This is a genomic window from Acidovorax sp. GW458-11-26-14-TSB4 (assembly GCF_059423865.1).
The window spans coordinates 287,260-397,190 of the sequence record NZ_JBWKYR010000001.1 but is presented as its reverse complement, the minus strand read 5'-3'; the positions used below and the strand labels follow the sequence as shown (position 1 = coordinate 397,190).

The following is a 109,931-nucleotide window of genomic DNA, read 5'->3' as shown; positions in this document are numbered from 1 at the left end:
ACCACGATGCGCTCGGGCGCGGGCACGCCGCCGCCGGCAAACAGGTCCTCGACCATGGCCCGGTCCCAGCCCACCCATTCCGCGTGCTGCAGCGCCGCCAGGCTGCGCGCCCGGGCACGCGGGTGGCCTACGCGCGCGCAGATGGCCAGCGGTGTCGTGAGCAGCTCCTCGCAATCGAGCTCGGGGCCGGTGCGCTCCACGCGGTGCTGCACCAGCGCCAGATCGAGCAGCCCTTCGCGCAGCGCGGGCAGCACCAGGGGTGCCAGGCCCTCGCTGAACTCCAGGGCGGTCGCCGGCAGTTCGGCGCGGAACAGTGCCAGCGCCTGGGGCAGCAGCGCCATGGCGGGAACGGAGGACACGGCCACGCGCACGCAACCGAGCTGGCCATCGCGCATCTGGCGCAACTCGTCGCGTGCGCGCTCGGCCTCCTGCTCCAGCAGGCGCGCACGCTTTTCAAAGGCCAGGCCGTACTCGGTCGGGGTGACGCCCTGGGCGCCGCGCACGAAGAGTGGCACCGCCAGGTGCTCTTCCAGTTCGCGGATGGCGCGCGAGACGGCGGGCTGGGTGATGTGCAGCGCATTCGCCGCCTGGCGGATGCTGCGCAGCTGCACCACGGCGAGGAAGGCTTTGAGCTGGTGCGGTTTCATGGCGGGTACTGGTCGGGGATTGGTGATGCATTTCCGTTTTCACGGCAACGAAATTGTGACTGTTCGCGGCATGGGCTCGGCGATAGAGTGGCTGCCGTCCTTGTCCATACCGAAGGGTTCTTCCATGAAACACCGGCTCCTGCCGTTGGCCGCCTTGCTCTCCAGCCTGGCTTTGTCCGCCCATGCCCAGACATCGGCATCCCCCCTGGCCCAGCGCGTTCTGGCCCTGTCCGATGCAGCTGAGCCCCAGGTGATCGCTTGGCGCCGCCACATCCACCAGCACCCTGAGCTGTCGTACGAAGAGGTGCAGACAGCCGCCTACATCGCGGCCGCGCTGGCCAGGATGCCCGGCATCGAAGTGCAGACCGGCATTGCCAAGACCGGCATCAAGGCCGTGCTGCGCGGCGGCAAGCCCGGCCCCGTGGTGGCCCTGCGCGCCGACATGGACGCCCTGCCCGTGCAGGAGCGCAACGACCTGCCCTTCAAGTCCACTGCGCGCGCGCAGTGGCGCGGCAACGAGACACCTGTGTCCCACGCCTGTGGGCACGACACCCATGTCGCCATGCTGCTGGGCGCCGCGCAGGCACTCTCCAGCGTGCGCAGCGAACTCGCGGGCACGGTGGTCTTTCTGTTCCAGCCGGCCGAGGAGCTCGGCCCCGGCCCCGTGCCCAGCGGTGCCAAGGCCATGATGGAGGCCAAGGTGCTCGAGAACCCCAAGGTCGACGTCGTGATGGGCCAGCACATCAGCGCCCGCGCACCCGGCAACACCCTGGCCTACCGCGCGGGCAGCTTCATGGCCAGCGGCGACGTCTTCAACATCAAGCTCCAGGGCAAGGGCGGCCACGGCTCCTCGCCCTGGACGGCCAAGGACCCCACGCTCACCGCGGCCGAGATCGTGCTTGCGCTGCAGGGCATCATCAGCCAGCAGATCGACCCGCTCGACGGCCCCACCGTGGTCACCGTGGGCCTGCTGCAAAGCGGCAACCGCGTCAACATCCTGCCCGATACGGCCGAGATCGGCGGCACCGTGCGCTCGCTCTCGGCGCGCAACCAGAAGGTGGCGCACGAGAGCATCCGCCTCAAGGCGCAGAAGATCGCCGAGAGCGCGGGCCTTACGGCCGAGGTCACCATCGACACCGGCTACGAGGTCGTGGTCAGCGACCCGAAGATCACCGCCGCCCTGGCCCCGGCCTTCGCCGCCGCAGCGGGCGGCGCCGACAAGGCCAGGGAAGTGCCGCCCTCCATGGGCTCGGAAGACTTCGGCTCCTTCGGGGGCAGCGGCGTGCCCGTGGTGTTCTGGAACCTGTATGCCTCGCCCTTCGGCGACAAGTCGGGCGCGCCCAACCATTCGTCCGAATTCGTGATCGACGAAAAGGCGCTGCGCATCGGCGTGCGCGCATTGACCAGTGCCACCCTGGCGTACATGGCGCAGAACCCCGCGGCCAAGCGCTGACCGCCACTGCCGCCCCGTTCGCCAAACAGCCCATGCCGTGCCCGGCATGGGCTGTTTTCATTCGGAAGACGGGAATTTTCTAAGTAGAAACCCTGATGTTCCAGAATCCGTGTCGATTCCGCGCTTGCCCATCCGTCGTGGAGGTATGAGCGCAGAGAAATCCTTGTCTCCGCGCCGCCACTTCTACCAAAGGAGATCTGCCATGCGATTCATGATTCTGGTCAAAGCCAGCCCCGAGAGCGAAGCCGGCGTGCTGCCCGGTGAGGACATGCTTGCCCTGATGGGTGCATACCATGAGGAGCTGTCCCGCGCCGGCGTGCTGCTCGATGGCGTGGGCCTCAAGGCCAGCAGCCAGGGCTGGCGCGTGCGCTATGGCAGCGGCGGCCAGCGCACGGTGGTCGACGGCCCGTTTGCCGAGACCAAGGAGCTGCTCGCGGGCTACACGCTGATCCAGGTGCGCTCGCGCGAGGAAGCCATGGAATGGGCACGCCGCTTTCCCAACCCGCGCGGCGAGGGGCTCCCGGCCGAGATCGAGGTGCGCCCGGTCTTCGAGCTCGACGACTTTGCCCAGGGCGAAGGCGTGCAGCGCTTTCGCGACCTGGACGCCAGCCGCGCCTGAGCCCCGGAGGACCCCATGCTCAAGACCATTGCCCTCACCGCACTGGCCGCCGTGGCCCTGCTGCTGGCCTACGCGGCCACCCGCCCCGACAGCTTCCGCGTGGAGCGCAGCCGGGTGATAGAGGCCCCGCCCGAGCGCGTGTTCGGCCTCATCCAGGACCTGCGCCGCTTCAACACCTGGAACCCCTACGAGCGCAAGGACCCGGGCGCCAAGGGCGAGTACAGCACCACCACCGCCGGTCCCGGCGCGCGCTATGCGTGGCGGGGCGACAAGGTGGGCACGGGCAGCATGGAGATCACCGAGGCGACGGCCCCCGCCCATGTGGGCATGAAGCTCGACTTCGTGGCCCCGTTCGAGGCGCACAACCGGGCGGACTTCACGCTGCAGCCCCAAGCCGGCAACGCCACCCGCGTCACCTGGGCCATGCACGGCCCGGTGCCCTACCTCGCCAAGATCATGCACCTGTTCTTCAATGTGGACAGCATGGTCGGCAAGGACTTCGAGGAGGGCCTTGCCTTCCTCGCGGCCGAGGCCGCCAAGTGATCCCGCTGGGGCGCCTCGTTCCCTGCATTCCCCGTCCGTTATCCCTTATCGTTCCACTACCTCAGGAGACCGCCATGCAACACCAGATGATCTTCGTCAACCTGCCCATCAAGGACATGGGCCGCTCGCAAGCCTTCTTCCGCGCGCTGGGCTACGACTTCAATCCCCAGTTCACCAACGAGCAGGGTGCCTGCCTGGTGCTGGGCGAGAACCTGTTCGTGATGCTGCTCGTCGAAGAGTTCTACAAGACCTTCACCGACAAGGCGATAGCCGACGCGAGGAAGACCTCCGAGGTGCTGGTCTGCCTGTCGGCCCAGAGCCGCGAGGAGATCGACGCCCTGGTCTCCAAGGCCATCGCCGCCGGCGCCACCGCACCGCGCCCACCGCAGGACCATGGCTTCATGTACGGCCACGGCTTTGACGACCTGGACGGCCACACCTGGGAGTTCGCCTACATGGTGGACGCCAGCAAGGCGCTGGGCTGAGCACCATGGGCCTGCCCGACCCCGATGCGCTGCACCGCACCATCGAATCGGTATGGCGCATCGAGGCGGCCCGCATCATCGCCCGCGTGGCGCGCATGACGCGCGACGTGGGCCGGGCCGAGGAGCTGGCGCAGGATGCGCTGGTCTCGGCCCTGGAGCACTGGCCCGCCACCGGCCTGCCTGACAACCCCGCCGCATGGCTCATGACCACCGCCCGCAACCGCGCCCTCGACCACCTGCGCCAGCAGGCCATGCAGGCGCGCGAGCACGAGGCCCTGGGCCATGACATGGAGGCGCTGGAGGCGCAGTACGCGCCCGACTTCGTCGACGCCCTGGACGCCGCGCGCCAGGACGACATCGGCGACGACCTGCTGCGCCTGATCTTCACCGCCTGCCACCCCGTGCTCTCCACCGAGGCGCGCGTCGCCCTCACGCTGCGGCTGCTGGGCGGCCTGTCCACGGTGGAGATTGCGCGCGCCTTTCTCGTGCCCGAGGCCACCGTCGCCCAGCGCATCGTGCGCGCCAAGCGCAGCCTCACGGCCGCGCATGTGCCCTTCGAGGTGCCGGGTGCGGCCGAGCGCGCGCCGCGCCTGGCCTCGGTGCTCGAAGTCATCTACCTGATCTTCAACGAAGGTTATGCCGCCACCGCCGGCGACGACTGGGTGCGCCCGGCGCTGTGCGGCGAGGCCCAGCGCCTGGTGCGTGTGCTCGCCGGCCTGGCGCCCGACGAGCCCGAGGTGCAGGGCCTGGTGGCGCTGCTGGAGATCCAGGCCTCGCGCCTGCCCGCGCGCACCGATGCCGAAGGCCGCCCCGTGCTGCTCATGGACCAGGACCGCTCGCGCTGGGACCACCTGCTGGTGCGCCGGGGCCTGGCTGCGCTCGACAAGGCCGAGCAACTGGCCCGCGCCGGCCACCCCTGGGGGCCGTACGCGCTGCAGGGCGCCATCGCCGCCTGCCATGCGCGCGCCCGCCGCGCCGAAGACACGGACTGGCACCACATCGTCGCGCTGTACGACGCCCTGCTGCAGGTCTCGCCCTCGCCCGTGGTCGCGCTCAACCGTGCGGTGGCCGTGGGCATGGCCGACGGACCCGCCGCGGCCCTGGCCCTGGTGGATGCACTGGGCGCCGACCCCGCCCTGCGCGACTACCACTGGCTGCCCAGCGTGCGTGGCGACCTGCTGGCCAAGCTGGGCCGCCACGGTGAGGCGCGCACCCAGTTCGCGCACGCCGCCACGCTCACGCGCAATGCGCAGGAACAGGCGCTGCTGCTGCAGCGCGCCGCGCAATGCGGCACGTGACAGAGGCGGGTGTTTCACGTAACGTGCACGCTTCCAAGGAGCGACCTCCATGCACCCTGCGCCCACGCCCCCGTTCCCGCTCGAAGGCGGCTGCGACTGCCACCACGTGCGCTACCGCATGGAGACCGCGCCGCTGTTCGTGCACTGCTGCCACTGCCGCTGGTGCCAGCGCGAGAGCGGGGCCTCGTTCGCGCTCAACGCCATGATCGAGGCCGACCGCGTGCACCTGCTGGGTGGCACGCCCGTGCTGGTGGATACGCCGTCGGAAAGCGGCCTGGGCCAGAAGATCGCGCGCTGCCCCCACTGCCATGTGGCGCTGTGGAGCCACTATGCGGGCGCGGGCCCGGTGGTGTCCTTCGTGCGCGTGGGCACGCTCGATGAGCCTGACCACCTGCCGCCCGACATCCACATCTTCACGCAGTCCCGGCAGCCCTGGGTGGTGCTGCCCGAGGGCGCGAAGGTGGTGCCCGAGTACTACGAGCGTGAGGCGCACTGGCCGCCCGAGAGCCTGGCGCGGCGCCAGGTGCTGCTGCCCCGGATAGCGGCTTACCGCGCCGCGAAGGGTTTCGATCCGCTATAGCCCAGCAGGCGGTCCGCGTTGGCCAGGTCGGCGATGGGCGAGAGCAGCGCCCGGTCGAAGTCCTTCAGGGTCTGGCCCGAACGCACGCGCTGCGGCCAGTCCGCATGGGTGAGCGCCCCCCGGCCGAGCGAAACCAGATCGGCCTCGCCACGCCCGACCATTCCAGCGGCCGCGGCGGGCGTGTGCAGCGAGCCGTTGGCGATCACCGGCACCGCTCCGTGCCGCTTCGCGAGCGCTGCAAGACTGGGGCCTTCTCCAAAAGCCGGTTGCCAGGCTTCGAACTCGGTCGTGTGCAGATAGTCGAGAGGGGCTGCCGACAAGACCGCGAACACGGTAGCCGCCTGTGCCTCGCCCCCGGGCCATTGGTGCGTGAAGTCGTTCACCTTGCCTTGAGAGACGCGGTATCCGACCACGAATCCGGGTCCCACCGCGCGGCGCACTGCATGGATCGTCTCGACGCCAAGGCGCAAGCGCTGCTCCAGCGAGCCACCGTAGCCATCGCCGCGGTGGTTGGTGTATCCGGTGAGGAACTGATCGAGCAGGTAGCCGTTTGCACCGTGGATTTCCACGCCATCGAAGCCGGCTTGCCTGGCGCGCAGCGCTGCGGCGGCAAACCCGGCGACGATTTCCTCAATCTCTGCAAGCGACAGTTCCTCAGGCGTCCTGTAAGCGCCCTCGCCCCGGTAGAAGCCCATCTGCAGGCCCTTGGGCTGCACCGCGGAAGGCCCCTTGGCGACAGTCCGGTGGGGATTGCCCTGCGAGATCGCACCGGCGTGCATCAGCTGGGCCACGATCCGGCCGCCCGCAGCATGCACCTGGTCCGCGACGGGCCGCCATGCCTCCTGCTGCGCGCCGTCGGTGAGGCCGGGCTGGAACAGATAGCCCTGGGCGTATGCCCGGTCGGTGTAGATGCCTTCGGTGATGACGAGCCCGAAGCCACCGCGGGCGAATGCGCCGTAGTACTCGGCCATGCGGGCCGTGGCACGGCCATCGGCCGTGGCGCTGACCCGCGTCATCGGCGCCACCGCCAGGCGGTTGGCCAATGGCAGCGGGCCCAGAGCGACCGGGGACAGGAGGGTCGCCGTATCCATCTCAGCCTCCCTCCGCGGGGGGCACGACGGCAATGGCCTCGATCTCGATCATCGCCTCGGGCGTGTAGAGGGCGCGGATCTCGGCGATGGTGTCGGCAGGGTACGGGGCCGCAAAGAACTCCCGGCGCAGGGCCACGACGTCGTCGAAGTGGCCCATGTCGGTCACGAAGATCGTGACCTTGACGATGTCCTTGAGGCCGGCGCCGCCGGCCTCCAGGGCCCGGCGCAGGTTCGCGAAGGCCTGCCGGCCCTGCGCCAGGAATCCGCCCGGGACGATCTTTCCATCCTGGCCGGCGCCGGCCTGCCCGGAGATGAAGAGCCAGCCGTTGGCCTTGATGCCCTGCGACAGCAGGAAGGGTTCATAGGGGTCCGGGTGGGTGATGACGCGCTCGATCATGGTTGATTTCCTTTCATCTGAAGCCGGGGCCACTGCAGCCCCGATGTGAGGAAGATAAGGAATGGCGGTGCTTTCGACAAAGGCTCATTTCTCAGCGGTAAGATGAGATGAAATCATCCATGGCAGGCGAAAAGCCTGCGCGCCATCCATGTCCATGCGCCGACGATCCCTGCCGCTATCGGCCCTGCGCGCCTTCGAAGCGGCGGCCCGCCTGGGCAGCTTCAAGGCCGCGGCCGAGGAACTCGCGGTCACGCCGACAGCGGTCAGCCACCAGATACGGGGCCTGGAGCAGCAGCTGGGCGCGCCCCTTTTCAGCCGGCAGGTCCGCCGGGTGGTGCTGACCGAGCCGGGCATGCAGCTGTACCCGGTGCTGCGCGATGGCTTCGACGCGTTCCAGGCCTCGCTGGAGCGGCTGGCGCAGGCGCGGCAGCGGCCGCAGGTGGTGATCTCGGCCACCAACGCGTTCACCGCCCGATGGCTGTTGCCGCGCATGGCCGACTTCCGTGCCCAGCTACCGGGCATCGACCTGCAGCTGCAGGCCTCGGACGATCCCGTGGATCTGCGTTCGAGCGCGGTCGACATCGCCATCCGCTATGGTCGGGGGCCCTATCCCGGCCTGGCGGTGGAGGCCCTCTTCACCGACGATTTCGCACCGGTGTCGAATCCGCGGCTCGGGGTGCGCTCGACCGAGGACCTGGCGCGGTGGCCCCTGATCTACTTTGCCTGGCGCCGGCCCCGGCCGGAGAATCCGACCTGGGAGCGCTGGTTCGCCGAGGCCGGGCTGCGGGAGCAGGCGCCGGCGGGCACCTTGCGCTTTTCGGACGAAGGCCATGCCATCCAGGCGGCGATCGCCGGGCAGGGCATTGCGCTGGTGAGCCAGGCACTGGTGGCCGAGGAACTGGCGTGCGGCAACCTGCACCAGCCTTTCGGGCCGGGCATCGCCGGCCACACCTACCACCTCGCCATCAGCGACGAGCGTGCGCCATCGCCGAGCACGCAAGCCGCCATGGCATGGCTGAGAAGCCAGGCGGCAAGTCTTCGGGGCTAGGGCTCGGAGCTAGCGTTCGGACGGCCCGCGCTTCCTGCGCGGCAGGTGCTTCCAGGAGGGATGGGTGGCCGGCTTGGGCGCAGCCCCCAGCGCCGCGCGCGCGAGTGCATCGGCCTCGGCATTGCGGTGGCGCGGTATCCACTGCACCTGCGCGGTGGTGAATTCGGCCAGCAGGCTGCGTGCGGCCGCATACAAGGGCGCCAGCCGCGCATGGGCGGCGGCCGGTGTGGCCGCCATCTGCTCCACCAGCAGGCTGCTGTCACTGTAGACCTGCACGGTGGCGGCGCCCCGCGTGCGCGCCTCACCGAGGGCCAGCACCAGGGCACCCAGCTCGGCCTCGTTGTTGCAGCCGGTGGTGTGCGTGGCCTGCGACAACCGGTGGCGGGTGCCGTCGGGCGCCACCAGCACGGCACCCAGGCCCATGCGGCCGGGGTTGGGGATGGCGCTGCCATCGCAGTGGATGGTCCAGGGCGCTGGCAGGTCCATGGCGGAACGGTGGCCGCTCTTACTCGGGCTGGCGGTAGTACGCCTCCACCTTGCCCTTGAGCTTGATGATGAGCGGCTGGCCCTTGCGGTCCAGCGTCTTGCCGGCAGGCACCTTGACCCAGCCTTCGCTGATGCAGTACTCCTGCACGTCGTTGCGGTCCTTGCCGTTGAAGCGGATGCCGATGTCGTGATCGAACACGGCCGGCACATGGTGCGGGCTGCGCGGGTCGGCGGACAGGTGGTCGGGCAGGGGTGGGGTATCGGTCATGGAAATCGTGTGAAGAATGGGGTCAATGCAGGCGCGTATTTTCGTTGATCCGCCGCATGCCCGCGCCGGCAAAGGGAGGGTTGCGGGCTGGGGATCAATCAGCCGGCGGCCGGAACCGCGGGCGCGGCATGCTGCGCGAGCAGCTTGCCCACGCCCGGCCTGGCGCAGCGCTGCAGCGCCATCAGGAGTGCGTGGCCGGGTTCGACCACGCCCCAGCGCTGGCGCAGGTCGTGCTGCATGCGCGCCAGCAGTTCGGCGGCCATCTCGGCGTCGGCCAGCGCCCGGTGGGCCCGGCCGGTGCGCGGCAGGCCGTGGTAGTCCACCAGCGAGCCGAGCTTGTGGCTCGGTGCCTCGGGGTACAGCCGGCGCGACAGCAGCACCGTGCACGCGAACGGGTGCGGCGCGGGCACGCCGGCCAGGGCCAGCTCGGCCTGCCAGAACTTGCTGTCGAAGGCGGCGTTGTGCGCCACCATGGGCGCATCGCCCACGAAGCGGGCCGCGTCCTGCATCACGCCGGCCGCTTCGGGCGCGGCGTTCACCATGGCGTTGGTGATGCCCGTGAGCTGGGTGATGAAGGCGGGGATCCAGGCGCCGGTCTTTATCAGGCTCTGGTAGCGGTCCACCAGGCGGCCGTCCTCCAGCAGCACGATGGCCACCTCGGTCGCACGCGCGCCCTGGCCGGGCGAGACGCCCGTGGTTTCAAAGTCGATGACGGCGATGCGGGACATGGGGCCTGGAGGATAAACCGAAGCCCTTGCCCCGTCCCGGGCCCAGGGTTTGCGGCCCTGCCAGGCGGGCTTCAGGCCGCCGTATAGGTGTAGTCCACCGGCACGGTGCGCTCGTAGACCGTCTGGCTGGCGGCGTTCTTCATCACCAGCCGGACGCTGCCGAGCTTGCCGGGGTCGATGACGGTGAAATGCCTGGCCACGACCCCGGTGCCCATTTGCCTGCCCGTGGTGCCCTCATAGGTCATGTTGGCCTGCGTCTCGGGGATGACCCAGATATCGAGGCCTTCTTCGGTGTTGATCGTGTAGGCGACGTCCACGTCGATGCGGGTGCCGGCCTTGACCACGGCCGGGGAGGGAATGGACACCTTGATGCCGGTGATCTCCGAGCCCTTGCCATCGTTCAGCCACTCCTCGTCGACCTCGGCCTGTTCGTAGGTGAAGTCCACCGCCAGCGCCTGGTTGAAGACCTCCACGAACTCCTGGTTCTTGGCCACGATGAACAGCTCGCGCATGCTGCCGGCCTGCGTCAGGTGCACGGAACGGCCGATCCGGCCCGTGCCGGGCTCCATGCGGTCGTGCGAACCCTCGTAGACCGAATCGTAGGTGGTGTCGAGGATCTTTACCCAGACATACAGCGGCTCGCGGGGCGCCGAGTAGCGGTAGTCCAGCATCACGGTGATGGGGGTGTTGGCCTGCAGCACACTGCCCGAGGGCGGGTCCATGCGCACTCCGGTGATCTTCAGGTCGGTTCGGCTGTTGTCCTGGCGCCTGGCGCGCCGCACAAAGTAGACGACCAGCCCGATGGCCACCAGTCCCGCGATGGTGATGTAGACGTTTTCCACGGTGAATTGCCCCTCAGGGTCCGCACCTCGCTGTTGGTATGGATGGGGCGGTGCGTGGTGCCCCGGGGCAAATTATGGTGGTGGTCGACCAGGGGTCAACAGCGGGGGTGTGCGAGGAAGAAGCGCAGCATCTCCTCGGTGGCCGACACGCCCCGGGGATCGGTATGGCTGCCGCGCGCATCGCCACCGGCCCAGGCGTGGCCGCCACCGTGCAGCACCCAGTGCTCTGCCAGCGTGGTACCGCCGCTCTGGTACAGGGTGCGCGTATAGCCCTGGCCTTGGGCCGACCGGCCGGTGGTCACCGCAGGGCGTACCTCGCTCTCGGCTGCGGCCAGTGCGGTCTCCACCAGTTGCTCGCCATTGCGGGCATGCACGGTGGCATCGGCGTCGCCATGGAAGACGATCAGGGGCAGCGCCGTGCCCAGCTGGATGACGGGGGGCGTGGTCGTCGCGAACGGGCTGGTGCTGGCGGCCTTGGCGCCGGTCTTCATCGCCGAGAGCGCCGCCATCACGTTCTGCGCCGCACCGGCCGCCAGGCCCGAATGCACGCCCACGGCAGCAAACAGGTCGGGGTACTCGCGCGCCAGCAGCGCCGCCATGGCGCCCCCGGCCGACAGGCCCGCCACATACACGCGCCGTTCGTCGACCGGGTGGCGCGCCATCACCTCGCGCACCATGGCCACCAGCGTGGCCGGCTCGCCATTGCCGCGCCGCTGGTCCTCCGGGCGGAACCAGTTCCAGCAGGCCTTGGGGTTGGCGCTGGCCGACTGTGCGGGGTAGAGCACCAGCGCGCGGGCCGCCCCGGCGGCTTCGTTCATGCCGGTGCCGGTGGCGAAGTCCTTGGGGTCTTGCGTGCACCCGTGCAGCATGAGCACCAGGGGCATGGGCGTGGCGGCGTCGGCGCCCGGGGGCACGTAAAGGTAGTAATGGTCCTGCGGCGCGCCCGCGCGGGAAAACGCCACGCGCGTGAAGTGGCCGGGGGGCTGCGCCGGGCTGGGCGCCGGCCTGCTGCGCAGGGGCGCCTCGGCCGCAGGGGCCGTGTCCGCGCCCTCCTCCACCAGGTCGATCACCTCGGCGTCTTCGATGCCGGCCTGCGCATAGCGGTTGCGCCAGCTGGGGCCGGCCGGGGCCGCAGGTGTGGCGGGAGGCGGCGAACCCGGCTTGGCACCCTGCCCGCCGCCAGCGCCGCCCAGGGCCTGCTGGATGGCGCGGGTGGCATCGGCCAGCTGGCCCTTGCGCACCAGGTCGGTGGCATTGCCGAGAATGTGTTGGAGGTTGTGGTTCCAGTCCATGGGGGTCCTTGGGTTCTGCGGATAGGGCATGCGCCGTTCATGGCACAGCCGCCCAGGGGTGGCCGGTGCCGTCGGTTTTTGTCTCGGGATGCCGCCGCTCGAAAGGGCCGGTCTGGATTAGAAGAACGCGAAAGAAATCGCCGCTGTGGTGCTATGGGGCACCCGCCACGGAGGGCGTCGTTTGTCTCAGCCGATGCGGCCGGCCAGTGCCGCCTTGACGGCCGGGCTGGCGTGGAAGGCCCCCAGCACGGTGACCGAGGCGATGGTCGCCTGCGCCAGCTCGGGCGGTACGTCGTCCTCGATGCTGGCCAGGCCCAGCACGCGGATCTCCAGCGTCTGGCCGGCGGCCTGGATGGTCTCCAGGTCGGTGCGGCCAAAGCGCTGCAGGCCCAGCACCAGCATCTTGCGTGCCACCACCTGGCGCACGGCCTCGTTCTGGGTGCTCAGCTGGTTGCGGATCGCGGTGCGGATGAAGTCGGTGCGGTTGGCGTAAAAGCCCTCGGATACAAGCAGATCGATGTGCCCCAGGTCCACATAACCGAGGTTGATGGTGATCTTTTCGGAATCGGGGACCTTGTTGCGCAAGGCCAGTGAGGTGCTGGGAGTGGAGTTCATGGGGTACCTTCTGGCCATCTTGTGCCATCCATATGGATGGTAAATGGATGGTGTTCTGGTCTTTTCAAGGGTGGGCCATCCAAAAGAAAGAGCCCAAGGGGCCCTTTCTGGTGCGTTGCTGCAGAGCGGCGGGATCAGCCCGCGCCGCGGCTGCCCCCGCCACTGCTGCTGCCCGCACCGCCCTGGCGCGATTGCCCCTGGTTGCCGCTGCCCAGGTGGGTGTCACGGTCCCCACGGCTTTCCGGGGTCCTGCGGCCCTGGTTGGTCTGCGTGGCGGCCTTGTCGCCGGTGCTGTTGTGGGCATGGGCCACCTTGCCCGTGTCCTGGTCGGCGCTGGCGCCGTGGTCCAGGTCGTCGTTCCTGTTGTCCTTGCTGCTCATGGCGATCTCCTTGGTTCGGGTTGAACGGTGGTGCTGCAGCGGTTCAGGACAGCGTCAGTTCCTTGTGCTCGCCCAGGTCGCGCGGCTGCTCGCCGGTGATGGCGGCCTTGGCCATCTTGAACAGCTGCACCATCTTGCTTTCCTTGACGTCCCAGTACTCGGCATGGCCGATGCGCACCGCCAGCAGGGCCAGGTTGGGGTCGGTGTGGCCTGCGGGGAACCAGGCCTTGGCCATGGGCGACCACAGGGCCTCCTTCTGTGCCAGGTCCTCGACGAAGCTGGCCTGGCCCGACAGGGACACATAGCTGTCGTCGCCGGGATCGGCGTAGGACACGTTCACTTGGCCATCGGTCAGCAGGCGGCCATACAGCTCGCCATTGCGCGGGATGAAGAAGTACAGCAGCGACTGCTCGTCAATGCTGCGGTTCTGCGTGGTCAGCGGGTGCGCATGCAGCATGCCATTGGCGTGGCGGTGCGTGAGCATGCCGAATTTGATGTCCTTGATCAGCTTCCAGAGCGTCTCGCGGGCGGGGGTTTCGTGTTGCATGGGGGTGCCTCCGGCGGGTGGTGAATCGGTAAAAATTCACTGTAGGCCGCCGGGAGGTGCGCAGGCGTCGGTCTCGGGCCCGGCTTGCGTAGGGCGTTTGTCCGACAGCGCTCAGCGCGGCCTGCGCTGCTCCAGCGCAAATGGGGGCAGACCCTTGAGCAGGCGTTGCCCGTACGAGGTGTTCATGAGCCGCTTGTCGTAGCAGTAGACATGGGCCTGGTCTTCCTCGGTGCGGATGGCGCGGCCCACCCATTGGGCCAGGCGGATCGCGGTGGCCGGCACCACCAGTTCGCTGAAAGGGTCGCGCCCCACGGCGCGCAGCCATTCGGCGCGGGCCTCGCCCACGGGGTCGTCGGGCGGGGCGAAGGGCAGCTTGGTGATGAACACCGACTCGCACAGCCGCCCCGGCAGGTCCAACCCCTCGCCGAAGGACTGCATGCCGAAGATCACCGAGGGCTGCCCGTCGGCCACGCGCTCGCGGTGGCGCTTGAGCAGCTGCGTGCGCGGCAGCGCGTTCTGCACCAGCACCACGCTGCGCATGGCAGTAGGCAGGGCATCGACTGCCTGGCGCATCTGTTCGCGCGAGGTGAACAGCACCAGCGCGCCGTATTCCACGTTGGCGATGTCGTAGAGCAGCGCCTCCACCATCTCGGCCGTGAACTGGGCCGCGTTCTTCGGGTCGGCGTGGGTCTCGGCCGCGATCAGCGTGCCCTGGGCGGCATAGTCGAAGGGGCTCGGCACCTCCAGCGTGGTGGCGGCCGCGTCGCCGTGCAAACCCGACTCGCGCAGGAAGAATTCGAAGTGCCCGCAACTGGTAAGCGTGGCCGAGGTCAGCACCGCGCCGCGTACGGCGCTCCACAGGTGGTTGCGCAGCGTGGTGCCGGGCAATATCGGGCTGGCATGCGCCTTGACGACGATGAAGTCGCCCTCCACCTCCAGCGTGAACCACTTGGCCGCCGGCACCGCGCCCTCGGGCGCATCCTGCAGCAGCAGCTGGGCGGTGGCGTGCAGCTCCTCCAGGCGCGGCGCCAGCATGCCGATCTGCGCGTACAGGGTGGACAGGCGGCGCGCCTCGTCGGGCTTGTCGCGCATCTCGGCGCGCAGCGCCTTGGAGATGGCGCGCAGCGCTTCGAGGAAACCATCGGCACTCGCGGCCAGCAGCCCCAGCGGTGCGAGCAGCGGCTGCGGCAGTTCGCCGCGCGGCACGCGCACGCGCGCCGGGCCCCAGGCGTCCCGCTGGCTCTTGAGGGCCGGGCCGTACACGTCCATCACGATGCGTGCCAGGTCCTGCAGGGTCTGGCGCAGCTGGCCCGAGTGCTTGGGGATGTCGGCGATCTCTTCGACCTCCAGCAGCGCGCCGATGCGCAGGCCCCGGCTGGCCAGGCGCTCGATCCAGGTCACGCGGCTCAGGTCCATGCTGCAGGCGAACTGGTCCAGCGCCGTCGCGGGCAGGTGGTGCGCCTCGTCCAGCACCAGCAGGCAGTTGTCCAGTTCGGGCAGCACGCGTGCGCCCAGGGAGGACAGCAGCAGGTCGTGGTTGGCCACGATCACCTGGGCGCCGACCAGCTCCTTGCGCTTGTCGTAGTAGGTGCACTGGCTGAAGGCCGGGCAGTGCTTGCCGGTGCAGGAGGCGCCCTCGGCCGCCACGGCGCTCCACACCTCGGGCTCGGGCGGCGTGTCCAGGCTGTCGCGGTCGCCGTCCCAGGCGCCCTTGGCAAGGGTCTGCGACATGGCGGAGTAGAACTGGATGCGCGCCTCGGTCTCCTGGCGCGGGCGCTTGGCGCGCGCGGCGGCCTCTTCCTCGGCGAACAGGTCGTCTTCGGGCTCATCCTCGGCTTCGCCGGTGCCGGCCAGGCGGTCGAGCTTGAGCTTGCAGACATAGCGGCCGCGCCCCTTCGCCAGCGCAAACTTGAAGGGCTGGGGCAGCAGCTTGGCCAGAGCGGGCAGGTCCTTGTTGACCAGTTGTTCCTGCAGCGCCACCGTGGCGGTGGATATCAGCACCCGCGTGCCGCGCGACAGCGCCATCGAGATCGCGGGCGCGCAGTAGGCCAGCGACTTGCCCACACCGGTGCCGGCCTGGATCACGGCGATCGACCGGGTGGGCGCGGCTTCGCCCGCCTCCTCGTCCACCTTGCCCAGCGTGGCATGGCCGAAGGTTTCTGCCACCTGCGCGGCCATGCGCCGCTGCCCCCCGCGGCTGCGGAAACCCGGGGTGGCCTGCACCACCGCATCGAAGGACTGCAGGGCCGCCTGGGCCCACTCTGTGGAAGACATAAGGACGAGAGTGTGGCATATGGTTGGGCATACAGTGTCTTGCGACCTGGGCATCCTGTCGTGCAGATGGGGAATGGGCCTACACCGTGGTGCACCTGGCTCTCCTAGGATGGGACAACGACCCACTAGCGCCCCTGTGGCGCCAAGGAAGCACACATGCCCACGACCGCCGATCCCCGCACGACCGAAGCCTCGGTGGACACCACCAAGCGCCAGTCCGCCGCCACCCCCACCCGCGGCGACGCCGATGCGGCCAACGCCGCCCAGGAAGAAAACCCCAAGCTGCCGCACGAGCGCGACCAGTCGGTGGACATGACCCATGGCAAGCCCGACGCCCAGGTACAGCAGGCCTACCGCGACGTGCAGCGCGGCCTGCAGGACACAGACCGCGGTCCCCCGGCCGACAAGGCCTACCAGAAGCAGAAGTAGCCTGGCCCGCGCCGCGCAGGCCGCCCTGCCGGTGTATGCGCCAGAACAACACCCTGGAAACGCGCGTCGAGTGCGGGCGTTGCTGTGCGCCATTCAATGGTTGCCAGAGCAACCCATTCCCCTATACTGAAAAGCACTGAAACGGCACCCCCGTGCGAAAGCCGGGCCCGCAAAGTCACCGGTCTACCGGTACCGAGAGCATGTCTCGGCACCCACGACAGCGGGACTGCCACGTTGAAATCCAGGGTTGCCCAGGGAAACCGCCGTCTCAGTGGTCATCACACCCAACCGAGAGGCCGCCCCAGCGATGCAACACCGCCCAGGTCCCGCACTCGCCGTTTCTGCTCCTGATCTTCCTGCTTCGAGCGCGGGCCGGGCCATCCATGGCCGCCTTCACGGGCGCCATCCTGCTGCACAGGGGGCTTGACGGATATGGGCGACGGGCTGGTCATCGGTACCCAGGACATTGCGCAGAAGGACCAACTGGTGCTGCGCGCCCTGGTGCGCCTGCTCGACGGCGGCGTGAACATCCGTGCGCGCTTCAGCGAACAGCTGGCCGAGTGCAATGTGGTCTTCGTCCCCGGCCACTGGCCCTACCGCTTCCATGCCCCCTGCATCACGGTGCGCGTGCTCGACCCCGCCGACACCGGTGCGGCGCTGGAGCAGACCGCCGACCTCACCGTGGCCACGCCGCTGCGCATGAGCAACGTGATCGCCGTCCTGCAGTCGGCCACCCAGCGGGTGCACGGTGCCACGCAGTTCGACCCGGTCAAGGGCCAGCGTGCCCTGTTCGATCTGCTCGCCGAGCGCACCCGCACTGCGGAACGCCGCCGCGCCGTGGTACCCGTGAGCGGCGGCCAGCAGATCGTCTTCGACTTCGTGCAGCAGCTGGTGCACACCTCCATGCCCCTGGAGGTGCTGCTCTCGGGCGCCTACACGCTGGGCGAGCCGCACCGCGTGAGCCCGGTCGAGGAAGAGCTCATCCGCTCCGTGCCCGCGCACAGCCTGCGCCACGTGCTGTGGAGCCTGGCCATGCGCCTGGCCGAGAGCCGTGCGGGAGCACCCGCACGCCCTGGCTGGTACCGGCTGCTGCGCTGGCCCGATGCCATCGGCCTGTCGTCCGCCGGGCACCCGCGCCTGGCGGCGCTGCTCACCAGCCGGGCCCTGAGCTGCGAGCAGCTGTGTGCCAAGAGCGGCGTGCCCGAAGCCACGGTGCGCTGGTTCCTCGAAGCCAGCCTGGCCCTGGGCCTGGCGGTGGAGGAGAGCGCGCCTGCGGTGGCTGCCGCCGCCGCTGTGGCAGCCCCGGTGCCGGCGGCCAAAACCCCTGTTCCTGCCGCCGCCCCCGCGGGCTGGCTTGGCAACCTGCGAGAACGGCTCAAGCTATGGTGACGCCCTCTTCCTCCGCGCCTGCGGTGTTTGCAGGCGGTTCCCGCGATCTCAAGATCGTGTTCACCGGCCCCATGGGCGCCGGCAAGACCACCGCCATCCAGGCCATCAGCGATGGCCAGGCCCTGTCCACCGACGTGCCCATCACCGGCTGGTCCGAGCTGCCCATGCCCGGCAAGACCATGACCACCGTGGGCCTGGACTACGGCGAGTGCCAGATGGATGGCGGCCAGTGGAAGCTCAAGCTCTTCGGCACGCCCGGCCAGGAGCGCTTTCGCTTCATGTGGGACATCCTGGGCGCGGGCGCCTTCGGCCTCATCGTGCTGGCCGACAACTCCCAGCACGACCCCATTGGCGAGGTGGCGCGTTACCTCCAGGCCTTCGCCCCGCATGTGCCGGCGCGGCGCACCGTGGTGGGCGTGGGCCGGCTGGACACCCATCCCTCGCCCGGCATCGCCGACTACTGCGAGCAGCTGGGCGCCCTGGGATACAACCCCCCGGTGCTGGAGGTGGACGTGCGGCGCGATGCCGACGTGCGCCTTTTGCTGTCGGTCCTGGTGAGCATGGCGGAGATCGAACATGAGTAGCAGCAATATCGGCGGCACCCCTGGCCTGGTGCCTGTCGCCACGTCCTTGCGACTGGTCACCATTGCCCAGCTGGCCGGGCTGCTGGGCGAGCTGCAGCGCGGCACGCCGGGCATCCTGAGCGCCACGCTGGCCAGTGCCGACGGCTTCACCGTGGCCTCCACGCTGTCCGACAGCCAGGACGCCGACAAGCTCTCGGCCATGTCCGGCTCGCTCAGCGCGCTGGCCGGCGCCATGACGCGCGAGGCCGGCCACAGCGCGCCCGAGCGGCTGATCCTCGAATCGGGCAGCGGCCACATCGTCTCGATGAACCTGCCTGTGCCCTCGGGCGACTTGGTGCTCACCGTGGTCACCAACGAATCCTCGCTGCTGGGCAAGCTGCTGTGGAGCTGCCGCAACACCGCCGACCAGGTGGTGGCCGCCTGCACCACGGCGCCGCAGCCGGGCTGAGCCCCTTCCATTGCCGTTCCCGTTCCCTGTTCTGTTCCACCACCACCACCGGAGACCCCGCCATGGCATTGACCCCCAAAGAACTCCTGAACCAGCTGATGCAGACCGAGGGCGCGATGTGCGCCGCGCTGGTGGACTACAACAGCGGCATGCTGCTCGAATCCGTGGGCAGCGGCATGGACCTGGAGCTGGCCGCCGCCGGCAACACCGAGGTGGTGCGCGCCAAGATGAAGACCATGAAATCGCTGGGCATGCAGGGCGCCATCGAGGACATCCTGATCACGCTGACGCACCAGTACCACATCATCCGCCCCGTGGAAAAGCACGACGGCCTGTTCATCTACTACGTGCTGGACCGCAGCCGCGCCAACCTGGCCATGGCGCGCCGCAAGGTGCTCGAAGCCGAGTCGCAGACCGCTATCTGAGCACCGTCAGGCGCCGCGCGTGAACCAGCGCGGCAGCTCGGGCAAGGCCTGCTCCAGCGAGCCCAGCACGGCCAGGCAGGCCTGCGCCACCTCGGGTGCGGGCTGCAGCAGGTCGGGCACCACCACCAGGCCCATGCCCGCGGCCAGCGCCGCGCAGGCGCCATTGTGGCTGTCCTCGAAGGCCAGGCAGCGGGCCGGGTCCACCCCAAGCCGCCCGGCTGCCAGCGCATACAGCGCCGGGTCGGGCTTGCCGCGCAGTACCTCGTTGCCCCCGGCCACCGCCGCGAAATGCGGCAGCACGCCCACGCGCGCCAGGCGGTGCGTGATCTCGTCGGTGCGCGATGACGAGGCCACGGCGCAGGGAATGCCAGCGGCCTGCAACTGCGCGAGCAGCGCGGCAGCGCCGGGCTTGAGCGGGAACAGCAGCCTGTCGCCCTCGACCTCTTCCAGTGCGGTGCGCACAGCCCCCATGGCCTGCTCGAACGGAGCGAGCCCGCCCAGGAGCGCCTGCAGGATGGCATGCGAGTCCTGTGCCGCCTTGCCCACCACCTGCAGGTAGTCGCTTTCGCGCAGCTCCACGCCGAGCGCCAGCGCCGCCTCGGTCCAGGCGCGCAAGGTGGCGCGTTCGGAATCGATGAGCAGGCCGTCCATGTCGAAGATGGCGGCGGCGAAGGGTGGCGGGGGCATGCCGCTCAGCCGCGCTCGCGCAGCGCCCGCTCGATGCGGTCGCACCGCACCGTGGTCTTGGGCACCTTAAACGGGAACCACATGCGCACGTCCTCTTCGAGCCCGATGCCGTGCATGTAGTTGTAGATGGCCTTTTTGAGGCCGGCGCCCAGCGCGTCGTGGTCCACGCCCGTGGGGTCGACGAAGGCCACGTCGTTCTTGGCGAAGTCGCCCGGCGGCAGCGGCGCCAGGGTGACGCCGTATTCCTCGGGGTTCTTGCCCACGGGCGAGTGCACGGTGCAGGCAAAGCGGTGGAAAAAGCCGCTCTGGATGCAGCCGTTGGCGAACAGCTGGCGCACGTACTCGAGCGCGTCCACCGTGTCCTGCACCGTCTGCGTGGGAAAGCCGTACATCAGGTAGGCGTGCACGAGGATGCCCGCGTCGGTGAAGGCCCGCGTCACGCGCGCCACCTGATCCACCGAGACGCCCTTCTTCATCAGGTTCAGCAGCCGGTCGGAGGCCACTTCCAGACCGCCCGAGATGGCGATGCAGCCGCTGTCGGCCATCAGGCTGGCGAGCTCGGGCGTGAAGGTCTTCTCGAAGCGGATGTTGCCCCACCACGAGATGCCTGTGTTGCGCGCGATCAGCTCGGTCGCCAGGGCCTTGAGCGACTTGGGCGGCGCGGCCTCGTCGACGAAGTGAAAGCCGGTCTGCCCCGTCTCGCGCACGATGGCTTCGATGCGGTCGGCCAGCACGGCGGCCGAGGCGCCTTCGTAGCGGCTGATGTAGTCCAGGCTCACATCGCAGAAGCTGCATTTCTTCCAGTAGCAGCCGTGCGCCACGGTGAGCTTGTTCCAGCGCCCGTCGCTCCACAGCCGGTGCATGGGATTGAGCATGTCCAGGAGCGACAAATATTTGTCCAGCGGCAGCCCGTCCCAGGTGGGTGTGCCCACTTCGGCGAAGGCGATGTCCGCCTCCTGCATGTTGATGTAGCGCACGGCGCCCGTATCGGCCTCGCGCACGAAGGTGCGAACCAGGCGCTGGCGCCCGCGTTGGCCCTGCACATGCTCCAGCAGCGCCAGCAGCGGGCGCTCGCCCGCGTCGAGCGCCACGTAGTCGAAATGGTCGAACACGCGCGGCTCGGCCAGCTCGCGCAGCTCGGTGTTCACAAAGCCGCCGCCCAGCACCGTGACGATGTGCGGGTGCTCGGCCTTGATCGCCTGCGCGATGCGGAAGGCCGCATACACAGCCCCCGGAAAGGGCACGGACAGCAGCACCACCGTAGGCGCATGGCGCTCCACTGCGGCCAGGGCCAGCGTGCGCAGGGTCTCGTCCACCAGGTTCAGGGGCTCGGCCAGCGCGGCGGCCAGCGGATCGAAGGTGGGCTGGCTGCCGGCCAGCGACTCGGCATAGCGCACGAACTCGAAGCGCGGGTCCACCGCGTCGCGCAGCACGTCGGCCAGGTCGTTGAGGTACAGCGTGGCCAGGTGCTTGGCCCGGTCGTGCAGGCCCAGGGCGCCGAAGGCCCAGCCCAGCGGGTCGCCGCCCTCGTCGTCCACGTACACGTCGAGCGTGGCGAAGCGCGGCCCCTCGGGCAAAAAGTTGCGCCCCACGATGCGGTGCGCCAGCGTGGTGTCGCGCCCCTGAAGGAAGGCGATGGTGGGCGCGATGGTGGAGAAATACCGTTCGCGCTGCGCCGCGAAGGCCTGCACCGCGGGGCTGTGCTTCTTCGCGGGCAGCGCATCCAACTTGGCGGCCACCGCGCGCAGGCCCTCGGGCGAGAGCAGCTGCAGCACCAGGGCCAGCGCCAGGTCCTCCTGCACCGCCGTGATGCCGCGCGAGCGCAGAAAACCCGTGAGGTAGGCGGTCGATGGGTAGGGCGTGTTCAGCTGCGTCATCGGCGGGATGACGGACAGGACGCGAAGCGGTGGGACGGCGGACATGGTGGGGGCGGACGGGCACACTCAGGCGATGCGGTGCCGCCTCAAGGGGAATCGTGGAAGTGCCCGATTATCCCGCCTGGCCCTTACCCAGCGGGGGCGTGCGACTTACAGTGGCTGCGGTGGCGGCTCCACTGCCGCTTCCGGCGTGCCGGCCAGGTAGTTGTTCTTCACGCGCACGTAGTGCTCTGCCGAATAGCGCAGGTAGGCGATCTCCTGGTCCGTCAGCGCGCGCTGGCGCACCGCGGGCCGGCCGATATAGAGGTAGCCGCTCTCCAGCACCTTGCCGGGCGAGACCAGGCTGCCCGCACCCAGCATCACGCGGTCGCCGATCACGGCGTCGTCCATCACGATGGAACCCATGCCGATCAGGCACTCATCGCCGATGCGGCAGCCGTGCAGGATCACCGAATGGCCCACGGTCACATGGCTGCCGATGATGAGCGGCGAGCCTTCGGGCTTGCTGGCATTGCGGTGCGAGACATGGCCCATGCTCAGGTCCTGCACATTGGTGGCTTCGCCCACCACGATGCGGTTCACATCGCCGCGCAGCACGGCGTTGCACCACACGGAGGCGTCTTTTCCAAGCGTCACGTCGCCGATCACCTGGGCGGAGCTGTGCAGGAAGACGCCGGTGCCGAGCACGGGTGCGGTATCGAGGTAAGGAGCGGTGGGCATGGGGTTCGTGGGGCTCAGGATGCAAAACGCCGAGCGTAGTGCAAATCCGGCAAGCTCAGCCCGGTGCCCCGACGGCGTAGAAGCCCAGGAACATGTCCACCGCATCCTCCAGCACCTGCTGGCGCAGCGCGGGTGCCAGCGGCGGCTGGCCCATGGCCAGCTGGGGCCAGAAGGCGAAGGACTTGACCAGGCCGTGCAACTGGTGGGCGGCGTAGTTTGCATCCACCCCGGCGCGCAGGCGCCCGTCCTGCTGGGCGGCGCGCAGCCACTGCGGCAGGCCCTCTTCCTTTTCGGACAGGCGGTCCACCAGGGCGCGGGCGCGCTCGGGCGTGTGCATCAGCTCGGCCATGGCCACACGCGACAGGTCGATGAAGCTGGCGTCGTCGAGCATCTGCATCTTCTGCTCCAGCACGGCCAGCAGCTGCGCGCGCAGCGGGCTGGCCGCGTCATAGGGGATCTCGGCCTGCGCATGGCTGCGTTCCCACATCTGGGCCAGGATGGCCTCGAACAGTTCGTCCTTGCTCGGGAAGTGGTTGTACACCGTGCGCTTGGAGACATCGGCCGCGGCGGCCACGCGGTCCATGCTGGTGCCGGCAAAGCCGTTCTCGCGGAACTCGGCAATCGCGGCCTGCACGATGGCCTCGCGCTTGCGGTCGGTCAGGCGGGTGGGAACGGTGGGGGCTATGGCACTCATAGGCGAAATTTTACACCGGGTAGTTTACTTTTTCAGAAACAACACTACACTGTGCAGTGCACTTTTCAGAAAAGGCAGTCTCCATGTTCCGCCGCGTGCCCCGCATATTCCTCCTCCTCACCGCAATCACCGCCATGGCCTACAGCATCATTTCCTGTGCCACCCTGCCCTCGGGCTCGTACGAGGCTTCGCCCCAGTACCAGGACGGCAAGTTCCGCAACGCCGTGCCGCGCCAAGCCCCGGGCTTCCTCAAGACCGTGGCCATCTTCTGGCGCTTTGCCACCGAAAAGCCCGCCAACACGGTGCCTACCAAGCCCATCGAGGTCAAGCCGCTGACCCAGGCCGACGTGCTGGCCGCGCCCGACCAGAGCCTGTGGCGCCTGGGCCATTCGACCATGCTGCTCAAGCTCGACGGCAAGTTCTGGCTCACCGACCCGGTGTTCTCCGAGCGCGCCTCGCCCTTCCAGTTCGCGGGCCCCAAGCGCTTCCATGCGCCGCCGCTCACCATCGACGAGCTGCCACCCATCACCGGCGTGGTGCTCTCGCACGACCACTACGACCACCTCGACTTCGACGCCATCCAGAAGCTCGCGCCCAAGGTCGAGCATTTCCTCACCCCCCTGGGCGTGGGCGACCGCCTCATCGCCTGGGGCGTGCCGGCTGCCAAGGTGCAGCAGTTCGACTGGTGGCAGGGCACCAGCGTGGGCGGCGTGAAGTTCGTCGCCACCCCGGCCCAGCATTTCTCGGGCCGCACCCTGTCGGACGGCAACGCCACGCTGTGGGCCTCGTGGGTCATCATGGCTGGCGACACGCGCATCTTCTTCAGCGGCGACACCGGCTACTTCGACGGCTTCAAGGCCATCGGCGAGCGCTACGGCCCCTTCGACCTGACCATGGTCGAGACCGGTGCCTACGATGCCCAGTGGCCCGACGTGCACATGCAGCCCGAGGAAAGCCTGCAGGCCCACCGCGACGTGCGTGGCCACCACATGATGCCCATCCACAACGGCACCTTCGACCTGGCCATGCACCCCTGGCACGAGCCTTTCGACCGCATCACCCAGCTGGCTGCGGCCGCCAACGTGCCCCTGGTGGCACCGGTGATGGGTGAGCGCCTGGACATCCGAAACCCCGCCCTGTCGCAAAGCTGGTGGAAAAGCGCGGAGTGAACCGAACCGGGTGATCAGCCGCGCGGCAGGCGCCGGGCCAGCTGGCCCACAATCCGCGCCGCCGCCGTGATCTCGGCAATGTCGAAGCCAGCATAGCCGAACAGCCAGCCGCGCCGCTCCGACACCATCACATAGCGCGACAGCGGCGCCAGCATCACCCCCGCCGCCTGGGCCTGGCGGCACAGCGCCTCGTCGTCGCTGCCTGGCGCGCGCTCGCACAGCAGGTGCATGCCGCGGTCGCTGGCGGCCAGCTGCAGGGCGCCGTCGCTGGCATCGGCCAGCGCATCGCGCAGGGCCTGCTGGCGCGCCTGGTACAGCTCGCGCATCTGGCGCAGGTGGCGCAGCAGGTGGCCCTCGGCAATGAACTGCGCCAGCACCGCCTGCGCATCGCCGGGCGCATGCCGGTCGGTGATGGCGCGGGCCATGGCAAACGGCTGCACCAGCGCCGGCGGCGCCACGATGAAGCCCAAGCGCAGGCCAGGGTGCAGCGTTTTCGAGAACGTGCCCACGTACAGCACCCGCTCCGACCCCGGCAGGCTGCACAGCGCCGGCACGCGCTGCGCGCCGTACTGGAACTCGCCGTCGTAGTCGTCCTCCACCACCCAGGCATCGTGCGTGCGCGCCCACTGCAGCAGCGCCTGGCGCCGCGCCAGGCCCATGCGCACGCCGGTGGGGTACTGGTGCGTGGGCGTCACCACTGCCATGTGCGCGCCGGGCCAGCGCTGCGTGGCCTCGGCGATGCAGGCGCCCTCGCCGTCCATCGCCATGGGGCGGGCCAGCACGCCGTGGCCCAGCAGGGCCGCGCGGATGCCGGGGTAGCCCGGGTCTTCCACCAGCACCTCGTCGCCTACGTCCAGCAGCAGCCGCGCGATCAGGTCGATGGCCTGCTGCGAGCCCGAACACACCACCACCTGCGCCGCATCGCAGCGGATGCCGCGCGAGGCCCACAGCCACTGCGCCACCGCCTCGCGCAGTTGCGGGTCGCCGGCCGGGTCCAGGTACTGGGCGCGCGCCGCACGCTGGCCGGGGCCGGCCTGGCGTGCCAGGCGGTCCCACACGGCGTAGGGAAACGTGTCCACCTCGGGCGCGCCCATGCGGAAGGCCCGCGCCACCGCCACCGGCGGGTTCCAGCGCGCCGCCGTGTCGGCGATAAGCTGGCCCCGACGCGACAGGCCCCTGGGCGGCGCCACCAACTGCTGCTGGGTGCGGGTGGTGGCGCCCCCGACCGCCTGCGACACATAGGTGCCATCGCCCACGCGTGCCTCCACATAGCCTTCGGCCTGCAGGCGCTGCACGGCCCACAGAACGGTGTTGCGCGACACGCCCAGTGCCGCGGCATGTTCGCGCGAGGGCGGCAGCCGCGTGCCCGCGCGCAGGCTGCCCTGCTCGATGGCGCCGCGCAGGCGCTCGTACACCTGCTGGCGCAGCGTGGCGGTGGTGGAATTGGCTCTGGCGGCAGGCACGAATTGGCTCCTTCGATCTGGCTGCAGCAGCATAAACTGAGGAACCATTGTAGGTAAGCCCACGAAAGTTCTTCACCATGGCAGAGCACCTCGCCACCATCACCTGGCAACGCGGCAGCGACGATTTCCTCGACAAGCGCTACCACCGCGCCCACACCTGGCAGTTCGACGGCGGCGCCACCGTGGCCGCATCGTCCTCGCCCCACGTCGTGCCCGTGCCCTACTCCGACGCGGCCGCGGTCGACCCCGAGGAGGCTTACGTCGCCGCGCTGTCGAGCTGCCACATGCTGTGGTTCATGGACTTCGCGAGCCGCGCAGGCTACCGGCTCGACAGCTACAGCGACGCGGCGGTGGGCACCATGGCCAAGAACGCGGCGGGCCAGCTGGTCGTGACGCATGTGCAGTTGAAGCCCGTGACGCGCTTCGACCCTGTGCACGCGCCCAGTGCCGAGCAGCTCGACGAGCTGCACCACAAGGCCCATGCATCGTGCTTTTTGGCCAATTCGGTCAAGACGCAGATCGACTGCGCGCCCGTGCTGCAACTGACCGAAGGGGGCTGAGCCATGGCCAATGCCAACCGCCAGTTCCGCGTGGCCGATGCCGCCGTGCTGCAGTCCCTGGTGCGTGCCCAGCCCCTGGCCACGCTGGTCATCACGCACGAAGGCGCGCTGCACGCCAACCACGTGCCGCTGTACCTCGACCCCACGCGCGGCGAGCACGGCACGCTGGTCGGCCATGTGGCACGTGCCAACAGCGTGTGGCCGCTGCTGCCGCAGACGGCGGTGGCCATCTTCCACGGGCCGCAGGCGTACATCTCGCCCACCTGGTACCCCTCCAAGGCCATCGACGGCAAGCAGGTGCCGACCTGGAACTACGCCACGGTGCACGCCCACGGCACGCTCACCGCGCTCAAGGACGACCCGGCCACGCTGCGCGCCATACTGCACACGCTGAGCGAGGCGCATGAAGCGCACCGCCCCGAGCCCTGGCGCCTGGACGATGCCCCCTCGGCCTACATTGAGCAGATGATGCGCGCCATTGTCGGCATCGAGCTCGCAGTGGAGCGCTGGGAGGGCGTGTGGAAGGTCAGCCAGAACCGCACCGAGATAGACCGCGCCGGCGTGGTGGCCGGCCTCACGGCCGAGGGCACGCCCGCCGCGCTGGACATGGCGGCACTGGTGCGGCAAGGAGCACCAGGCGCGCCTGCCTGAAGACTCAGGCCTCCAGCATTTCCACGCGCAGCGACGTCACCGGCCCTGCGACGGCCTTGTGGGCGGCCAGCGCATGCACAGCCAGGTCCACCGTGGCCTGGGCGACGGCATCGGTCAGCACCAGTACCTGGGCGCCGCTGCCGGGGGGCAGGCTCCTTTCGCTTGCCAGCGCCACCTGCGCCACCGGCACATGCTGCGCGGCCAGCCAGGCGCCCACGGCCTCGATGTCCTGCGCTGCATGCACGGGCACACGCAGGTAGTGGCGCGTGTGCACGGCGGCGCGTGGCAGCACGGCCAGTGCCTCGTCCACCGCATGGGCGTGAAAGCCCAGGTGCGGCACGCGCTGCGCCGCGTTCGTACCATCGAGCCGGGCCACGTCCACTAGGTCGGCGATCACGGCCGAGGCGGTCTGCTCAGAGCCCGCGCCCGCGCCGTAGTACATGGTCACTCCGGCCGCATCGCCCTTGACCAGGATGCCGTTCATCGACCCATTCACATGCGCCAGCAGGTGCGTGGCCGGCACCAGCGCGGGCTGCACGCGCAGTTCAATTCCATCGGCCCGTTTTCGCGCCACACCGAGCAGCTTGATGCGGCAGCCCAGTTGCTCGGCACAGGCCACGTCCAGCCCCTGCAGCGCGGTGATGCCTTCCACCTGCGCGTCGGCAAAGCGCACCGGCATGCCAAACGCATTGGCCGCCAGCAGCGTGATCTTGTGCGCCGCATCCACCCCCTCGATGTCGAAGGCCGGGTCCGCCTCGGCATAGCCCAGGGCCTGGGCCTGCGCCAGGGCCTCGGCAAAGCCCAGGCCCTCGTCGCGCATCTTGGTCAGGATGAAATTGGTGGTGCCGTTGATGATGCCCGCCACCCACTCGATGCGGTTGGCCGTGAGGCCCTCGCGCAGCGCCTTGATGATGGGGATGCTCACGGCCACCGCGCCCTCGTAGGCCAGCGCCACGCCGTGCTGGCGCGCCGCGGCGAACAGCTCGTTGCCATGCACGGCCAGCAATGCCTTGTTGGCGGTCACTACATGCTTGCCCGCCGCCATGGCCGCCAGCAGCCACTCGCGCGCCGGGCCGGTGCCGCCCGCGGCCTCGACCACCACGTCCACCTCGGGGTGGGTGGCCACCTGCATGGGGTCGTTGGTCAGCGCCACACCCGTGCCCACCACGCCGGCGGCGCGTGCCAGGTTTCGCGCCGCGACCACCACCACCTCGATGCCGCGCCCCGCGCGCCCTGCTATGGTGGCCTGGTTGCGCGCCAGCACGCGGAAGGTGCCCGCACCCACGGTGCCAATGCCGATCATGCCCACGCGCAGGGGGCGGGTGGCAGCAGGCATGGCCATGGTCGTGGCGATGCTGCTGTGCTGTGCGGGCTGAAGGGACTGGACGGGATCGCGGTACATAGGACTTCCTTGACGACGGACTGACGAACAAAACAAAAACCCAGCTGCCAGAGCTGGGTTTCATTCGTTCATTCCGAGGGGGAAGGGAGAGAGCGATCACCAGGTGGCTGCCGGAACGGCCACCTGCGCGTGCTCAGGTGGCCGCGGTGGTAATGGTGGTAATCATTCGTGCACCCATTGCCCGCGAGAACGCAGGCAGCATCATGCAGGCGCCCATGGGGGCGGCGGCAGCACGTGCGGTGTGGATCAGGGTGTACGACATGCCTGTCAGTGTAGCGGATTCGCTGCGGGTGGCGTCAAGCCTCCCGCTCCGCCTCGGGCCACAGCCTTGGAAAGTAAAAGCGCAGCGCATGCTGCGGCACGCCAAAGCGCAGCCTGCCGTGCGGCGAATCGCTCTCCAGCAGGCCGCGCTGCAGCAGCGCGCTGATCTGCGTGGTGGCCATGCGGTCGCCAAGCCCCAGCATGGCCTTGAAGTCCCGGCGGTCCAGCATGCCCTGTGTCACGAACAGGTAGTGCAGTGCGCGCAGCGATTCGGTGCGCACCCCCAGCCGCACCACATGCGCCTCGAAACCCAGGCAGGCCGCGATGCGGTCCTGCATGTCCTGCGGTGCCAGCAGGCTGGTCATCAGCTGCACCTGCTCCAGGCACTGGGCCAGCACATAACCCATCCACTTCTCCAGGCCGCGCGGCTCGTTCGCCGCTGCCAGGTGCGCGCGGTAGGCCTCCTGGCTGCGCGCGAACCCGCGCAACGGCGACCACAGGCCATTGGTCAGGCCCAGGTGCCCCAGCACCAGATGGGTGTGCAGCCCGGCCACGCGGCCATTGCCCTCGCGGAACGGCTGGATCCCCAGCAGGCGCTGGTGCGAGGCGGCCATCGCCAGCACCTGCATATCGACCTGGCGAACGCCGCCGTAGAAATTTCCCCACTGCTCCAGCAACGCTCGTACTTTTGCCGGCCCGGTTTGCAGCGCACCGGGCCGCAGCGTGGCGCCGCCTTTCAAGGCGAGGTCCGCCTCGGGCAGGCGCGCATACACGTCCTGGTGGATGTCGCACACCATCTGGGGCGACCACACCGTTTTGGTGTCCCACGCGGGCCACCGCATTTCCAGCTGGGCCTCGGTGGCCATGTGCGCCAGCGCCATCCGCTGGCGCCCGGCCTTTTCCGCATCGGCAGCCCGGTCGCCGCGCAGGGCCTGCTCGATCTCCAGCGGCTGCATTTTTTGCAGACCCTCGAACTTTTGCGCGTAGTACGCGTTCATGGCCCGCAGCAATCCGCGCAGCCCCCCCAGGGCGCCGGGCTGGCACAGGCCCGACAGCCGGTCTGCGCTGCGGACCAACCCATGCGCCTGCTCCAGCAAAGGTTCCAATCGGCGTGCTGCGGGCAGCAGCGGTTGCATCTGCGATGGATGCCTGTATGGCGGAAAAAGTTGCGACTTAAAAAACATTCCCAAGTCTATGACTTGAAAAGGCTTTCTTCAGATAGTGCGACCCATTTTGCGCGTTTCATTGCGCGTCTTTTTTCGCAATGCCGTGCGTGGTCTGTGGTAGGTCGATGCGCACCATGCGTATCGCGTCGAAAGGGCAGCGCACCGCACACAGCGCGCAGCCCGTGCAGCCCGCCTCGTCGTGCAGGGTAGAGCGCTTGGGCCCCCAGCTCTGCGGCCCCTGCACCTGCAGCGACAGCACGTGCGGCGGGCACACGCCTATGCACCAGCCGCAGCCGGTGCAGCGGTCGATGTCGATGGCGGGAAGGGCCTTGCGTGGAGCGCTGCTCATGGGCAGCAGTGTGCGCCCGCCGAGCAAGGCCCACAAGCCGCGCTACAGTGCCCCTATGACTGAAGAAACCACCACCCGCCACCTCCTCATCACCGGCCATGTGCAGGGCGTGAGCTACCGCTGGTCCATGGTGCAGGCCGCCGAGCGCCTGGGCGTGCGGGGCTGGGTGCGCAACCGCGCCGATGGCCGGGTGGAGGCCTGCGCCTGGGGCAGCCCGCAGGCCGTGCAGGCCCTGATCGACTGGGCGCACCAGGGGCCGGCGCAGGCGCGGGTGGACCGCGTGGTGGTGGGCAATGTGCCCGATGGCGGCGAAGCGCCGCAGGGCTTCACGCAGCGCGAAACCGTATAGGCTTATTCGCGCAGCCCGAGTTGCTTGAGCAGCTCCATCGCTCCTGCCGGCGCCCGTTCCTTCGCGCCGTTGATGAAGTACACGAACACATCGCGCGGGCGCTCGCCGCCGGTCCAGGTGCGCACGCCCTGGGCCCACTGCGCAATCGCCTCGGGCGTGTAGCCCGTGGGCACCTCGGCCTGGCTGCGCATCAGGCGCAGGTAGGCGAAATCTGCCGCGCCATCGGCAATGGCCGGGAATTTCTCGGAATCGGTGTGCACGGGAACGCAGCCGTACTTGCGCGCCAGTTCGATGAAGGCCGGTGTCGCAAAGCTTTCGTGCCGTACATCCAGCGCATGGCGCAGCGTGCGCCCATCCACCGCCTTGGGCAGCAGCGCCAGAAAGGCCTCGAAATCCCCCGGCTCGAACGCCTTGGTCGGCATAAACTGCCAGACGATGGGCCCGAGCTTGTTTTTGAGTTCGGAGATGCCGCTCTCCACAAAGCGTGTGATGGAGTCACCCGCTTCCGCCAGCACCCGGCGATTCGTCGCAAAGCGGTTGGCCTTGAGCGAGAACATGAAGCCATCGGGCGTGTCGCCATGCCATTTGGCAAAGGTCGGCGGCTTGAAGGTGCTGTAGTAGGTGCCGTTGACCTCGATGGCCGTGAGCTGGCGGCTGGCGTAGTGCAGCTCCCTGGCGTGCGACAGGCCGGCGGGGTAGAAGTTGTCGCGCCAGGGCTCGAAGGTCCAGCCGCCGATACCGATGCGGATGTGCTGCTGCTGCTTGCTGTTGCTGCTGTCTGTCATGGCGTTCCCTGTCCCGAGTCGATCCACGGAAAGGGCACTGTACCAGCGCTATTCTCCAGCGCTACCCCGGCAGCTCCACCCGCGCGTCCAGCCCCTCGCCGCCGTCCTCGCGCGGCCCCAGCACCAGGCGCCCGCCCAGGGCCTGGGCCAGCTCGTTCGCAATCGCCAGGCCCAGGCCCGTGCCGCCGGTGCCGCGGTTGCGCGAGTCCTCCAGCCGCACATAGGGCTGCAGCACGGCGGCCAGCTCGGCCTGCGGAATGCCCGGGCCATGGTCCAGTACGCGCACGCTCCAGGGGCCTTGTGCCCCCTGCCGGTCCAGCACCAGCTCGGCGCTGCCCGCGAACTTGAGCGCGTTGTCCACCAGGTTGCATAGCAGCCGGCGCAGCGCCTGCGGGCGCGTGTCGCAAATGCCGTCCACCGCGTGCAGCACCTGCACCGGCATGCCCGCGTCGGCATAGTCCATGGCAATGCTCTCCACTAGCGCGCGCAGGTCCGTGCGCTGTGCGGGCTCGCGCACGGCCTGGGGCGAGCGCGCGTAGGCAATACCCTCCTCCACCAGCGACTGCATCTCGGCCAGGTCGGCATGCAGGCGCTCGCGCAGGGGCGCGTCGTCGAGCAGGTCGGCGCGCAGCCGCAGGCGCGTGATGGGCGTCTGCAGGTCGTGCGACACCGCCGCCAGGATCTGCATGCGCTCCTGCAGGTGCGCCTGTATGCGCTGCTGCATGCGGTTGAAGGCCGCGGCGGCGCGCACCACTTCGCGCGGGCCGTCCTCGGCCATGGGGTTGGCCGGCTGCGCGGGGCCCAGGGCATCGGCCGCGTCGGCCAGCACGTTCAGCGGGCGCGTGGCGGCGCGCACGGCCCAGGCGCAAAGGCCCACCAGCACCACCAGCTGCAGCGCCAGCGCGGCCAGCACCCAGGGCGATACCTGCAGCCGCGGTTCGTCCATGTCCACCGCCAGCGGCGTGCCATCGGCCAGGCGCAGCTGCAGCCGCAGCTCGGTGCCGGGCACGCCGGGGTCCACCACCTGCACCGTGCGGCCGGGCGGTAGCGCCTCTGCCATGGCGCCTGCCACCAGCAGCGCCAGGGCCGACTGGCTGGCAGGCACCGGCAGCGGCTCGGCCAGCACGAAGCGGTAGTTGCGCCGCGCCAGGCGCGTGAGCCATTGCGGGCGCTCATCGGCGGGCAGGCGCTCCAGCACCGCCGCCGAGCTGGCCACGTCGCTCGCCAGGTAGCCCACCATGGCGCTGCGCATGCTCATGCTGCGCTCGGTCACCGCCAGCATGAAGGTCAGCGCATGCGCCAGCGCCAGGCCCAGGGCCAGCACCAGCAGGATGCGCCCGAACAGCGAGCCCGGCCACCAGCGCGTCATGCGGCAGGCCCCGCGTTCGTCTGTAGAGGCTGCACCGCGGCGCAGAACACATAGCCCTCGTTGCGCACCGTCTTGATATAGCGCGAGCCGCGCACCCCGTCGCCCAGGCGCTGGCGCACGCGGCTCACCAGCAGGTCGATGGAGCGGTCGAACACATCGGCATCGCGCCCCTGCGTCAGCTGCAGCAGCTGGTCGCGCGTGAGCACGCGCTGCGGGTGGTCCAGCAGCACGCGCAGCAGCCGGTACTCCGCGCCCGACAGCGCCACCACCGCGCCGCTGGCATCGAGCAAGTGGCGCGCCGTGGTGTCCAGCCGCCAGTCGCCAAAGGCCAGCTCGCGCGCCGGCTCAGCCGCCGCCAGGTTGGGCGGCAGCATGCGCGTGCGCCGCAGCACGGCGTGGATGCGCGCCAGCAGCTCGCGTGCGGCAAAGGGCTTGGTCACATAGTCGTCGGCCCCCAGCTCCAGGCCCAGGATGCGGTCGGCCTCGTCGCTGCGCGCGGTCAGCATGATGATGGGCAGCGGCGGCGCGCCCGGGCTGCGCAGCTCGCGGCACAAGGTGATGCCATCGGTGCCGGGCAGCATCAGGTCCAGCACCAGGAGGTCGATGCGGGAGCTGGCCAACACCGCGCGCATCTGCCGCCCGTCGGCCGCCACGCTCACCTGCAGGCCCTGCTTGCGCAGGTACTCGGCCGCCAGCTCGCGGATGCCCGCGTCGTCGTCGACGATCAGTACATGGTCTTCGGGTTGCGGGTGCTGTTGCTGCATGGGGCCGATTCTCCGGGCAATGCGGGGGCATCCGCAGGGGGTTTGTATCCCAACTTGTCGGCGCGCGGCACCGACATCCCTGCACACCAAAAGGCCCCCGCAGGACAAATGCCCGATACCTGCGCTGGCTCCAATGCAGTCTTCCTGAACTTCACGAGGACGCCTTCCATGACACCGCAGTCTGCCACCGCCCGCGCCCTGCTGGCCGCGCTTGCCCTGCTGTCCGCCGCGCTGCCCGCCGGCGCCCAGCAGGCCGGTGCAGAGCCCCGGGCCCCGCTGGGCCGCTGGATCACCGAAAGCGGCAACCTCGAAGTGGAGATTGCCCCCTGCACCCCCGGCAGCCCCACCCTGTGCGGCAAGGTCGTGCGGGTCATGGCCAACCGCTCCATGGCCGGCCCCGGCCAGGCCGGCGAGTTCGCCGACAAGCGCCCCGCCCTGGGCATGACCCTTCTCTCGGGCTTCAGGCCAAGCAGCGCCAACGAGCACCAGGGCCAGATCTACAACCGCGAGAACGCCAAGACCTACAGCGCCACCCTCACCTCCGTCGGCACCGACCAGCTGCGCGTGCACGCCTACGTGGGCATCGCGCTGTTCGGCAAGACGCAGGTCTGGCGCCGGCCCTCGCCCGCAGGGCCTGCGCCCGCCATGGCCCAGCAATGACCCTGCAGTGACCCGACCCCCTCCCGCCCAAGCCGCGCCCCTTCATTTTCCCCGTCGCCCCTCCTCCCCTGTCCAACCCTTCCTTCCCCTGGAGAACTCCACCATGCACCCTCCCCGCCGCGCCCTGTCGCTGGCCGTTGCCACCGTCCTTCTCGCCCTGGCCCAGGCCAGCCACGCGCAGCCTGCGTTGCCGCCGCCCGACGCCACCGACCCCGTGGCGCTCAAGTTGATGCAGGGCTTTCCGCCTGCGCCCGACAAGCAGGTGCAGCTGGGCACCATCCTCAAGTACCCCAACGCCCGCTGGGCCCTGCACCATCTGCGCGAGCTGGGGCCTACCGCCAACATTGCGCGTGGCCCGGGCCCCGCGAGCGAACTGCAGGCCGCGCCGCGCGAGCTCGAGGGCCTGCCCTTCCTCGACGACAAGGGCGCCAAGACCACGCTGGCCAACTGGCAAAAGGCCACCTATACCGACGGCCTGCTGGTCATGCACCAGGGCCGCGTGGTGTACGAGCGCCACTACGTCGGCAACCAGCCGCACGTGCCCCATGTGCTGTGGTCCATGAGCAAGTCGCTCACCGGCCTGCTGGCCACCGAGCTGATCCGCGAGGGCCTGATCGACCCCGCCGCCCCCGTCACCCGCTACCTGCCCGAGCTGGCGGGCAGCGCCTGGGCCGACGCCACCGTGCAGCAGACGCTGGACATGACCACCGGCGCCAAATACGCCGAGGACTTTGCCAATCCCCAATCGGGCATCTTCCAGTACCTCATCGCCGCCGGCCTGGTGCCCGCGCCCGCCAACTATCCCGGTGCCAAGGCCATGCTCGACTACCTGCCCACGGTGAAGAAGGAAGGCGAGCACGGCAAGGGCTTCAACTACAAATCGGTGGACACCGAGGTCATCGGCTGGATCCTGCAGCGCGTGACCGGCAAGACCTTTGCCACCCTGCTGTCCGAACGCCTGTGGGCCCCGCTGGGTGCCGAGCAGGACGGCTATGTGTGGGCCGACCCCACCGGCGCGCAGTCCACCAGCGTGGGCATCAACGCCACGCTGCGCGACCTGGGCCGCCTGGGCGAAATGCTGCGCCAGAATGGCCGGTTCAACGGCAAGCAGGTCGTCTCCGCAGCCACCGTGGCCGAGCTGCGCAAGGGCGCCGACCCCGAGAAGTTCAAGGCCGCCGGCCAGACCATGCGCAACGGCTACTCGTACCACAACCACTGGTGGCTGCCGCACGACGTGGACGGCACGTTCGAGGCCAAGGGCCTGATGGGCCAGCACATCCACATCAACCCGGCCGCGCAGCTGGTGGTGGTCAAGCTCTCGTCGCATCCCATCCCCAACACGGCGTTCACCCACAACTACGACCGCCTGGCCTTCGCCGCACTGGCTGGTGCGTTGCGCTGAGCGCTGACCCCTGCGCAGCCCCGCAGGGCCGGGGCTGCGCTTGTCCATGAGAAGACACTGCACAAGGAGACCTTCACCCATGCACCCCCAACCCTGGCTGGCCAGCTACGGCACCATCCCCGCCCACATCAACGCCGACGCGCACCGCTCCATCGTGCACCTGCTCGATGTGGCCATGCTGCGCTATGCCCACCACCCGGCATTCACCTGCCTGGGGCAGACACTGACCTATGCCGACGTGGACCACCTGTCCCGAGCGTTCGCCGCGTACCTGCAGAACGTGCTGCAGGTGCGCAAGGGTGACCGCATCGCCGTGATGTGCCCCAACCTCCTGGCCTTCCCCATCGTGCTGCTGGGCATCGCCCGGGCCGGCGGGGTGCAGGTCAACGTGAACCCCCTGTACACCCCACGCGAGCTGGAGCACCAGCTGCACGATGCCGGCGCCAAGGTCCTTGTCATCTATGCGGGCGCCACCGCCACGCTGGCCGCCATCCAGGGCCGGGTGGACCTGCACAGAGTCATCACCGTGGAGCCTGGCGATGGGAGCCCGGCAGCGCTGCCCGGCCCGCCCGTGGATGCTGGCCTGGCGCTGCCCACCACGGCGCTGGCCAAGGCCCTGGCACAGGGCGCGGGCCTGTCCTTCAAGCCACTGCGGCTGGCGGGGGACGATCTGCTCTTTCTGCAGTACACCGGGGGCACCACGGGTTTGTCCAAGGGCGCCATGCTCACGCACCGCAACCTGGTGGCCAATGTGGAGCAGTTCAAGGCCTTCATGCCCGATGCCCTGCGCCCCGGGCAGGAGGCCATCGTCACGGCCATACCGCTGTACCACATCTTCGCGCTGATGGTGAATCTGATCACCTACTTCTCGGTGGGCGCGCACAACTGGCTGGTGCCCAACCCGCGCGACCTCGACGCCCTGATCGATGTCATGAAGGCCGCGCGCCCCAGCGTGTTCATGGGCGTCAACACCCTGTACGCAGGCCTGGCCGCGCACCCGCGCACCCAGGAGATCGATTTTTCCAACCTGCGTCTGGCAGGCGGCGGGGGCTCTGCCATCATCGCCTCGGTCTCAGACCGGTGGCAGGCCCTCACCGGCCAGTTCATCCGCGAAGGCTACGGGCTCAGCGAAACCAGCCCAGTCGTCACCTTCAACCCGGCCTACGTCAGCGCGTTCACCGGCACCACCGGCCTGCCCTTGCCGTCGACCGATGTGCAACTGCTCGACGACAACGACCACCCGGTGCCCGTGGGCGCGGCGGGTGAAGTCTGCGTGAAGGGCCCGCAGGTCATGTCCGGCTACTGGCAAAAGCCCGAGGCCAACGCCGCCGCCTTCACGGCAGACGGGTACTTTCGCACGGGGGATGTGGGGCAGATGGACGAGCGCGGCTTTCTCAAGATCGTGGACCGCAAGAAGGACATGGTCCTCGTCTCGGGCTTCAACGTCTTTCCCAACGAAGTCGAGGCCGTGGCCACCGCCTGCCCCGGCGTGCTCGAATGCGCCTGCATCGGCGTGCCGGACGACAAGACCGGCGAGGCCCTGCGCCTGTATGTGGTGCGCATGGCCGAAGTGCGCGTGAGCGCAAATGACATTGCCGAGCACTGCCGCCGGGAGCTCACTCCCTACAAGGTGCCCCGGCAGATCGTGTTGGTCGATGCGCTGCCCAAGTCCAGCGTGGGCAAGATTTTGCGGCGGGAGCTGCGCGAGCTGGCGTAAAGCCGCCGCGCCGGTCGGTCACTGCACCAGCGTGGCCGTGAGCGTGATCTCCGGCACCGCGGCCAGCGCCTTCGACAGCGGGCAGTTGGCCTTGGCATCGGCCGCCAGCTTCTGGAAGGCTGCGTCGTCCAGGCCCGGCGCCTTGGCCTTGAGCGTGAGGGCGATGCGGTCGATGACAAAGCCATCGCCCTCCTTGGTCAGCCGCACCGCGGCCGTGGTGTCAATCACCTCGGTGGCGATGCCCGCCTTTTCGGCCGCAAAGGCAAACGCCATGGTGAAGCACGAGGCATGCGCCGCGCCCACGATCTCCTCGGGGTTGGTGCCCTTGCGGTCATCGCCAAAGCGGCTGCCAAAGCCATAGGGGTGCTTGTTCAGTGCACCGGTCTCGGTGCTGACCTGGCCCTGGCCGGTCTTGCCGGCACCTTCCCAATGGACACTGGCTTTCTTTTCGGACATGGTTGGGCTCCTGTAATTACAAAAGGACTATCGGACCACGCCCCCGCCCGCGCCGGGGTCGGATGCCACGGGCAATGCGGGTGCGCAACGTCCTACATGGCGGTCAACCAACGCGGCTTCCCCAAAAAGCCAAAGGCCCTTGCGGGCCCCTGGAGTGGTTGAACGAACAAACCGCTGCTGTGAACAGAATCAGGGCGCGCTCAGCACCTGCTGGCGCTTGGTCTCGTACTCGCCTGCGGTGATCAGGTTCGCATCGCGCATTTGCTTGAGCCACTGCAGGCGCGATTCCTTCTTGCTGGCGGGCGTGGGCGCGGCGGCTTGTGCCGTTGCTGCAGGTGCGGGCTGGGCCGGGCTCACCAGGGCTACGGTGGCGGCTGCGGGGGCAGCGGCTGGTGCTGGCGGCGCGGCGCGGGCCCCCTGCTTGGTGTCGGGCACGAACGGCATCGTCACCGTGGCACCTGCCTGGGCCGGCGCTGGCCGCGGGGCGGATGCGGGTGCCGGTACGGACATTGCCACCGGCACTGGCGCAGGTGCAACGGCCGTGGGCACGCCGCCCGCAGGGGCAAAGGCCGTGCCCGGCTTCACCGCGATCATCTTGGAGCCCTGCACCCCTTGGCGTCCCCTGGCCTCATCCGTCAGGCTGAGTTGGCTGCGTGCAGACATCAGGCCCATCTTCATCTCTTGCCACACGAAGTAATTCTTGGCCGCCTCCACATCGATGCTGAAGGAGGTTGTGGTCTCGGCGACCGACTCGATGGTGTACCGGCCCGGTGCCACGTTCAGGTAGAAGAAGCTCTTGGGCCCGGTGTGGCCGATGTTCTGGTTGTTGAGGTTCACCGGCATGGTGATCGCCGAGCCAATCACTTCATCGCGAAAGATGTAGAGCGAAGCCGTTTCGGCCTGGGGCACGAACTGCTTGGCCTTGGCCTCTTGGTCCACGGAGGCCCTGGGCACCTGCGCACAGCCCACCAGGGCCAGCGCAGCAATGAACAAGGCAAGCGCACGGAAATATCTCTTCAGAAAACGCATGATGGATGTTGGACTCTTTGTTGGGTGGTTACTGCGCTCCCCACGCAGGCGGGCATACCCGCCCGCGCACTCTAGCACCCGGTAGCAACTGCTTACAGCGCGGTGCAGCAACTTAAGTGCGTGTGCCTATGGGCTGTGCGGCGGGTGCAACACCCACCCCCTTCTTGGCGATTGACGAAGGCGCGGTTTGTCAGGGTTGGCTGGTTTGCGCCAGCCAGCGCGCCGGCGCCATGCCCACCTGCCCTTTGAAGCGGCGGGTCAGGTGGCTTTGGTCGGCAAAGCCGCAGGCCGCCGCCACATCGGCCAGCGCCCCGCCCTGCCGCAGGGCCGCCTGGGCCTGGCGAATGCGCACCATGTTCAGGTAGGCATGCGGCGCCATGCCGTAGGTGGCAGTGAAGGCGCGCGTCAGGTGCGCGCGCGACAGGCCGGCCTGCGTGGCCAGGGCCTGCACCGTCACATCGTCGGCAAAGTGGGCATCCAGGTACTCGCGCACCAGGGCCATGCGCTGGCGGCCCGCATCCAGGCCGGTGGCCGCCCAGGGACGCCGCAACTCGCCATGGCGGCCCAGCAGCGCCACCATGGCCGCGGCGGTGCGCTCCTCGCCGTGCAGCGACTCCTGCCGCTCGGCCACCGCCGCCACGGCCTGCTGCAGCAGCAGCGCGCCCTCTGGGTCGTGCACCAGCGGCGCCTTGAAGTAGCGGGTGGCCATGCTGTGATGGCTGTTGCCACCCGCCGCATCGCGGTCGCCCATCCACGCATGCACCAGCGTGGCATCCACATACAGCATGGAATAGCCAAACCCCGCCTCCGTGCCCCGGCTGCCGTCGTGCGGCTCATCGGGGTTGAACAGAATCACATCGCCCGCCAGGCTGGCGTGGCGCGCCCCCCGGCACGCAAAGGTCTGCACACCCGAACGCGTGACGCCAATCGAATACGTCTCGTGGCTGTGCCGCTCGAACCGGTGCTGCGTGAAATGCGCGTTGAGCAGCGTGACCCCGCCCGAGGCCAGCGGCCGCATCTCGGCCCAGTCGCGCGGGCGCGGCGATGAGGGAGATGAAGAAGAGGAGGAGGAACTGGGGTCCCCGGCATGCATGCGACAAATGTACAAGACCACCCCGCGCCCGGTGGCGACACTGCAGGCACCAACCCGCCCATCCACGCGGTAATGCCAACAACCAAAGCCACCCCCATGCCTGACACCACCAGCACCCACGCCCCCACCCCCGTCCCCGCCATCGACCTGGCCCACAAGCTCACCCAGTTCACCGACCACTGGGCCCCGCGCACCGTGGCCGAGTTCAACGGCCACGACATCATGGTCGCCAAGATCGCGGGCGAGTACCAGTGGCACAGCCACCCCGACACCGACGACTTCTTCCTCGTGCTGCAAGGCACCGTAGAGATCGACCTGCCCGACGGCGCCATGGTCACCCTGCACCCCGGCCAGCTCTACGTGGTGCCCAAGGGCGTGGAGCACCGGCCGCGCGCCAGGGGTGGAGAAGAGGCGCACATTCTGCTGATCGAATCCACCGGTACGCCCAATAGCGGCGATGTGGCCACGGCGGCGCCGCGCAGAGTGCTCTGAAAAAAGCAAAAGGCCCGCTTCGCTGCGGGCCCTTGCATCATGGATGGGCGGGTAATGGGCCGGCTGCCGCAAGCGCTCTCAAAACCCGCTCAGGATCTGCTTGCGCTTGGCCTCGTACTCGTCGGCAGAGATGAGCTTTTCTTCGTACATCTTCTGCAGCTGCCGCAGCTTGTCGGCCGTGGTGTTGGCTGCCGGCGCAGCGCCTGGTGCGGCCATGGGTTGCACAGGCACGATGGTCGCGAGCAGCCGGGACTGCATCACCCCCTTGCGGCCTGCCGCATCGTCCGTTTGGCTGAGCTGGGTGCGTGGCGCCCAGATGCCCATCTTCATCTCCTGCCACACAAAATAGTTCTTGGCCGGCTCGGCCGTGACGCTGATGACCGAGGTGTTTTCGGACTCCGATTCGATGTTGTACACACCTGGCTCCACGGTCAGGTGAAAGTATGTCATCGCACCGGTCTGCCCAATGCTCTGGTTGTTGACCTTGACCGTCAGCGGCGCCAGGCCGCCCAGGTTCTCATTGCGGTAGATGTAGATCGACGCCTTCTGCGGCGCGGGCGTGAACTGCTTGGCCTTGGCATCGTCCTGCGGTGAGCCTGGGGGGTGGGTGGCGCAGCCCACCAGCGCCAGGGTGGCAACGAACAGGGCGAAGGCGCGGAAGTATCTGGTCATCGGTTCAAGTCCATACGGGTTTTGTTTTCAGGGCTGCGCTCCCCGCGCAGGCGATACCGTATTGGCCCGGGCATCGCCGGAACACTCTAGCACCGAGTTGCGCTTGCTTACAGAGCCCCGCCTTCGCCCCAATGGGTTCCTGGCCTACGCCCAGGCGCTGGTGCACCTCGGATCATGGGGACACGGAAATGGACATCCGCGTCCAGACCACCACCCAACAGGAGCACACCATGGCCCGAGACAACATCGACACTACACGCGACTTGAACCCCGACCCCATCACCGGCGCACCCGGTGCCCACCCCATCGGCACCGGCGTAGGTGCGGCAGGCGGTGCGGTCACCGGCGCTGCGGCCGGCTCCATCGGCGGGCCTGTGGGCGCCGCTGTGGGGGCCGTGGTCGGTGCCGTCGTGGGCGGCCTGGCCGGCAAGGGTGCGGCAGAAGCCGTCAACCCCACGGCTGAAGACGCCTACTGGCGCGACGCCCATGGCCGCGAGCCCTACTACTCCGACGCGTACACCTACGACGACTATGCCCCCGCCTACCGCCACGGCTACCAAAGCGTGATCGACGGGCGTGGTGACTGGAACGACGTGCGCGGCGATTTGCAGACACGTTGGGACACCGACCGTGCGAACAGCCGCCTGAACTGGAATGACGCCGAGCCCGCAGCCAAGGCGGCGTGGGAGCGGGCCGACCGCATCTGGAAGCAAACGAAACAGGAATAAGCGGGGCGCGCCCGTGGTCGATTGGCTGCCTGCAAGCGCAGCCATCGGCCACGGCGCGTGGATGATTGAAGGCCGGCTGGTTAGCCGATCACCTCAACGACCTTGCCGGTCGAATCCTTGATCGTCGTTTTCTCCACCACCCACTCCACCTGCGGCATCAGCGGCAGCACATAGCTGCCCTGGCGCGCCTGCAGCGTCTGCGCCCACTGCTGCACCGTGGCATCGGTCAGGCGCAGCACCACGGCGTTTTCGCCCTCGCCTTGCCACTCCACCCCGTTCTGGCCATCGGAACCTGCAGACTCCAGCAGCAACTGCCACTCATGCCCCGCCACCCGCAGCGTGCGGCCAAACGGCAGGCGCAGCGGCAGCAGGGTCACCAGCTCTTCCACTTGGCGGGCACCCACCGTGACCTGGGTGATCGGCTTGCGCAGCAGCCGTTTTACCTGCTTGAGGTCCAGCACATCGGTAAAGAGAAACCCGCTGGCCGACCCATCGCGCCGCAGGCCCTCGTCCACCTGCTGCTTCACCGCCGGGTGGGCCAGCAACGAAGCGCGGCCCAGGTCCGTCACCCACAGCGGCATGTGCGGCAGCAGCACCTCCAGCAGATTGCGCGTGCGCCACTGCTTGGCCGCGCGCTCCTCGTCCAGCGTGAGGCCCACCACCTGCAGAAACTCCAGCGACCCATGGGGCGTGGCCAGGGCCCCGGCCAGCTCCGGATCGGTCACAAAGCCCATGGAGCAGATCTTCGTCTCGCGGTCCAGCGCAATTGGCCCATTGGCCGTCATCCAGTGCCCATCGCGAAACACATTGCCGCTCTGGAACACATAGCGCGCCAGGTTCTGCAAAAAGTTCAGCGCCCAGGCCGGCGGCTCGGCATTCGCATCCGCCACCTCGCCCGGCTCCATGGCCAGCCGAAAGGTCAGCTCAAACCCATAGCCGCTCACCTCCGGGTCATCGGACTCCTTGGCATACAGCTCGCTCAGCCCATAGGTGACAAAGTGCCAGTGCGGCACCGGGTCCGTGCGCCGCCACGCGCTGATGCCGTCCAGCGGGTCCGGCCCGCCCAGCATGTGTGAGATCAGCGTGCCAAAGTGCTTGGGCTCCTGGCCGGGGTAGAGCTGGTCCAGGCGGGCGGAGATGGCGTCCCAGCCAGGGGAGGCGTCGTCGATATCGTCGGGCGTCGTAGATGTCATGCTTTGAGAAGTTAGGCCTGCTCGGCGGTTGTGAGGTTGGAAATTCCAAGCTTGTTCCAAGTCTCATATTCTCGAAAGAATAATGTGCCTGCGCATAATGACCTCCTGGCGTGTCGCCGTGCGTGCTGCTGGAGGGAGCCAGCGCGCCAATGAGGGCCTGCATGAACAAGAACAACCTGAGCGAAACGGATATCTGCGACAAGTTCATCACCCCAGCCTTGGAGAAGGCAGGCTGGAGCGTGCAGAACCATATCCTGCGCGAGTACACCTTGCGCCCCGGCCGTGTGGTGGTGCGCGGTCAGGCGGCGCACCGCGACAAGGCCGCCATACTGCGGGCCGACTATGTGCTGTTCCACAAGCCCAACCTGCCGTTGGCTGTGGTGGAGGCCAAGGACGCTAAGCATTCCGTTGTGGCGGGCATGCCCCAGGCCATCAAATACGCCGAGTTGCTGGGTGTGCCATTCAGCTTCACCAGCAATGGTGAAGGCTTTGTATTCCGCGACGCTACGCTTTCCAGCGGCGAGTTGGAGCGCAATCTAGCGCCTGATGAATTGCCCACGCCCGCAGAGCTGTGGGCCAAATACTGCGCCTGGAAGGGCTGGCCCCCTGCGGTGGAGCAGATCGCTGCAGCCGACTACGCCCCTAGCAAAACGCCGCGCTACTACCAGCTCAACGCCATCAACCGCACTGTGGAGGCCATTGCCGCAGGCCAGAACCGTGCGCTGCTCGTCATGGCTACCGGTACGGGCAAGACCTATACCGCGTTCCAGATCATCTGGCGGCTGTGGAAGAGTGGCGCCAAGAAGCGCATCCTCTTCCTGGCCGACCGCAACATCCTCATCGACCAGACCATGGTCAACGACTTTCGCCCTTTCAAGGGCGCCATGGCCAAGTTGAGCCCCAATGCCAAGGGCGTGGAGCGCGTTGATGCACAAGGTCATGTCACTGTCGACGATGTGGAGCTGGCCGTGAACAAGACCACCAAGCAGGTGGACAAGAGCTATGAGATTTACCTGTCGCTCTACCAGGCCGTAACGGGCGCGCAGGAAGAGCGCAACATCTACAAGCAGTTCAGCCCCGAGTTTTTCGACCTCATCGTCGTGGACGAATGCCACCGGGGCAGCGCCGCTGAGGACTCGGCCTGGCGCGACATCCTCACCTACTTTGGCGCTGCAACGCAGATTGGGCTGACGGCCACGCCCAAGGAGACCGAAGAGGTTTCCAACACCGACTACTTTGGCGCGCCGCTCTACACCTACAGCCTCAAGCAAGGCATTGAAGACGGCTACCTTGCACCCTACAAGGTGGTGCGCGTCGACCTGGACAAGGACACCTTCGGCTGGCGCCCCACCGAGGGCATGCGCGACAAGTTTGGCCACCTCATCGAAGACCGCGTCTACACCGGTGCGGACATGAACCGCAAGCTCGTCATGGAGCAGCGCGATGCCGTGGTGGCCGCCAAGGTCACCGAATACCTCAAGGCCACCGACCGCTACGCCAAGACTATTGTCTTCTGCGAAGACATCGAGCATGCCGAGCGCATGCGCAAGGCGCTCTCCAACGCCAATGCTGACCTGTGCGCCATCCAGCCTAAGTATGTGGTGCAGATCACCGGCGACAACATGGAGGGCAAACGCGAGCTGGACAACTTCATCGATCCCGAGAAGACCTACCCAGTCATTACCGTCACCTCCAAGCTCATGAGCACTGGCGTGGACGCACAAACCTGCAAGCTCATCGTGCTGGACCAGACCATCAAGTCCATGACGCTGTTCAAGCAGATCATCGGGCGCGGCACCCGCCTGCGCGAGGACCTGGGCAAGAGCTGGTTCACCATCCTCGATTTCAAGCGGGCCACCGAACTGTTCGCCGACAAGGACTTTGATGGCGAGCCCGTGCAGGTGTATGAACCCCAGCCCGGCGAACCCATTGCGCCGCCTGTGGAAGTTCCCACCTCCACTCAGCCCGGCTTTTCTGAGAGTCAGCCCGAAGGCTGGCCTGCCCCCTCGATCCTTGGCGAGGGAGGTCACGCGGTGATGGAAGAACCCCGCAAATACACCCTGGGCAACAACGTCACCGTCTCCGTCGCCCGCGAGCGCGTGCAGTACCTCAACGCCCAGGGCAAGCTGGTAACCGAGAGCCTGCGCGACTACACCCGCATCAGCCTTCGCAAGCAGTACGAATCGCTCGATCAGTTTCTGCAAACCTGGCAACAAGCCGACCGCAAGGCCGTGCTGTTGGACGAACTGGAGTCCCAAGGCGTGCTCATCGACGCCCTGGCTGCCGAAGTGGGCAAAGACCTCGATCCGTTTGATTTGCTGCTTCACGTCGCCTACGACCAGCCCCCACTCACCCGCCGCGAGCGCGCCCAGCGCGTCAAAAAGCGCAACGTCTTCACCCAATACGGCCCTGTGGCCCGCAAGGTGCTGGAGGCGCTGCTCGACAAATACGCCGACGAAGGCATCGCCACCATTGAGAGCAACGAAGTCTTCAAGCTCCAGCCCTTTACCGACCTGGGCAGCCCTGTAGAGCTGGTGCGCAGCTTTGGCGGCCGCCCTCAATACCTGAGTGCGCTCCAGGCGCTGGAGCAAGAGCTGTACGCTACGCACCCGGCCGCGTGATCGCGCGCCGCCCTACACTCCGTTTTTGATAGCTGCTAGTGCGTGTCCATCAGGCGCTAGAGCGTGGTTTTTCCGACTCTGCATTCCATGTCCAACCTTACCCCCGTCATCAAATCCATCCAGGACATCATGCGCCAGGACTCCGGCGTCGATGGTGACGCCCAGCGCATCAGCCAGCTCACCTGGCTGCTGTTCCTCAAGGTGTTTGATGCGCTCGAAGAAGAACTCGAAACCACGCGCGACCACTACCAAAGCCCCATCCCCGAGCACCTCCGCTGGCGCGCCTGGGCTGCCAACCCCGAAGGCGCGACGGGTGAAGCACTGCTCGACTTTGTGGACAAGCAGCTCTTCCCTGCCCTCAAGGGCCTGAACGCCGACCCGGTACGCAACCCGCGCGGCTATGTAGTGCGTGGGGTGTTTGAAGACGCCTATAACTACATGAAAAGCGGCCACCTGCTGCGCCAGGTGGTCAACAAGCTCAACGGCATCGACTTCAACCGCCAGGCCGAGCGCCACCAGTTCAACGATCTGTACGAAAAAATCCTGCGCGACCTGCAAAGCGCGGGCAACGCGGGTGAGTTCTACACGCCCCGCGCCGTCACTCAGTTCATGGTGGATATGGTCAACCCGCAGCTCGGTGAAAGCGTGATGGACCCTGCCACCGGCACTGGCGGCTTCCTCGTCTGCGCCATCGAGCATCTGCGCAAGCAGGTCAACAACGCCGACCAAGAGGTGGTGCTGCAAAACAGCATTCGCGGCGTCGAGAAAAAGCAGATGCCGCACATGCTTTGCGTCACCAACCTGCTGCTGCATGGCATCGAGGTGCCCAGCAACATCCGCCACGACAACACCCTGGTGCGCCCACTGCGCGATTACACCCAGGCAGACCGCGTGGATGTGGTGCTCACCAACCCGCCCTTCGGCGGCGTGGAAGAGCCCGGCATCGAACAAGGCTACCCCGCCGATGTGCGCACCAAGGAAACGGCAGACCTGTTCCTCGTGCTCATCAAGCACATCCTCAAGGTCAACGGCCGCGCCGCGTTGGTGCTGCCTGATGGCACGCTGTTTGGCGAAGGCGTCAAAAGCCGCATCAAAGAGCAATTGCTGACCGAGTGCAACCTGCACACCATCGTGCGCTTGCCCAACGGCGTGTTCGCGCCCTACACCGGCATCAAGACCAACCTGCTGTTTTTCACCAAAGGTCAGCCCACTCAGGATGTCTGGTACTACGAGCACCCGTACCCGCCGGGCGTGAAGAACTACAACAAGACCAAGCCTATCCGCATCGAAGAGTTCGACGCCGAAAAGGCCTGGTGGGGCACCGAGGCCGATGGCTTTGCCGGCCGCGTCGAAAACGAGCGCGCGTGGAAAGTCAGCATCGACACCATTCGCGCCGCCAACTGGAACCTTGACCAGAAGAACCCCCATGTGCGCGAACAAACCAGCCACGACCCCGAGGTGCTGCTGGCTGACTACGCCCGCCTGCAGGCTGAGGCCCAGGCCCTGCGCGATGAGCTCAAGGGCATCCTGGCGCAGTCTTTGACAGTAAAAATGGCCGCTAGCGCTTGAGGGATAAGCGCATGCTGCTATCAAATTTGGATCTATTGGCCACCGCCCCCGGTGGCGTGGCCCGCCTGCGCGAGCTGATCTTGACCCTGGCCGTGCAAGGCAAGCTGGTGCCGCAAGAGCCTGCCGATGAACCCGCCAGCGTGTTGCTGCAGAAGATTCGGGCGGAGAAGGATCGGCTGATTGCCGAGGGCAATATCAAGCGGGACAAGCCGCTGGCGGAGATTGGGGAGGATGAACAGTGGTTTGAGTTGCCGATGGGGTGGGAGTGGGTGCGGTTTGGCGATGCCTCTATAAATCGGGACGGCGAACGCGTTCCGGTTTCGTCCAGCGATCGGGAAAATCGTGCGAAAACCTACGACTATTACGGCGCCTCCGGCGTCATCGACAAGATCGACGGTTTTCTGTTCGACAAGACACTGCTCTTGATTGGCGAGGACGGTGCGAACCTCATTAACCGTTCGACTCCTATTGCGTTTTTGGCTCACGGTAAGTACTGGGTCAACAACCATGCGCATGTCATCGACACGACGCATCCAGAGTTGATGACCTATTTGGCGCTGTTCATCAACGCAATATCTCTGGAACCGTATGTCACGGGCACAGCGCAGCCGAAGATGAATCAGGCGAAGCTCAATAGCATCTTGATTGCGTTGCCACCCCTCGCCGAACAATCCCGCATCGTCACCCGCGTCGAAGAACTCATGCGCCTGTGCGATGCGCTGGAGGCCAAGGGCCAATTGGAGGCCACGCAACACGCCCAACTGGTCAGCACCCTGCTGGGCACGCTCACCGCCAGCACCACGCCCGAAGAGCTGGCCGACAACTGGAAGCGCGTGGCCCAGCACTTCGACCTGCTGCTCGACCGCCCTGAAGCCGTCGACGCTCTGGAGCAAACCCTGGTGCAACTTGCCGTGCGCGGCCTGATGGTGCCGCAAGATCCCACCGATGAGCCTGCTAGCGAATTACTGAAAAAGATCCGTGCCGAAAAGGACCGATTGATCTCAGAGGGCAAGATCAAACGGGATAAGCCGTTGTCAGCCGTAACCGACGAGGAAAAGCCATTTGAGTTGCCGGTGGGGTGGGAATGGGTGCGGATGGGCACAGTGGTGAACCGCAGCGAAGCCGGTTGGAGCCCAACGTGTATTGGCTCTCCTCGTCGTTCCGGCTACTGGGGAGTGCTGAAGGTCAGTGCTGTCTCATGGGGCGAGTTCGATGCAACCGCTAACAAGGAATTGCCTTCGGACCTTGCCCCCAAGCCCGAGTACGAAGTGAACGATGGGGATTTCCTGCTTTCGCGGGCAAACACCGCGGAACTGGTTGCGCGTTCTGTAGTGGTAGGAATGGCTGAACCTCAGCTAATGTTGAGCGACAAGATCATCCGTATGGCTGTGTCAAGCCAATTGAACCGTGTATTCCTCAATATGGTGAACAACGCAGGCCATGCTCGTGAGCATTACGCGGTGAATGCGTCCGGCACCAGTAGTTCTATGAAAAACGTATCCCGTGAGGTGGTGTTGGCCTTGCCGGTTCCGCTACCACCTCTCGCCGAACAATCCCGCATCGTCACCCACGTCACCGCCCTGCGCCGCCTGTGCGCCGACCTTTGCCAGCGCTTAGTTGCGCGCCAGGCCGTGCAGGCACGGTTGGCCGAGGCGTTGGTAGGCGCTGCCAGCTTTTCTCAGGAGCCGTGACGATGGATGCCACCGCCCTGCACGCCACCTTGGACACTTTGCGGAATCTGCCGCGTGAGCAGGCGGTGGTGGAGTTCAAGTCGAATCTCTCCGATCCCGAGAAGATCGGTACTTACATTTCGGGGCTGGCCAACGCGGCGTCATTGCAGGGCCGTGACCGTGCCTGGCTGGTATGGGGCATCGAGGATGGCAGCCACCGGGTGGTGGGTACGGTTTTTGACCCCTTCCGGCAGAAGATCGGCAATCAGTCGTTGCAGATGTGGCTGCAGGTCATGACGCAGCCTCGCGCCGATTTCGAGTTTCATGAATTGAGCTACAACGATGCGCGCGTGGTGATGCTGGAGATCCATCCGGCGCGCGCTGCGCCCGTGGCCTTCAAGCATGTTCGCTATATCCGCGTGGACAGCCATCTGGTGGATTTGGCCAAATACCCCAGCCAGGAGTCTCGTTTGTGGAGCGCGCTGGGCGTGGTGGACGATTGGACCGGGGTGGTGGTGCCAGAAGCCTCATTGGACGACCTGGACCCACGGGCCATTGATGCGGCCCGGGTGCGCTATGCCGAATACCTGGTGCGGGGTGAATCGGACGGCACGCGCCACGAGGCCATCCGGGCCGAAGTGGCGGGGTTGGAGGTTGTCACGTTGCTGAACAAGGCGCGGGTGACCAAGCAGGGGCGTGTGACGCGGGCGGCCTTGCTGCTGTTGGGCAAGGATGAGGCATCGCACTTCCTGGCCCCGGCGGACGCCAAGATGGCCTGGGTGCTGCGCGATGCGGGCAACGACACGGTCACGTCGCAGCCGTTTGGCATTCCCTTCCTGCTGGCGACGGAGCAGTTGTGCGCTCGCATTCGCAACGTGACGCTGGACCACATGCCCGACGGCTCGCTGTTCCCCACCCCAGTGCCGCAGTACGACACCTGGGTGCTGCGTGAAGCGCTGCACAACTGCGTCGCCCATCAGGACTATGTGCTGGGCGGCAAGATCAACGTGGTGGAGCATCCCGACCGGCTGGTGTTCAGCAATCTGGGGGAGTTCATTCCAGAGAGTGTGGCGTGGATGCTGGAGCACCAGTCTCCGCCAGAGCACTACCGCAACCAGTGGCTCATTGACGCGATGATCCGCCTGCGCATGATCGAGCAGGCAGGGAGCGGGATACGACGCATGTTCACAACCCAGCGCCAGCGCCTGTTCCCTTTGCCCGACTATGAGTTTGGCCAAACTCCCCAAGGGTTTCCTCGTGTGGAGTTGACCTTGCAGGGGCGCATGCTGGATTCCAAGTTCGCCCGGGTGTTGATGGCGCGCGCTGATCTGTCCCTGGGCCAGGTTCTGTTGCTGGATCGGGTCCAGAAGGAACTGCCTCTTTCACCCGCTGAGGCCAAGAGCCTGCGCGATCTGGGGCTGATCGAAGGCCGCGCTCCGCGCTATTTCATCTCGGCCAAGATGGCGGATGCCTTGGGGCTGAAGGCGAAGTACATTCACCAACGCGGCCTGGACGACCAGTACTACCAAAAGCTCGTGCTGGACTATTTGCAGCAGTATGGGCAGGCCACCCGGACCGATCTAGACGCCCTGCTGCTGCGCAAGCTACCAGACGTTTTGACCGACGCGCAGAAAGCCAACAAGGTCAAAAACCTGATGCAGAGCATGAAGCGGGCAGGCTTGATACAACCTCACGGTGCACGGTCGAGCGCGGTTTGGCGGTTGTGTTGACTGTGGATAGCTAGACAAAAAACCAGGACTTCAACCATGGTTGAAAATCTAAGTCATTGATTTATATGTTGTTTAGCGTAACGCTAAGGCGTTGCTTAGACAAGAAAATCTAGTGTCGCTATACACCTGCCACTTGCACCTTTCCTGCCTACGCCGTTTGGCGTTGTTTACAGATCGCTGTACTTGCGACTACTCCCCTGCGCTTGATCTGCCGGGTATTTCTGCCCATTGATCTCCATCTTGGCATTCGCCGCCTCAATCAAATCCACATCCAGCGCCGTAGCCATCTGCACCAAGTACAGCAGCACATCCGCCATCTCATATGCAACGGCCTGCTTCGTGTCCGCCGGCAGATTCCGGCTCTGCTCCTCGGTCAGCCACTGAAAGTGCTCCAGCAGTTCGCCGGCCTCCACGATCAAGGCGGAAGCGAGGTTCTTGGGCGAATGGAACTGGCCCCAGTCGCGCTGCTGCGCGAAGTCCTGCAGTCGCAGGGCCAGTTGCTGCAGGGTTGTGGCGGGTGCTGTGGAAGGGTCTTGAGACATAAATGAAATGGATAAAAAAACGCCCGGTGGTTGGCCGGGCGTTCCTTGGTTTGTTCGCTTTTCGCAACGAGGCTTGATTACACGTCGATATTCCCCGCGCGCAGCGCGTTGGTCTCGATGAAATCCCGCCGCGGCTCCACCTCGTCGCCCATGAGCATGGTGAACACGCGGTCGGCCTCGATGGCGTCGTCGATCTGCACCCGCAGCAGGCGGCGCACGTTGGGGTCCATGGTGGTTTCCCACAGCTGCTCGGGGTTCATTTCGCCCAGGCCCTTGTAGCGCTGGCGGCTGGTGCTGCGTTCGGCTTCGCTGATGAGCCACTTCATGGCCTGGCGGAAGTCGCCGACCTTTTCTTCCTTCTGCTTCTCGCCCTCGCCGCGCAGGGCCTTGGCGCCCTCGCCCAGCAGGCCGCGGAAGGTTTCGGCGGCCTCGGCCAGGGCCTGGTAGTCGGCGCCGTGCACAAAGTCCTGCGTGATCACGCTGCTCTTGATGTTGCCGTGGTGGCGGCGGCTGATGCGCAGGATGGGTTTGTCGGTGCGGGCGTCGAATTCGCCGGCCACTTCGGCCGGGGCGCCGGTGGTGTTCAGCTCGCGCAGCTTGGCCTGCAGGGCCACGGCGCTGGCCTCGGCCTCGGCCACGGTGTCGAGCTTGAGGCCCACGCCGTCGGCCACGGCGCGCAGGGCTTCGGCGTCCATGAAGTTGCTCAGGCGCGCAATCACGCTTTCGGCCAGCTGGTGCTTGCGTGCCAGTTCGCCCAGGGTCTCGCCGGTCAGCAGCTGCGGGTTGGCGCCGCCGGTGCTCACGCTGGCGTGGTTGAGCGCAATGCGCAGCAAAAAGCCGTCGAGCGCGGGTGCGTCCTTCAAATACAGCTCTTCCTTGCCGGCCTTGACCTTGTACAGCGGTGGCTGGGCAATGTAGATGTGGCCGCGCTCGACCAGCTCGGGCATCTGGCGGTAGAAGAAGGTGAGCAGCAGGGTGCGGATGTGGGCGCCGTCAACGTCGGCGTCGGTCATGATGATGATGCGGTGGTAGCGCAGCTTGGCCACGTCGAAGTCATCGCCGCCGGTGGTGCCGCCGGCCTTGCCGATGCCGGTGCCCAGGGCGGTGATCAGCGTCAAAATTTCGTTGCTGGTCAGCAGCTTTTCGTACCGGGCCTTTTCCACGTTCAGGATCTTGCCGCGCAGGGGCAGAATAGCCTGGAACTTGCGGTCGCGGCCCTGCTTGGCAGAGCCACCGGCGGAGTCACCCTCGACGATGTAGATTTCGCACAGGGCGGGGTCTTTTTCCTGGCAGTCGGCCAGCTTGCCGGGCAGGCCCATGCCGTCGAGCACGCCCTTGCGGCGGGTCATTTCGCGGGCCTTGCGGGCGGCTTCGCGGGCGCGGGCGGCCTCCACGATCTTGCCGCAGATGATCTTGGCGTCGGCCGGGCGCTCCTGCAGGTAGTCCGTCAGCAGCTTGCCCACGATGTCTTCCACGGGGGCGCGCACTTCGCTCGACACCAGCTTGTCCTTGGTCTGGCTGCTGAACTTGGGCTCGGGCACCTTCACGCTGAGCACGCAGCACAGGCCTTCGCGCATGTCGTCGCCGGTGACTTCGACCTTGGCCTTCTTGGCCAGCTCATTTTCTTCGATGTACTTGTTGATGACGCGGGTCATCGCGGCGCGCAGGCCGGTGAGGTGGGTGCCGCCGTCACGCTGGGGGATGTTGTTGGTGAAGCACAGCACCTGCTCGGTGTAGGCGCTGTTCCACTGCATGGCCACTTCCACGCCGATGTGCGTGCCGGGGATGCCGCCGTACGTCTCGGCCGGGCGCTCGCCCGCCGCGTAGAACGACGTGGGGTGCAGCACCGTCTTGCCCTTGTTGATGAACTCGACGAAACCGCGCACGCCGCCGGCGCCCGAGAAGTCGTCTTCCTTGCCGCTGCGCTCGTCCTTGAGGCGAATGCGCACGCCGTTGTTCAGGAAGGACAGCTCGCGCAGGCGCTTGGCCAGGATCTCGTAGTGGAAGTCGTAGTTTTCCTTGAAGATCTCGGTGTCGGGCAGAAAGTGCACTTCGGTGCCGCGCTTTTCGGTCTCGCCGGTCACCTTCATGGGGCTCACTTCGAAGCCGTCCACGGTGTCGAGCAAACGGTCTTGCACGAAGCCGCGCGCAAACTCGATCTGGTGCACCTTGCCTTCGCGGCGCACGGTCAGGCGCAGCCATTTGGAGAGGGCGTTCACGCAGCTCACGCCCACGCCGTGCAGTCCGCCCGATACCTTGTAGCTGTTCTGATTGAACTTGCCGCCGGCGTGCAACTCGGTCAGCGCGATCTCGGCGGCGCTGCGCTTGGGCTCGTGCTTGTCGTCCATCTTCACCCCGGTGGGGATGCCGCGGCCGTTGTCGGTCACGCTGATGGAGTTGTCGGTGTGGATGGTGACGACGATGTCGTCGCAGTGGCCGGCCAGGGCCTCGTCGATGGAGTTGTCGACCACCTCGAACACCAGGTGGTGCAGGCCAGTGCCGTCGCTCGTGTCGCCGATGTACATGCCGGGGCGCTTGCGCACGGCCTCCAGGCCTTCCAGGATGGTGATGGAGCCTTCGCCGTAGCTTTCGCTGGCGCCGGCCTGGTTGGTGTCGATCTTTTGCGGAGCGGGCTCACCAGTGCCGGTAGGTTCTTGCTCGGGCAGGTTGTTGTCAGCGGTCATGGTGGCCTTGGGGTCCGAGGAAGCCGAGGTGGGCTTCCGATATCTGTCAATAGGGTTCAAACAGTGCTCTGATTCCCATCAGATGGGGTCAGGTAGCTATCAATTCAATAGCTTGCAAGGGTGTCCGCCGGGGCATGTAGGCACCCGGCGCACCGGGCTAGATGCGCATGGGCATCACGACGTACTTGAAGCTGTCGTTGTCGGGAATGGTGAGCAGCGCGGAGCTGTTGCCGTCGGAGAGCTCCACCTTCACCATGTCCTGGCCCATGTTGGCCAGGGCGTCGATCAGGTAGGTGACGTTGAAGCCGATCTCGATGGTGTCGCCACCGTAGTCGATGTCGAGCTCGTCCACGGCCTCTTCCTGCTCGGCGTTGTTGGACGCCACGCGCAGGGTGCCGGGCTCCAGGTTCAGGCGCACGCCCTTGAACTTGTCGCTGGTCATGATGGCGGTGCGCTGCAGGCTGGCCAGCAGCGGGGCACGGCCCAGCGTGAGGTTGTTCTTGTGGTTCTTGGGGATGACGCGGTTGTAGTCGGGGAACTTGCCCTCGACCAGCTTGGTCACGAACTCCATGCCGCCAAAGGTGAACTTGGCCTGGTTGTTGGCGAACTGCATCTCGATGTGGGGCTGGTTCTCGCCGCCGGCGTCGGACAGCAGGCGCTGCAGCTCGATCACGGTCTTGCGCGGCAGGATGACTTCCTGCTTGGGCACTTCCACATCCAGCGTGGCGCTGGCAAAGGCCAGGCGGTGGCCGTCGGTGGCCACCAGGCTCAGTTGCTTGCCCTCGGCCACGAACAGGATGCCATTGAGGTAGTAACGGATGTCCTGTACCGCCATGGCAAACGACACCTGGCCCAGCAGGTCCTTGAGCGTCTTTTGCGGCACGGCGAACACGGGGCCGAAGGCGGCCGATTCCTGCACCAGCGGGAAGTCCTCGGCCGGCAGGCTCTGCAGGGTGAAGCGGCTCTTGCCGCCCTTGAGGATGAGCTTGGACTGGGCGGATTCGAGGCTCACCGTCTGGTCGCTGGGCATGGTGCGCAGGATGTCGATGAGCTTGCGCGCGCCCACGGTGGTGGTGAAGTCGCCCGTGTCGCCGCCCAGCTCGGCCGTGGTGCGGATCTGGATTTCGAGGTCGCTGGTCGTCAGCTGCAGCGCATTGCCGGTCTTGCGGATCAGCACATTGGCCAGAATGGGCAAGGTGTGGCGGCGCTCCACGATGCCAGCCACGGATTGCAGAACCGCGAGTACCTTGTCTTGTGTTGCCTTCAGGACGATCATGTCATCAACCCCTTGCTTGTGGATCTTTTTTGGAACGGTGCGGACAGCGGCACGGGTCGTGCCCCCCGGCTGCCCTTTAACAACCCCCCATTTTGCCTTGTAAGTACGTGTTCACCCTGGCTTTGTGGCATAGAACACGCTCTTACAGAAATGCGCTTGGCGGAATGCACCGGGCTTAGCCCTTGAGGGTCTGTTCCAGCACGTGCAGCTGCTGGTTCAGCTCGGTGAGCTGCTGGCGTTCGCCCGAGATCTTGCGCACCGCATGCAGCACGGTGGTGTGGTCGCGCCCGCCGAACAATTCACCGATCTCGGGAAGGCTCTTTTGCGTGAGCTCCTTGGCCAGGTACATGGCGATCTGGCGCGGGCGGGCAATGCTGGCCGGGCGCTTCTTGCTGTACATGTCGGCGACCTTGATCTTGTAGTAGTCGGCCACCGTCTTCTGGATGTTCTCGACCGAGATCTGCCGGTTCTGGATGGAGAGCAGGTCGCGCAACGCTTCGCGCGCCAGCTGGATGGAGATTTCCTTCTGGTTGAAGCGCGAGTACGCCAGGATCTTGCGCAGCGCGCCTTCGAGCTCGCGCACGTTGGAGCGCACGTTCTTGGCCACGAAGAAGGCGACTTCCTCGGGCATCTCGATGCCTTCGGCGCGGGCCTTGTTGATAAGGATGGCCACGCGCATTTCGAGCTCGGGCGGCTCGATGGCCACGGTGAGGCCCGAGTCGAAGCGCGAGACCAGGCGCTCGTGGATGTTGGCCAGGCCCTTGGGGTAGGTGTCGCTGGTCATCACGATGTGGCTCTTCTTGGCCAGCAGGGCTTCGAAGGCGTTGAAGAACTCTTCCTGCGTGCGGTCCTTGTTGGCGAAGAACTGCACGTCGTCGATGAGCAGCAGGTCCAGCGAGTGGTAGCGCTCCTTGAACTCGTCGAAGGTGCGGCGCTGGTAGGCCTTAACCACATCCGACACGAATTGCTCGGCATGGATGTAGAGAACTTTGGCGTCGGTCTTGTCGGCCAGCAGGCGGTTGCCCACAGCGTGCACCAGGTGGGTCTTGCCCAGGCCCACACCGCCGTAGATGAACAGCGGGTTGTACAGGTGGCCGGGCATGCCCGCCACGTGCATGGCAGCCGAGCGCGCCATGCGGTTGGCCGTGCCCTCGACCAGGGTCTCGAAGGTGAGGCCGGCGTTCAGGCGGTTGCGGAAGGCGGTCGCCGATTCGTCGGGGGCGCTGCTGGCGCTGTTGCCGTTACCGGAGTTGCTGTTGCTGTTGCTGTTGCTGCTGCCCTGCCCCTGGCCTTGCTGGTCGCTGTACGAAACCGGGGTCTGCGTGCCCGCTGCATTGGGGCGGACATAAGTGCGGGTAACGGCTTCACGTTGAGCAAGCGCTAACTCCAGTGTGACGGGCTGGCCGTACAGGTCTTCGAGGAGCAGCGAGATGCGCTTGGCGTACTGGGCCCGGATCCAGTCGAGCTTGAAGCGGTTGGCGACGAACAGCGTCACCTTGGAGAAGTCTTCCGTCACCTGCGCCACGAGGGGCTTGATCCAGGTGTTGAACTGCTGCTCGGGCAGGTCTTGCGCCAGTTGTTCTAGGCAGGCCTGCCACAGGCTCTGGCCTGCATCGGCTCCGGGGTTGGATGCGGAGCTGCTGGAGGGTTCCTCGGTCATTTATCGGGTGATTCTTTTTGTGGATAGGAGGAACGGTGCTGGACCTGGCATTGTAGCTTGTCAAGGAGTTATCCACAATTTGGAAGGCCGGGTGGTGCAACGGGCTCGCCCCCCTGCGTCCGGGGCTGGAAAAGGCATTTTGAACGGCTGATTCCAGCGCGCCACAGGGTCTTCCCTGCCGCAGGCATTGCCAGCGGGGCACAAGCCTGCGATAATTTTGGGTTTCCCTGAATGTGTTCAGGGTGATTTGACCGGGCGTGCCGTTTTTTGCGCAGCAGTCCGGAACTGAACCTCAAGGATTAGAGCCATGAAACGTACTTACCAGCCCTCCAAGACCCGCCGCGCCCGCACCCACGGTTTCCTCGTGCGCATGAAGACCCGCGGCGGCCGTGCCGTCATCAACGCTCGCCGCGCCAAGGGCCGCAAGCGCCTGGCTGTCTAAGGCCGGCAAGGTCCTGGGCCTGCACCCCGGTTTGCACCGTCAGGTACCAAACGGGGCGCTTGCAGCATGCAACGGCTGAAAACCCGTCCGCAGTTCCAGGCCGCCATGGCGGGGGGCACCGTTTCCCGTACCGCCCATTTTGCGCTGCACCGCCTGGTGCTGGGCGCCGACGGCACTGCCAGTTCTGGCGGTGCCGTTGTTGCGTCTGGCGATTCCAGGGCAGTGGCCGCTGCATCCGCACCCGATGACTCAGGGCCCGGCGTTTCGCCGCAGGCCCTGTTCGGCGTTTCCGACGCCGTGTGGCTGGGCGCCATGGTGCCCAAGCGCTGGGCGCGCCGTGCGGTCACGCGCAACACCATCAAGCGGCAGATCTACACCGTGGGCGCCACCTTCGAGGCGCGCCTGCCCCAGGCCGCGCACGTGGTGCGCCTGCGCAGCACCTTCGACCGCAAGCAGTTCATCAGCGCCACGTCCGACCAGCTCAAGCAGGCGGTGCGGGCCGAGCTGCTGCAGCTGTTCGGTTACGCCACCAAGCGTTCGGGCCATGGCCAGGGCGCCAGCGGCGCGGCTGGCAAGGACAGCGGCGGTGGTAGCAGAAGCGGCAAAAGCCCCAGCGTGCCACGGGCGTCGGCGGTTGCGCCATGATGCGGGCGCTGCTCATCGGGGTGGTCAAGGGCTATCGGCTGTTCCTGAGCCCCTGGCTGGGCTCGGCCTGCCGCTTCGAGCCGACCTGTTCGGTGTACTCGCTGCAGGCGCTGGAGCAGCATGGCGCTGCGGCCGGCAGTTATCTCACGGTGCGCAGGCTGGTACGCTGCCACCCCTGGTGCGACGGGGGCCTTGACCCGGTCCCGCAAGAATTGCCGCGCAGCATGCGCTTGTTCTCACGGCTCGATCCTTCGTCGTCCACCACTCCAACATCCTCACCAAAGAAGTCTTCATGAACGACATTCGCCGCACCATACTGTGGGTGATTTTTGGCTTTTCCATGGTTCTGCTGTGGGACAAGTGGCAGTTGCACAACGGCAACAAGGCCACCTTCTTCCCCACCGCAGCCCCCGTGGCCGCGACGGCACCTGCGGGGACGGCCTCGGCTTCGGCCGGCGCTGCGAGCGTGCCCTCCACCACCAATTCGGCAGCACCTGCGACCGCATCGGCGCAGGGCGCATCGGCCGTGCCCGGCCAGCCTGCGCCCTCGGCCGCACCCGCCACGCGTGAGCGCGTGCAGGTGACGACCGACGTGTACCGCCTCACCTTCGACAGCGAAGGCGGCTCGCTGACGCATGCCGAGTTGCTCAAGCACGCCGACATCGGCGACAAGAGCGGCAAGAACTTCCTGCTGCTGGACGAGAGCGCGAACCGCGTGTACGTGGCGCAGACCGGCCTGATCGGCGGCGCCTTCCCCACGCACAAGACGCTGATGACGGCCGTGGCCGGCCCGCGCGAGCTCAAGGACGGGCAGGACGAGCTGTCCATCCGCTTCGAGTCGCCCGAGCAGGGCGGCGTGAAGCTGGTCAAGACCTGGACCGTGAAGCGCGGCCAGTACGACATCGCCGTGAAGCACGAGGTGGTGAACACCGGCACGGCCCCCGTGTCGCCCGAGCTGTACCTGCAGTTGGTGCGCGACGGCAACAAGCCGCCAGGCGAATCGTCGTTCTACTCCACCTTCACCGGCCCGGCGGTCTATACCGAGGCCAAGAAGTACCAGAAGGTCGAGTTCAAGGACATCGAGGCCGGCAAGGTCGACATCCAGAAGGATTCCACCAACGGCTATGTGGCCATGGTGCAGCACTACTTCGCCACCGCCTGGCTGCTGGGCAATGACATCCCGCGCAACCTGTTCATGCGCAAGGTGGACACCAACCTGTACTCGGTGGGCATGATCACCCAGCTGGGCGCGATTGCCCCCGGCGCCAGCAAGACCGTGGACGCACGCCTGTTCGCCGGCCCGCAGGTGGAGAAGACGCTGGAAGCGCTGACCCCCGGCCTGGAGCTGGTGAAGGACTATGGCTGGCTGACCATTCTGTCCAAGCCGCTGTACTGGCTGCTGGACCAGCTGCACAAGATCCTGGGCAACTGGGGCTGGGCCATCGTGGCGCTGGTGCTGTTGCTTAAGATCGCCTTCTACTGGCTCAACGCCAAGGCCTACGCCAGCATGGCCAAGATGAAGGCCATCAACCCCAAGATCATGGAGATGCGCGAGCGCCTGAAGGACAAGCCGCAGCAGATGCAGCAGGAGATGATGCGCATCTACCGCGAGGAGAAGGTCAACCCCATGGGGGGCTGCTTCCCCATCATGATCCAGATCCCCGTGTTCATCGCCCTGTACTGGGTGCTGCTGTCCAGCGTGGAAATGCGCAATGCGCCCTGGATCGGCTGGATCCACGACCTGTCGGCACCGGACCCGTTCTTCATCCTGCCCCTGCTGATGACGCTGAGCTCGCTGCTGCAGACGGCCCTGAACCCCGCCCCGCCGGACCCGCTGCAGGCCAAGATGATGTGGTTCATGCCGCTGATCTTCAGCGTGATGTTCTTCTTCTTCCCGGCCGGCCTGGTGCTGTACTGGCTGACGAACAACATCCTGTCGATCGCGCAGCAGTGGATCATCAACACCCGCATGGGTGTGCCACCGCAGTTCAACCTGCCCAGTTTCAAGTGATCACCGCCTGATCGCAGAAACTCCCGAAAGGCCGCGCAAGCGGCCTTTTTCCTTGCATCCCGTTAAAGTCGCTCCCCATGCTTGCCCGCCACGCCGACCCCATTGTTGCCATTGCCACTGCCCCGGGGCGCGGCGCCGTGGGCATCGTGCGCGTGTCGGGCAAGGGCATCGCGCCGCTGGTGCAGGCCCTGTGCGGGCGCGAGTTGCACCCGCGCGAGGCGCATTACCTGCCGTTTCGTGATGCCAAGGGCCAGGCCATCGACCAGGGGCTGGCGCTGTACTTTCCGGCGCCGCATTCGTACACGGGGGAGGACGTGCTGGAGCTGCAGGCCCATGGCGGCCCGGTGGTGCTGCAGCTGCTGGTGGCGCGCTGCCTGGAGGCGGCGGCTGCGGCGCAGGCCGAGGGCGGCCCTGCCGTGCTGGCCGGGCTGCGCGTGGCCGAGCCCGGGGAGTTCACCGAGCGCGCTTTTCTCAACGACAAGATCGACCTGGCCCAGGCTGAGGCGATTGCCGATTTGATCGACGCCTCGACTTCGGCGGCGGCGCGCAGTGCGAGCCGCTCGCTCACGGGCGCCTTCTCGAACGAGATACACGCGCTGCGCGATGCGCTGATCCACTTGCGCATGCTGGTGGAGGCGACGCTGGATTTCCCCGAGGAGGACATCGACTTCTTGAAGCAGGCCGATGCCCAGGGCCAGCTCGACCGGCTGCAAGAGACTTTGGCGCGCGTGCGCCAGCGCGCCCAGCAAGGGGCGCTGCTGCGCGAGGGCATCAAGGTGGTGATCGCCGGCCAGCCCAACGCGGGCAAGAGCTCGCTGCTCAACGCGCTGGCAGGGGCCGAGCTGGCCATCGTGACCCCGATTGCCGGCACCACGCGCGACAAGGTGCAGCAGACCATCCAGATCGAGGGCGTGCCGCTGCACGTGATCGACACTGCCGGCCTGCGCGACAGTGAGGACGAGGTGGAGCGCATCGGCATCGCGCGCGCCTGGGACGAGATCGCCGCGGCCGATGCCGTGCTGTTCCTGCACGACCTGTCGCGCGCCGACACGGCGGACTACGCGGCCAGCGATGCGGCCATTGGGGCCGACATGGCGCAGCGCCTGCCGGCGTCGGTGCCTGTTATCGATGTCTGGAACAAGATCGATTGCGTGGACGAAGCCGTGGCCGCCCGGCTGCAGGGCCCGGGCCGCTCGGTGCGGCTGTCGGCGCGCACGGGCACCGGCCTGGAAGAGCTGCGCCGTACGCTGCTCACGGTGGCGGGCTGGCAGTCGGCGCCCGAGGGTGTCTACATCGCCCGCGCGCGCCATGTGCAGGCGCTGCAGGCAGTGGCCGCACACCTCGATGAAGCGCACATGCAGTTACAGGCGCGGGCCCCGGCCCTTGACATCCTGGCCGAAGAGCTGCGCCTGGCGCAGAACGCGCTGGGGGCCATTACGGGGGAGTTCACGTCTGATGATCTGCTGGGTGTGATTTTCTCGAGCTTTTGCATCGGAAAGTAGCCTGCGACCATCGCCTGCCTGGGCGCTTTTGTTGTAAACGGACGTAAACAGCGCTTGTGCGCAACCTGTAACAGGGTTACTTTAAGGACAACCATGAACGTCCTATCCCCCGCTGCCACCAAAGCCGATCTGCAGGGCCTGATCGATGCCATCGCCCAGGCCAGTGCCGACGACAGCATGAACAACCCGCTCACCCCTGCGCAATGGGACACGGTGGCTTCGTACCTGCTGCCCTGCATCCTGCCTTCGGGGCATGTGCTGTTCCAGCAGGGTACGACCGACCGCACCCTGTACTTTGTGGAGAGCGGCAGCCTGAGCGTGCACTTCCAGGACGAGAAGGAGCGCCTGCGCCTGGCCATCGTGGGCCCGGGCTCGGTGCTGGGCGAGGGGGCCTTCTTTTCGCACCGGGCGCGCAGTGCCACGGTGCAGGCTACCGGGCCGTGCAAGCTGTGGAGCCTGACGGCCATCCGTTTCACCGAACTGACCAACCGCCAGCCCGCCATTGCCCTGGGCCTGGCCATGGCTGCGGGCTCGGTGCTGGCCAAGCGCCTGGGCAATCGCCGCCGGCGCGTTGCGGCGACCTGACATTCCCTGTCAGCCGGCGCCCCTTTTGGGACCGGTGGCATCAATGCGGGCCATGGGCTCGCGTTACACTCGAATCGGACAACCCATTGCAGGCGCACTCCGAGGAAAGCAAGCCATGTCACTGTTCAGCTGGTTCAGCCGCAAACCGGCACCGCCCAAGCCCCGGCCCAATGCGGCGTCGGAGACTTCGGGCCTGCTCAACGCCGACGCCACGGTGCCACTGTCTGCTGGCCGCCAGGGCGGCAAACCCCTGGTCGACACCGTGCCGCCCGAGCACGCCGCCAACCGCAAGAACGAGCGCATGGAGCGCCGCGAACTGCTCTACACCGTGGTGCGCGACGCCATGGTGCGTGCCGGCGTGCTGTCGGCCAGTTACAAATTCAAGGTGCTGTCGCTGGACCAGCGTGGCCGCCAGTTCCTGGTGATGATGGACCTGGCGCGCGAGTACGGCGGCGAGACCGTGCGCCTGTCTGAGATCGAGGCATTGATCGCCCAGACCGCCAAGACGCGCTACGACATCCTGGTGACCGCCGTGTACTGGCGCATCAACGACCATGTGGCCGTGGGCATTCCGCAAAAAGGCATCGCGCCGCTGGGTGCGGCCTTGCCGGTGGGCGGTGCCGCTCCGGTCCCTGCCGCGGTGCGGCGCCCGCTGCCGCCGGTGTCGGCCCCTGCCCCGCTGACGGCCACGCCGTCCGCACCCCTCTCGCGCCCGGCGCCCCTGCGCGCCGCAGCGCCCGTGGCGACGGCCCCGGCACCGCTGACGGGCACGGCCCGCCCCACCGCGCCGGTGGACTACGAAGCCACCCGCCCCGTGCCGCGCTTCGAGCCCATCGAGGCCGATGAAGTGGCCGCCTTCAAGCGCGCCCTGGCCGACGCCGCCGGTACCAACCCCACGCCCGTCACACCGGCGCGCCCTGGTGGTGTGCCCGTGCGCTCGGGCCCGATCCGCCCCCGGCCACCCAATGCGACCGGCTTCGAAGACACGGAGATGCCCGGCTCGGAAGAGCGCGGCCCGGACCTGAGCAGCACGCAGTACGGCGAATTGCGCTGATCTCGAAAAGCGCAAAAAGCAAAGGCGGCCCGGGGGCCGCCTTTTTCATTGCGCTCAGCTTGCTGGTCAGGCCTTCACATCCAGCAAGGAGCCCATCATCTGGTCCTGGGTCTTCACCACCTGCAGGCTGGCCTTGAAGGCGTAGGTGGCCGACATCTGCTCGACGGCTTCCTGCTCCAGCGCCACGCCCTCTTCCTGGCTGCGGCGCACGGAACCGGTGACGCCGGCACCGCCTGGCGTGGCTTCCTGCTCGACCACCTGGCGCTGGTAGCGCGGCGTGTTCATGTTGGCCACGTTGTTGGCCGAGGCATCCAGCCGCAATTGGGCGGCCTGCATGCCGGATGAGCCGATCGAGGAAATGGACGCCATGGTGCTGTGCTCCGGGGTGGGTGCCTAATTATCGGGCAGCTTGCCCTGAATGCGCCAGCCCGCCGGTCACCCCTGCTGCGCAGTCGGGTTTAGGGCGTGGGCCTGCACCAGGCACTGCTGGAAGGCCTGTGCAGCCCGGGAGGGCTCGGGCGAGCGGCGCAGCAGGCCCACGAACTTGCAGCTGTAGCGCAGCAGCGCGGGCTGCACGGCCTGCATCAGGCCGCGCCGCTCGAAGACCTCGGCATAGTGGTCGGGCAGGAAACCGAGGTAGCGGCCCGAGAGGATCAGCGTGGCAATGGACTCCTGGTCGAACCCCGTGGCCGTGCGCGACAGGCGCGCCTGGTGGCTCAGCTCCATGTTGGGCGAGTGGTAGCCCAGGCCGGCGAAGGGCTGGTGGCGCAGGGCCTCCCAGTCGAGCGCGGTGTCGTCGATGCCGAACAGCGGGTGGCCTGCGCCGCAGTACAGCAGCATGGTCTCGGTGAACAGATCGGTGTAGAGCAGGCTCTGCGAGGCCCGGTGCGCCGGGATGATGCCGACCTGGAAGGTGCCGTCGATCACCCCGCGCTCGATGGCGTTGATGGTGCCCACATGCATCTGCAGGTGCACATCGGGGGCCTGCTTGGCAAAGGCGGCGATGGCATCGCCGATGCGCGCGGCCGGGTTGGTGGCCGTCTTGTCGAACACCGCCACGGCGAGCTGCCCGCCCATGCGCGCGTGAATGTCGTCCACCGCATTGCGGAAACCCTGTACCGAGGCCAGCAGGCGCAGTGTTTCGTCGTAGACGCGCTGCCCCTCGGGCGTGAGGGCGAAACCGGCCCGCCCGCGCCGGCACAGGGTCAGGCCCAGGCGGGTTTCCAGGTCCTTGACGTGGCGGCTCACGGTGCTGGTGCCGATGTTGAGTTCCAGCTCCGCGGCCGACATGCCGCCGCATTCGGCCACGGCCTTGAACACCTGCAGCAGGCGCAGGTCCATGTCGCTGAGCTGGCCCAGCACGGCGCGGTTCTTGGTGTTCATGGGGGTCCCGTCATTACTTGCATAGCTTTGCAAGTAAACATTGATATTGCACTATTTGAGAGATTAACACCGGGGGCAACAATCCGCCCGAGACCCGCATCGGCCTGCCCTTGCGGCCGTTGTTTTGCACTGGAGATTTCCCATGAGCTTCGTCAACATCGAAAAACCTGCTTCCGACGCCGGCGGTGACCGCCTGGATGCCGCCTGGCTCGACGCGCACTGGATGCCCTATACGGCCAACCGCCAGTTCAAGGCGGCCCCGCGCATGATCGTGGAGGGCAGCGGTGCCTACTACACCGACTCCGACGGCCGCAAGATCTTCGACGGCCTGTCGGGCCTGTGGTGCACGGGCCTGGGCCATGGCCGCCGCGAGATCGCCGAGGCCGTGGGCAAGCAGGCGATGAAGCTCGACTACGCGCCGGCCTTCCAGTTCGGCCACCCGCTCTCGTTCGAGCTGGCCAACCGCATCAAGGCCATCACGCCCGACGGCCTCGATTACGTGTTCTTCACGGGCTCGGGTTCCGAGTCGGCCGATACCTCGCTCAAGATGGCGCGCGCCTATTGGCGTGCCAAGGGCCAGGCCAGCAAGACGCGCCTGATCGGCCGCGAAAAGGGCTACCACGGCGTGAACTTCGGCGGCATCTCGGTGGGCGGCATCGTGGCCAACCGCAAGCTCTTCGGCCAGGGCGTCGAAGCCGACCACCTGCCCCACACCCAGCCGGCCGCCGGCTCCTTCCACAAGGGCATGCCGCCCACAGGCAAGGAACTGGCCGACCGCCTGCTGGACGTGATCGCGCTGCACGACGCCTCGAACATCGCGGCGGTGATCGTCGAGCCCTTCTCGGGCTCGGCCGGCGTGGTGATCCCGCCCGTGGGCTACCTGCAGCGCCTGCGCGAGATCTGCACGCAGAACAACATCCTGCTGATCTTCGACGAAGTGATCACCGCCTTCGGCCGCTCGGGCGCCTGGACCGGGGCCGAGGCCTTCGGTGTGACGCCGGACATCCTGAACTTCGCCAAGCAGGTGACCAACGGCGTCCAGCCCCTGGGCGGCGTGGTGGCGACCAAGGAGATCTACGACACCTTCATGAATGCGGGCGGCCCAGAGTACATGCTCGAGTTCCCGCACGGCTACACCTACTCGGCCCACCCCGTGGCCTGCGCCGCCGGCATCGCCGCGCTGGACCTGCTGCAGAGCGAGGACGCCATCGGCCGCGTGAAGGCCCTGAGCCCCCACTTCGAGCAGGCCGTGCACAGCCTCAAGGGCAGCAAGCACGTGCTCGATATCCGCAATTACGGCCTGGCCGCGGGCATCACGATCGCCGCGCTGCCCGGCGAGCCGGCACGCCGCCCCTACGAGATCGCGATGAACTGCTGGAAGAAGGGCTTCTACGTGCGCTACGGTGGCGACACCATCCAGCTGGCCCCGCCCTTCATCAGCGAAAAGGCCGAGATCGACCGCCTCGTCAACGCCCTGGGCGACGCCCTCGCCGAAACCGCCTGAGATCCATTTTTAGCTTTAGCCATTCCTTTGCCATGAACCACGACAAGAGCGTCACCACGACCGTCGGCCACCTGATCGATGGCCAGATCGTTGCCGATACCGAGCGCACGCAGCCGGTCTTCAACCCCGCCACGGGCCAGTCCACCACCAACGTCGCGCTGGCCAGCCAGGCCACGGTGGAGCGCGCCATCGCCTCGGCCGAGGCGGCCTTCCCGGCCTGGCGCAACACCCCGCCGCTCAAGCGCGCCCGCGTGATGAGCAGGCTCAAGGTGCTGCTCGAAGAGAACGCCGACAAGATCGCCGCCATGATCACCGCCGAGCACGGCAAGGTGCTTAGTGATGCGCACGGCGAGCTGCAGCGCGGCATCGAGAACGTGGAGTACGCCAGCTACGCACCCGAGCTGCTCAAGGGCGAGCACAGCCGCAACGTCGGCCCCGGCATCGACTCGTGGAGCGAGTTCCAGGCGCTGGGCGTCACGGCCGGCATCACGCCCTTCAACTTCCCGGCCATGGTGCCGCTGTGGATGTGGCCCATGGCGGTGGCCTGCGGCAACACCTTCGTGCTCAAGCCCTCCGAGCGCGATCCCACCAGCGCGCTGTTCATCGCCCAGCTGGCGCAGGAAGCCGGCCTGCCCCCAGGCGTGCTCAACGTGGTCAACGGCGACAAGCTGGCCGTGGACACGCTGCTGCGCGATGCGCGCGTCAAGGCCGTGAGCTTCGTCGGCTCCACGCCCATTGCCGAGTACATCTACTCCGAAGGCTGCAAGCACGGCAAGCGCGTGCAGGCCCTGGGCGGCGCCAAGAACCACGCCATCGTGATGCCCGACGCCGACATCGGCAACGCCGTGAGCGCGCTGATGGGTGCCGCCTACGGCAGCTGCGGCGAGCGCTGCATGGCCATCCCGCTGGTGGTGGCCGTGGGCGACGAGGCCGGTGATGCGGTCGTGGCCGGCCTCAAGACCGAGATCGCCAAGATGAAGGTCGGCCCGGGCACGGACAACGGCAACGACATGGGCCCGCTGGTGACCAAGCCCCATTTCGAGAAGGTCAAGTCCTATGTAGACAGCGGCGTGGCCGAAGGCGCCACGCTGGTGGTCGACGGCCGCGGCGTGACGGTGGCCGGCCACGAGGACGGCTACTTCCTGGGCGCCTGCCTGTTCGACAACGTCAAGCCCGGCATGAAGATCTACCAGGAAGAGATCTTCGGCCCCGTGCTCGGCGTGGTGCGCGTGAAGACGCTGCAGGAGGCGATGAAGCTGATCGACGACCACGAGTACGGCAACGGCACCTGCATCTTCACGCGCGACGGCGAGGCCGCCCGCTATTTCACCGACCACATCCAGGTCGGCATGGTGGGCGTGAACGTGCCCCTGCCCGTGCCGGTGGCCTACCACTCCTTCGGCGGCTGGAAGCGCAGCCTGTTCGGCGACCTGCACGCCTACGGCCCCGATGCCGTGCGCTTCTATACCAAGCGCAAGACCATCACGCAGCGCTGGCCCTCGGCCGGCGTGCGCGAAGGTGCGGTGTTCAGCTTCCCGAGCAGCCGCTGACCGGTTGCATCCCCATGACGAACGGCCCCTCGGGGCCGTTTTTTCCTGGAATGGTGCAGGGGCTCAGCAGGCAGCGCGGCAACGCTTGCCATCTGTCCAGGTGGCGCCTTCGAGCTGGGCCGAGTCCAGGTCCACATTGACCATCTTGGCGCCCGTGAGGTTGGCGCCGCGCAGGTCGGCCTGCTCCATGCTCACGTTGACGAATTCGGCCCCGCGCAGATCGGCGCCCGAGAGGTTGGCGCGCGACAGGTCCACGTTGGTGAACTTGCGGCCGGCCAGTTGGGCGCCCGCGAAATTGCGCCCTGAGAGGTCGCTGTTCACATAGTCCTGACTCTTGCCACCCTTGGCAGGCTTGGCGTTGCCGGAGTTGGTCACCGTGGTCGAGGCACCCTGCACCACCACGCGGCCGCTGCCACCGCCGATGGTGGTTTCCACGCGGGCGTTGCCGTCGGTGGCATTGATGATCTGCTGGCCGTTGACGGTCACCGAGGCGTTGTTGTCGCCCGCGATCACCGTGCCGGTACCGTTGGAGGCCAGGTTGCGCTGGGCGTGGGCCAGGGGCATGCAGGCGGCGGCCGCCGTGAAGGCGATCAGGGTGCTGGCCAGCGTGTGGTGGTGTTTCATTGCTCGGTTTCCCTTCGTTCGGTCGGTTGGTCGTTGGGCGGGGCCCCTGCCCTCACCCGCCCGCAGTGCGGGCGCGGGCTGGACTTTAAGGGGGTGTGGCGCTGTCATCGGTAACAGGCGGTGTCCAACGTAAGCTGGTGAGATTCCACAGCGGGTCTTCACTGCGCCGGGGGCGGTCGGACAGCATGTCGCGCCCTTCCTTGCCGGAGTCCGTGCGGGCATTGATGCGCGTGGCCAGCTCCTCCATCCAGGCCGCATCCACGCCGCGCGCGGAGTTGTCGCGCGAGGAGCGGCTGAAGACCAGCGCCAGGAATTCGCGCGCGCTGCGCGATCCGGCGTCGGCCGCGCGGCGGTACAGCTGGATGGCCTGGGCGAAGTCGCGCTGCACGCCTCCCTTGCCCTGGTGGTACAGCTGGGCCAGCTGCAGGGTGGCGTCGGCATTGCCGTCGTCCGACAGGGTGCGCAGGCGCGCCAGCGTGGCCGACTCGCTGGAGCGGTTCTGGCGCTCCAGGCGCAGGTAGTTGGCGCGGGCCACACCGTAGCCCTGGGCCGCGGCGAGCACGTACATCTCGCGTGCCCGCTCCAGGCTGCCGTCGAGCTCCCAGGCCACGGCCAGGTCGTTCATGGCCAGGGGGTCGCCGTCCTGCGCGGCCTGTTCCAGCAGGCGGCGCGCGTCGCGCAGCTTGCGCGGGCCGGTGATCTGGCCTTCGAGCAGTGACTCGATGTAGGTGGCACGCACCAGGCCGGCGGCGCGGGCCTTGTGCAGCCATTCGCGGGCGGCGGACAGGTCGCGCATGCCGCCGGCGTTGTCCACGCCCAGCAGGTAGCCGAAGCCGGCCATGCCGCGCACATCGCCGGCCTGGGCCGCGCGGCCCCACCAGCGCCGCGCCGTGGCCGCGGCCTGGGGCAGGCCGGGGTTGGTGTGGTAGTACATGCCGACCTGGACCATGGCATCGGCATCGCCGTCGTTGGCGGACTCGATCAGGCTGTTGAGCACCTGTTCGGTATTGGCCGAGGGCAGGCGCAGCGAGCCGCCGGGCGTCTGGGGCGTGCGCACGGCGCTGCCCTGGGGGGCCGAGGCCGGCTGCGCCGAAGGCAGCTGGATCACGGCCTGGGCGGCGCCGGTGGCGGCCGCGCAGCAGGCGGCCAGGGTCCAGCGCAGGGCCGTCCTGCGTGCCCGGTCGGCGGGCACGCCCTGGGGTGGCAGGCGGGCGGTGCTCATTTGGCAGGCCGGTTGGGGTTGGCGTTGCGGGCGCGGCCGGCGGCGGGTGCGGGCTCGGGGGCCTGCACGTTCCAGTCGAGCGAGGTGCTCATCACGCCGACGCCGGCCTGCTCGAAGGCGCTCTGCACCTGGGCCAGGCTGGTCACGCTCTTGATCGGCTCCAGGTTGGCGCTGGTCAGCGTGGCCGGGATCTGGCCCTTGAGCGGCTGGGCCGTCATGGCGCAGAACATGTTCTCGGTGCCGCCGCGTGCCGTCTCGATCAGGAAGGAATTGGGCTTGCTGATGTCGGGGATGAGCACGCTGGTGCGGCCCTGCACCGTGGCCGAGGGCTGCATCGGGTTCGGGTAGACCTGGCTGATGGAGCCGCCCGCGTCCTGGTAGTAGCAGTAGAGGTAGCCGGTGCGCGGTGGCACGACGCGCACCACGATGGCTTCGCCGACCTTGAGGTCGCGGTCCTTGCGGCCGACCATGCTCAGCGCGATGGTGCGCGGATCGGGTTCGTTGGCGGGCAAACCGCTGGGGCGGGCCACGAGCTTGTCGTCTGCGTATTCGGGCTTGCGCAGCTTGCCCTCGGCCGACATGCCCACGAAGCTGCGCATGAGCCGGGTGTAGGTCTCGAAGTTGACCACGCCCACGGGCGTGAGGTCCTGCGAGGCCTGGTACTGGGTCACAGCCTTGCGGAAGGCGGGCGAATCGCTGCCGTCCGTCGTACCGCTCCACATGCCGTGGGTCTGCAGCACGCGCTGCGCCAGGCTCCAGCGCTCGGTCACGCTGGCCTCGTCGAACCAGGCGCGCATCTGGCGCATGAACTCGGGGTGGTTTTGCTCGTAGTCGATGCAGTCCCAGTACGGCACCTTGGCCCACTTGCCCACCAGCTCGATGGCAGCCAGGTCCACCAGCAGGCGCACGGCGGCGCCAGCGCCCTGGTTGTTGTCGGCCGCCACCTCGTACTGCACGCCCACGCGGTAGATGTGCTTGGGCAGGCCGGTGGCCTTGGCGCCGATCTCCACCGCCTTGCCGCCGGTGGCCACGATGAGCTCGTTGGCCGATTCGATGCCCGAGTACAGCGTGCGCGTGTTCATGTCCCCGAGGTGCAGATCCAGGCCCACGGCGCTGCCCAGCACGTCCCAGCTGTAGCCGGTATCGGTGGCGGCGGTGGAGATGCCCAGGCTCTGGCGCTTGGAGACCACGGTCTTGTCGCCGAAGCTGATGGCGCCCGAGATGTAGATCTGCGGCTTGCGCAGCTCCATCTGGTTGTTGTTGAGCAGCAGGCTGGTGAGGGTCTGCACCGTGTCCTGGCGCAGCGCGTCCACCTCGTAGTCCACCACGCGGAAGGCCTGGCTGGTGCGCGACATGCGCGACAGGGCCGTGATCAGCATCTCCTTGGTGCCGGTGCTGAACAGACCCGAGGGGTCGGGGATGTTCTTCACCGCGATCAGGGTGGTGGGCGTGTTCTCGGCGGCCAGCATGCGGTCCATGCAGGCCAGGCCTTCGCGCAGCACGGAGCCCGATTTGCTCGGGGTGACCAGGGGCGCCTGCTCCACGGTGCCCTGTTCGATGATGTTGACGCGGTCGCTGACATTGGGCTGGATGGCGCAGCCCGACATCAAAAGTGTCAGGGCCGAAAGAGCCAGCAGGCGGCGGCGCGGCGAGGAGCTGTTCTTGTTCTTCATGCTGGAAACCGTTGGGTGGTGTGTTGTTGTGGAGGTGCGGGGACTACTTGCAGAGGTTGATCACCGGGCCTTGCACCACGATGACCTGGTCGTTGTTGGCGGTGCCGAAGCGGTTGCCGATGCCCGATTCGCCCTCGGGCACCTTGGGCGCGCCGATGTTGGTGGCGCAGCTGCTGCCGCTGGGGCCGGTGACGAGCTTGCGGTCCACCGTGGCCAGGGTGTCCTCGGCATCGATGCGGGTGCGCGAAAGCACGTTGGTGACCTTGGTGCGCGAGGCCGGGTCGAGCCCGCTGCGCCCGGCCGGGGGCTTCTGGACGGGTGTCTGGGCGAAGGCGGCCGAAGACGCTGCGGCGGCGCACGCGCCGAGCAGGCACAGTGCGGCGAGACGATGGGATTTCATGGTGTGCTTCTCCTCTATAGGACCTGTGCAAAGTCTTTTGCACCGGCATCCGTGCGGGCCAAAGGACTTTGGACAGGTTTCCCAAGGGCGCGCAGCAGCGCTACTGCGCGCCTTGTTCTTCTGTCTGGGTGTGCGGATTCCGGGGATCCGCAGGCGCTCGGTGCGCCGAAGGGCTTACTTGCCGTCGTTGGAAGCCAGGTTCTGCTCGGCCTTGGAAGCGCCGAAGGCCATGTTGGCGACAGCGCCGTTCTTCACGGAGACTTCCTGGGTGTTGTTGCCGCCGATCTTGACGTTGCCCTTGTTGGAAGCCAGGTTCTGCTTGGCGGTGGAGGCACCGAAGGCCATGTTGGCCACGGCGCCGTTCTGCACGGTCACCTTCTGGTTGTTGTTGCCGCCGATCTTCACTTCTGCGTGGGCAGCGCCAGCGACGAGAACCAGAGCGGAAATGGCCAGTGCGAAAGTCTTTTGCATAATGAACTCCATTGATAAAGATAAAAAAGAAAGGCGCCAGATAGATAATGGCTGCCACGGGAAAATCCGGTTGATCTTCAATAACCTACCGGAGGTTTTGGCGGAATTACCTTCCACCAATATTGACAACACTTTTCACGCCCTTGCCAGCGGCCTGGTTGAGGATCGGGCCCTGGACTGAAATCACCTGGCTGCCAGAGCCGGCACCGGCCCCTGTGCGCGAGGCGATATTCAATTCGCTGTGGGCGCCGAAGGTCGCGGCATTGAGCACGGCACCGCGCACCACCACCTGCTGGGAATTGCCACTGATGACCTGGGCACCCTGGGTGGACGAGATATTCATCACGGCGGTGCCGCCTGTGGCGGCCACGTTCGCGGCGCCACCAATCAGATCGACGGTCTGCTGGTTGCCGCCGCTGTGGGCGAATGCGGGGGCCAGGGCCGCTGCCGCAATCCAGGGAGAAATCAAATGCTTCATTCCAGATTTCCAATCGATTCAAGTTCTGCTTGCCGTTAATCGCATTCAGGTCGCTGCCTGTTTTCATGCCGCGGTGTGTTTGCGATTTGTTGGACGAAGATTAGCAAGGAACTTTCTGAATTTTTCAGGTCCAAGGGCAGTTTCGAGCCCGTTCGTGACAAATTCATTAAATTGGTGCAGATCTCGCAGAAGTGCTCCCAACTGCGCAAAACTTCTCAAAATCGGCGATGGCGCCATTTTTGTATTGCAATATATGCAACAAAAAGAAAGCAAAATGGATTTTCCATATGAGAACCAAAACATATGGATACATTTCTGGAAAATGAATACATATGTGACAGCGCCGTGGAAGCCCTCAAGAACCCTGCCGAAGTGCCTTGCCGGATGCTCCGGGGTCGAAAAAAGTGGGGGAAAGACGCCAGCGAAGGTGGCAGGGCAACCTCAGCAACCCCCGGTGCCGGTCGAAGCGATGGGGTGCACGGCGGCTGGCCAGCCCAAGCGCTGCAGGGCAGTTCCGCCGCCATCCATTCATACAGCGGTGGCACACCGGCTCGGTGGCCGATGCGTGCCGAGACACGGCGCTGCGGTGCGTGCAATTTCTTCGTTGACCGCTTCTGCCATACCGCCATAGCATCACGGCGCCTTACATACCCACTCTTTTCAAGGAGCTCTCATGGAAGCATTTCTGGGCACTATCCTGCCCATCGGGTTTACCTACGCGCCACGTGGCTGGGCGTTCTGCAATGGACAGTTGCTGCCCATTGCCCAGAATTCGGCACTGTTCGCGTTGTTGGGAACGGTGTATGGCGGCAACGGGACGACCACCTTTGGCCTGCCGGACCTGCGTGGCCGGGTTCCGGTCGGTTCGCAGGGCAATGGCCCGGGAATTTCTCCCATCGCGCAAGGTGAGATGGCGGGAACCAACAACACCACCGTGATCGCCAGCGGCACGACCTCGGTGACGCTGGGCGTCGCCAACCTGCCCGCCCACACCCACGCGGTCACCGTCGATTCCGCGGCATTCACCACCACCGTGCAGGCGTCCACGGGTACGACCGGCACCAGCACCACCCCGACCACCGGCGCCTTTCTGAGTGCTTCGCCCGGGGGGCCCGGCAGCGCCTCCATCTACTCGACGACCCCGAGCGGACAGGTCAATCTGGGCGGCGTGGGCACCGCCATTGCGGCCAACGCGGTGACCGCGGCCAACACGGGCAGCGGCCAGACCCTGCTGGCCCCCGTGACAACCAACGGCACCGCGTCCATCATGCAGCCTTATCTGGGCGTGAACTTCATCATCGCCCTGGAAGGCATCTTCCCATCCCGCAACTGAGCGCGGGCGGGGTCAGCCAGGCCCCGTTGTCACTGCGGCTGCGCGAGCAGCCGCAGCCGTTCCAGTTGCGCATGGCACCGGGCCGCCTCCTCCAGGCGCCCGGATGCCGGCCGGGGCGGCTGCACTGGCGCAGGGTCGCCCTGGAACGGGCTGCCCGCATGCTTGGAATGAAAGCCCGAGCGTGCCTGCAGCGCGGCGAGTTCGCCGGGCGTGCACTCCATACCCAGCCTGTCCAGCAACCCTTGCCAGATCACCCCTGGAAGCTGGCGATAGTCCATCAGCACCAGGTCCGACGCGGTCGCCATCGCGAGGCCGCTGCGGTACAGGCTTTCAAGCACCCGGATGGCATGGCCGTCCAGGTCGCCGGGCGCCAGCTCCGGGGCACCGGGCGGGTGCACCAGGTCTGCCAGGCGCGACAGGTCGATCAGCCCTGGCACCATCTGCCGGCCGCGCTGGCGGCGGTGGGATGCCAGCACTTCGCCGGGCTCGCGGTACAGGAACACGATGGGGGTGCGCGGGAACGCGGCCTGCACGAAGGGAATCCAGGGCAGGTGCCAGCAGTCGAGCTTGATGACCAAGTGCCGTTCCGCAGGGCTGCGCCTTTGCCCCAGGGCGGCCACCAGCCGCTGGAAGGTGTGGGTGCCGCCGCTCTGCTGAGGGTGCCGGTGGTGCAGCCGGAAGAAGGCATCGAGCGCCGGGGGCTCCGACAACACGATGCACTGCGGCAGGGTGGCCAGCGCCTGGGTGAGCAGCGTGGAGCCGCAGCGCGAAACGTGGAAGATGAAGGCCGTGGGCGGCACGCCGTCGGGCAGCCCGTCCAGCGCGGACAGGGGAGTGGCAGTCAACCTGCGTTCCTCCCGCGCTTGCTGGACCAGGCTGTCCTCGAAAAACGGGGCGGTGAAACGCTGCTCGCCCAGAAAGCGCCACCAGACCGTGGCGGGGTCGTGCTGCAGGCTCACCGGGAACCAGCCCTGCAGGGACCCCCTCTCGGCGATGCCCACCTCACGGCCGCGCAGCAGTGCCTGTTCTGCGAGCATGGATTTCCTGCAATCGGGCGGCCAGTTGTGCACCGACCGCATGGCCATTGTCCAGCAGCCTGGCGATGGCCTGCTGCACGTTGTCGTCGTTGAGGGAGGCATCGCCATAGGGCGGGTCTTCGCGCAGCACCCCGCCGGCGGCCAGGAACAGCTGCGTGAGCCACGGGTTGGTCACGCAGTCGATCATCAGGTGGATGCGGGCCTGCGCGCCACGGTTGTGGGCACCATGCAGGCAGCTGGCATTGAGGTACCAGGCATCGCCCGCCGAAAAATGGACCTCTTGGCCATCGATGCGAAACAGGGCCTGCGGCGAGGTCTGCACGGGGATGTGCAGCCGGGTCAGGCCGTCCTCCAGGGCCCCGCCATCGTCACGGTGCTCGTGGATCACCCCTCCCGCTTCCAGGCCCATCAGGCGGATGGAGGTCTTCTCGCACTGGAACTGGTCGATGGCATGCCGGAAATACGGGCAGCGGGCCAGGAGGGGGGTGTCCTCGAAGTGGCCACCCTCCACCGGCATGATGTGGTCGACACGGCCATCGACAGAGCGCAAGGGAATGCATCCCCAGCCCTTTTCATAGGCGGAGGTATTGAAATGGTTGATCCATTGCGCACTGGCCACGCGCTGCAGGTCTTCCTGCAGGCGGGCCAGGTCGAAGGACAGGGGCAGTTTCAGGTAGGGGGTGGGTGCCACGGCGGTTGTGCTCATGCGGGCGCTCCGCGCCAGACCATCTGCGCGCGCAGTCCATCCTCGGAGACGGTGGCGAAGCCCAGCTTGCGGTACAGGCCTTGCGCCGCATGGTTGCCATGGACCACGGCCAGGCACAGCGGCAGCCCCCGCGCCAGCGCATGCGCCTGCAAGGCCGCGAGCACGGCGCTGGCGGCGCCGCCGCGGCGCGCCTGCGCAATGATGGCAATGTCCACCAGGCGCAGGTCCTGGGGCGCGGTGTCCACCACCACGCGGCCGATGGGCAGGCCCGAACGCAGCAGCAGCCATTGGCGGGCCTGGGGAAACTGGTGGCGGAATCCGGCTTCCTGCGCGTTCTGCTGCATGGCCACCAGCGCCAGCAGCTGTGCGGGATCGGGCACGGCCTGCTGCAGGTCCTCTCGGGTGGAGAAATACAGCGCCTGCACAAAGGCCTGGTCGGCTTCGGTCCTCTCCCGCAGGGCAAATGGTTCTGGCAGTGGGTACACAGTGGGTTACCGGCTGTACGATGGTTGGTGGGATCGTGAAACCCGCCTATTTTGGCAAAGGGAACGGCCCGCATCCAACATTGAATTACCCATTCCAACGGACGCAACCGATGAGCACCACTTTTGAACCCGTGCATGCTGCAGTGGGCAGCCAGTTTGTCGCACACACCCAGCAAGGGCCCGTGGAGCTGGTGCTGGTGGAGGCCCAGGAGCGGCCACGCGGCCATCTGCCCGAGCCTTTCCGCACCCCCTTCTCCCTGCTCTTCACGGGACCCGAGGCGCCCCGGCTGGCGCAGGACACCTACACCCTGGACCACGCGCAGCTGGGGCGTATGCAGTGGATGCTGGTGCCGGTCATGCCCGATACCAGGGCGCCGAACGTCCCGCGCTACGAGGCGGTGTTTGGCTAGGGCGTGTCATCATTCATTTTGCCCCCGCGAAAGCCTGCAGCGCGGCGCAGTGCAAGGCGCCCTGAGCGCCGCGTAGCACGGCTACGCAAGCGAGGGGCAACGCCGCAATGCGGCGCGCTGCAGGCTTTCCCTTCGGGCTGGCCCCGGCATGCGGCGTCTGCTTTGTCGCCCGGCTTGACCATAGTCCACTATGGGCTGCGCCGCGCTTCGCGCATCCATCCGCATGCCGGGGCCAGCGCGGGGGCGAAATGAATGATGACACGCCCTAGGGCGCGAAGATGCGTGGTGGGCTGCATGCGGTTGCGCAAGCCGGCGCTTTCCAACCCGGACAGCAAAACTGTCCCACCCAACTAAGCAGATTCGCTTACTAGGGTTTTTACCGAAGGCGGCCTACAATCCCTTCCCCCGGAACGTGTAAGCATGTTCCTACAAGCGCTGACCGACGCCCCGCGAACACCCCAAGCTGGAGACAACTGAATGCCCGAGAACACCACGGCCGAGAACAACAACAACCAATCCGACAAGCGCGCCCAGTTGCGCCGCGCCGCTCTCGAGTACCACGAGTTTCCCAAACCCGGCAAGATCGCGATTGCCGCGACCAAGCAGATGATCAACCAGCACGATCTCGCGCTGGCCTATTCGCCCGGCGTGGCCGCTCCCTGCGAAGAGATCGTCAAGGACCCCAACGCCGCCTTCAAGTACACCGCCCGGGGGAACCTGGTCGGCGTGGTGACCAACGGCACGGCCGTGCTGGGCCTGGGCGACATCGGCGCGCTGGCGGGCAAGCCCGTGATGGAAGGCAAGGGCGTTCTGTTCAAGAAGTTCTCGGGCATCGACGTCTTCGACATCGAGATCAACGAGAAGGACCCCGAGAAGCTGGTCGAGATCATCGCCAGCCTGGAGCCGACCTTCGGCGGCATCAACCTGGAAGACATCAAGGCCCCCGACTGCTTCTACATCGAGCGCAAGCTGCGCGAGCGCATGAAGATCCCGGTCTTCCATGACGACCAGCACGGCACGGCCATCGTGGTCGGTGCGGCCATCCTCAACGGCCTGAAGGTCGCCGGCAAGGACCCCAAGGACGTCAAGCTCGTGACCTCGGGTGCCGGTGCCGCCGCCCTGGCCTGCCTGGGCCTGCTGGTCAAGCTGGGCATCCGGCGCGAGAACATCTGGGTGACCGACCTGGCCGGCGTGGTCTATGAAGGCCGCACCGAGCTCATGGACGAGGACAAGATCCAGTTCGTGCAAAAGACCTCGGCGCGCACGCTGTCCGAGGTGATCGAGGGGGCCGACGTGTTCCTGGGCCTGTCGGCCGGCGGCGTGCTCAAGCAGGACATGGTGCGCAAGATGGCGCCACGCCCGCTGATCTTCGCGCTCGCCAATCCCAACCCCGAGATCCAGCCCGAAGACGTGAAGGCCGTGCGCGACGACGCCATCATGGCCACCGGCCGCACGGACTACCCCAACCAGGTCAACAACGTCCTGTGCTTCCCCTACATCTTCCGCGGCGCACTCGACTGCGGCGCGACCACCATCACGCTGGAAATGGAGATTGCCGCGGTGCACGCCATTGCCCAGCTGGCCCAGGCCGAGCAGAGCGAGGTCGTGGCCGCCGCCTACGTGGGTGAACAACTGGCCTTCGGCCCCGAGTACCTGATCCCCAAGCCCTTCGATCCGCGGTTGATGATGATGATCGCCCCAGCCGTGGCCCAGGCGGCGGCCGACAGCGGCGTGGCGCTGCGCCCCATCACCGACATGGATGCCTACCGCGACAAGCTGCAAAGCTTCGTCTACGCCTCGGGCTCGATGATGAAGCCCATCTTCGCCGCCGCCAAGGCCGCCGCCAAGAAGCGCGTGGCCTATGCCGAGGGCGAGGAAGAGCGCGTGCTGCGCGCTGCCCAGATCGTGGTCGACGAACGCATTGCCCGCCCCACCCTGATCGGCCGCCCGGCCATCATCGCCGAGCGCATCCAGAAATTCGGCCTGCGCCTGCGTGAGGGCGTGGATTACGACATCGTCAACGTCGAGCAGGACCACCGCTACCGCGACTTCTGGCAGACCTACCACCGCATGACCGAGCGCAAGGGCGTGACGGTGCAGATCGCCAAGATCGAGATGCGCCGCCGCCTGGCCCTGATCGGCTCCATGCTGCTGCACAAGGGCGAGGTCGATGGCCTGATCGTGGGCACCTGGGGCCACACGGCCCTGCACCTGAACTACATCGACCAGGTGATCGGCAAGCGCGCCGGTGTCTGCACCTACGCCTGCATGAACGGCCTGCTGTTGCCCGACCGCCAGGTGTTCCTGGTGGACACGCACGTCAACTACGACCCCACGGCCGAGCAGTTGGCCGAGATCACCGTGATGGCCGCCGAGGAGATGATGCGCTTTGGCATCAAGCCGCGCGCCGCCCTGCTCTCGCACTCCAACTTCGGCAGCAGCAACCAGCCCAGCGCCGTGAAGATGCGCCAGACCCTGGAGCTGCTGCGCGTGCAGGCCCCCTGGCTGGAAGTGGACGGCGAGATGCACGGCGACGTGGCCCTCGATGGCAAGGCCCGCGCGGCCATCATGCCGCACAGCGATCTGATCGGCGACGCCAACCTGCTCGTGCTGCCCAACATCGACGCCGCCAATATTTCCTACAACCTGCTCAAGACGGCAGCGGGCGGCAACATCGCCATCGGCCCCGTGCTGCTGGGTGCGGCGCAGCCGGTGCACATCCTGACGGCCAGCGCCACCGTGCGCCGCATCGTGAACATGACAGCACTCACCGTGGCCGATGCGAACGCATCTCGATAAGTGATTGATTGATAGCAAGCACTAACTTATTTTGCTTGCAGACCCTCCAGGCGCCTGCCCAATCTTTGTGCAGGCGCTTGCTTTTTGGGGACCATTGAGTCACACTACGGGCTCGAAATTTCGGGTTAACCCGTAGTTTCTGAAAGGTGTTGTTGATGCTGAAGGCTGTAGCCACCCGGGCGCGCAAAGCAGGGTTTTTGTGTGTGGTGGGTGTTGCGTTTGCTCTTTCCCCGGTGGTGGGGCAGGCCCGCCAATCCCCCTCCACCCACGACGGTTCCACCACCTCCATCGCTTTGGCCGAGTTGCCGCCCCAGGGGCGTGCGACGTATGCGCTGATCCGCGAAGGGGGCCCGTTCCCGTACGACAAGGATGGAACGGTATTCGGCAATCGCGAACGGTTGTTGCCCGCCCACAAGCGCGGCTACTACCGGGAATACACCGTCAGAACACCAGGCTCGCGCAACCGCGGAGCCCGGCGCATCGTGTGTGGCGGCCAGCCCCGGACCCCGGACGCCTGCTACTACACCAGCGACCACTACGCCAGTTTTCGCGAAATCGTCGAAAAATGACGCCCGATGCACCGTACCTCGCCGGTTTTTTGTTTTTCCGGCAGTGAGCGGTGCGCGCTCTTGAATCCCCCACCCGCAAGCCGTACCCTGTGCGGTCTTGCGGACAGCCGAAGTTTTTGGACTTTATAAAGAAAGAGTAGCGGAGATGCAGACGCCACTTCGTAAAGACCTGGAAACGCCACTGCGTGGCGTGCGCACCAACATCGTGCAGTCCATCCGCGCGTTCCGCGTGCAGGACCTGCAGGATGCAGCCACTTCCCTGGGCCAACACTTCCTGTATGCCAACCTGGCCCATGCCCAGTCCAAGCAGGACGTGCTGGACCTGATCGCCGGGCAGTTCACCTTCCCGTCGCACTTCGGCAAGAACTTCGATGCGCTGTACGACTGCATGACGGATCCCTTGCACAAATCGGGCCCGCAGCCCGGCTTCATCGTGGTGCTGGAGCAGATCCCGGCCACGGGCAAGTTCGACAAGGAAGCGCGCGAGCAGCTTCTGGACATCTTCCGCGATGCAGCCGACTACTGGAGCGACCGCAAGATTCCGTTCCGCTGTTTCTATTCTTTTCTGTAGCCCGTTCTGCATCCACCAGCCAAGCAGAACGGGCGAACGAGGCTAACGAAGCACAGAAGACCACCGTCCAAGGCATCGAGATCCCCTCCGACCCCGCCGCCGAAAAGATGCCCACCGACAAGCTGGTGGACGTGTCCCCCCTGGCGCTGCGCATGAGCAGCCCGTTCAACGCGGGTTACTGGCTTAGCGCGGCGTAGCAGGTACATCCCCCTGAGGCGCTGACGCGCCTTCACCCCTTCTCTCGAATTACTGCGTAATTCGGGAAGGGGGACACCACCAGCGCGGCGGGGCGGCCAAAGGAGCCCTCTGCGCAAATCCCTGCGGGCGCTGGCGGCACGGACTCGGGCGGTCCGCTGCGTTGCTTCTTTTGCCAATAGCGTGGCTATTGCCGGCAAGAAGACGCCTTGCGGCCCATCCCGATCCGTACCACCATCGTCCGCGAGGTTTGCGCAGAGGGCTCCTGCGCGGCTGCCAGGGCCCTTTGGCAGAGCGTTTCGTTTTTGATCAGGCCTTGGGGCTCATGGCGGCGGCCAAGGCCACGTATTCGTCTACCGGGACTTCTTCGGCGCGGCGTTGGGTGTCGAAGGGGCCGGGGTAGGCTTTGGCTTCGAGCCAGCGGCCCAGGGTGTGGCGCAGCAGCTTGCGGCGCTGGCTGAAGGCGACCTGGACCAGTTCTTCCAGCAGGGGTTCGCTCAGGGGCACCGGTGCCTCGCGGGGCACCATGCGCACCACGGCGCTGTCCACGCGCGGGGGCGGGTCGAAGCTCTCGGGCGGCACGAAGAGCACGTTCTCCATGGCGTAGCGCCACTGCAGCATGACCGACAGGCGCCCGTAGTCGCCGGTGGCGGGCGAGGCCACCATGCGGTCGATGACTTCCTTTTGCAGCATGAAGTGTTGGTCCTCGATCACTGCCACATGCGCGAGCAGGTGGAACAGGATGGGCGTGGAAATGTTGTAGGGCAGATTGCCCACGACCCTGAGCTTGAGCGCCGGCTGGGCCACACGCTCACGCCAATCTAGCGCCAGCTGCGTGAAGTCGACCTTGAGCACGTCCGACTCGATCACCTCGAGCTGCCCATGCAGCCGCAGCCGCAGCGCCAGGTCGCGGTCCAGCTCGATCACCGTGAGGCGCCCCAGCCGCTCCACCAGCGGCTGCGTCAGCGCCGCCAGCCCCGGCCCGATCTCCACCATGGGCTGCCCCGCCTGCGGCGCAATGGCATCCACGATGCCATCGATGATGCCGTGGTCGGACAGAAAGTGCTGGCCAAAGCGCTTGCGGGGTATGTGTTTCATGTCAACTGGACCGTGCAGCAGCCCCGTGAGGCCGCGTGAAAAAGCGAAAGCGCCCAGAACCTGAGCGCGTGTGCGGTGAATGATGCACCATCCGCCGATGGCTGTGCTACTGGGATACTCGCCGTTCAACCCCACCCTGGCGGAGTTCGCCTGATCGATCAACCGCAGTGCACGGTGCGAGGGCGAACCGGCCGCCGCGCCGGGCCGCCCCAAGCAAGGCCTGGCCCCCTTGGGGGGCAGCGAACCACACGCAGTGGGGAGCGTGGGGGTCCTTGCCTTGCGCCGGGCCGCCCCAAGCAAGGCCTGGCCCCCTTGGGGGGCAGCGAACCACACGCAGCGGGGAGAGCGTGGGGGCTTTATTGCGGTGGCTCCCGGTACTCGACATAGGCGCGGCCGCGCAGCTCCTGCGCCCAGGTGGCGTAGGCCTCCTCGATCTTCTTCTCGCGCACGGCGTCGCGCACCATGTCGCGCTGTTCGCGCTGCGTGAGCTTGGCCTCGCGGCGTTCCATGAGCTGGATCAGGTGCACGCCAAAGCGCGAGACCAGGGGTTCGCTGATGTCGCCGGGCTTGAGTGTGCTGAGCGCCTGCTCGAATTCAGGCACGTAGCGGCCGGGGCTGGCCCAGCCCAGGTCGCCGCCCTGCTTGGCACTGCCATCCACCGAGTTCTCGCGCGCCAGGGTGGCGAAGTCGGCTTGCCCGGCCAGGATGCGGCGGCGGTAGTCGGCCAGGCGTGCGGCGGCTGCGGCCTCGGTCAGCTGGGCGCTGGGGCGCAGCAGGATGTGCCGCGCGCGGTTCTGCACCACGGTCGAGGGCAGGCCGGCCACGTTGCGCTCCACCACCTTCAGGACGTGAAAGCCGGCCGGCGAGCGCACCGGGCCGACGATGCCGCCCACGGGCTGGCCCTGCACGGAGTTGACGAACAGCTCGGGGTAGCGGTCGGCCGGGCGCAGGCCCAGCAGGCCACCGGCACGCTTGCCTTCGGGGGCGTCGGAGAATTCGGCGGCCACGGCGGCGAAATCGCTGCCGGCGGCCCGCGCCTTGTCGGCCGCGCTCTGGGCGCGGGCCTGCAGTTGTGCCACCTGGGTGGGCGTGGCGTTCTCGGGCACCAGCACCAGCACGTGGCCGAGGTTGATCTCCATCGACGATGCGTCGGTACCCGACTGCTGCTCGCGCAGGAACTGGTCGATGTCCTGGTCGCTGACCTTGACCTTGGAATCCACATCGCGTTCGCGCAGGCGCTGCATCAGCAACTGGGTGCGCAGCTCTTCGCGAAAACGCTCTGGGCTCGTGCCCTCGCGGGCCAGGCGGCGGTGCATGTCCTCGAGCGTCATGCCGTTTTGCTGGGCAATGCCCTGCTCGGCCTGTTTGAGGGCGAACTCTTCCACCTTCACACCCATCTCCTTGGCCTGCTGGATCTGGGCCTTTTCCAGGATCAGGCGTTCGAGCACTTCGCGCGCCAGCGACTCGCGCGGGGGCCGGTTGCCACCCTGCTGCTGTGCCAGCTGTTGCTCGACCCGGGCCAGGCGTGCACGCACCTCGTTGTTGGTGATGGGCTCGGAATTGACCACCGCCACGATGAAGTCGGCCGATTGCGGGCCCTGGTTCGCGGCGGGCAGGGGCAGGTTCAGGGCCGGGGCAGCGGCCGGGCGGCCGGTGTTGCCCTGAATGCGCAGGCCCTGCGCGAGTGCACCCCCGGAAGCGAGGGCAGCCAGGCAGGCAAATGCCAGTGCGGAAACACGGTGGTTCATGGCGATGTTGTCAGTCAGTCGTAGTTGCTGAAGCGGCTGGGCGAGCCAACCTGGTCGCGCAGGTTCTGGTAGCGCGGCACATTCTGCTTGAAGGTATCGAGGGGGCTGGAGCCCAGGCTGAGGCGGGAGAACCCGACGAACTCGATCTGGAACAGCAGGCGGGTATTGGAGGTGGAGACGCTGTTCTGCAGGCGCTCCAGCACCACGCGGCCGATCCAGCAGCAGCCGTCGTATTCGAGGCCGACCACGCTGTCCACCAGCTTGCGGTCCTGCATGCTGAAGTTCAGGCGGCCGATGGTGTACCAGCGGCCGGGGCCCTGGCCGCGGCCCGGACCCAGGTCCTGGCCCTTGTCGCCCCACAGGTCGTTGAGCGGCCATTGCCAGCCGATGTCGATCTGCTCGCTGGTGCCGCGCTGGAAGCGGTAGGCGGCGCTCACCGTGCGGTAGTTGCCGGGGCTGTAGCGCGCGCCGATGGTGGAGCGGATGGAGCGCCGGGTCTTGGGGTTGTACTGCACCGTGGAGTCATAAGCCCAGTTCTTGGTCCAGTTGATGCCCGCGCCCACGAGGATGTCCGACAGGCGCTCGCTCACCGGGGCAGCGCCCGGCAGGGTCACCTGCTGGTCCGAGAAGCGCACGCGCTGCGCCACGCCGAAGCGTGCCGCCTCGGCGCCCGAGTCAGGGTCGATCAGGCGCGTGGTCACGCCCATGGTCAGCAGGTTGTTGTCCGCCAGGCGGTCGTTGCCGCCGAACGAGTTCTCCGTATAGATCGTGGCGAAGTTGAAGTCGTTGAGTGCCGTGTCGTACAGCGGCAGCTTGCTCTGGTCGCGGTAGGGCGTGTAGGTGTAGAACGCCCGGGGCTCCAGGGTCTGCAAAAAGGAGCGGCCGAAGAACGTGGCGTCGCGCTCGAACACCAGGCCGCTGTCCAGGCTGAAGGTCGGCAGCGTGCGGCTGGCCGAGCGCGAGCCGTCGCTCAGCGGGCCATCGAACTGGTACTGCGTGGTGTGCAACTGCAGGCGCGGCGTGATGAAGCCGGCGGGCGCAAGGAACGGCCGGCTGATCTGTGCGACGGCGAAGGTGCGGTTGGCGTCGGGCTGCTTGGTCAGGAAGCGGTCGGCCTGGAAGCGGGTCGTGTCCAGCTGCACGCTGGCATCGAAGCCGCCGGCGAGCATGGTCGGTTCGTAGTGCCACACCAGCTGCGGCATGCGGTCGTAGGGTGGCACGATGGGGGCCGAGACATCCTGCAGCGTCTGCCACTTGAGCGCCCGGGCCCGCACCGACATGTCGCCGGCGCCCCAGGTGAGCGTCGCGTCGCCGGGCAGCAGGCGCTGGCGCAGCGGCTCGGAGACGCGGCCAAAGTCGCGCCAGTAGTTGTCGTCGCTCACCCGGTTGAGGTTGAGGTTCAGGTTCAGGCCGCCGATGGGCGAGGCGATCAGGGCGTCGTGCTTGCCTGTGAAGCCCCAGCGGTCGCGGTCGCGCAGGCGGTCCGAGGGCATGTAGTCGCCGCTGATCTGGCCCACGTAGGTCGGTTCCAGGTAGCGGAACTCGCCGCCCAGGTTGGTGCCGCGCTTGGACAGCACGGCCGCGCGCAGCGTGGCGTCGCGGTTCGGGGCAATGTTCCAGTAGTAGGGCTGCGAGTAGGCCACGCCGTCGCGGCTGTCCAGCCCGAAGGACGGGGGCAGCAGCCCCGACTTGCGCTTGTCCGACAGCGGGAAGGTGATGCGCGGGATCGGCAGCAGCGGGATGCCCTTGAATTCCAGCACCGCGTTCTCGGCCGTGCCCACTTCCTCTTCGCGGTCGATGCGGATGGTCTTGGCGCGCAGCACCCAGTCGGGCTGCCAGGAGGCCTCATCGTCTTTCTGGCAGGTGGTGTAGGTGGCGTCGTGGACGACGGAGCGCTGGCGGTCGATGAAGTCCACGCGCGAGGCATCGCCATGGGCCTGGGTGGCCAGGAAGCGGTAGCGCGCGTCGTTGAAGAAGCCCTCGAAGGCCTCGACCCGCAGGTCGAGCGCCGTGCCTTCGTAGATATTTCCGGCGCGGTTGATGCGCACGTCGCCGCGGGCCTTGGCCAGGTCCTCGGGCACGTCGTAGTCCAGGCGGTTGGCGCGGATCACCGTGTCGCCACGGCGCAGCTCGGCGTTGCCCTCGATGGTGGCGTTCAGGTCGGTCTGCCCGCTGATGTGGTCGCCGGTGACGAAGATCGGCAGCCGGGGGCGCACCGCCTCGGGAATGGCTTCCTGCAATTGTGGCGAGGTGCGCAAGGCCGGCGGGGCGTCCCATGCGCTGGGCGCGGGGCTGGCGCCGTCCTGCGCCAGCGCGGCCAGCGGCAGGCCGCACCAGGCCAGTGCCACGCCATAGGCCAGAGCACGCGGCACCGGTGGGCGCAGCCGCGCTCCGGGTGCCGTGGCGGGCCGGGTCCGAGAGGAAGAGGTCTGCACGGTGGGGGGCTTGCGGCGTGGCACGTGGGACGGTAGGGGCTGAGGCTGAGGAAGGTCAACCCGCGCCTGGGGAGCGGGTCGGTAAAATTGGATTATCCATGAGCCACCCTTTCCCCCCACCTTCCGCCCCCACGCCGGCCCCTGCGCCGGGGCAAACCCCCTCTTCCAGCACCGTCACCTGGCCCGACGCCGCGCGCCATGCCGCGTTCGACGCCTGGCTGGCACCGCTGGTGGGTGGCCACCAGCTGAAGCCCGAAACCCTGCGCCCGGCCTCGGCCGACGCGAGCTTCCGGCGCTACCTGCGCATCGACACCGCGCTGGGAACCAGCTGCGTCGTGATGGATGCGCCGCCGGACAAGGAGAACTGCCGCCCCTTCGTGCAGGTGCAGCGCCTCTTGGCCGATGCCGGCCTGAACGTGCCGCAGATCCTGGCCTGGGACGAGGCGGGCGGCTTCATGCTGCTGTCCGACCTGGGGCACCAGACCCTGATCGAGCTGCTCGACTCCGAAAAGCCCAAGGACGCCTATGCCTGGTACCAGCAGGCCACCGATGTGCTGCTGCAGTGGCAACTCGCCTCCAAGCCCGGCGTGCTGCCCGCCTACGACGAGGCGCTGCTGCGCCGCGAACTGGCGCTGTTCCCCGACTGGTACCTGGCAAAGCACCGCGGCATCACGCTCGATGCCGGGCAGCAGGCCACGCTGTCGAGCGCCTTCGACGCCATCGTGGCGCACAACCTCGCGGCCCCGCAGGTCTACGTGCACCGCGATTTCATGACCCGCAACCTCATGGTGCCGGTGCAGGCGGGGGCACCGCTGGGCGTGCTCGACTTCCAGGATGCGGTCTACGGCCCCATCACCTACGACATCGCCAGCCTGATGCGCGACGCCTTCATCAGCTGGGAAGAGGAATTTGTCATCGACATTACGGTGCGTTACTGGGAGAAGGCGCGCAAGGCGGGCCTGCTGGGTGCGACCAGCGCCAGCGGCTTTGGCGATGACTTCGGCGAGTTCTACCGCAGCGTGGAGTGGATGGGCCTGCAGCGCCACTTCAAGGTGGCCGGTATCTTCGCCCGGCTGACCCTGCGCGATGGCAAACCCAGGTACCTGGCCGACGCGCCGCGCTTCCTGAACTACATCCGGGCCACAACCAACCGCTACCGCCAGCTGGGCCCGCTGCTCAAGATGCTGGACGCCATCGAAGGCACCGAGGCCCCGATGGGCTATGCCTTTGGTCGCGTTTGAATTGCTCTTGAAGAGATAGCACGCATGCCCCGCTTTCACTGCCCTGCCGACCTCGCGCCCGGCGCCGAGATCGACCTGCCCCCAGGCGCTGCCCGCCACGTGCAGGTGCTGCGCCTGCAGCCCGGCGACGCCATCACCCTGTTCCCTGGAGGCCAGGACGGCCCCGGTGGCGAATTCGACGCGACCGTGCTGCGCATGGGCCGCAGCGACGTGCGGGTGCAGGTGGGCGCCCACCATGCCATCGAGCGCGAGGCGCCGCGTGCCGTGCACCTGCTGGCCGGCATCACCGCCAACGAGCGCATGGACTGGCTGGTGGAGAAGGCGGCAGAGCTGGGCGTGGCCAGCGTCACGCCGCTGGTGGCCGAGCGCAGCGTGCTCAAGCTCAAGGGCGAGCGTGCCGACAGAAAAATTGCCCACTGGCAGGCCGTGGCCGTGGCCGCCTGCGAGCAGTGCGGCCGCAACCGCGTGCCCGTGGTCCATGCTGCCGTGGACCTGGCTGCCTGGGTGCGCGCGCAGGCCCCAGCGGGCACCCCCGGTGCGGCACAGCGCCTGCTGCTGTCGCTGCGGGCGGGCACGGTGCCGTTGCACGCAGGGGCCACGGGTGGCGCGCCGGTGGTGTTCCTTTCGGGTCCCGAAGGCGGCCTGAGCGCAACGGAAGAGGATATTGCGCTGCAGCATGGGTTTGCAGCCGTCACCCTGGGGCCCCGCGTGCTGCGCGCCGAAACAGCGCCGCTGGCGGCCCTGGCCGCGCTGACCCTGGCCTGAAGCAGGCGCGCGGGCGACACAAAAACCCCCCGCACGAGGGGTCCGGCCCGTAAAATCCCGGCCAGCGCTGCTGGCCCAGTGCGCCCAACCCGGGCGACGTGCCCGTGGCAGGAGAGGCAGGCCACCTTGCACAAACCTACCCACTGGCAGCGGCTGGTGGGCTCCGTCCTTCCCACCGATCGCCGCCGGCGCACCATAGGCAGCATGGCTCTGCTCGCGCTGCTGCTCATGGCTGGCAGTGCGGGTGTGATGCTCATGCTGGCGCGCGCGGGCATGACCGCGCACGAGGAGGCAGTCCAGTGGTGGGCGGCCCTGTCGGTGGGCGGCCTGATGGTGATGACGCTCATGATTTTCAGCGGCTGGTCCGAGCGCCTGCCCGACCCCTCGCTCACCATCGTCCAGATGGCCTGGACCATCACCAGCGGCGCAGTGGCCTACGTGCTCGCGGGCGACGCGCGCGGCGTGGTGCCTGCCGTGCTGGCCATGATCCTGTTCTTCGGTACCTTCGGCCTGTCCCTGGCGCAGGTGATCGGCATCGGCAGCTATGCGCTGCTGGCCTTCGTGGTGGCGGTGGCCGCGGCGGCCCGGTTCAACGCCGGCTCCTACAGCGTCATGGACACGGCCTACGCGCTCATGGTGCTGCTGGTGCTGGCGGGCTCCGTGGCCCTGAACCTGCGCATCCAGAGCATCCGCGAGCGCCTGCGCCTGCAGCGCGAAGCCCTGGCCCAGGCGCTGGCCGAGAACCGCGAGCTGGCCATGCGCGACGAGCTCACGGGCCTGCTGAACCGCCGGGCCATGCTCGACCTGATGCTGCTGGAGCAGCGGCGCAGCCTGCGCAACGGGCGCCCGCTGCTGCTGGCGCTGCTGGACATCGATCACTTCAAGCCCATCAACGACCTGCACGGCCATTCCACCGGCGACCGGGCGCTGCAGGCCTTCACCGCCGCCGTGCGCGGCAGCGTGCGCGACACCGACGTGCTGGCGCGCTGGGGCGGCGAGGAGTTCGTGCTGATGCTGTGCGACACGCGCGTGGACGACGGGCTGGAACTGCTCGACCGGGTGCGCAGTGCGGTGGCCCAGCTCCAGGTGCTGCACGTGTCCGAGGCCGTGTGCTTCACGGTGTCGGCAGGCCTGGCCCAGCACCAGCCCGGAGAGAGCATCGAACACACGCTGGACCGGGCCGACCAGGCCCTGTACACGGCCAAGGCGTTGGGGCGCAACCGGGTGGCGGTGTCGCCCTCGCCCCGCCCCTTGGGGGCATCGGGAGCGCACCTGCGGTCTTGAGGCCCCGCCGGGTGCTATCCGCTTGATGGCGTCTGGCGGCCATGGCATGAGCGTGAGCTCGGCGCGGTGGGGGGTGCGCAGGTACCATCCGCGCATGAGCACCCACTACGAGACCTTGCGCCACACCAGCGCCTACGCGGAGGCCTTCGGCGTCGAAGCGCCTGCTGCCGCCAGCGAACTGCACCTGTGGCCGCGCATGAGCGGCTTTTTCATCCGCGCGCCCGCTGCGCCGCAGGCAGAGGGCGAGGGCGCTGCTGCGGATGCAGCGCCCCCCCGGCGCCGCGAACTGGTGCCTGCGCAGTGGGGCCTGGTGCCGCACTGGGTCAAGTCGGCGTCGGACGGCAAGCTGCGCGCACCCAAGCTGGTGAATGCGAAGTCGGACCTCGTCTCCACCGGCACCGCCTTCCGTGACGCGTGGTTGCAGGGCCAGCGCTGCATCGTGCCCATGGCGGCCTTCTACGAGGACGACTTTCGCCAGGGCAGCAAGGCCCGCCCCACCCGCATCGCGCGCGTGGACGGCAAGCCCATGGGCGCGGCGGGCCTGTGGGCGCGATGGCAGGGGCCGGATGGGGAAGAGCTGTTCAGCTATGCGCTGATCACGGTGAATGCCAACAACCATGCGCTCATGAACCGCTACCAGCAGCCGGGCAGTGAAAAGAGCATGCCCGCCATCCTCAACGAAGGCGCTTACGACGCCTGGCTGAATGCGCGCGTGGACAAGGCCAAGGAATTCCTGCGCCAGTACCCGGCCCAGTCGCTCACGGCCAACCCGGTGGAAACCAAGGCCGACAAGGTCCCCAAGGGTTGGCTGGAGTAGCCTGCGCCGGGGGGCTGTGCACAATGGCTGCCTTCCCCTGCCCCGCGCGCTTCGTCGAATGAACCGAAACCTCTGGCTGCTGGCCCTGTGCCAGGGCCTCTTTCTCACCAACAACGTCGTCTTCATCGCCATCAACGGCCTCGTGGGCCTGCAGCTCGCGCCCTATGGCTGGATGGCGACCTTGCCGGTGATGGGCTATGTGGTGGGCGGCGCCCTGTCCACCGCGCTGGTGGCGGCCACGCAGGCGCGCTGGGGGCGCAAGGTCTCGTTCCAGATCGGGCTCGCGGTGGCCATGCTTTCGGCGGCGCTGTGTGCCTGGGCGGCGTTCAGCGCGCAGTTCTGGCTGCTGTGCGCGGCCACGGTGGTGGCGGGCTACTACAGCGCCAATGGGCAGCTCTACCGCTTTGCCGCGGCCGAGCTCACCACGCCGGAATTCCGGGAAAAGGCCGTGTCCCTGGTGCTGGCCGGGGGCCTGCTGGGCGCGGTGGCCGGGCCCAACCTGGCCAGTGCCACGCGCACCCTGTTCCCGGTGCCGTTTGCGGGTGCCTACATTGCGCTGATGGGCGTGGCGCTGCTGGCCATGGCCTGCATGGCGGCCATCCGCTTCGAGGCGCCGCCCGCCGTGCTCAACGCGGCGGGCCAGCCGCAGCAGGGGCGGCCACTGGCCGAACTGATGCGCCAGCCCGCCTTCGTGGTAGCCATCCTGGGCGCGGCCCTGGGCTATGGCGTGATGAACCTGCTGATGGCAGCGACCCCGCTGGCCATGCAGGTCTGCGGCTTTGCCTTCGACCAGTCGGCGCTGGTGCTGGAGTGGCATGTGATCGGCATGTTCGCGCCGGGCTTCTTCACCGGCCACCTGATCAAGCGCCTGGGCGTGCTGCCGGTGATGGGCACGGGCGTGCTGCTCAACTTCGCCTGTGTGGCGGTGGCGCTGTCGGGGGTGGAGCTGCACCACTTCGGCATCGCACTGTTCATGCTCGGCGTGGGCTGGAACTTCCTGTTCACCGGCGCGACCACCTTGGCCATGACGGCCTACCGCCCCGAGGAGAAGGACCGGGCCCAGGCGGCCATCAACTTCTGCGTGTTCGCCACGCTGGCGGTGAGTGCGTTTTCCTCGGGCGTGCTGGTCACCACCCAGGGCTGGACGTTGCTGAACGCCGGTTCGCTGGTGCCCATCGTGGTGACGGGCGCAGGCCTGCTATGGCTGGCCCTGCAGCGCCGGCGCAGTTAGGGCGTCTGCCGCCACGGCCTGCGTGAGCCAGCGCACGAAGGAGGCGATGGCGCGTTCCTCTGCCCGTTCACGCGCGACAAACAGGCTGTAGCCGCGCAGGCCGCCGTCCACGAAGGGATGGGCCAGCGCCAGCTCGCCCGATTGCAGCTCGCGCTGCACGAAGTACCGTGGCACCAGGCCGACGCCCAGGTCCGCGCGCACGGCCTCCACCAGCATGGAAAAGAGATCGAAGCGGTGCCCGCCCAGGCTGTGTGCCGGTGTGTGCGCGATGCCCGCGTGGGTGAACCAGTCGTCCCAGGCCCCCAGGCGCGAGCTGAGCTGCAGCAGCGGCACGGAGCGGAAGTCGCCACGTGCCATGGCACGCCGGTGGCGCGAGCCGGGCGCGCAGACGGCGACGCAGGTCTCGCGCAGCAGCGGTTGCTGCAGGGCCCCGGGCCAGGCCGCGTCGTCGTACTGCACGGCCACGTCGAAGGGGATCTCGGCCATGTAGGTCTGCGTGGGGTAGACCTGCAGGTGCACGCTGCAGCCCGGCTCCTGCGCGAGGAAGGCCGGCAGCCGCGGCAGCAGCCAGCGCTCGGCGAACACCGGCACGCAGCCCAGCTGCAGGCTGGTGCCGTCGGCGCGCTGGGCCATGGCCTCGCGCGTGTGGTTCTGCAGGCGCAGCAGGTCGCCGGTGATCTGCGCGTGGTAGCGCCGGCCCACCGGGGTCAGCTCGGTGCCGCGCGCGCTGCGCTGCACCAGTTGCAGGCCCAACTGGCCTTCGAGCTGGCGCAGCTGCTGGCTCACGGCGCTGTGCGTGAGGAACAGCTCCTGCGCGGCCTTGCCCACGCCGTGGTGGCGCGCCACGGCATCAAAGATGAGCAGCGCGCGGGTGCTGGGGATATGGCGGTGCATGTAAGAAAAACTGACGGGTGGGTAGATTAAAGCAGAGCGCAAAGCCCTTCCGCGGTCCAACAATTGCTGGGTCATCGGCGTGCCACGGTTTTGGTGCCGAGCCGCACTGTGCCCTTGTTTGTCAATTTTCCTTTCATCATGACCCAAGCCTCCGCCCGTCGTTTCGCTTTTGCCGCCAGTGCGGTGTCCCTGTCCGTTGCCGTCCTGCTGGGCGGTGCGGCGCACGCCCAGGCCGTTGCGCCCACGCCCACCCAGCTGCGCCCCGCGGTGGACCAGGCCTACACCCAGCTTTTGGCGGCGCCGCAGATCCAGAAGCTGCTCGAGGCCGTCAAGGCCGACCATGAGCGCGCCACCGGCGACCTGAAGATGCTCACCGAGATCGAGGCCCCTCCGTTCAAGGAGCAAAAGCGCGCCGAGGCCTTCCTGGCGCGCATGAAGGCGCTGGGGCTCAACAACGCGGCCATCGACGCCGAAGGCAATGTGGTCGGCGTGCGCAAAGGCACGGGCCAGGGGCCCAAGCTGGTGATCTCGGCGCACATGGACACCGTGTTCCCGTCCGGCACCGATGTGAAGGTCAAGGAGCGCGATGGCCGCCTGTATGCGCCCGGCATCTCGGACAACACGCGCGGCCTGGCCGTGCTGCTGTCCTGGCTCAAGGTGCTCAACGACCACCGCATCGCCACCGTCGGCGACCTGGTCTTCGTGGGCAACGTGGGCGAGGAGGAACTCGGTAACCTGCGCGGCATGAAGCACCTGTTTGCAGAGCACCTGGACATCGATGGCCTGGTGGCGCTGGAGCCTGCACCCGATGGCACTGTGCTCATGCAGGGCACGGGCAGCCACCGCCACGAGGTGAGCTTCAAGGGCCCGGGCGGCCACAGCTTCGCGGCCTTCGGCCAGGTACCGAGCGCCATCCACGGCATGGGCCGGGCCATCGCCAAGATCTCCGAGATCCGCACACCTACCACGCCCAAAACCACCTTCACCGTGGGCACGGTGGGCGGCGGTACCTCGGTGAACACCATTGCGCCCGATGCGCGCATGGCGGTGGACATCCGCTCCGACGCCATGGAGCCCTTGCTTGCTACTGAAAAGCAGGTGCTGGCCGCCGTGGACGAGGCCGTGGCCGAAGAGAACAAGCGCTGGGGCGTGAATACGCTGAGCGCATCGACCAAGCTCATCGGCGACCGCCCGGGTGGCCGCACGCCGGTGGACTCCATCCTGGTCGAGGCTGCGGTGCGCGCCAACACCGCGTTCGGCCACAAGACCGTGCTCAGCGGCGCCAGTACCGATGCCAATGTGCCCATGTCCCTGGGCATCCCGGCCATCGTGATCGGCGGTGGCGGCAAGACCGGGGGCTTCCATGCACTGTCCGAATGGATCGACCTGACCGATGCCTGGAAGGGCGCGCAGAACTCGCTGGTCACCGTGCTCGGCCTGGTGGGCGTGCAGGGCGTGAGCGCTCCGCTGCTCGAAAAGCGCGCGCCGCGCAGCAAGTGAGTCGCCGGCACTATCGAACGACGACGGGTGGTAGAACAATTCACCATTGTTGACATGAAGGCCGGCCCCGGCCTGCGTACCATCCCCAGGTGGCGGGCCGCTTCGGCCCTGCCCTGACTTTTTTCAGGAGATCACCATGGGTTTGCTCGATTCAGTGCTGGGCGCTGTCATTCAGAACGCATCGCAGGGCCATGGGGGTGCATCGGCCGCACAAGGCGGTGGTGGCCTTGGGGGCCTGGTGGCACTGGCCGCTCAGAACCCGCAGCTCATCCAGGCGGTGCTGTCCCTGGTGAGCAATGACGGTCCGGTGGGCGGCCTGCCGGGCCTGATGGCCAAGTTCCAGCAGGCAGGCCTGGGCGACATGATCGCCTCGTGGCTGGGCACCGGCGCCAACCAGGCCATCTCGGGTGACCAGCTTTCGCGCGTGCTCGGCTCCGGGCCGCTGTCGCAGGTGGCGTCGCAGCTGGGCGTGGGCCAGTCCGATGCCGCCAACCAGCTGGCACAGGTGCTGCCGGGCCTGCTCGATCAGCTCACGCCGCAGGGCCATGCGCCCCAAGGGGGGCTGGGCCAGAGCAGCGATCTGTTCGGCATGCTCGGCGGCCTGCTCAGCAAGTAGGCAGGCGCACCGGAATCAGGCGACCGAGGCGAGCCGGTCCCGGCTTGGGGAGCGGCCGGCGCGCGCCGGGCAGCGCATGTCCAGCCACTGGCGCAGGGTTTCGAACACGGGCGCCGCCAGGTCGGAGCGCTCGTTGAACAGCTCGTGGTACAGCGGCTCGAAGCAGCGCGACTGCACCTGGGCGCTGGGCGCGGCGGCCGCGAAGGCGCGGCTGCCGGCGGGGTTGACCAGTTTGTCGCTGCCGGCCCACATCAGCAGGGTCGGTACCTTCCATTGCCCCGCTGCCGCCACGGTGGCCGGGCCGCCGTCGGCGATGAAGCGCGCCAGGCGCGCGCTGATGCGGTCATGGCACAGCGGGTCGGCCAGGTAGGCGGCAGGCACGGCCGTGTCGTGCGACAGGTACTGCGCATCGAGGCCATTGCCCACGCGCAGGTTGGGGGCGATGCGTGGCAAGGTGGCCAGCAGCAGCTTCTGCACCGCGCCCAGGCCGGGGTCCAGCGCGGGCGAGGACAGCACCAGGGCATCCACCGGCCGCAGGCCGAGCGCCACGAAGCGCGAGGCCACCAGTCCACCCATGCTGTGGCCCAGCAGCACCAGGGGCAGGCCCTCGGGGGTGCGTGCGCGCACGGCGTCCACCATGTCGGCCAGGTCGTCGAGCAGGCGGCTGTCGGAAGTGAGGCCGCCGCGCGGGCCGCTCGATTCGCCATGGCCGTACTGGTCGTAGCCGCGCACGGCAAAGCCCCAGTCCCCCAGCTGCCGTGCCAGCGCGTCATAGCGGCCCACGTGCTCTCCCAGGCCATGCACCAGCAGCACGGTGCCCCGCTGGGCCTGGCCCGGCGGCAGGGGCCAGTCCTGGACGGCCAGGTTCTCCCCATCGCTGGCGGTGAAGGTGGTCAGGGTGGAGGCAACGGGTTCGGTCATCGGGAAGCGCATCGGAACGCGCAGGTGGGCGCGGGTCAAGGGGGTTGGCTGTTCAGGCGCTTGCTGGCAGGTACCAGGAAAAGCCGCATTCATTCAGCCATCGTGACGGGCCTGTGCGGCGGCGTCAATGGATTTCAGTCGCAGCCCGCCGTGGTGGGTGCCATGGCGTTGCTTGGCGGGCAATGCGGCGCGGTTCAGGAGAGCGAGATCCAGAGATCGTCCCAGTCCGTGGGCTGGAAGCTGCCTTCGCGGCGCAGCACCTGCTGGTGCTGGCGGTTGAGCACGTAGTGCGTGGGCCTGCGGGCAATGGGCCCGAAACTGTCCTGGTGGCCGGGGGCGTTGCGCCAGGCGATGGGAAAGCGCTGTTCGGCAGGTACCGATACCTTGAGCAGGTCGATGTACTGCATGAAATCCGCGCTCTTGTCGTCCATGTTCACGCCCAGCAGCACGAAGTCGCGCTGGCGGTTGCTGGTGTAGAACTCGCGCATCAGGCGCAGCTCGTTCACGCACAGGGCACAGCCAGCGGTGAAGAAGCTCACCAGGCAGACCTTGCCCTTGAAGTCGGAGAGCATGACGGGCTTGCCATCGCTGCCGGTACCGGACAGCTGGTGCTGCGTGCCCTTTGCTGGTACAGACTGGGCCCAGGCACCTGTCTGGGTAGAGACGATGGCCGATGCGGCGCATGCGTGCAGGAAAGCTCTTTTGTCCATCATCGGGGCCCGCAAACAGGAGGCTGGAAAGCCCGGCGCCGTTGTGCACAGCGCCGGGCGCAAGGGGCGTCAGGCCGCCGGGACGGGCACGGCCGACTGCTCGGTCGCCATGGCGGCGATCACGTGCGCCACCGAGGCGGTGAGGCGCTTGGCATAGGGCACGTGCAGGAACTCGTTCGGGCCGTGGGCATTGCTCTTGGGGCCGAGCACGCCGCAGACCATCATCTGCGCCGCGGGGAAGCCTTCGCTGAGCATGTTCATGAGCGGAATGGTGCCGCCCTGGCCGATGTAGCCGCAGGGTGCGCCGAAATGCGCCTGCGATGCCTCGTTGAGCGCGCGCTCGAACCAGGGCGTGGTGCTGGGGGCATTCCAGCCCGTGGCGCCGCCGCCGTGCTCGAAGGTCACCTTGGCCTGGTAGGGGGCGTTGTCTTCGAGCAGCGCCTTGAGCTCCTGCACCGCCTGGCCGGCATCCACCAGCGGGGGAAGGCGCAGGCTGAGCTTGAAGGCCGTGTAGGGGCGCAGCACGTTGCCGGCGTCCTTCAGGGCCGGGAAACCCTCGGCGCCGGTCACGCTGAGCGTAGGGGTCCAGGTGCGATTGAGCAGCGCCTGCAGCGGGTCGGTGGTGGTGGGCAGCGCGAAGGCGGTGGAGCCGCCGCAGTCGTAGTGCGCCCAGGGGAAGCGCTTGTACACCTCCTCACCCAGGATGGCGGCCGTGGCGCGGGCCTGTGCCAGGCGGTCGGCCGGCACTTCGCAGTGGAAGCTGGCGGGCAGCAGGCGGCCGGTGGCGCTGTCTTCCAGGCGGTCGAGCACCTGGCGCATGATGCGGAAGGACGAGGGCACCAGGCCCGAGGCGTCGCCCGAGTGGATGCCTTCGGTCAGCACCTCGACCTTAAGCGTGCCGCTGGCCATGCCGCGCAGGCTGGTGGTCAGCCACAGCTGGTCGTAGTTGCCGGCGCCCGAGTCCATGCAGACCACCAGGGCCACGTCGCCCATGCGGGGCTTCAGGGCATTGATGTAGGGCAGCAGGTCGCCCGAGCCGCTCTCCTCGCAGGTCTCGATCAGGCCCACGATGCGCGGGTGCGGCACGTTCTGGCGCTTGAGTTCCTGCACGGCGGCAATGCTGGCGTAGACCGCGTAGCCATCGTCGGCGCCGCCGCGGCCATAGAGCTTGCCGTCCTCGTACTTGGGCGTCCAGGGCCCCAGGTCGTTGCGCCAGCCGGAGAACTCGGGCTGCTTGTCCAGGTGGCCGTACATCAGCACGGTCTGGGTCGAGGCGGGTGCCGTGGCGTCGATCTCGAAGAACAGCACCGGGGTGCGGCCTTCGAGGCGAACGACCTCCAGCTTCAGGCCGGCGACCTTCTGTGCTTCCACCCAGGCGGCGGCGTTGCGCACCACGGTGTCGAGCAGGCCCAGTTCGGCCCAGTCCGGCGCGAAGCCGGGCGATTTGGCGGGGATGGCGATGTAGTCGGTGAGCTGGCGCAGGATGTCGGTGTCCCACGCCTGGCTCACCCGCTCGAGCGCCTGTGCGGGTTGCAGGGCGTGGGAGGGGACGCGGGCGTTCATGGTGGTGTTCCTCTGGCGGGATGAAACCGCCATTCCAACACAATGCGCGCCCCCGCGCCATGGCCCCGCAACGGCCCCTGTCCCGGGATGGGATGGGCCGCGTCCCTGTCAATACCCCGAGTATCCCGAAGCAGGAAGAGTCTCGGGGTTGCTGTCCAGGGAGGACGGCGCCGAGGGCGGGTGCAGCGCGACGGCGGCCTCGACCCGGTTGCGCCCGAGCTCCTTGGCGCGGTACAGGGCGCGGTCGGCGGCCGAGATCAGCATGTCCCAGCTGTCGCCCGGCTCCAGCCGGCCGCCGAAGACGCCGATGCTCACCGTGACGCTGATGTCCTTGCCCTCGTGCCGGTAGCGTGCGCCGGAGACCGATTCGCACAGCTGGCGCGCCAGTTGGTGGGCACCGATCAGGTCGGTGTCGGGCAGCACCACCAGGAATTCCTCGCCGCCGTAGCGGCTCACCAGGTCCTGGGAGCGCAGGCGCTCGCGCAGCAGGTTCACCACGCTGCACAGCACCTGGTCGCCCACGGGGTGGCCATGGTGGTCGTTGACGCGCTTGAAATGGTCGATGTCCACCATCATCACCGCAATGGACTCGCGCGTGCGCACCGCGCGCGCCACGTCGCGGTCCAGCGCCGAGATCGCCGCGCGCCGGTTGGCCACGCCGGTCAGGGGGTCCAGCGCCGCCAGGCGGCGGTTGTTCTCGTCGGCCCGGTCTCGGGCCATGAAGATGAAGCCCATGGTGGCCACCATCAGCTCGATGAAGGTGGTGCTGAAGGTCAGCGTCTGCACGCCGCTGGGCTGCATGATGCCGGTGGCGGGCTGGTCGCTGCCGCCGACCACGAGCACGCGCACCAGGAACACCAGCACCTGCAGGCCCAGAACCGCCATGACCAGCCAGGCGCCCCGCCCGGGAGTGGACCCGCGGCGCGAGAACAGGATCCACAGGGCCCAGAGGTTCAGGGCCCCGAGCAGCAGCCCGGCGACCACCACGCGCGCGGCGTAGTCGTCGATGAACCAGGCCATGCCGGCGGCCATGAGCACCGGCGCGACCGCCATGGCGGGCCAGGGCAGCGGCCGGCCCTGGAACTGCAGCAGGGCCGCGACCAGGCAGGTGAACATGCAGCTGAGCAGCACATTGCCCAGCACGATGGACAGCAGGGCAGGGAGGTGGCCGCGCCCGGCGAACAGGGCATAGGCCATGGCATTGAGCAGCAGGCCCAGTGCCCACAGCTCCACCCCTTCGCGGCGCTTGCCCCAGGTCATGACCGCCATGGCCAAGGCGGCCGCCAGCGATGAGAGGATGATCATCACCAGCATGGTGGGCACGTCGGCAGTGAAGGGAACCATGGCGCGTAGTCGGGACGGGCGGCAAAGGCCGCAAGGGGGTCAGGATAAACGATGGCGCCGCATACCCCCGCCAGAAAAGTGCCCGCCCCGGCTATTGCAGCGCGGGCACCTCGGCCGCCGCCAGGCCCAGTGCCGGCGTGCCCGAGAGCTTGAACACCTGCACGGCACCGGCCAGGCGGGTGGCCTGCTCGCGCAGGCTGTGCGCGGCGGCGGCCGATTCCTCGACCAGGGCGGCGTTCTGCTGCGTCATCTGGTCGAGCTGGTTCACCGCGGTGTTGACCTGGCCGATGCCGTCCGACTGCTCGCCCGAGGCCGCCGTGATCTCGCCGATGATGTGGCCCACGCGCTGCACCGAGCCGACGATCTCGTCCATGGTGGTGCCGGCGTTGTGCACCAGGCGCGCGCCCGATTCGACGCGCTCGACCGAGGCGTTGATCAGCTGCTTGATCTCCTTGGCAGCGTCGGCGCTGCGCCCGGCCAGGCTGCGCACCTCGCTGGCCACCACGGCAAAGCCCCGGCCCTGCTCGCCCGCGCGTGCCGCTTCCACGGCGGCGTTGAGGGCCAGGATGTTGGTCTGGAAGGCGATCGAGTCGATCACGCCGATGATGTCGGCGATCTTGCGCGAGCTCTGGTTGATCTCGCCCATGGTGGTCACCACCTCGCCCACCACCTGGCCGCCGCGCGCCGCCACTTCGGCGGCGGTGCTGGCCAACTGGTTGGCCTGGCGCGCGGCGTCGGCCGACTGGCGCACGGTGGCGGTGAGCTGGTCCATGCTCTGGGCCGTTTGCGCCAGGCTGCTGGCCGTGGCCTCGGTGCGCGCCGACAGGTCCTGGTTGCCGCTGGCGATCTCGGCGCTGGCGGTGCCGATGCTGTCCACCGCCGTGCGCACCTGCTGCAGCATCTGCGTGTAGCGCTGGCGCATGCCCTCCACTTCCTGCACCAGCGCGCCGATCTCGTCGCGCCGCGTGGTGCGGAAGGCCTGCGTCAGGTCGCCCTGGGCCACCAGGGTGATGGCCTGGGTCAGGTCGCGCAGCGGCCGGCTCACCCCGCGGCGCAGCACCACGAACAGGCCCACGCCCAGCAGGGCCACGGCCACTGCCATCAGCGCCCAGACGGCGAGCGTGACGCGGCGCTGGCCGGCCATGGCCTCGCCGTAAGGCACCTCGGCCACCACCCACCAGCCGCCGGCGGTCTTGCGCACCAGGGCAAAGGGGTTTTCGGCGCCCTGCCCCAGCAGCGGCAGGGCCTCGCGCACATAGCCGTCCTTGGAGGCGGCCAGCGCTTCCAGGAAGGGACCGGCCTGGGGATAGGCCTCCAGCACGCGCTTGCCGCCGGCACTCGGGTGGTAGACGAAATTCGCCTTGTCGAGCCCGGCGCCGGGGTTCACCACATAGGTGCCGCCATGCTCGAAGAAGCGCGTCTGCGCCACCTGCTTTTGCAGCATGGCGTGGAACACGCTGATGTCGTTGCCGATGAACAGCACCGCCGATATCTTGCCGGCGTCGCCCTTGATGGGCAGGTAGTGGCCCATGTAGGGCTTGCCGCCCACCACGGTGACGCCGGTGTAGGGCTCGCCCTTGCTCACTGCCGGGTAGGCCGGGTCGGTGCGCGCCAGCGGCGTGCCTTGCTGGCGCTCGCCCTTCTCGTTCTTGACCGAGGTGGTGATGCGCAGGAAATCCTCACCCTTGCGCGCGAACACGGTGGCGATGCCGCCGGTCTCGCTGGCGAACTTGTCCACCGAGCCATAGTCCTCGTTGACCAGCGCGCCGTAGCTGCGTAGCTCGCCCGTGGCCTCGTCCAGGTGCATGGCCGCGTCGAAGTAGCGCTGGAAACCCTTCATGGTGAGCTGCACCAATTCGCGGTTGGTGCTGTCGGCTGCGTCGAGCGACTGGGCCACGCTCTGCGCCGTGTCGCCCACGCTGGCGATCAACTGGGCACGGGTGTTGCGCTCGGTCAGCACGGCGATGGCCAGGCCCACGAGCACCATGACCAGTGCCACCAGGGCAATGGCCATGAGCGTGACCTGGCGCGCGACGGAACGGTTGTTGGCAAGGGGGGCTGGCACGGGGCTTGTCTCCTGGAAGTGAATGCGCACTGCTGCCGGCTGTGCCGGTCTGCATTCACTCTACGCGCGAGTGCCAGTTACATTTATTCACGCATTCCCTTACGCAGAGCTGCGTACCGCGCTGGCGGCTTTTGATGTCAGTGACCCGACTGTGTGCGCTCCAGCCACCCGAGGCCTTCGGAGGTGCCTGCGGCCGGCCGGTACTCGCACCCCACCCAGCCGGCATAGCCCAGGCTGTCGATCAGGTCGAACAGGTAGGGATAGTGCAGCTCGCCCCGGTCGGGCTCCTGGCGCTCGGGCACGCCGGCCACCTGCAGGTGCGCCACCCGGCCCGTGGGCAGGTAGCGGCGCAGCTTGCTGGCCACGTCGCCCTCCACGATCTGGCAGTGGTACAGGTCCATCTGCACCTTGAGGTTGGCCATCTGCGCCGCGTCGAGCAGCTCGTGGGCATGGTCCTGGCGGTTCAGGAAGTAGCGCGGCATGTCGCGCAGGTTGATGGGCTCGATCAGGATCTCGCGCCCGCTCTGCGCCGCCTCGGCCGCGGCCCAGCGCAGGTTGTCCACGCACAGGCCCTTGAGCGATTCGCGCTCCACCCCGGCCGGCACCATGCCCGAGAGCACATGGATGCGCGGGCACTGCAGAGCCTCGGCGTATTCGAGTGCCTCCTGTACGCCGCGGCGGAACTCGGCCTCGTGCCCCGGCAGCGCCGCCGTGCCGCGCGCCTGCCGTTCCCAGGCCGTGGCCATGGCGGCGCGGTCACTGCCGCTGGGCGGGGCGTTGAACAGCACCATCGCCAGGCCGTTGTCGGCCAGCCGCGCGGCCAGCTCGGCCGGGGCGAAGGCATAGGGGAACTGGCATTCCACCGCGCCAAAGCCATCACGCGCGGCAGCGGCAAAGCGCTCCAGAAAGGGCAGCTCGGTGTACATCAGGCTCAGGTTGGCGGCGAACTGGGGCATGGGACTTGGCGGTTGCGGGGGGATCCTGCTATTTTCCGTGCACCGCCACCTTGCTTCAAAATCCCTGTCCATGCGCATCGGAGAACTTGCCCAACGCACCGGCACCACGCCCAAGGCCATCCGCCTGTACGAGGCGCGTGGCCTGCTGGGCACGGTGGTGCGAGAGGGCAGCTACCGCCACTATGGCGAAGGCGACGTGGCGCGCGTGCAACTGATCCGCCAGGCGCAGGGCCTGGGTTTCAGCCTGGCGCAGCTCGAGGGTCTGCCCGAGCTGCACCAGAGCGCTGGCTGGGTGCGCATGGCCGCGCTGTTGGCCGAGCGGCGCGAGGCGGTTGCGCGGGAGATGGCGCGCCTGGCTGCGCTTGACGGGCAACTGGCTGCGCTGCAGGCCGAACTGCTGGCCTGCGATGCGTTTGCCGCCCCCGCGGTGCCGCCGGCCTGCGCGGCGCCGCAGGGGCTTCTGGGTCCGTTGCGCCAGCTCACCCGCCTCGCAAGCGCCATCGCCTGAGCGCTCTTTTGCGGATCGCTTGATCCGGCTGCTTGACTCTGTCCCGTGGGTCAAGGTGAGCATGGGGGTTTCCATTCCCGGGAGCCTTCGTGGCACAACGCATTCTGGTCATCCTTGGCCACCCTGCCCTGAACAGCCTGTGCGCAGGCATGGCAACCGCCTACGCCGAGGGCGCGCAGGCCGCCGGCGCCGAAGTGCGGCGGCTGGACCTTGGCAGCCTGCACTTCGACCCGCTGCTGCATGCCGGTCACTATGGCGAGCAGCCGCTGGAGCCCGACCTGCTGGCCGCGCAGGCCGACATCGCGTGGGCCGAGCACCTGGTCTGGGTCTATCCCATCTGGTGGGGCGCCATGCCGGCGCTCTTGAAGGGTTTCATCGACCGGGTCCTGCTGCCCGGCTATGCCTTCAAGTACCGCCCGGGCTCCTCGCTCTGGGACAAGCTGCTGGCCGGGCGCTCGGCCGAGCTGCTGGTGACCATGGACTCGCCGCCCTGGTATTTCCGCTGGGTATCGCGCATGCCCGGCCACCACCAGATGAAGAAAACCATCCTGGAGTTCTGCGGCATCCGGCCCGCCAAGGTGCACAGCTTCGGCCCGGTGCGCACGGCCGACGCGAAGCGCCTGCAGGCGTGGGTGGCCCAGGCGCGTGCACTGGGCGCGCGGCACGGCGGCCGGACCCCGGCCACCGTGGCGGCGTCCTGACGGGCTATTTCGCGGTGAATGCCTTCACGGCGGCGCGGCCCACGGCCGAGTCGTCGGTGAAGAAGCCATCCACTCCGGCGCGCAGGTAGGCCGTGATCTCGGCAATGCTGTCGCCGCGCGCGGTGGCGTCGCTGGCCGGGGCCTTGCGCAGGCTGGTGGGCAAGAAGCTGTTCTCGGGCCGCAGGGTCCAGATGTGCACCGGCAGGCCTGCCGCACGGGCGTTGGCCACGAGCGCAGTGGGCTCGCCGAGGACACCGTCCTTCACCGGCACCACCAGGGTCTTGTAGGGGCCGACGGCGCTGGCATAGCTGGCCATCTGCTTGAGGCCCTCGGCCGTGACCAGGTCGGCATAGCTGCGCGTGTTGGCCGCGCCCTGGGCCACGAAGTCATAGGGCCGGCCCGAGGGGGCGACCAGCTGCACCAGGCGCACGCTGCTCAGCTTGCGGATGGCCTGCAGGTTGGCCACCTCGAAGGACTGCACGAACACCGGCGCGTCCTTGTGGTTCCATCCGTTCTTCTCCAGCACCGCAAGCAGCGGCGCTTCCAGCGGCAGGCCGATGGACTGGAAATAGGTCGGGTGCTTGGTCTCGGGGTAGATGCCGATGGTGCGGCCGGTCCTGGCACTCTGCGCCCGGGCCAAGTCGATCACCTCCTGCAGCGTGGGGATCTCGAACTGGCCGTTGTAGGCCACGTTGGCCGGGCGCTGCGCCGGGATGCGCTCGCGGGCGCGCAGGGTCTTGAGCTCGGCCAGCGTGAAGTCCTCGGTGAACCAGCCGGTGATGGACTGGCCGTCGATGCTGCGCGTGGCCTTGCGCGCGGCGAACTCGGGGCGGTCGACCACGTCGGTGGTGGCTTCCTTCACGGAGCCGTCGGCGTTGAGGATGGCGATGGCGTTCTCGTGCCGGGCCACGAGCACGCCGTCCTTGGTGATCACCAGGTCGGGTTCGATGATGTCGGCGCCGTCGTCGATGGCCTTCTGGTAGGCCGCCAGGGTGTGCTCGGGGCGCAGCGCCGAGGCGCCGCGGTGCGCGATCACGGTCGGCGTGGGCGGCCAGGCCTGCTGGGCGGCGGCGCCCAGGGCCAGGGTGGCCAGGACGGTGGCGAGGGTGGACTTCAAGGGGTCGAGGCGCATGGGGATCTCCGGAGGGCGTTTGCCAACCCGCCACCATAACCCGCTTGCATGACGCGCGCATGGCGCCCGCCTGCGGCGGGCTCAGGCGTGCTCGAAGTGGAAGACGGCGGTGCCGGCCATCACGTTGGGCAGCACGCGCACTTCGCGCCCGTCCTGCAGGCCGAAGGATTCGAGCACGCGCAGCTCGTTCTTGTGCGCCAGCACCTCGAAGTCCTTGTACGTACCCACCCGTATGTTGGGCGTGTCGTACCACTGGTAAGGCAGGCGCCGCGTGACGGGCATGCGCCCGCGCAGGATGGACAGGCGGTTCGGCCAGTGCGCGAAGTTGGGGAAGGCGACGATGCCGGTGCGGCCCACGCGCGCCGTCTCGCGCAGCATCACCTCGGCATTGCGCAGGTGCTGCAGCGTGTCGATCTGCAGCACCACGTCGAAGCTGTTGTCGCCGAACATGGCCAGGCCCTCGTCCAGGTTGAGCTGGATCACGTCCACGCCACGGCGCACGCAGGCCAGCACGTTGGCGTCGGCGATCTCGATGCCGTAGCCGCTGCAGCCGCGTTCGCGTTGCAGGTAGGACAGCATGGCGCCGTCGCCGCAGCCCAGGTCGAGCACGCGCGATCCGGTGGGGACCAGGCGCGCCAGCGCCTCCATGGTGGCTTTCTCGGTCATGCCTGTACCTCCCTGGCGATGCTGTCGAAATACGAGCGCATGGTGTCCATGTAGCGCGGGTCGTCGAGCAGGAAGGCGTCGTGCCCGTGCGGCGCGTCGATCTCGGCATAGCTCACGCGGCGGCGGTTGTCGAGCAGGGCCTTGACGATCTCGCGGCTGCGCTGGGGCGAGAAGCGCCAGTCGGTGGTGAAGCTGATCAGGAGGAACCTGGCCGTGGCCCGCGCCAGGGCCAGCGTGAGGTTGCCGCCGTAGTGCGAGGCCGGGTCGAAATAGTCGAGCGCGCGCGTGATCAGGAGGTAGGTGTTGGCGTCGAAGTACTCGCTGAACTTGTCGCCCTGGTAGCGCAGGTAGCTTTCGATCTGGAACTCGACGTCCTGGGTGCTGTAGCGGTAGGCCCCCGCGCCGCCTGGCGCAGGCGTGTCCTGGCTGCCCTGTTCGAGCACCTGGTGCCTGAGCTGGCGCCCGAACTTCTCGTTCATCACGTCGTCGCTCAGGTAGGTGATGTGGCCGATCATGCGTGCGATGCGCAGCCCGCGCTTCGGGATCACGCCGTGGCGGTAGAAGTGGCCGCCGTGGAAGTCGGGGTCGGTCACGATGGCGCGGCGTGCCACCTCGTTGAAGGCGATGTTCTCGGCCGTGAGGTTGGGCGCGCTGGCCACCACCACGGCATGGCGCATGCGCTCGGGGTACTGCAGCGTCCAGCCCAGGGCCTGCATGCCGCCCAGGCTGCCACCGAGCACCGCGGCCAGCTGGGTGATGCCCAGGCGGTCGAGCAGGCGCGCCTGGGCGTTGACCCAGTCCTCCACCGTGACCACCGGAAAGTCGGCGCCGTAGACCTCGCCGGTGTCGGGGTGGGTGTGCATGGGCCCGGTGGAGCCGAAGCACGAGCCCAGGTTGTTCACGCCGACCACGAAGAAGCGGTTGGTGTCCACCGGCTTGCCCGGGCCGATCATGTTGTCCCACCAGCCCTCGCTGCGCGGCTGGCCCTCGTAGACGCCGGCCACATGGTGCGAGGCGTTGAGGGCGTGGCAGACCAGCACGGCGTTGGAGCGCTCGGCATTGAGCGTGCCGTAGGTCTCGTAGGCCAGTACATAGTCGCGGATGGAGGCGCCGCTCTGCAGCGGCAGCACCTCCTCGAAACGCATGGACTGGGATATGGCAATGAACGACATAGGCAACAAAAAACCCGGCATCGCTAAAAACGAGGCCGGGCTTTGGGTGTCGGTCGGGTCTTTAGCAGAATTTATAAAGCGCCCGCAAGCTATGGCAAATCGGCGCGATGGGAACTATACCAAAGCCGGGCGGGTTGCGCACGTGCTCAGGGCGCGGCCACCGGAGCGAAGAGCGCGATGCAGCCCAGCACCAGGAAGATGCCGGCCGAAACCATGTGCACGGCCTTGATGGGCACGCGCCGCGTGATGCGCTCGCCCAGCCACACCACCGGAGCGTTGGCCAGCATCATGCCGATGGTGGTGCCCGCCACCACGGCCAGGTAGGCGTTGTACTGGGCCGCCAGCATCACGGTGGCGATCTGCGTCTTGTCGCCCATCTCGGCCAGGAAGAAGGCGATCAGCGTGGTGCCGAAGACGCCCCAGCGCGGCGTGCCCCCGGCCTCTTCCTCGTCGAGCTTGTCGGGGATCAGCATCCAGATGGCCATGGCGATGAAGGAAGCGCCCAGTATCCAGCGCAGCATCTGAGGGCCCAGCATGGTGGTCACCCACGCACCCAGGGCGCCGGCCAGACCGTGGTTGGCCAGTGTGGCCACCAGGATGCCCAGGACGATGGGCCAGGGTTTGCGGAAACGGGCGGCGAGTACCAGCGCCAGCAGTTGGGTCTTGTCGCCCATCTCGGCAAGGGCGACGATGGCGGTCGAAACGAAGAAGGCTTCCATGGTGTGGGGACAATCCGGCCGGATTGTTGTGAGCAACGCATTGACTGCACCCCGACTCCGGCCATTGGATCGGCATGCAGTCAATGGTCTTGCCCAGTTCCAGATCATTCAAGAAAGAATGAAGAACCGCATGCGCCATGGGTTGCAAGGAACCCAAGTGTGTTGACGCATGCCCCCGGCGCATGGCGCGACCTGGCGGGCTACTCCCCAAAGACACGCTTATTGTATGCGAATGTTCATAAGACCCAGGGAAAACCCGATGCTGCGCCGATTGGCAAGGTGTCAGTCCGGGTTTGCCCTTGCTGAAATAAAACACCACAAGCCACATAAAGTGATTGATAATGGGCCCGCCTTTCTGCACAGCAGTGAGGCGGTTAGCGGTGATTGGTCAGTTTCGCGTCTTTGAAGTCGTCACAGGTTTGTTGATTGCGTCGGGCTCCATCGCGTTTTCATGTTTTTTCAGGAGTCCTTTCATGGGCAACAAACTTTACGTGGGCAACCTGCCCTACAGCTTCCGCGACGAAGACCTGCAGCAAACCTTCAGCCAGTACGGCTCGGTGGGCAGCGCCAAGGTCATGATGGAACGTGACACCGGCCGCTCCAAGGGTTTCGGCTTTGTCGAAATGGGCAGCGATGCCGAAGCACAAGCCGCCATCCAAGGCGTGCATGGCACCAACTTTGGCGGCCGTGACCTCGTGGTCAACGAAGCCCGTCCCATGGAGCCCCGCGCTCCACGCAGCGGCGGCTTCGGCGGCGGCGGTGGTGGCGGCTATGGCGGTGGTGGTGGTGGCGGCGGTTACGGCGGTGGCCGTAGCGGCGGCGGCGGTGGTGGTGGTTACGGCGGTGGCCGTGGCAGCTACTAAGCAGCGCACACCCGTTCCCACAGGCCTGGCCTGCTGAGGACAAAAACAAGGAGCCTTCGGGCTCCTTTTTTCATGCCCAAGGCAGACCAGAGGCACCTCTTGTTTTCTTCGCTGTGGCATTTGTCACCATGCCACCACACCGTACCCCGCCAGACCATGAGGCTTGCTTTTTTGGGAAATTTGTGGCGCATAATGGCTTGGCGGGTTTTGCCCGTCTCAAGTTTGCGGTGATCCGTCAGTTTCGCGCTGAGAGCGTCATTGAGATTAGCTGGCTGCGGTATCGGGACTCCATCGCTTTATCCATGTGTTTTTGAGGAGTCCCTCGATGGGCAACAAACTGTACGTTGGCAATTTGCCGTATTCGGTGCGCGACAGCGATCTGGAGCAGGCCTTTGGCCAATTCGGCGCAGTGACCAGTGCCAAGGTGATGATGGAGCGCGACACGGGCCGCTCCAAGGGTTTCGGCTTTGTTGAAATGGGCAGCGATCCAGAAGCCCAGGCTGCCATCAACGGCATGAACGGCCAGCCCCTGGGCGGCCGCAGCATCGTGGTGAACGAAGCACGCCCCATGGAACCCCGTCCCCCCCGCAGCGGCGGCTTTGGCGGCGGTGGTGGTGGCGGCTATGGCGGCGGTGGCCGCAGTGGCGGCGGTGGCGGCTACGGTGGTGGCGGAGGCCGTGAAGGCGGTGGCGGCGGCTACGGTGGTGGTGGCGGCCGTGGTGACGGCGGTGGCGGTTACGGCGGCGGTGGCCGTGGTGATGGCGGCGGCGGTGGTGGCTACGGTGGTGGCGGCCGCAGCGAAGGCGGTTTCCGCAGCCCCTACGGCTCCGGCTCGCGCAACGGCGGCGGCGGTGGCCGCAGCGGCGGTGGCGGCGGCTACGGTGGTGGCGGCAACAGCGGCTACTGAGCCAACCGGCTGCGCCTCGCGCACCCAGGACAAGCCCCTTCGGGGGCTTTTTTCATGCCCGGATATTTTGCACGGCTTTGCCGCGATCTTCGGTGGCGCGAAGCGCCGCCCCGCCGCCCCGCCGCGCTGGCGGTGTCCCCCTTCCCGAACGGCGCAGCCATCCGAGAGAAGGGGCTGAGGGCCGCGGCTCCAAGCCTGGCAGTGAAGAGTGGCCGCCTCTGGTGGACGCACCGAGGCGCGAAGGGGCTCAGGGGGTTGTCACTCGTCTTCTCGGCGTTTGCGCGGCCGGCCAGCCAGTGCCTTGTCGTATACCCAGTTGGGCAGCAGGCGCATGAGCTTGGCCACCACGCCCATCTGCCAGGGGATCACGCGGTAGGTGACGCCTGCGGCGATGGCGCGGTAGGCGCGCTCCGCAAAATCCTCGGCCTTCATGAGGAAGGGCATGCCGTAGCGGTTGCGCTGGGTCAGCGGGGTGTCGATGTAGCCGGGCGAGATGGTCACCACGCGCACGCCATGGGGCCGCATCTCCCCGCGCAGGCTTTCGCAGTAGCTGATGACCGCGGCCTTGCTGCCGCAGTAGGCGCCATGGCCGGGCAGCCCGCGGATGCCGGCCACGCTGCCGATGCCCACGAAGGTGCCGCTGCCGCGCTGCACCATGGCGTCGACGAAGGGGTGGAAGGTGGCGGCCATGCCGATGTTGTTGGTGGCGAAGGTGCGCGCCATGACGTCGATGTCGCCGCGCACGGCCGTGTCCATGCCGACGCTGATGCCGGCATTGGCGATCACCACGTCGGGCACGCCCTGGCGCGCCAGGCAGTCGCGCCCGGCGGCGACGATGCTGTCCACCACCGCGACATCGGCGCCGTAGATCGCGTAGTCCGCCGGGTCGATGCCCTGCGCGACCGCCCATGCCTTGACCTCCTCGGTGCGGCGCGCCACCAGGGCCAGGCGGTAGCCGGCCTGGTGAAAGCGCAGGGCCAGGGCCTGGCCGATGCCGCTGGAGGCGCCGGTGATGAAGGCCAGTGGTGTTTGCTCTTGCAGGGTCATGAAGGCCTTGGTGGTGGTGGCGGATGGCGTGGTGCAGCGCCAGCTTACTTGGCGGGACCCGGCATGAGCACGCCCTTGACCCGCCCGCGCAGCTGCAGCACCTGGTCGAGGTGGTCGTAGTCCATGCCATCGGCCGTGAAGCGGTCATTGCCCCGCGTCAGCACCACGGGCTTGTCCGAGCGCACGCGCTCGGTCTGGGTGTAGGCGTGCAGGAATTCGCTGCGGAACTCCATGCGCGGCTGGGCGGCCACGCCGGAGCGGGCGGGCAGCGGCTCGCGCGTGACAATGGCATTGCCGAACAGCTGGACTTCGCTGCCGTCGGCATTGCTCAGGGCGCGGTTGGCCGTGGCCAGGGTCAGGCGCCCGTCCAGCGCCACCGAGCGCATGCGCGCATGGTCGATTTCCAGCGTGTCCGTGTCCGGAAAGTGCCGTGCCAAGTCGCCCTGCACCTCGCTTTGCAGCCGGCCCTTGGCATCGAAGCTCTTGACCGAGAACGCTTTCATCGAATAGTCGGGCTGGTTGCTGCGGGCCTTCTCCGTGGCCGGCGCCAGGGGTGCGGGCGCATTGCGCACCAGCCACCAGGTGCCCAGGGCCAGCAGGCCCATGATCATCACCGGCAGGTAAAGGGTAATGCGCTCCCAGCTTTGCTGCAGCATGCGGCGGCGGCTCATGGGCGGCCTCCGGCAAGCAGGTCGGGGGTGGCGGGCGAAGAATGCGGGACGGCGGTCATGCGGTGTAGTCTGCCAGCAGGCGGGCATAGTGCCCGGTGGCGACGAGCAGCAGATCGCAGAACTCGCGCGCTGCGCCATCCCCACCGCGCGCGGTGGTCACGTAGTGGGCGTTCTGCCGGGCCTCGATCTGGGCATTGGCCGGCGCGCAGGCCAGCGCGCTGCGGCGCATCACGGGCAGGTCGGGCCAGTCATCGCCCATGGCGGCGGCCTGGTCCCAGGTGAGGCCCAGCCGGGCCAGGATGTCCTCGGCCGCGGGGCGCTTGTCCTCAGTGCCGAAGAAGGCGTGCTCCACACCCAGCGCCTTCAAGCGCACGCGCAGC

Annotated in this window: 110 protein-coding genes, 1 pseudogene and 2 riboswitches (2 of these 113 only partly in view); of the genes and pseudogenes, 50 read left to right on the top strand and 61 right to left on the bottom strand. The window is 67.5% G+C overall.

Annotated features, from left to right (window positions below; genetic code table 11):
• On the bottom strand, positions 1 to 647 hold the 5' portion of the coding sequence (locus tag AC07X5_RS01890) for a LysR family transcriptional regulator (protein WP_494768843.1). It extends 238 nt beyond the left edge of the window; the window shows 647 of its 885 coding nt (coding positions 1–647); the start codon lies at positions 645 to 647; the stop codon falls past the left edge of the window.
• A gap of 124 nt (positions 648 to 771) precedes the next feature.
• On the opposite strand from AC07X5_RS01890, the gene AC07X5_RS01885 reads away from it, so the two are divergent.
• The 6 genes from AC07X5_RS01885 (at position 772) to AC07X5_RS01860 (ending at position 5,625) form a co-directional block, all read left to right on the top strand.
• A complete protein-coding gene (locus AC07X5_RS01885) occupies positions 772 to 2,100 on the top strand; it encodes a M20 metallopeptidase family protein (protein ID WP_494768842.1) in 1,329 nt (442 codons plus the stop codon).
• 202 nt (positions 2,101 to 2,302) lie between these two features.
• Positions 2,303 to 2,719: a YciI family protein gene (locus tag AC07X5_RS01880; RefSeq protein ID WP_494768841.1), complete on the top strand. Its 417-nt coding sequence runs from the start codon at positions 2,303 to 2,305 to the stop codon at positions 2,717 to 2,719.
• Between the two features lie 15 nt (positions 2,720 to 2,734).
• Positions 2,735 to 3,262, top strand: coding sequence for an SRPBCC family protein (locus AC07X5_RS01875; protein WP_409954697.1), 528 nt, complete (start codon positions 2,735 to 2,737; stop codon positions 3,260 to 3,262).
• 74 nt (positions 3,263 to 3,336) lie between these two features.
• Positions 3,337 to 3,747, top strand: a complete 411-nt coding sequence (locus AC07X5_RS01870) for a VOC family protein (protein WP_409954698.1) — start codon at positions 3,337 to 3,339, stop codon at positions 3,745 to 3,747.
• Between the two features lie 5 nt (positions 3,748 to 3,752).
• Positions 3,753 to 5,045, top strand: coding sequence for an RNA polymerase sigma factor (locus tag AC07X5_RS01865; protein ID WP_494768840.1), 1,293 nt, complete (start codon positions 3,753 to 3,755; stop codon positions 5,043 to 5,045).
• Positions 5,046 to 5,094: 49 nt separating this feature from the next.
• Positions 5,095 to 5,625, top strand: a complete 531-nt coding sequence (locus AC07X5_RS01860; RefSeq protein WP_409954700.1) for a GFA family protein — start codon at positions 5,095 to 5,097, stop codon at positions 5,623 to 5,625.
• On the opposite strand, the gene AC07X5_RS01855 is transcribed toward AC07X5_RS01860, so the two are convergent.
• On the bottom strand, positions 5,592 to 6,716 hold the full coding sequence (locus AC07X5_RS01855) for an oxidoreductase (RefSeq protein ID WP_494768839.1): 1,125 nt from the start codon (positions 6,714 to 6,716) through the stop codon (positions 5,592 to 5,594). The genes AC07X5_RS01860 and AC07X5_RS01855 overlap by 34 nt on opposite strands.
• Position 6,717: 1 nt before the next feature.
• Positions 6,718 to 7,113 carry a RidA family protein gene (locus AC07X5_RS01850; RefSeq protein ID WP_409954702.1) on the bottom strand — a complete coding sequence of 132 codons (396 nt, stop codon included), beginning with the start codon at positions 7,111 to 7,113 and terminating at the stop codon, positions 6,718 to 6,720.
• A gap of 154 nt (positions 7,114 to 7,267) precedes the next feature.
• On the opposite strand from AC07X5_RS01850, the gene AC07X5_RS01845 reads away from it, so the two are divergent.
• Positions 7,268 to 8,161, top strand: coding sequence for a LysR substrate-binding domain-containing protein (locus AC07X5_RS01845; protein WP_494768838.1), 894 nt, complete (start codon positions 7,268 to 7,270; stop codon positions 8,159 to 8,161).
• Between the two features lie 9 nt (positions 8,162 to 8,170).
• On the opposite strand, the gene AC07X5_RS01840 is transcribed toward AC07X5_RS01845, so the two are convergent.
• The 9 genes from AC07X5_RS01840 to dinG form a co-directional block, all read right to left on the bottom strand.
• Positions 8,171 to 8,647, bottom strand: a complete 477-nt coding sequence (locus AC07X5_RS01840) for a ribonuclease HI family protein (protein WP_409954704.1) — start codon at positions 8,645 to 8,647, stop codon at positions 8,171 to 8,173.
• 19 nt (positions 8,648 to 8,666) lie between these two features.
• Positions 8,667 to 8,915 carry a DUF3297 family protein gene (locus tag AC07X5_RS01835; protein WP_494768837.1) on the bottom strand — a complete coding sequence of 83 codons (249 nt, stop codon included), beginning with the start codon at positions 8,913 to 8,915 and terminating at the stop codon, positions 8,667 to 8,669.
• 98 nt (positions 8,916 to 9,013) lie between these two features.
• On the bottom strand, positions 9,014 to 9,643 hold the full coding sequence (locus tag AC07X5_RS01830) for a 3'-5' exonuclease (protein WP_494768836.1): 630 nt from the start codon (positions 9,641 to 9,643) through the stop codon (positions 9,014 to 9,016).
• A gap of 71 nt (positions 9,644 to 9,714) precedes the next feature.
• On the bottom strand, positions 9,715 to 10,485 hold the full coding sequence (locus AC07X5_RS01825) for a hypothetical protein (RefSeq protein WP_494768835.1): 771 nt from the start codon (positions 10,483 to 10,485) through the stop codon (positions 9,715 to 9,717).
• A 95-nt stretch (positions 10,486 to 10,580) separates the two neighbouring features.
• Positions 10,581 to 11,777, bottom strand: coding sequence for an extracellular catalytic domain type 1 short-chain-length polyhydroxyalkanoate depolymerase (locus AC07X5_RS01820; RefSeq protein ID WP_494768834.1), 1,197 nt, complete (start codon positions 11,775 to 11,777; stop codon positions 10,581 to 10,583).
• Positions 11,778 to 11,963: 186 nt separating this feature from the next.
• Positions 11,964 to 12,392 carry a CopG family transcriptional regulator gene (locus AC07X5_RS01815; RefSeq protein ID WP_409954709.1) on the bottom strand — a complete coding sequence of 143 codons (429 nt, stop codon included), beginning with the start codon at positions 12,390 to 12,392 and terminating at the stop codon, positions 11,964 to 11,966.
• Between the two features lie 134 nt (positions 12,393 to 12,526).
• A complete protein-coding gene (locus tag AC07X5_RS01810) occupies positions 12,527 to 12,772 on the bottom strand; it encodes a hypothetical protein (protein ID WP_409954710.1) in 246 nt (81 codons plus the stop codon).
• A gap of 43 nt (positions 12,773 to 12,815) precedes the next feature.
• Positions 12,816 to 13,319, bottom strand: coding sequence for a pyridoxamine 5'-phosphate oxidase family protein (locus tag AC07X5_RS01805; protein WP_409954711.1), 504 nt, complete (start codon positions 13,317 to 13,319; stop codon positions 12,816 to 12,818).
• Between the two features lie 111 nt (positions 13,320 to 13,430).
• On the bottom strand, positions 13,431 to 15,593 hold the full coding sequence (gene dinG, locus AC07X5_RS01800) for an ATP-dependent DNA helicase DinG (protein ID WP_494768833.1): 2,163 nt from the start codon (positions 15,591 to 15,593) through the stop codon (positions 13,431 to 13,433).
• 156 nt (positions 15,594 to 15,749) lie between these two features.
• On the opposite strand from dinG, the gene AC07X5_RS01795 reads away from it, so the two are divergent.
• The 5 genes from AC07X5_RS01795 to AC07X5_RS01775 all read left to right on the top strand — a co-directional run bounded on the left by AC07X5_RS01795 (position 15,750) and on the right by AC07X5_RS01775 (position 18,868).
• Positions 15,750 to 16,022, top strand: coding sequence for a hypothetical protein (locus AC07X5_RS01795; RefSeq protein ID WP_007861770.1), 273 nt, complete (start codon positions 15,750 to 15,752; stop codon positions 16,020 to 16,022).
• A gap of 133 nt (positions 16,023 to 16,155) precedes the next feature.
• Positions 16,156 to 16,256, top strand: a riboswitch (cyclic di-GMP riboswitch).
• Between the two features lie 189 nt (positions 16,257 to 16,445).
• Entirely contained in the window at positions 16,446 to 17,411 is a 966-nt protein-coding gene (locus AC07X5_RS01790; protein ID WP_494768832.1) for a hypothetical protein, read from the top strand.
• Positions 17,405 to 17,995, top strand: coding sequence for a GTP-binding protein (locus AC07X5_RS01785; RefSeq protein WP_494768831.1), 591 nt, complete (start codon positions 17,405 to 17,407; stop codon positions 17,993 to 17,995). The genes AC07X5_RS01790 and AC07X5_RS01785 overlap by 7 nt, the downstream gene beginning before the upstream one ends.
• The gene (locus AC07X5_RS01780; protein WP_409954715.1) at positions 17,988 to 18,443 is read left to right on the top strand and encodes a roadblock/LC7 domain-containing protein; all 456 of its coding nucleotides are present in this window, start codon (positions 17,988 to 17,990) and stop codon (positions 18,441 to 18,443) included. Before AC07X5_RS01785 ends, AC07X5_RS01780 begins: the two co-directional genes overlap by 8 nt.
• Positions 18,444 to 18,505: 62 nt before the next feature.
• Entirely contained in the window at positions 18,506 to 18,868 is a 363-nt protein-coding gene (locus AC07X5_RS01775; RefSeq protein ID WP_409954716.1) for a hypothetical protein, read from the top strand.
• A gap of 6 nt (positions 18,869 to 18,874) precedes the next feature.
• Here AC07X5_RS01775 and AC07X5_RS01770 read toward each other — a convergent pair whose 3' ends face one another.
• The 4 genes from AC07X5_RS01770 to AC07X5_RS01755 all read right to left on the bottom strand — a co-directional run bounded on the left by AC07X5_RS01770 (position 18,875) and on the right by AC07X5_RS01755 (position 22,846).
• Positions 18,875 to 19,555 carry an HAD family hydrolase gene (locus AC07X5_RS01770; RefSeq protein WP_494768830.1) on the bottom strand — a complete coding sequence of 227 codons (681 nt, stop codon included), beginning with the start codon at positions 19,553 to 19,555 and terminating at the stop codon, positions 18,875 to 18,877.
• Between the two features lie 5 nt (positions 19,556 to 19,560).
• Positions 19,561 to 21,432, bottom strand: coding sequence for a B12-binding domain-containing radical SAM protein (locus AC07X5_RS01765; RefSeq protein WP_494768829.1), 1,872 nt, complete (start codon positions 21,430 to 21,432; stop codon positions 19,561 to 19,563).
• 150 nt (positions 21,433 to 21,582) lie between these two features.
• The gene (locus AC07X5_RS01760; RefSeq protein WP_494768828.1) at positions 21,583 to 22,152 is read right to left on the bottom strand and encodes a gamma carbonic anhydrase family protein; all 570 of its coding nucleotides are present in this window, start codon (positions 22,150 to 22,152) and stop codon (positions 21,583 to 21,585) included.
• A gap of 55 nt (positions 22,153 to 22,207) precedes the next feature.
• Positions 22,208 to 22,846, bottom strand: a complete 639-nt coding sequence (locus AC07X5_RS01755) for a TetR/AcrR family transcriptional regulator (protein WP_494768827.1) — start codon at positions 22,844 to 22,846, stop codon at positions 22,208 to 22,210.
• A 134-nt stretch (positions 22,847 to 22,980) separates the two neighbouring features.
• On the opposite strand from AC07X5_RS01755, the gene AC07X5_RS01750 reads away from it, so the two are divergent.
• Positions 22,981 to 24,015, top strand: a complete 1,035-nt coding sequence (locus tag AC07X5_RS01750; protein WP_494768826.1) for an MBL fold metallo-hydrolase — start codon at positions 22,981 to 22,983, stop codon at positions 24,013 to 24,015.
• Positions 24,016 to 24,029: 14 nt separating this feature from the next.
• On the opposite strand, the gene pdxR is transcribed toward AC07X5_RS01750, so the two are convergent.
• Complete coding sequence (gene pdxR, locus AC07X5_RS01745; RefSeq protein WP_494768825.1) at positions 24,030 to 25,478, bottom strand: MocR-like pyridoxine biosynthesis transcription factor PdxR; 1,449 nt, start codon at positions 25,476 to 25,478, stop codon at positions 24,030 to 24,032.
• Positions 25,479 to 25,555: 77 nt separating this feature from the next.
• Between pdxR and AC07X5_RS01740 the strand changes: the two genes are divergently transcribed.
• Together AC07X5_RS01740 and AC07X5_RS01735 are read left to right on the top strand one after the other, a co-directional pair.
• Positions 25,556 to 26,038, top strand: coding sequence for an OsmC family protein (locus tag AC07X5_RS01740; protein WP_494768824.1), 483 nt, complete (start codon positions 25,556 to 25,558; stop codon positions 26,036 to 26,038).
• A 3-nt stretch (positions 26,039 to 26,041) separates the two neighbouring features.
• Entirely contained in the window at positions 26,042 to 26,689 is a 648-nt protein-coding gene (locus tag AC07X5_RS01735) for an FMN-binding negative transcriptional regulator (protein WP_494768823.1), read from the top strand.
• 4 nt (positions 26,690 to 26,693) lie between these two features.
• Here AC07X5_RS01735 and AC07X5_RS01730 read toward each other — a convergent pair whose 3' ends face one another.
• The 4 genes from AC07X5_RS01730 to AC07X5_RS01715 all read right to left on the bottom strand — a co-directional run bounded on the left by AC07X5_RS01730 (position 26,694) and on the right by AC07X5_RS01715 (position 29,867).
• Entirely contained in the window at positions 26,694 to 28,091 is a 1,398-nt protein-coding gene (locus AC07X5_RS01730; protein WP_494768822.1) for a homoserine dehydrogenase, read from the bottom strand.
• A gap of 133 nt (positions 28,092 to 28,224) precedes the next feature.
• Positions 28,225 to 28,353, bottom strand: coding sequence for a hypothetical protein (locus AC07X5_RS01725; RefSeq protein ID WP_409954726.1), 129 nt, complete (start codon positions 28,351 to 28,353; stop codon positions 28,225 to 28,227).
• Between the two features lie 34 nt (positions 28,354 to 28,387).
• On the bottom strand, positions 28,388 to 29,428 hold the full coding sequence (locus AC07X5_RS01720) for a Fic family protein (protein ID WP_494768821.1): 1,041 nt from the start codon (positions 29,426 to 29,428) through the stop codon (positions 28,388 to 28,390).
• 166 nt (positions 29,429 to 29,594) lie between these two features.
• Positions 29,595 to 29,867, bottom strand: coding sequence for an ATP-binding protein (locus tag AC07X5_RS01715; RefSeq protein ID WP_494768820.1), 273 nt, complete (start codon positions 29,865 to 29,867; stop codon positions 29,595 to 29,597).
• 55 nt (positions 29,868 to 29,922) lie between these two features.
• Between AC07X5_RS01715 and AC07X5_RS01710 the strand changes: the two genes are divergently transcribed.
• Entirely contained in the window at positions 29,923 to 30,216 is a 294-nt protein-coding gene (locus AC07X5_RS01710) for an acylphosphatase (protein WP_409954729.1), read from the top strand.
• A 2-nt stretch (positions 30,217 to 30,218) separates the two neighbouring features.
• Here AC07X5_RS01710 and AC07X5_RS01705 read toward each other — a convergent pair whose 3' ends face one another.
• From AC07X5_RS01705 to AC07X5_RS01695, 3 genes are all read right to left on the bottom strand, one after another.
• Entirely contained in the window at positions 30,219 to 31,001 is a 783-nt protein-coding gene (locus AC07X5_RS01705; RefSeq protein ID WP_494768819.1) for a DUF72 domain-containing protein, read from the bottom strand.
• Between the two features lie 61 nt (positions 31,002 to 31,062).
• Positions 31,063 to 32,370, bottom strand: a complete 1,308-nt coding sequence (locus AC07X5_RS01700; protein ID WP_494768818.1) for an ATP-binding protein — start codon at positions 32,368 to 32,370, stop codon at positions 31,063 to 31,065.
• Entirely contained in the window at positions 32,367 to 33,134 is a 768-nt protein-coding gene (locus AC07X5_RS01695) for a response regulator (RefSeq protein ID WP_494768817.1), read from the bottom strand. The genes AC07X5_RS01700 and AC07X5_RS01695 overlap by 4 nt, the downstream gene beginning before the upstream one ends.
• Before the next feature lie 168 nt (positions 33,135 to 33,302).
• Between AC07X5_RS01695 and AC07X5_RS01690 the strand changes: the two genes are divergently transcribed.
• The 3 genes from AC07X5_RS01690 to AC07X5_RS01680 all read left to right on the top strand — a co-directional run bounded on the left by AC07X5_RS01690 (position 33,303) and on the right by AC07X5_RS01680 (position 36,913).
• A complete protein-coding gene (locus AC07X5_RS01690) occupies positions 33,303 to 33,794 on the top strand; it encodes a DUF2147 domain-containing protein (protein WP_494768816.1) in 492 nt (163 codons plus the stop codon).
• 103 nt (positions 33,795 to 33,897) lie between these two features.
• On the top strand, positions 33,898 to 35,196 hold the full coding sequence (locus tag AC07X5_RS01685; protein WP_494768815.1) for a serine hydrolase domain-containing protein: 1,299 nt from the start codon (positions 33,898 to 33,900) through the stop codon (positions 35,194 to 35,196).
• A 79-nt stretch (positions 35,197 to 35,275) separates the two neighbouring features.
• A complete protein-coding gene (locus AC07X5_RS01680) occupies positions 35,276 to 36,913 on the top strand; it encodes an AMP-binding protein (protein ID WP_494768814.1) in 1,638 nt (545 codons plus the stop codon).
• An 18-nt stretch (positions 36,914 to 36,931) separates the two neighbouring features.
• Here AC07X5_RS01680 and AC07X5_RS01675 read toward each other — a convergent pair whose 3' ends face one another.
• The 3 genes from AC07X5_RS01675 to AC07X5_RS01665 form a co-directional block, all read right to left on the bottom strand.
• Positions 36,932 to 37,369 carry an OsmC family protein gene (locus tag AC07X5_RS01675; protein ID WP_494768813.1) on the bottom strand — a complete coding sequence of 146 codons (438 nt, stop codon included), beginning with the start codon at positions 37,367 to 37,369 and terminating at the stop codon, positions 36,932 to 36,934.
• A 189-nt stretch (positions 37,370 to 37,558) separates the two neighbouring features.
• The gene (locus AC07X5_RS01670; protein WP_494768812.1) at positions 37,559 to 38,398 is read right to left on the bottom strand and encodes a DUF2846 domain-containing protein; all 840 of its coding nucleotides are present in this window, start codon (positions 38,396 to 38,398) and stop codon (positions 37,559 to 37,561) included.
• 190 nt (positions 38,399 to 38,588) lie between these two features.
• Complete coding sequence (locus tag AC07X5_RS01665; protein WP_494768811.1) at positions 38,589 to 39,491, bottom strand: AraC family transcriptional regulator; 903 nt, start codon at positions 39,489 to 39,491, stop codon at positions 38,589 to 38,591.
• A 96-nt stretch (positions 39,492 to 39,587) separates the two neighbouring features.
• Here AC07X5_RS01665 and AC07X5_RS01660 point away from each other — a divergent pair, with 96 nt between their 5' ends.
• Positions 39,588 to 39,983 (top strand): cupin domain-containing protein, encoded by a 396-nt coding sequence (locus AC07X5_RS01660; RefSeq protein ID WP_494768810.1) that lies wholly within the window; start codon positions 39,588 to 39,590, stop codon positions 39,981 to 39,983.
• A 78-nt stretch (positions 39,984 to 40,061) separates the two neighbouring features.
• Here AC07X5_RS01660 and AC07X5_RS01655 read toward each other — a convergent pair whose 3' ends face one another.
• Positions 40,062 to 40,655, bottom strand: coding sequence for a DUF2846 domain-containing protein (locus AC07X5_RS01655; RefSeq protein WP_494768809.1), 594 nt, complete (start codon positions 40,653 to 40,655; stop codon positions 40,062 to 40,064).
• Between the two features lie 230 nt (positions 40,656 to 40,885).
• On the opposite strand from AC07X5_RS01655, the pseudogene AC07X5_RS01650 reads away from it, so the two are divergent.
• Positions 40,886 to 41,210: pseudogene (locus AC07X5_RS01650) on the top strand (hypothetical protein); the annotation flags it as partial.
• 253 nt (positions 41,211 to 41,463) lie between these two features.
• Here the strand turns inward: AC07X5_RS01650 and AC07X5_RS01645 are convergent.
• Positions 41,464 to 42,576, bottom strand: coding sequence for a suppressor of fused domain protein (locus AC07X5_RS01645; protein WP_494768808.1), 1,113 nt, complete (start codon positions 42,574 to 42,576; stop codon positions 41,464 to 41,466).
• 161 nt (positions 42,577 to 42,737) lie between these two features.
• Between AC07X5_RS01645 and hsdR the strand changes: the two genes are divergently transcribed.
• The 4 genes from hsdR to AC07X5_RS01625 all read left to right on the top strand — a co-directional run bounded on the left by hsdR (position 42,738) and on the right by AC07X5_RS01625 (position 50,166).
• Positions 42,738 to 45,197 (top strand): EcoAI/FtnUII family type I restriction enzme subunit R, encoded by a 2,460-nt coding sequence (gene hsdR, locus AC07X5_RS01640; RefSeq protein ID WP_494768807.1) that lies wholly within the window; start codon positions 42,738 to 42,740, stop codon positions 45,195 to 45,197.
• Positions 45,198 to 45,284: 87 nt separating this feature from the next.
• Positions 45,285 to 46,766 carry a type I restriction-modification system subunit M gene (locus AC07X5_RS01635; protein ID WP_494768806.1) on the top strand — a complete coding sequence of 494 codons (1,482 nt, stop codon included), beginning with the start codon at positions 45,285 to 45,287 and terminating at the stop codon, positions 46,764 to 46,766.
• Positions 46,767 to 46,777: 11 nt separating this feature from the next.
• The gene (locus tag AC07X5_RS01630) at positions 46,778 to 48,457 is read left to right on the top strand and encodes a restriction endonuclease subunit S (protein ID WP_494768805.1); all 1,680 of its coding nucleotides are present in this window, start codon (positions 46,778 to 46,780) and stop codon (positions 48,455 to 48,457) included.
• A gap of 2 nt (positions 48,458 to 48,459) precedes the next feature.
• Positions 48,460 to 50,166, top strand: coding sequence for an RNA-binding domain-containing protein (locus AC07X5_RS01625; RefSeq protein ID WP_494768804.1), 1,707 nt, complete (start codon positions 48,460 to 48,462; stop codon positions 50,164 to 50,166).
• A 167-nt stretch (positions 50,167 to 50,333) separates the two neighbouring features.
• Here AC07X5_RS01625 and AC07X5_RS01620 read toward each other — a convergent pair whose 3' ends face one another.
• The 4 genes from AC07X5_RS01620 to dnaA all read right to left on the bottom strand — a co-directional run bounded on the left by AC07X5_RS01620 (position 50,334) and on the right by dnaA (position 56,328).
• A complete protein-coding gene (locus AC07X5_RS01620) occupies positions 50,334 to 50,708 on the bottom strand; it encodes a nucleotide pyrophosphohydrolase (RefSeq protein ID WP_494768803.1) in 375 nt (124 codons plus the stop codon).
• Between the two features lie 77 nt (positions 50,709 to 50,785).
• A complete protein-coding gene (gene gyrB, locus AC07X5_RS01615; protein ID WP_494768802.1) occupies positions 50,786 to 53,392 on the bottom strand; it encodes a DNA topoisomerase (ATP-hydrolyzing) subunit B in 2,607 nt (868 codons plus the stop codon).
• 157 nt (positions 53,393 to 53,549) lie between these two features.
• Positions 53,550 to 54,668, bottom strand: coding sequence for a DNA polymerase III subunit beta (dnaN, locus tag AC07X5_RS01610; protein WP_409962620.1), 1,119 nt, complete (start codon positions 54,666 to 54,668; stop codon positions 53,550 to 53,552).
• A 175-nt stretch (positions 54,669 to 54,843) separates the two neighbouring features.
• Positions 54,844 to 56,328 carry a chromosomal replication initiator protein DnaA gene (gene dnaA / locus AC07X5_RS01605; protein WP_494768801.1) on the bottom strand — a complete coding sequence of 495 codons (1,485 nt, stop codon included), beginning with the start codon at positions 56,326 to 56,328 and terminating at the stop codon, positions 54,844 to 54,846.
• A 307-nt stretch (positions 56,329 to 56,635) separates the two neighbouring features.
• Between dnaA and rpmH the strand changes: the two genes are divergently transcribed.
• The 7 genes from rpmH to AC07X5_RS01570 all read left to right on the top strand — a co-directional run bounded on the left by rpmH (position 56,636) and on the right by AC07X5_RS01570 (position 62,567).
• Positions 56,636 to 56,770, top strand: coding sequence for a 50S ribosomal protein L34 (rpmH, locus tag AC07X5_RS01600; RefSeq protein WP_005798102.1), 135 nt, complete (start codon positions 56,636 to 56,638; stop codon positions 56,768 to 56,770).
• Positions 56,771 to 56,836: 66 nt separating this feature from the next.
• Positions 56,837 to 57,415: a ribonuclease P protein component gene (locus tag AC07X5_RS01595; RefSeq protein WP_494768800.1), complete on the top strand. Its 579-nt coding sequence runs from the start codon at positions 56,837 to 56,839 to the stop codon at positions 57,413 to 57,415.
• Entirely contained in the window at positions 57,412 to 57,711 is a 300-nt protein-coding gene (gene yidD, locus AC07X5_RS01590) for a membrane protein insertion efficiency factor YidD (protein ID WP_409962628.1), read from the top strand. The genes AC07X5_RS01595 and yidD overlap by 4 nt, the downstream gene beginning before the upstream one ends.
• Positions 57,708 to 59,426: a membrane protein insertase YidC gene (gene yidC, locus AC07X5_RS01585; RefSeq protein ID WP_409962630.1), complete on the top strand. Its 1,719-nt coding sequence runs from the start codon at positions 57,708 to 57,710 to the stop codon at positions 59,424 to 59,426. The genes yidD and yidC overlap by 4 nt, the downstream gene beginning before the upstream one ends.
• Positions 59,427 to 59,503: 77 nt before the next feature.
• The gene (gene mnmE / locus AC07X5_RS01580) at positions 59,504 to 60,928 is read left to right on the top strand and encodes a tRNA uridine-5-carboxymethylaminomethyl(34) synthesis GTPase MnmE (protein WP_494768799.1); all 1,425 of its coding nucleotides are present in this window, start codon (positions 59,504 to 59,506) and stop codon (positions 60,926 to 60,928) included.
• 93 nt (positions 60,929 to 61,021) lie between these two features.
• Positions 61,022 to 61,513, top strand: coding sequence for a Crp/Fnr family transcriptional regulator (locus AC07X5_RS01575; protein WP_409962634.1), 492 nt, complete (start codon positions 61,022 to 61,024; stop codon positions 61,511 to 61,513).
• Between the two features lie 115 nt (positions 61,514 to 61,628).
• Positions 61,629 to 62,567 carry a hypothetical protein gene (locus AC07X5_RS01570; protein WP_494768798.1) on the top strand — a complete coding sequence of 313 codons (939 nt, stop codon included), beginning with the start codon at positions 61,629 to 61,631 and terminating at the stop codon, positions 62,565 to 62,567.
• Between the two features lie 66 nt (positions 62,568 to 62,633).
• On the opposite strand, the gene AC07X5_RS01565 is transcribed toward AC07X5_RS01570, so the two are convergent.
• Both AC07X5_RS01565 and AC07X5_RS01560 read right to left on the bottom strand, forming a co-directional pair.
• Positions 62,634 to 62,936 carry a flagellar basal body protein gene (locus tag AC07X5_RS01565; protein WP_409962638.1) on the bottom strand — a complete coding sequence of 101 codons (303 nt, stop codon included), beginning with the start codon at positions 62,934 to 62,936 and terminating at the stop codon, positions 62,634 to 62,636.
• A 66-nt stretch (positions 62,937 to 63,002) separates the two neighbouring features.
• Positions 63,003 to 63,950 (bottom strand): LysR family transcriptional regulator, encoded by a 948-nt coding sequence (locus AC07X5_RS01560; protein ID WP_494768797.1) that lies wholly within the window; start codon positions 63,948 to 63,950, stop codon positions 63,003 to 63,005.
• Positions 63,951 to 64,092: 142 nt separating this feature from the next.
• On the opposite strand from AC07X5_RS01560, the gene aptA reads away from it, so the two are divergent.
• Both aptA and AC07X5_RS01550 read left to right on the top strand, forming a co-directional pair.
• Complete coding sequence (gene aptA, locus AC07X5_RS01555; RefSeq protein WP_494768796.1) at positions 64,093 to 65,454, top strand: omega-aminotransferase AptA; 1,362 nt, start codon at positions 64,093 to 64,095, stop codon at positions 65,452 to 65,454.
• Positions 65,455 to 65,486: 32 nt separating this feature from the next.
• Entirely contained in the window at positions 65,487 to 67,004 is a 1,518-nt protein-coding gene (locus AC07X5_RS01550; RefSeq protein ID WP_494768795.1) for a CoA-acylating methylmalonate-semialdehyde dehydrogenase, read from the top strand.
• A 63-nt stretch (positions 67,005 to 67,067) separates the two neighbouring features.
• On the opposite strand, the gene AC07X5_RS01545 is transcribed toward AC07X5_RS01550, so the two are convergent.
• From AC07X5_RS01545 to AC07X5_RS01520, 6 genes are all read right to left on the bottom strand, one after another.
• Positions 67,068 to 67,628 (bottom strand): pentapeptide repeat-containing protein, encoded by a 561-nt coding sequence (locus AC07X5_RS01545; RefSeq protein ID WP_494768794.1) that lies wholly within the window; start codon positions 67,626 to 67,628, stop codon positions 67,068 to 67,070.
• Positions 67,629 to 67,713: 85 nt separating this feature from the next.
• Positions 67,714 to 68,850, bottom strand: coding sequence for a tetratricopeptide repeat protein (locus AC07X5_RS01540; RefSeq protein ID WP_494768793.1), 1,137 nt, complete (start codon positions 68,848 to 68,850; stop codon positions 67,714 to 67,716).
• Complete coding sequence (locus AC07X5_RS01535; protein ID WP_494768792.1) at positions 68,847 to 70,523, bottom strand: DUF4384 domain-containing protein; 1,677 nt, start codon at positions 70,521 to 70,523, stop codon at positions 68,847 to 68,849. The genes AC07X5_RS01540 and AC07X5_RS01535 overlap by 4 nt, the downstream gene beginning before the upstream one ends.
• A 43-nt stretch (positions 70,524 to 70,566) precedes the next feature.
• Complete coding sequence (locus tag AC07X5_RS01530) at positions 70,567 to 70,923, bottom strand: hypothetical protein (RefSeq protein ID WP_494768791.1); 357 nt, start codon at positions 70,921 to 70,923, stop codon at positions 70,567 to 70,569.
• A gap of 174 nt (positions 70,924 to 71,097) precedes the next feature.
• Complete coding sequence (locus AC07X5_RS01525) at positions 71,098 to 71,394, bottom strand: hypothetical protein (RefSeq protein WP_221480051.1); 297 nt, start codon at positions 71,392 to 71,394, stop codon at positions 71,098 to 71,100.
• A gap of 106 nt (positions 71,395 to 71,500) precedes the next feature.
• Positions 71,501 to 71,872: a hypothetical protein gene (locus AC07X5_RS01520; protein WP_409962655.1), complete on the bottom strand. Its 372-nt coding sequence runs from the start codon at positions 71,870 to 71,872 to the stop codon at positions 71,501 to 71,503.
• Positions 71,873 to 72,545: 673 nt separating this feature from the next.
• Here AC07X5_RS01520 and AC07X5_RS01515 point away from each other — a divergent pair.
• On the top strand, positions 72,546 to 73,205 hold the full coding sequence (locus AC07X5_RS01515; RefSeq protein ID WP_409962657.1) for a phage tail protein: 660 nt from the start codon (positions 72,546 to 72,548) through the stop codon (positions 73,203 to 73,205).
• A 29-nt stretch (positions 73,206 to 73,234) separates the two neighbouring features.
• Here AC07X5_RS01515 and AC07X5_RS01510 read toward each other — a convergent pair whose 3' ends face one another.
• Genes AC07X5_RS01510 through AC07X5_RS01500 form a run of 3 tightly spaced genes read right to left on the bottom strand, consistent with a single transcriptional unit; the run spans position 73,235 to position 75,433 of the window.
• Positions 73,235 to 74,242 (bottom strand): sulfotransferase family protein, encoded by a 1,008-nt coding sequence (locus AC07X5_RS01510; protein ID WP_494768790.1) that lies wholly within the window; start codon positions 74,240 to 74,242, stop codon positions 73,235 to 73,237.
• Positions 74,208 to 74,948, bottom strand: coding sequence for an aspartyl/asparaginyl beta-hydroxylase domain-containing protein (locus tag AC07X5_RS01505; RefSeq protein ID WP_494768789.1), 741 nt, complete (start codon positions 74,946 to 74,948; stop codon positions 74,208 to 74,210). Before AC07X5_RS01505 ends, AC07X5_RS01510 begins: the two co-directional genes overlap by 35 nt.
• Positions 74,945 to 75,433, bottom strand: a complete 489-nt coding sequence (locus AC07X5_RS01500; protein WP_409962663.1) for a GNAT family N-acetyltransferase — start codon at positions 75,431 to 75,433, stop codon at positions 74,945 to 74,947. The genes AC07X5_RS01505 and AC07X5_RS01500 overlap by 4 nt, the downstream gene beginning before the upstream one ends.
• 110 nt (positions 75,434 to 75,543) lie before the next feature.
• On the opposite strand from AC07X5_RS01500, the gene AC07X5_RS01495 reads away from it, so the two are divergent.
• From AC07X5_RS01495 to AC07X5_RS01480, 4 genes are all read left to right on the top strand, one after another.
• Positions 75,544 to 75,843, top strand: a complete 300-nt coding sequence (locus tag AC07X5_RS01495; protein ID WP_494768788.1) for a DUF6916 family protein — start codon at positions 75,544 to 75,546, stop codon at positions 75,841 to 75,843.
• A 477-nt stretch (positions 75,844 to 76,320) separates the two neighbouring features.
• Positions 76,321 to 78,642 (top strand): NADP-dependent malic enzyme, encoded by a 2,322-nt coding sequence (locus tag AC07X5_RS01490; protein WP_494768787.1) that lies wholly within the window; start codon positions 76,321 to 76,323, stop codon positions 78,640 to 78,642.
• Between the two features lie 155 nt (positions 78,643 to 78,797).
• A complete protein-coding gene (locus AC07X5_RS01485; RefSeq protein ID WP_409962673.1) occupies positions 78,798 to 79,211 on the top strand; it encodes a guanyl-specific ribonuclease in 414 nt (137 codons plus the stop codon).
• 145 nt (positions 79,212 to 79,356) lie between these two features.
• The gene (locus tag AC07X5_RS01480; protein WP_007854744.1) at positions 79,357 to 79,782 is read left to right on the top strand and encodes a barstar family protein; all 426 of its coding nucleotides are present in this window, start codon (positions 79,357 to 79,359) and stop codon (positions 79,780 to 79,782) included.
• A 504-nt stretch (positions 79,783 to 80,286) separates the two neighbouring features.
• Here AC07X5_RS01480 and rsmA read toward each other — a convergent pair.
• From rsmA to AC07X5_RS01465, 3 genes are all read right to left on the bottom strand, one after another.
• Complete coding sequence (gene rsmA / locus AC07X5_RS01475; RefSeq protein ID WP_494768786.1) at positions 80,287 to 81,075, bottom strand: 16S rRNA (adenine(1518)-N(6)/adenine(1519)-N(6))-dimethyltransferase RsmA; 789 nt, start codon at positions 81,073 to 81,075, stop codon at positions 80,287 to 80,289.
• 356 nt (positions 81,076 to 81,431) lie between these two features.
• Positions 81,432 to 82,823, bottom strand: a complete 1,392-nt coding sequence (locus AC07X5_RS01470; RefSeq protein ID WP_494768785.1) for a peptidylprolyl isomerase — start codon at positions 82,821 to 82,823, stop codon at positions 81,432 to 81,434.
• Positions 82,824 to 82,837: 14 nt separating this feature from the next.
• The gene (locus AC07X5_RS01465) at positions 82,838 to 85,258 is read right to left on the bottom strand and encodes an LPS-assembly protein LptD (protein WP_494768784.1); all 2,421 of its coding nucleotides are present in this window, start codon (positions 85,256 to 85,258) and stop codon (positions 82,838 to 82,840) included.
• A 98-nt stretch (positions 85,259 to 85,356) separates the two neighbouring features.
• On the opposite strand from AC07X5_RS01465, the gene AC07X5_RS01460 reads away from it, so the two are divergent.
• From AC07X5_RS01460 to AC07X5_RS01440, 5 genes are all read left to right on the top strand, one after another.
• The gene (locus AC07X5_RS01460; RefSeq protein ID WP_494768783.1) at positions 85,357 to 86,499 is read left to right on the top strand and encodes an aminoglycoside phosphotransferase family protein; all 1,143 of its coding nucleotides are present in this window, start codon (positions 85,357 to 85,359) and stop codon (positions 86,497 to 86,499) included.
• Positions 86,500 to 86,523: 24 nt separating this feature from the next.
• Positions 86,524 to 87,264 carry a 16S rRNA (uracil(1498)-N(3))-methyltransferase gene (locus AC07X5_RS01455; protein ID WP_494768782.1) on the top strand — a complete coding sequence of 247 codons (741 nt, stop codon included), beginning with the start codon at positions 86,524 to 86,526 and terminating at the stop codon, positions 87,262 to 87,264.
• Between the two features lie 126 nt (positions 87,265 to 87,390).
• Positions 87,391 to 88,548, top strand: coding sequence for a diguanylate cyclase (locus AC07X5_RS01450; RefSeq protein ID WP_494768781.1), 1,158 nt, complete (start codon positions 87,391 to 87,393; stop codon positions 88,546 to 88,548).
• Positions 88,549 to 88,642: 94 nt separating this feature from the next.
• Positions 88,643 to 89,365 (top strand): SOS response-associated peptidase, encoded by a 723-nt coding sequence (locus tag AC07X5_RS01445; protein ID WP_494768780.1) that lies wholly within the window; start codon positions 88,643 to 88,645, stop codon positions 89,363 to 89,365.
• Positions 89,366 to 89,423: 58 nt separating this feature from the next.
• Entirely contained in the window at positions 89,424 to 90,596 is a 1,173-nt protein-coding gene (locus tag AC07X5_RS01440; protein WP_409955286.1) for an MFS transporter, read from the top strand.
• Here the strand turns inward: AC07X5_RS01440 and AC07X5_RS01435 are convergent.
• Entirely contained in the window at positions 90,564 to 91,490 is a 927-nt protein-coding gene (locus tag AC07X5_RS01435; RefSeq protein ID WP_494768779.1) for a LysR family transcriptional regulator, read from the bottom strand. The genes AC07X5_RS01440 and AC07X5_RS01435 overlap by 33 nt on opposite strands.
• A 138-nt stretch (positions 91,491 to 91,628) precedes the next feature.
• On the opposite strand from AC07X5_RS01435, the gene AC07X5_RS01430 reads away from it, so the two are divergent.
• Together AC07X5_RS01430 and AC07X5_RS01425 are read left to right on the top strand one after the other, a co-directional pair.
• Positions 91,629 to 92,990, top strand: coding sequence for a M20/M25/M40 family metallo-hydrolase (locus AC07X5_RS01430; protein ID WP_494768778.1), 1,362 nt, complete (start codon positions 91,629 to 91,631; stop codon positions 92,988 to 92,990).
• 136 nt (positions 92,991 to 93,126) lie between these two features.
• Positions 93,127 to 93,606 carry a YidB family protein gene (locus tag AC07X5_RS01425; protein ID WP_007859572.1) on the top strand — a complete coding sequence of 160 codons (480 nt, stop codon included), beginning with the start codon at positions 93,127 to 93,129 and terminating at the stop codon, positions 93,604 to 93,606.
• A gap of 15 nt (positions 93,607 to 93,621) precedes the next feature.
• Here the strand turns inward: AC07X5_RS01425 and AC07X5_RS01420 are convergent, their stop codons facing one another.
• The 6 genes from AC07X5_RS01420 to otnI form a co-directional block, all read right to left on the bottom strand.
• Positions 93,622 to 94,527 carry an alpha/beta hydrolase gene (locus AC07X5_RS01420; protein ID WP_409955294.1) on the bottom strand — a complete coding sequence of 302 codons (906 nt, stop codon included), beginning with the start codon at positions 94,525 to 94,527 and terminating at the stop codon, positions 93,622 to 93,624.
• Between the two features lie 194 nt (positions 94,528 to 94,721).
• Positions 94,722 to 95,237: a TlpA family protein disulfide reductase gene (locus tag AC07X5_RS01415; RefSeq protein WP_494768777.1), complete on the bottom strand. Its 516-nt coding sequence runs from the start codon at positions 95,235 to 95,237 to the stop codon at positions 94,722 to 94,724.
• A gap of 69 nt (positions 95,238 to 95,306) precedes the next feature.
• Positions 95,307 to 96,800 carry a M20 family metallopeptidase gene (locus tag AC07X5_RS01410; protein ID WP_494768776.1) on the bottom strand — a complete coding sequence of 498 codons (1,494 nt, stop codon included), beginning with the start codon at positions 96,798 to 96,800 and terminating at the stop codon, positions 95,307 to 95,309.
• Between the two features lie 108 nt (positions 96,801 to 96,908).
• Positions 96,909 to 98,144: a GGDEF domain-containing protein gene (locus AC07X5_RS01405; protein WP_494768775.1), complete on the bottom strand. Its 1,236-nt coding sequence runs from the start codon at positions 98,142 to 98,144 to the stop codon at positions 96,909 to 96,911.
• 91 nt (positions 98,145 to 98,235) lie between these two features.
• Complete coding sequence (locus AC07X5_RS01400; protein ID WP_494768774.1) at positions 98,236 to 100,209, bottom strand: methyl-accepting chemotaxis protein; 1,974 nt, start codon at positions 100,207 to 100,209, stop codon at positions 98,236 to 98,238.
• 137 nt (positions 100,210 to 100,346) lie between these two features.
• Entirely contained in the window at positions 100,347 to 101,165 is an 819-nt protein-coding gene (gene otnI, locus AC07X5_RS01395) for a 2-oxo-tetronate isomerase (RefSeq protein ID WP_494768773.1), read from the bottom strand.
• Between the two features lie 70 nt (positions 101,166 to 101,235).
• On the opposite strand from otnI, the gene AC07X5_RS01390 reads away from it, so the two are divergent.
• Positions 101,236 to 101,673: a MerR family transcriptional regulator gene (locus AC07X5_RS01390; protein ID WP_494768772.1), complete on the top strand. Its 438-nt coding sequence runs from the start codon at positions 101,236 to 101,238 to the stop codon at positions 101,671 to 101,673.
• Positions 101,674 to 101,762: 89 nt separating this feature from the next.
• Entirely contained in the window at positions 101,763 to 102,374 is a 612-nt protein-coding gene (locus AC07X5_RS01385; RefSeq protein WP_494768771.1) for an NAD(P)H-dependent oxidoreductase, read from the top strand.
• A 4-nt stretch (positions 102,375 to 102,378) separates the two neighbouring features.
• On the opposite strand, the gene AC07X5_RS01380 is transcribed toward AC07X5_RS01385, so the two are convergent.
• The 4 genes from AC07X5_RS01380 to AC07X5_RS01365 form a co-directional block, all read right to left on the bottom strand.
• Positions 102,379 to 103,506 (bottom strand): glycerophosphodiester phosphodiesterase, encoded by a 1,128-nt coding sequence (locus tag AC07X5_RS01380; protein ID WP_409955310.1) that lies wholly within the window; start codon positions 103,504 to 103,506, stop codon positions 102,379 to 102,381.
• An 81-nt stretch (positions 103,507 to 103,587) separates the two neighbouring features.
• Positions 103,588 to 104,172: a methionine biosynthesis protein MetW gene (gene metW / locus AC07X5_RS01375; RefSeq protein WP_409955312.1), complete on the bottom strand. Its 585-nt coding sequence runs from the start codon at positions 104,170 to 104,172 to the stop codon at positions 103,588 to 103,590.
• Positions 104,169 to 105,344 carry a homoserine O-succinyltransferase MetX gene (gene metX, locus AC07X5_RS01370; protein WP_494768770.1) on the bottom strand — a complete coding sequence of 392 codons (1,176 nt, stop codon included), beginning with the start codon at positions 105,342 to 105,344 and terminating at the stop codon, positions 104,169 to 104,171. Before metX ends, metW begins: the two co-directional genes overlap by 4 nt.
• A 146-nt stretch (positions 105,345 to 105,490) precedes the next feature.
• On the bottom strand, positions 105,491 to 106,063 hold the full coding sequence (locus AC07X5_RS01365; protein ID WP_494768769.1) for a TMEM165/GDT1 family protein: 573 nt from the start codon (positions 106,061 to 106,063) through the stop codon (positions 105,491 to 105,493).
• 95 nt (positions 106,064 to 106,158) lie between these two features.
• A riboswitch (yybP-ykoY riboswitch) is annotated at positions 106,159 to 106,284 on the bottom strand.
• A gap of 252 nt (positions 106,285 to 106,536) precedes the next feature.
• Here AC07X5_RS01365 and rbp (AC07X5_RS01360) point away from each other — a divergent pair.
• The gene (rbp, locus tag AC07X5_RS01360; protein WP_494768768.1) at positions 106,537 to 106,926 is read left to right on the top strand and encodes an RNA-binding regulator; all 390 of its coding nucleotides are present in this window, start codon (positions 106,537 to 106,539) and stop codon (positions 106,924 to 106,926) included.
• Positions 106,927 to 107,251: 325 nt separating this feature from the next.
• Positions 107,252 to 107,833 (top strand): RNA-binding regulator, encoded by a 582-nt coding sequence (gene rbp, locus AC07X5_RS01355; protein ID WP_494768767.1) that lies wholly within the window; start codon positions 107,252 to 107,254, stop codon positions 107,831 to 107,833.
• Positions 107,834 to 108,091: 258 nt separating this feature from the next.
• Here rbp (AC07X5_RS01355) and AC07X5_RS01350 read toward each other — a convergent pair whose 3' ends face one another.
• The 3 genes in view from AC07X5_RS01350 to AC07X5_RS01340 are tightly spaced (at most 55 nt apart) and all read right to left on the bottom strand, a layout consistent with a single transcriptional unit that may run on beyond the window.
• A complete protein-coding gene (locus tag AC07X5_RS01350) occupies positions 108,092 to 108,880 on the bottom strand; it encodes an SDR family oxidoreductase (protein ID WP_494768766.1) in 789 nt (262 codons plus the stop codon).
• A gap of 44 nt (positions 108,881 to 108,924) precedes the next feature.
• Positions 108,925 to 109,551, bottom strand: a complete 627-nt coding sequence (gene lptC, locus AC07X5_RS01345; protein WP_494768765.1) for an LPS export ABC transporter periplasmic protein LptC — start codon at positions 109,549 to 109,551, stop codon at positions 108,925 to 108,927.
• A gap of 55 nt (positions 109,552 to 109,606) precedes the next feature.
• On the bottom strand, positions 109,607 to 109,931 hold the 3' portion of the coding sequence (locus AC07X5_RS01340) for a KdsC family phosphatase (RefSeq protein WP_494768764.1). Its footprint extends 239 nt past the window's final position; the window shows 325 of its 564 coding nt (coding positions 240–564); the start codon falls outside the window, past its right edge; its stop codon occupies positions 109,607 to 109,609.

Coding starts and splice junctions, on each gene's coding strand:
- AC07X5_RS01620 (WP_494768803.1), bottom strand. CDS start 50,708: ATGTCTCAAGACCCTTCCACAGCACCCGCCACAACCCTGCAGCAACTG.
- AC07X5_RS01665 (WP_494768811.1), bottom strand. CDS start 39,491: ATGCATGCCGGGGACCCCAGTTCCTCCTCCTCTTCTTCATCTCCCTCA.
- AC07X5_RS01770 (WP_494768830.1), bottom strand. CDS start 19,555: ATGCCCCCGCCACCCTTCGCCGCCGCCATCTTCGACATGGACGGCCTG.
- AC07X5_RS01575 (WP_409962634.1), top strand. CDS start 61,022: ATGAACGTCCTATCCCCCGCTGCCACCAAAGCCGATCTGCAGGGCCTG.
- AC07X5_RS01485 (WP_409962673.1), top strand. CDS start 78,798: ATGCTGAAGGCTGTAGCCACCCGGGCGCGCAAAGCAGGGTTTTTGTGT.
- AC07X5_RS01660 (WP_494768810.1), top strand. CDS start 39,588: ATGCCTGACACCACCAGCACCCACGCCCCCACCCCCGTCCCCGCCATC.
- AC07X5_RS01875 (WP_409954697.1), top strand. CDS start 2,735: ATGCTCAAGACCATTGCCCTCACCGCACTGGCCGCCGTGGCCCTGCTG.
- AC07X5_RS01480 (WP_007854744.1), top strand. CDS start 79,357: ATGCAGACGCCACTTCGTAAAGACCTGGAAACGCCACTGCGTGGCGTG.
- AC07X5_RS01425 (WP_007859572.1), top strand. CDS start 93,127: ATGGGTTTGCTCGATTCAGTGCTGGGCGCTGTCATTCAGAACGCATCG.
- AC07X5_RS01785 (WP_494768831.1), top strand. CDS start 17,405: ATGGTGACGCCCTCTTCCTCCGCGCCTGCGGTGTTTGCAGGCGGTTCC.
- AC07X5_RS01855 (WP_494768839.1), bottom strand. CDS start 6,716: ATGGATACGGCGACCCTCCTGTCCCCGGTCGCTCTGGGCCCGCTGCCA.
- AC07X5_RS01830 (WP_494768836.1), bottom strand. CDS start 9,643: ATGTCCCGCATCGCCGTCATCGACTTTGAAACCACGGGCGTCTCGCCC.
- AC07X5_RS01490 (WP_494768787.1), top strand. CDS start 76,321: ATGCCCGAGAACACCACGGCCGAGAACAACAACAACCAATCCGACAAG.
- AC07X5_RS01440 (WP_409955286.1), top strand. CDS start 89,424: ATGAACCGAAACCTCTGGCTGCTGGCCCTGTGCCAGGGCCTCTTTCTC.
- AC07X5_RS01730 (WP_494768822.1), bottom strand. CDS start 28,091: ATGTACCGCGATCCCGTCCAGTCCCTTCAGCCCGCACAGCACAGCAGC.
- dnaN (WP_409962620.1), bottom strand. CDS start 54,668: ATGATCGTCCTGAAGGCAACACAAGACAAGGTACTCGCGGTTCTGCAA.
- AC07X5_RS01700 (WP_494768818.1), bottom strand. CDS start 32,370: ATGACGCGCTGGTGGCCGGGCTCGCTGTTCGGGCGCATCCTGCTGGTG.
- AC07X5_RS01775 (WP_409954716.1), top strand. CDS start 18,506: ATGGCATTGACCCCCAAAGAACTCCTGAACCAGCTGATGCAGACCGAG.
- AC07X5_RS01510 (WP_494768790.1), bottom strand. CDS start 74,242: ATGCTCGCAGAACAGGCACTGCTGCGCGGCCGTGAGGTGGGCATCGCC.
- AC07X5_RS01885 (WP_494768842.1), top strand. CDS start 772: ATGAAACACCGGCTCCTGCCGTTGGCCGCCTTGCTCTCCAGCCTGGCT.
- AC07X5_RS01455 (WP_494768782.1), top strand. CDS start 86,524: ATGCCCCGCTTTCACTGCCCTGCCGACCTCGCGCCCGGCGCCGAGATC.
- lptC (WP_494768765.1), bottom strand. CDS start 109,551: ATGAGCCGCCGCCGCATGCTGCAGCAAAGCTGGGAGCGCATTACCCTT.
- AC07X5_RS01445 (WP_494768780.1), top strand. CDS start 88,643: ATGAGCACCCACTACGAGACCTTGCGCCACACCAGCGCCTACGCGGAG.
- AC07X5_RS01705 (WP_494768819.1), bottom strand. CDS start 31,001: ATGACAGACAGCAGCAACAGCAAGCAGCAGCAGCACATCCGCATCGGT.
- AC07X5_RS01435 (WP_494768779.1), bottom strand. CDS start 91,490: ATGCACCGCCATATCCCCAGCACCCGCGCGCTGCTCATCTTTGATGCC.
- AC07X5_RS01595 (WP_494768800.1), top strand. CDS start 56,837: ATGCAACGGCTGAAAACCCGTCCGCAGTTCCAGGCCGCCATGGCGGGG.
- AC07X5_RS01390 (WP_494768772.1), top strand. CDS start 101,236: ATGCGCATCGGAGAACTTGCCCAACGCACCGGCACCACGCCCAAGGCC.
- rbp (WP_494768768.1), top strand. CDS start 106,537: ATGGGCAACAAACTTTACGTGGGCAACCTGCCCTACAGCTTCCGCGAC.
- AC07X5_RS01845 (WP_494768838.1), top strand. CDS start 7,268: ATGCGCCGACGATCCCTGCCGCTATCGGCCCTGCGCGCCTTCGAAGCG.
- AC07X5_RS01350 (WP_494768766.1), bottom strand. CDS start 108,880: ATGACCCTGCAAGAGCAAACACCACTGGCCTTCATCACCGGCGCCTCC.
- AC07X5_RS01810 (WP_409954710.1), bottom strand. CDS start 12,772: ATGAGCAGCAAGGACAACAGGAACGACGACCTGGACCACGGCGCCAGC.
- AC07X5_RS01530 (WP_494768791.1), bottom strand. CDS start 70,923: ATGAAATCCCATCGTCTCGCCGCACTGTGCCTGCTCGGCGCGTGCGCC.
- AC07X5_RS01420 (WP_409955294.1), bottom strand. CDS start 94,527: ATGACCGAACCCGTTGCCTCCACCCTGACCACCTTCACCGCCAGCGAT.
- AC07X5_RS01415 (WP_494768777.1), bottom strand. CDS start 95,237: ATGGACAAAAGAGCTTTCCTGCACGCATGCGCCGCATCGGCCATCGTC.
- AC07X5_RS01570 (WP_494768798.1), top strand. CDS start 61,629: ATGTCACTGTTCAGCTGGTTCAGCCGCAAACCGGCACCGCCCAAGCCC.
- AC07X5_RS01645 (WP_494768808.1), bottom strand. CDS start 42,576: ATGACATCTACGACGCCCGACGATATCGACGACGCCTCCCCTGGCTGG.
- AC07X5_RS01760 (WP_494768828.1), bottom strand. CDS start 22,152: ATGCCCACCGCTCCTTACCTCGATACCGCACCCGTGCTCGGCACCGGC.
- AC07X5_RS01695 (WP_494768817.1), bottom strand. CDS start 33,134: ATGCAGCAACAGCACCCGCAACCCGAAGACCATGTACTGATCGTCGAC.
- hsdR (WP_494768807.1), top strand. CDS start 42,738: ATGAACAAGAACAACCTGAGCGAAACGGATATCTGCGACAAGTTCATC.
- AC07X5_RS01505 (WP_494768789.1), bottom strand. CDS start 74,948: ATGAGCACAACCGCCGTGGCACCCACCCCCTACCTGAAACTGCCCCTG.
- AC07X5_RS01795 (WP_007861770.1), top strand. CDS start 15,750: ATGCCCACGACCGCCGATCCCCGCACGACCGAAGCCTCGGTGGACACC.
- mnmE (WP_494768799.1), top strand. CDS start 59,504: ATGCTTGCCCGCCACGCCGACCCCATTGTTGCCATTGCCACTGCCCCG.
- AC07X5_RS01430 (WP_494768778.1), top strand. CDS start 91,629: ATGACCCAAGCCTCCGCCCGTCGTTTCGCTTTTGCCGCCAGTGCGGTG.
- AC07X5_RS01630 (WP_494768805.1), top strand. CDS start 46,778: ATGCTGCTATCAAATTTGGATCTATTGGCCACCGCCCCCGGTGGCGTG.
- AC07X5_RS01525 (WP_221480051.1), bottom strand. CDS start 71,394: ATGCAAAAGACTTTCGCACTGGCCATTTCCGCTCTGGTTCTCGTCGCT.
- yidC (WP_409962630.1), top strand. CDS start 57,708: ATGAACGACATTCGCCGCACCATACTGTGGGTGATTTTTGGCTTTTCC.
- AC07X5_RS01685 (WP_494768815.1), top strand. CDS start 33,898: ATGCACCCTCCCCGCCGCGCCCTGTCGCTGGCCGTTGCCACCGTCCTT.
- AC07X5_RS01625 (WP_494768804.1), top strand. CDS start 48,460: ATGGATGCCACCGCCCTGCACGCCACCTTGGACACTTTGCGGAATCTG.
- metX (WP_494768770.1), bottom strand. CDS start 105,344: ATGTCGTTCATTGCCATATCCCAGTCCATGCGTTTCGAGGAGGTGCTG.
- AC07X5_RS01655 (WP_494768809.1), bottom strand. CDS start 40,655: ATGACCAGATACTTCCGCGCCTTCGCCCTGTTCGTTGCCACCCTGGCG.
- rsmA (WP_494768786.1), bottom strand. CDS start 81,075: ATGAAACACATACCCCGCAAGCGCTTTGGCCAGCACTTTCTGTCCGAC.
- AC07X5_RS01520 (WP_409962655.1), bottom strand. CDS start 71,872: ATGAAGCATTTGATTTCTCCCTGGATTGCGGCAGCGGCCCTGGCCCCC.
- AC07X5_RS01410 (WP_494768776.1), bottom strand. CDS start 96,800: ATGAACGCCCGCGTCCCCTCCCACGCCCTGCAACCCGCACAGGCGCTC.
- AC07X5_RS01565 (WP_409962638.1), bottom strand. CDS start 62,936: ATGGCGTCCATTTCCTCGATCGGCTCATCCGGCATGCAGGCCGCCCAA.
- AC07X5_RS01765 (WP_494768829.1), bottom strand. CDS start 21,432: ATGACGCAGCTGAACACGCCCTACCCATCGACCGCCTACCTCACGGGT.
- AC07X5_RS01550 (WP_494768795.1), top strand. CDS start 65,487: ATGAACCACGACAAGAGCGTCACCACGACCGTCGGCCACCTGATCGAT.
- AC07X5_RS01540 (WP_494768793.1), bottom strand. CDS start 68,850: ATGAGCACCGCCCGCCTGCCACCCCAGGGCGTGCCCGCCGACCGGGCA.
- AC07X5_RS01515 (WP_409962657.1), top strand. CDS start 72,546: ATGGAAGCATTTCTGGGCACTATCCTGCCCATCGGGTTTACCTACGCG.
- AC07X5_RS01815 (WP_409954709.1), bottom strand. CDS start 12,392: ATGAACTCCACTCCCAGCACCTCACTGGCCTTGCGCAACAAGGTCCCC.
- AC07X5_RS01560 (WP_494768797.1), bottom strand. CDS start 63,950: ATGAACACCAAGAACCGCGCCGTGCTGGGCCAGCTCAGCGACATGGAC.
- AC07X5_RS01680 (WP_494768814.1), top strand. CDS start 35,276: ATGCACCCCCAACCCTGGCTGGCCAGCTACGGCACCATCCCCGCCCAC.
- AC07X5_RS01835 (WP_494768837.1), bottom strand. CDS start 8,915: ATGACCGATACCCCACCCCTGCCCGACCACCTGTCCGCCGACCCGCGC.
- AC07X5_RS01635 (WP_494768806.1), top strand. CDS start 45,285: ATGTCCAACCTTACCCCCGTCATCAAATCCATCCAGGACATCATGCGC.
- AC07X5_RS01710 (WP_409954729.1), top strand. CDS start 29,923: ATGACTGAAGAAACCACCACCCGCCACCTCCTCATCACCGGCCATGTG.
- rbp (WP_494768767.1), top strand. CDS start 107,252: ATGGGCAACAAACTGTACGTTGGCAATTTGCCGTATTCGGTGCGCGAC.
- AC07X5_RS01805 (WP_409954711.1), bottom strand. CDS start 13,319: ATGCAACACGAAACCCCCGCCCGCGAGACGCTCTGGAAGCTGATCAAG.
- AC07X5_RS01405 (WP_494768775.1), bottom strand. CDS start 98,144: ATGGTTCCCTTCACTGCCGACGTGCCCACCATGCTGGTGATGATCATC.
- rpmH (WP_005798102.1), top strand. CDS start 56,636: ATGAAACGTACTTACCAGCCCTCCAAGACCCGCCGCGCCCGCACCCAC.
- AC07X5_RS01715 (WP_494768820.1), bottom strand. CDS start 29,867: ATGAGCAGCGCTCCACGCAAGGCCCTTCCCGCCATCGACATCGACCGC.
- gyrB (WP_494768802.1), bottom strand. CDS start 53,392: ATGACCGCTGACAACAACCTGCCCGAGCAAGAACCTACCGGCACTGGT.
- AC07X5_RS01750 (WP_494768826.1), top strand. CDS start 22,981: ATGGCCTACAGCATCATTTCCTGTGCCACCCTGCCCTCGGGCTCGTAC.
- AC07X5_RS01820 (WP_494768834.1), bottom strand. CDS start 11,777: ATGGACTGGAACCACAACCTCCAACACATTCTCGGCAATGCCACCGAC.
- aptA (WP_494768796.1), top strand. CDS start 64,093: ATGAGCTTCGTCAACATCGAAAAACCTGCTTCCGACGCCGGCGGTGAC.
- dinG (WP_494768833.1), bottom strand. CDS start 15,593: ATGTCTTCCACAGAGTGGGCCCAGGCGGCCCTGCAGTCCTTCGATGCG.
- AC07X5_RS01860 (WP_409954700.1), top strand. CDS start 5,095: ATGCACCCTGCGCCCACGCCCCCGTTCCCGCTCGAAGGCGGCTGCGAC.
- AC07X5_RS01850 (WP_409954702.1), bottom strand. CDS start 7,113: ATGATCGAGCGCGTCATCACCCACCCGGACCCCTATGAACCCTTCCTG.
- AC07X5_RS01725 (WP_409954726.1), bottom strand. CDS start 28,353: ATGTCGTACACCCTGATCCACACCGCACGTGCTGCCGCCGCCCCCATG.
- AC07X5_RS01470 (WP_494768785.1), bottom strand. CDS start 82,823: ATGAACCACCGTGTTTCCGCACTGGCATTTGCCTGCCTGGCTGCCCTC.
- AC07X5_RS01380 (WP_409955310.1), bottom strand. CDS start 103,506: ATGCGCCTCGACCCCTTGAAGTCCACCCTCGCCACCGTCCTGGCCACC.
- dnaA (WP_494768801.1), bottom strand. CDS start 56,328: ATGACCGAGGAACCCTCCAGCAGCTCCGCATCCAACCCCGGAGCCGAT.
- AC07X5_RS01740 (WP_494768824.1), top strand. CDS start 25,556: ATGGCAGAGCACCTCGCCACCATCACCTGGCAACGCGGCAGCGACGAT.
- metW (WP_409955312.1), bottom strand. CDS start 104,172: ATGACCGAGAAAGCCACCATGGAGGCGCTGGCGCGCCTGGTCCCCACC.
- AC07X5_RS01670 (WP_494768812.1), bottom strand. CDS start 38,398: ATGCGTTTTCTGAAGAGATATTTCCGTGCGCTTGCCTTGTTCATTGCT.
- AC07X5_RS01880 (WP_494768841.1), top strand. CDS start 2,303: ATGCGATTCATGATTCTGGTCAAAGCCAGCCCCGAGAGCGAAGCCGGC.
- AC07X5_RS01865 (WP_494768840.1), top strand. CDS start 3,753: ATGGGCCTGCCCGACCCCGATGCGCTGCACCGCACCATCGAATCGGTA.
- AC07X5_RS01755 (WP_494768827.1), bottom strand. CDS start 22,846: ATGAGTGCCATAGCCCCCACCGTTCCCACCCGCCTGACCGACCGCAAG.
- AC07X5_RS01495 (WP_494768788.1), top strand. CDS start 75,544: ATGAGCACCACTTTTGAACCCGTGCATGCTGCAGTGGGCAGCCAGTTT.
- AC07X5_RS01675 (WP_494768813.1), bottom strand. CDS start 37,369: ATGTCCGAAAAGAAAGCCAGTGTCCATTGGGAAGGTGCCGGCAAGACC.
- AC07X5_RS01460 (WP_494768783.1), top strand. CDS start 85,357: ATGAGCCACCCTTTCCCCCCACCTTCCGCCCCCACGCCGGCCCCTGCG.
- AC07X5_RS01545 (WP_494768794.1), bottom strand. CDS start 67,628: ATGAAACACCACCACACGCTGGCCAGCACCCTGATCGCCTTCACGGCG.
- AC07X5_RS01690 (WP_494768816.1), top strand. CDS start 33,303: ATGACACCGCAGTCTGCCACCGCCCGCGCCCTGCTGGCCGCGCTTGCC.
- AC07X5_RS01780 (WP_409954715.1), top strand. CDS start 17,988: ATGAGTAGCAGCAATATCGGCGGCACCCCTGGCCTGGTGCCTGTCGCC.
- AC07X5_RS01365 (WP_494768769.1), bottom strand. CDS start 106,063: ATGGAAGCCTTCTTCGTTTCGACCGCCATCGTCGCCCTTGCCGAGATG.
- AC07X5_RS01870 (WP_409954698.1), top strand. CDS start 3,337: ATGCAACACCAGATGATCTTCGTCAACCTGCCCATCAAGGACATGGGC.
- AC07X5_RS01735 (WP_494768823.1), top strand. CDS start 26,042: ATGGCCAATGCCAACCGCCAGTTCCGCGTGGCCGATGCCGCCGTGCTG.
- AC07X5_RS01535 (WP_494768792.1), bottom strand. CDS start 70,523: ATGAAGAACAAGAACAGCTCCTCGCCGCGCCGCCGCCTGCTGGCTCTT.
- yidD (WP_409962628.1), top strand. CDS start 57,412: ATGATGCGGGCGCTGCTCATCGGGGTGGTCAAGGGCTATCGGCTGTTC.
- AC07X5_RS01840 (WP_409954704.1), bottom strand. CDS start 8,647: ATGGACCTGCCAGCGCCCTGGACCATCCACTGCGATGGCAGCGCCATC.
- otnI (WP_494768773.1), bottom strand. CDS start 101,165: ATGCCCCAGTTCGCCGCCAACCTGAGCCTGATGTACACCGAGCTGCCC.